The sequence below is a fragment of the Rossellomorea sp. GAMAL-10_SWC genome (genome assembly GCF_049568075.1).
Taxonomy (GTDB): Bacteria; Bacillota; Bacilli; order Bacillales; family Bacillaceae_G; genus Gottfriedia.
In genome coordinates, this window is record NZ_CP144911.1 from 3,286,298 (window position 1) to 3,401,640 (window position 115,343).

The 115,343-nt window shown below is 32.9% G+C and carries 113 protein-coding genes, 2 pseudogenes, 1 riboswitch and 5 other annotated features (2 of these 121 running past the window's edge); of the genes and pseudogenes, 30 read left to right on the forward strand and 85 right to left on the reverse strand.

Features of this window, described 5'->3' with window-relative positions; translation table 11 throughout:
* From ytxC to V5E38_RS16350, 14 genes are all read right to left on the reverse strand, one after another.
* Positions 1 to 21: the start of a sporulation protein YtxC gene (gene ytxC / locus V5E38_RS16285; protein WP_499210771.1), read on the reverse strand. It extends 813 nt beyond the left edge of the window; 21 of the gene's 834 nt are visible here — the first part of the coding sequence; it begins with the start codon at positions 19 to 21; the stop codon falls past the left edge of the window.
* A gap of 111 nt (positions 22 to 132) precedes the next feature.
* Positions 133 to 1,068 (reverse strand): primosomal protein DnaI, encoded by a 936-nt coding sequence (dnaI, locus tag V5E38_RS16290; protein ID WP_097979077.1) that lies wholly within the window; start codon positions 1,066 to 1,068, stop codon positions 133 to 135.
* A gap of 14 nt (positions 1,069 to 1,082) precedes the next feature.
* The gene (locus V5E38_RS16295; protein ID WP_499210772.1) at positions 1,083 to 2,513 is read right to left on the reverse strand and encodes a replication initiation and membrane attachment family protein; all 1,431 of its coding nucleotides are present in this window, start codon (positions 2,511 to 2,513) and stop codon (positions 1,083 to 1,085) included.
* A 36-nt stretch (positions 2,514 to 2,549) separates the two neighbouring features.
* Entirely contained in the window at positions 2,550 to 3,020 is a 471-nt protein-coding gene (gene nrdR, locus V5E38_RS16300) for a transcriptional regulator NrdR (protein ID WP_025568424.1), read from the reverse strand.
* Between the two features lie 326 nt (positions 3,021 to 3,346).
* The gene (gene speD / locus V5E38_RS16305; protein WP_088013420.1) at positions 3,347 to 3,733 is read right to left on the reverse strand and encodes an adenosylmethionine decarboxylase; all 387 of its coding nucleotides are present in this window, start codon (positions 3,731 to 3,733) and stop codon (positions 3,347 to 3,349) included.
* Positions 3,734 to 4,217: 484 nt separating this feature from the next.
* Positions 4,218 to 5,237, reverse strand: a complete 1,020-nt coding sequence (locus V5E38_RS16310; RefSeq protein WP_029715263.1) for a glyceraldehyde-3-phosphate dehydrogenase — start codon at positions 5,235 to 5,237, stop codon at positions 4,218 to 4,220.
* Positions 5,238 to 5,329: 92 nt separating this feature from the next.
* The gene (gene coaE, locus V5E38_RS16315; RefSeq protein WP_499210773.1) at positions 5,330 to 5,926 is read right to left on the reverse strand and encodes a dephospho-CoA kinase; all 597 of its coding nucleotides are present in this window, start codon (positions 5,924 to 5,926) and stop codon (positions 5,330 to 5,332) included.
* Between the two features lie 76 nt (positions 5,927 to 6,002).
* On the reverse strand, positions 6,003 to 6,647 hold the full coding sequence (ytaF, locus tag V5E38_RS16320; RefSeq protein WP_097979080.1) for a sporulation membrane protein YtaF: 645 nt from the start codon (positions 6,645 to 6,647) through the stop codon (positions 6,003 to 6,005).
* A 58-nt stretch (positions 6,648 to 6,705) separates the two neighbouring features.
* Positions 6,706 to 7,539: an Fpg/Nei family DNA glycosylase gene (gene mutM / locus V5E38_RS16325; protein WP_499210774.1), complete on the reverse strand. Its 834-nt coding sequence runs from the start codon at positions 7,537 to 7,539 to the stop codon at positions 6,706 to 6,708.
* Positions 7,540 to 7,558: 19 nt separating this feature from the next.
* Positions 7,559 to 10,213: a DNA polymerase I gene (polA, locus tag V5E38_RS16330; RefSeq protein WP_499210775.1), complete on the reverse strand. Its 2,655-nt coding sequence runs from the start codon at positions 10,211 to 10,213 to the stop codon at positions 7,559 to 7,561.
* Between the two features lie 212 nt (positions 10,214 to 10,425).
* Positions 10,426 to 10,602 carry a DUF4177 domain-containing protein gene (locus tag V5E38_RS16335; protein ID WP_167555369.1) on the reverse strand — a complete coding sequence of 59 codons (177 nt, stop codon included), beginning with the start codon at positions 10,600 to 10,602 and terminating at the stop codon, positions 10,426 to 10,428.
* Between the two features lie 353 nt (positions 10,603 to 10,955).
* Positions 10,956 to 12,722 carry a two-component system histidine kinase PnpS gene (gene pnpS / locus V5E38_RS16340; RefSeq protein ID WP_499210776.1) on the reverse strand — a complete coding sequence of 589 codons (1,767 nt, stop codon included), beginning with the start codon at positions 12,720 to 12,722 and terminating at the stop codon, positions 10,956 to 10,958.
* Positions 12,715 to 13,431 (reverse strand): winged helix-turn-helix domain-containing protein, encoded by a 717-nt coding sequence (locus V5E38_RS16345; protein ID WP_499210777.1) that lies wholly within the window; start codon positions 13,429 to 13,431, stop codon positions 12,715 to 12,717. The genes pnpS and V5E38_RS16345 overlap by 8 nt, the downstream gene beginning before the upstream one ends.
* Positions 13,432 to 13,609: 178 nt before the next feature.
* Complete coding sequence (locus tag V5E38_RS16350; protein ID WP_499210778.1) at positions 13,610 to 14,080, reverse strand: hotdog family protein; 471 nt, start codon at positions 14,078 to 14,080, stop codon at positions 13,610 to 13,612.
* 336 nt (positions 14,081 to 14,416) lie between these two features.
* On the opposite strand from V5E38_RS16350, the gene V5E38_RS16355 reads away from it, so the two are divergent.
* Complete coding sequence (locus V5E38_RS16355; RefSeq protein ID WP_097979086.1) at positions 14,417 to 14,881, forward strand: DUF8821 family protein; 465 nt, start codon at positions 14,417 to 14,419, stop codon at positions 14,879 to 14,881.
* Between the two features lie 59 nt (positions 14,882 to 14,940).
* Here the strand turns inward: V5E38_RS16355 and mdh are convergent, their stop codons facing one another.
* From mdh to V5E38_RS16375, 4 genes are all read right to left on the reverse strand, one after another.
* Positions 14,941 to 15,879, reverse strand: a complete 939-nt coding sequence (gene mdh / locus V5E38_RS16360; RefSeq protein ID WP_499210779.1) for a malate dehydrogenase — start codon at positions 15,877 to 15,879, stop codon at positions 14,941 to 14,943.
* A gap of 36 nt (positions 15,880 to 15,915) precedes the next feature.
* Positions 15,916 to 17,196: an NADP-dependent isocitrate dehydrogenase gene (gene icd, locus V5E38_RS16365; protein WP_097979088.1), complete on the reverse strand. Its 1,281-nt coding sequence runs from the start codon at positions 17,194 to 17,196 to the stop codon at positions 15,916 to 15,918.
* Between the two features lie 134 nt (positions 17,197 to 17,330).
* Entirely contained in the window at positions 17,331 to 18,449 is a 1,119-nt protein-coding gene (gene citZ / locus V5E38_RS16370; RefSeq protein WP_499210780.1) for a citrate synthase, read from the reverse strand.
* A gap of 175 nt (positions 18,450 to 18,624) precedes the next feature.
* A complete protein-coding gene (locus V5E38_RS16375) occupies positions 18,625 to 19,083 on the reverse strand; it encodes a DUF441 domain-containing protein (RefSeq protein ID WP_069034597.1) in 459 nt (152 codons plus the stop codon).
* A gap of 122 nt (positions 19,084 to 19,205) precedes the next feature.
* On the opposite strand from V5E38_RS16375, the gene ytvI reads away from it, so the two are divergent.
* Positions 19,206 to 20,318 carry a sporulation integral membrane protein YtvI gene (gene ytvI, locus V5E38_RS16380; RefSeq protein WP_097979090.1) on the forward strand — a complete coding sequence of 371 codons (1,113 nt, stop codon included), beginning with the start codon at positions 19,206 to 19,208 and terminating at the stop codon, positions 20,316 to 20,318.
* A 289-nt stretch (positions 20,319 to 20,607) separates the two neighbouring features.
* Here the strand turns inward: ytvI and V5E38_RS16385 are convergent, their stop codons facing one another.
* The 7 genes from V5E38_RS16385 to dnaE form a co-directional block, all read right to left on the reverse strand.
* Positions 20,608 to 21,003, reverse strand: coding sequence for an FxsA family protein (locus V5E38_RS16385; protein ID WP_499210781.1), 396 nt, complete (start codon positions 21,001 to 21,003; stop codon positions 20,608 to 20,610).
* Between the two features lie 101 nt (positions 21,004 to 21,104).
* Positions 21,105 to 22,859 carry a pyruvate kinase gene (gene pyk, locus V5E38_RS16390; RefSeq protein ID WP_387329134.1) on the reverse strand — a complete coding sequence of 585 codons (1,755 nt, stop codon included), beginning with the start codon at positions 22,857 to 22,859 and terminating at the stop codon, positions 21,105 to 21,107.
* A 79-nt stretch (positions 22,860 to 22,938) separates the two neighbouring features.
* Positions 22,939 to 23,898 carry a 6-phosphofructokinase gene (gene pfkA, locus V5E38_RS16395; protein WP_098232213.1) on the reverse strand — a complete coding sequence of 320 codons (960 nt, stop codon included), beginning with the start codon at positions 23,896 to 23,898 and terminating at the stop codon, positions 22,939 to 22,941.
* A gap of 239 nt (positions 23,899 to 24,137) precedes the next feature.
* Positions 24,138 to 25,100, reverse strand: coding sequence for an acetyl-CoA carboxylase carboxyl transferase subunit alpha (accA, locus tag V5E38_RS16400; protein ID WP_499210782.1), 963 nt, complete (start codon positions 25,098 to 25,100; stop codon positions 24,138 to 24,140).
* Positions 25,100 to 25,900 (reverse strand): acetyl-CoA carboxylase, carboxyltransferase subunit beta, encoded by an 801-nt coding sequence (gene accD / locus V5E38_RS16405; RefSeq protein WP_097979232.1) that lies wholly within the window; start codon positions 25,898 to 25,900, stop codon positions 25,100 to 25,102. The genes accA and accD overlap by 1 nt, the downstream gene beginning before the upstream one ends.
* A 369-nt stretch (positions 25,901 to 26,269) precedes the next feature.
* Complete coding sequence (gene ystJ / locus V5E38_RS16410) at positions 26,270 to 27,502, reverse strand: NADP-dependent malic enzyme (RefSeq protein WP_097979095.1); 1,233 nt, start codon at positions 27,500 to 27,502, stop codon at positions 26,270 to 26,272.
* Positions 27,503 to 27,640: 138 nt separating this feature from the next.
* The gene (gene dnaE, locus V5E38_RS16415; RefSeq protein ID WP_499210783.1) at positions 27,641 to 30,982 is read right to left on the reverse strand and encodes a DNA polymerase III subunit alpha; all 3,342 of its coding nucleotides are present in this window, start codon (positions 30,980 to 30,982) and stop codon (positions 27,641 to 27,643) included.
* 172 nt (positions 30,983 to 31,154) lie between these two features.
* Between dnaE and ytrH the strand changes: the two genes are divergently transcribed.
* Positions 31,155 to 31,490 carry a sporulation membrane protein YtrH gene (gene ytrH, locus V5E38_RS16420; protein WP_056472224.1) on the forward strand — a complete coding sequence of 112 codons (336 nt, stop codon included), beginning with the start codon at positions 31,155 to 31,157 and terminating at the stop codon, positions 31,488 to 31,490.
* Complete coding sequence (ytrI, locus tag V5E38_RS16425; protein WP_097979097.1) at positions 31,490 to 31,993, forward strand: sporulation membrane protein YtrI; 504 nt, start codon at positions 31,490 to 31,492, stop codon at positions 31,991 to 31,993. Before ytrH ends, ytrI begins: the two co-directional genes overlap by 1 nt.
* A gap of 46 nt (positions 31,994 to 32,039) precedes the next feature.
* Here the strand turns inward: ytrI and V5E38_RS16430 are convergent, their stop codons facing one another.
* Complete coding sequence (locus tag V5E38_RS16430; protein ID WP_499213591.1) at positions 32,040 to 32,978, reverse strand: DHH family phosphoesterase; 939 nt, start codon at positions 32,976 to 32,978, stop codon at positions 32,040 to 32,042.
* Positions 32,979 to 33,071: 93 nt separating this feature from the next.
* On the opposite strand from V5E38_RS16430, the gene V5E38_RS16435 reads away from it, so the two are divergent.
* Together V5E38_RS16435 and V5E38_RS16440 are read left to right on the forward strand one after the other, a co-directional pair.
* Positions 33,072 to 33,362 carry a YtpI family protein gene (locus tag V5E38_RS16435; RefSeq protein WP_097979098.1) on the forward strand — a complete coding sequence of 97 codons (291 nt, stop codon included), beginning with the start codon at positions 33,072 to 33,074 and terminating at the stop codon, positions 33,360 to 33,362.
* Between the two features lie 33 nt (positions 33,363 to 33,395).
* Positions 33,396 to 34,409: a hypothetical protein gene (locus V5E38_RS16440; protein WP_499210784.1), complete on the forward strand. Its 1,014-nt coding sequence runs from the start codon at positions 33,396 to 33,398 to the stop codon at positions 34,407 to 34,409.
* A 162-nt stretch (positions 34,410 to 34,571) separates the two neighbouring features.
* Here V5E38_RS16440 and V5E38_RS16445 read toward each other — a convergent pair whose 3' ends face one another.
* On the reverse strand, positions 34,572 to 35,888 hold the full coding sequence (locus V5E38_RS16445) for a DRTGG domain-containing protein (protein WP_499210785.1): 1,317 nt from the start codon (positions 35,886 to 35,888) through the stop codon (positions 34,572 to 34,574).
* 130 nt (positions 35,889 to 36,018) lie between these two features.
* Positions 36,019 to 36,705 carry a metal-dependent hydrolase gene (locus V5E38_RS16450; protein WP_499210786.1) on the reverse strand — a complete coding sequence of 229 codons (687 nt, stop codon included), beginning with the start codon at positions 36,703 to 36,705 and terminating at the stop codon, positions 36,019 to 36,021.
* Positions 36,706 to 36,895: 190 nt separating this feature from the next.
* Between V5E38_RS16450 and V5E38_RS16455 the strand changes: the two genes are divergently transcribed.
* Complete coding sequence (locus V5E38_RS16455) at positions 36,896 to 37,990, forward strand: M24 family metallopeptidase (protein WP_335479622.1); 1,095 nt, start codon at positions 36,896 to 36,898, stop codon at positions 37,988 to 37,990.
* 1 nt (position 37,991) lies between these two features.
* Complete coding sequence (locus V5E38_RS16460; protein WP_499210787.1) at positions 37,992 to 38,525, forward strand: GNAT family N-acetyltransferase; 534 nt, start codon at positions 37,992 to 37,994, stop codon at positions 38,523 to 38,525.
* Positions 38,526 to 38,575: 50 nt separating this feature from the next.
* Here V5E38_RS16460 and V5E38_RS16465 read toward each other — a convergent pair whose 3' ends face one another.
* The 3 genes from V5E38_RS16465 to V5E38_RS16475 form a co-directional block, all read right to left on the reverse strand.
* Entirely contained in the window at positions 38,576 to 38,860 is a 285-nt protein-coding gene (locus tag V5E38_RS16465; RefSeq protein WP_499210788.1) for a hypothetical protein, read from the reverse strand.
* 131 nt (positions 38,861 to 38,991) lie between these two features.
* A complete protein-coding gene (gene ald / locus V5E38_RS16470) occupies positions 38,992 to 40,125 on the reverse strand; it encodes an alanine dehydrogenase (RefSeq protein WP_499210789.1) in 1,134 nt (377 codons plus the stop codon).
* Positions 40,126 to 40,320: 195 nt separating this feature from the next.
* Positions 40,321 to 41,094 (reverse strand): SDR family oxidoreductase, encoded by a 774-nt coding sequence (locus V5E38_RS16475; RefSeq protein WP_499210790.1) that lies wholly within the window; start codon positions 41,092 to 41,094, stop codon positions 40,321 to 40,323.
* A gap of 750 nt (positions 41,095 to 41,844) precedes the next feature.
* Here V5E38_RS16475 and V5E38_RS16480 point away from each other — a divergent pair.
* On the forward strand, positions 41,845 to 42,168 hold the full coding sequence (locus V5E38_RS16480) for a hypothetical protein (RefSeq protein WP_335479616.1): 324 nt from the start codon (positions 41,845 to 41,847) through the stop codon (positions 42,166 to 42,168).
* Positions 42,169 to 42,220: 52 nt separating this feature from the next.
* Here the strand turns inward: V5E38_RS16480 and V5E38_RS16485 are convergent, their stop codons facing one another.
* The 5 genes from V5E38_RS16485 to V5E38_RS16505 form a co-directional block, all read right to left on the reverse strand.
* Positions 42,221 to 42,409 (reverse strand): hypothetical protein, encoded by a 189-nt coding sequence (locus V5E38_RS16485; RefSeq protein ID WP_097979108.1) that lies wholly within the window; start codon positions 42,407 to 42,409, stop codon positions 42,221 to 42,223.
* 173 nt (positions 42,410 to 42,582) lie between these two features.
* Positions 42,583 to 43,434 (reverse strand): EcsC family protein, encoded by an 852-nt coding sequence (locus tag V5E38_RS16490; protein ID WP_499210791.1) that lies wholly within the window; start codon positions 43,432 to 43,434, stop codon positions 42,583 to 42,585.
* A gap of 105 nt (positions 43,435 to 43,539) precedes the next feature.
* Positions 43,540 to 44,730, reverse strand: a complete 1,191-nt coding sequence (locus V5E38_RS16495; RefSeq protein ID WP_499210792.1) for an acetate kinase — start codon at positions 44,728 to 44,730, stop codon at positions 43,540 to 43,542.
* A gap of 91 nt (positions 44,731 to 44,821) precedes the next feature.
* Entirely contained in the window at positions 44,822 to 45,814 is a 993-nt protein-coding gene (locus V5E38_RS16500) for a class I SAM-dependent methyltransferase (protein WP_499210793.1), read from the reverse strand.
* Positions 45,815 to 46,118: 304 nt separating this feature from the next.
* Positions 46,119 to 47,159, reverse strand: a complete 1,041-nt coding sequence (locus V5E38_RS16505) for a putative bifunctional lysylphosphatidylglycerol flippase/synthetase (protein WP_499210794.1) — start codon at positions 47,157 to 47,159, stop codon at positions 46,119 to 46,121.
* A gap of 166 nt (positions 47,160 to 47,325) precedes the next feature.
* On the opposite strand from V5E38_RS16505, the gene proC reads away from it, so the two are divergent.
* Positions 47,326 to 48,132 (forward strand): pyrroline-5-carboxylate reductase family protein, encoded by an 807-nt coding sequence (proC, locus tag V5E38_RS16510; protein WP_499210795.1) that lies wholly within the window; start codon positions 47,326 to 47,328, stop codon positions 48,130 to 48,132.
* 111 nt (positions 48,133 to 48,243) lie between these two features.
* Here proC and tpx read toward each other — a convergent pair whose 3' ends face one another.
* The 11 genes from tpx to refZ all read right to left on the reverse strand — a co-directional run bounded on the left by tpx (position 48,244) and on the right by refZ (position 59,936).
* The gene (gene tpx, locus V5E38_RS16515) at positions 48,244 to 48,744 is read right to left on the reverse strand and encodes a thiol peroxidase (protein WP_335479636.1); all 501 of its coding nucleotides are present in this window, start codon (positions 48,742 to 48,744) and stop codon (positions 48,244 to 48,246) included.
* Between the two features lie 91 nt (positions 48,745 to 48,835).
* Positions 48,836 to 49,279, reverse strand: a complete 444-nt coding sequence (ytfJ, locus tag V5E38_RS16520; protein WP_097979115.1) for a GerW family sporulation protein — start codon at positions 49,277 to 49,279, stop codon at positions 48,836 to 48,838.
* A 13-nt stretch (positions 49,280 to 49,292) separates the two neighbouring features.
* Positions 49,293 to 49,799, reverse strand: coding sequence for a DUF2953 domain-containing protein (locus V5E38_RS16525; RefSeq protein WP_499210796.1), 507 nt, complete (start codon positions 49,797 to 49,799; stop codon positions 49,293 to 49,295).
* Between the two features lie 299 nt (positions 49,800 to 50,098).
* The gene (locus V5E38_RS16530; protein WP_499210797.1) at positions 50,099 to 51,673 is read right to left on the reverse strand and encodes an amidohydrolase; all 1,575 of its coding nucleotides are present in this window, start codon (positions 51,671 to 51,673) and stop codon (positions 50,099 to 50,101) included.
* Between the two features lie 106 nt (positions 51,674 to 51,779).
* Complete coding sequence (mbcS, locus tag V5E38_RS16535) at positions 51,780 to 53,354, reverse strand: acyl--CoA ligase (RefSeq protein ID WP_499210798.1); 1,575 nt, start codon at positions 53,352 to 53,354, stop codon at positions 51,780 to 51,782.
* 215 nt (positions 53,355 to 53,569) lie between these two features.
* The gene (locus V5E38_RS16540; protein WP_499210799.1) at positions 53,570 to 54,442 is read right to left on the reverse strand and encodes an aldose 1-epimerase family protein; all 873 of its coding nucleotides are present in this window, start codon (positions 54,440 to 54,442) and stop codon (positions 53,570 to 53,572) included.
* Between the two features lie 125 nt (positions 54,443 to 54,567).
* A complete protein-coding gene (locus V5E38_RS16545; RefSeq protein ID WP_097979120.1) occupies positions 54,568 to 54,777 on the reverse strand; it encodes an alpha/beta-type small acid-soluble spore protein in 210 nt (69 codons plus the stop codon).
* 81 nt (positions 54,778 to 54,858) lie between these two features.
* A complete protein-coding gene (gene thiI / locus V5E38_RS16550; protein WP_499210800.1) occupies positions 54,859 to 56,088 on the reverse strand; it encodes a tRNA sulfurtransferase in 1,230 nt (409 codons plus the stop codon).
* A 4-nt stretch (positions 56,089 to 56,092) separates the two neighbouring features.
* Entirely contained in the window at positions 56,093 to 57,235 is a 1,143-nt protein-coding gene (locus V5E38_RS16555; protein ID WP_499210801.1) for a cysteine desulfurase family protein, read from the reverse strand.
* 77 nt (positions 57,236 to 57,312) lie between these two features.
* The gene (ezrA, locus tag V5E38_RS16560) at positions 57,313 to 59,031 is read right to left on the reverse strand and encodes a septation ring formation regulator EzrA (RefSeq protein WP_499210802.1); all 1,719 of its coding nucleotides are present in this window, start codon (positions 59,029 to 59,031) and stop codon (positions 57,313 to 57,315) included.
* 257 nt (positions 59,032 to 59,288) lie between these two features.
* Entirely contained in the window at positions 59,289 to 59,936 is a 648-nt protein-coding gene (gene refZ / locus V5E38_RS16565; protein ID WP_499210803.1) for a forespore capture DNA-binding protein RefZ, read from the reverse strand.
* Positions 59,937 to 60,082: 146 nt separating this feature from the next.
* Between refZ and V5E38_RS16570 the strand changes: the two genes are divergently transcribed.
* From V5E38_RS16570 to V5E38_RS16580, 3 genes are all read left to right on the forward strand, one after another.
* Entirely contained in the window at positions 60,083 to 60,571 is a 489-nt protein-coding gene (locus V5E38_RS16570; protein ID WP_499210804.1) for a GAF domain-containing protein, read from the forward strand.
* Positions 60,572 to 60,866: 295 nt separating this feature from the next.
* A complete protein-coding gene (gene rpsD / locus V5E38_RS16575; protein ID WP_097979126.1) occupies positions 60,867 to 61,469 on the forward strand; it encodes a 30S ribosomal protein S4 in 603 nt (200 codons plus the stop codon).
* A 754-nt stretch (positions 61,470 to 62,223) separates the two neighbouring features.
* A complete protein-coding gene (locus V5E38_RS16580) occupies positions 62,224 to 63,060 on the forward strand; it encodes a hypothetical protein (protein ID WP_499210805.1) in 837 nt (278 codons plus the stop codon).
* Positions 63,061 to 63,300: 240 nt separating this feature from the next.
* Here V5E38_RS16580 and V5E38_RS16585 read toward each other — a convergent pair whose 3' ends face one another.
* From V5E38_RS16585 to tyrS, 6 genes are all read right to left on the reverse strand, one after another.
* The gene (locus tag V5E38_RS16585) at positions 63,301 to 63,669 is read right to left on the reverse strand and encodes a hypothetical protein (protein ID WP_499210806.1); all 369 of its coding nucleotides are present in this window, start codon (positions 63,667 to 63,669) and stop codon (positions 63,301 to 63,303) included.
* Positions 63,670 to 63,803: 134 nt separating this feature from the next.
* Positions 63,804 to 64,385 (reverse strand): YdcF family protein, encoded by a 582-nt coding sequence (locus V5E38_RS16590; RefSeq protein ID WP_499210807.1) that lies wholly within the window; start codon positions 64,383 to 64,385, stop codon positions 63,804 to 63,806.
* A 190-nt stretch (positions 64,386 to 64,575) separates the two neighbouring features.
* Positions 64,576 to 64,710, reverse strand: coding sequence for a hypothetical protein (locus V5E38_RS16595; RefSeq protein WP_097979132.1), 135 nt, complete (start codon positions 64,708 to 64,710; stop codon positions 64,576 to 64,578).
* Between the two features lie 57 nt (positions 64,711 to 64,767).
* The gene (nhaC, locus tag V5E38_RS16600) at positions 64,768 to 66,147 is read right to left on the reverse strand and encodes a Na+/H+ antiporter NhaC (RefSeq protein ID WP_499210808.1); all 1,380 of its coding nucleotides are present in this window, start codon (positions 66,145 to 66,147) and stop codon (positions 64,768 to 64,770) included.
* A 19-nt stretch (positions 66,148 to 66,166) separates the two neighbouring features.
* Entirely contained in the window at positions 66,167 to 66,613 is a 447-nt protein-coding gene (locus V5E38_RS16605; protein ID WP_499210809.1) for a GNAT family N-acetyltransferase, read from the reverse strand.
* Between the two features lie 67 nt (positions 66,614 to 66,680).
* Positions 66,681 to 66,924 (reverse strand) — a binding site (T-box leader).
* 4 nt (positions 66,925 to 66,928) lie between these two features.
* Complete coding sequence (gene tyrS / locus V5E38_RS16610; protein ID WP_335447427.1) at positions 66,929 to 68,185, reverse strand: tyrosine--tRNA ligase; 1,257 nt, start codon at positions 68,183 to 68,185, stop codon at positions 66,929 to 66,931.
* Positions 68,186 to 68,251: 66 nt separating this feature from the next.
* Positions 68,252 to 68,483, reverse strand: a binding site (T-box leader).
* A 187-nt stretch (positions 68,484 to 68,670) separates the two neighbouring features.
* On the opposite strand from tyrS, the gene V5E38_RS16615 reads away from it, so the two are divergent.
* Positions 68,671 to 69,246, forward strand: coding sequence for a LemA family protein (locus tag V5E38_RS16615; protein ID WP_069034636.1), 576 nt, complete (start codon positions 68,671 to 68,673; stop codon positions 69,244 to 69,246).
* The gene (locus tag V5E38_RS16620) at positions 69,243 to 69,968 is read left to right on the forward strand and encodes a TPM domain-containing protein (protein ID WP_499210810.1); all 726 of its coding nucleotides are present in this window, start codon (positions 69,243 to 69,245) and stop codon (positions 69,966 to 69,968) included. Before V5E38_RS16615 ends, V5E38_RS16620 begins: the two co-directional genes overlap by 4 nt.
* 46 nt (positions 69,969 to 70,014) lie before the next feature.
* On the opposite strand, the gene acsA is transcribed toward V5E38_RS16620, so the two are convergent.
* A complete protein-coding gene (acsA, locus tag V5E38_RS16625; RefSeq protein ID WP_499210811.1) occupies positions 70,015 to 71,733 on the reverse strand; it encodes an acetate--CoA ligase in 1,719 nt (572 codons plus the stop codon).
* Between the two features lie 179 nt (positions 71,734 to 71,912).
* Here acsA and V5E38_RS16630 point away from each other — a divergent pair, with 179 nt between their 5' ends.
* The 3 genes from V5E38_RS16630 to V5E38_RS16640 are packed head-to-tail and all read left to right on the forward strand — an operon-like array spanning position 71,913 to position 74,394.
* Positions 71,913 to 72,545 (forward strand): GNAT family N-acetyltransferase, encoded by a 633-nt coding sequence (locus tag V5E38_RS16630; RefSeq protein ID WP_335447423.1) that lies wholly within the window; start codon positions 71,913 to 71,915, stop codon positions 72,543 to 72,545.
* A gap of 35 nt (positions 72,546 to 72,580) precedes the next feature.
* The gene (locus V5E38_RS16635; RefSeq protein WP_499210812.1) at positions 72,581 to 73,222 is read left to right on the forward strand and encodes an acetoin utilization AcuB family protein; all 642 of its coding nucleotides are present in this window, start codon (positions 72,581 to 72,583) and stop codon (positions 73,220 to 73,222) included.
* Positions 73,222 to 74,394, forward strand: coding sequence for an acetoin utilization protein AcuC (locus tag V5E38_RS16640; RefSeq protein ID WP_499213592.1), 1,173 nt, complete (start codon positions 73,222 to 73,224; stop codon positions 74,392 to 74,394). Before V5E38_RS16635 ends, V5E38_RS16640 begins: the two co-directional genes overlap by 1 nt.
* Before the next feature lie 474 nt (positions 74,395 to 74,868).
* On the opposite strand, the gene ccpA is transcribed toward V5E38_RS16640, so the two are convergent.
* The 4 genes from ccpA to V5E38_RS16660 all read right to left on the reverse strand — a co-directional run bounded on the left by ccpA (position 74,869) and on the right by V5E38_RS16660 (position 79,197).
* On the reverse strand, positions 74,869 to 75,867 hold the full coding sequence (ccpA, locus tag V5E38_RS16645; RefSeq protein WP_335447419.1) for a catabolite control protein A: 999 nt from the start codon (positions 75,865 to 75,867) through the stop codon (positions 74,869 to 74,871).
* A gap of 259 nt (positions 75,868 to 76,126) precedes the next feature.
* On the reverse strand, positions 76,127 to 77,197 hold the full coding sequence (locus V5E38_RS16650; protein ID WP_499210813.1) for a bifunctional 3-deoxy-7-phosphoheptulonate synthase/chorismate mutase: 1,071 nt from the start codon (positions 77,195 to 77,197) through the stop codon (positions 76,127 to 76,129).
* Between the two features lie 183 nt (positions 77,198 to 77,380).
* Positions 77,381 to 78,214, reverse strand: a complete 834-nt coding sequence (locus V5E38_RS16655) for an alpha/beta fold hydrolase (protein WP_499210814.1) — start codon at positions 78,212 to 78,214, stop codon at positions 77,381 to 77,383.
* Between the two features lie 32 nt (positions 78,215 to 78,246).
* Positions 78,247 to 79,197, reverse strand: coding sequence for an acetamidase/formamidase family protein (locus V5E38_RS16660; RefSeq protein WP_499210815.1), 951 nt, complete (start codon positions 79,195 to 79,197; stop codon positions 78,247 to 78,249).
* Positions 79,198 to 79,429: 232 nt separating this feature from the next.
* On the opposite strand from V5E38_RS16660, the gene V5E38_RS16665 reads away from it, so the two are divergent.
* Positions 79,430 to 79,819 (forward strand): rhodanese-like domain-containing protein, encoded by a 390-nt coding sequence (locus V5E38_RS16665; protein WP_025671366.1) that lies wholly within the window; start codon positions 79,430 to 79,432, stop codon positions 79,817 to 79,819.
* 210 nt (positions 79,820 to 80,029) lie between these two features.
* On the opposite strand, the gene ytxJ is transcribed toward V5E38_RS16665, so the two are convergent.
* Together ytxJ and V5E38_RS16675 are read right to left on the reverse strand one after the other, a co-directional pair.
* Positions 80,030 to 80,359, reverse strand: coding sequence for a thioredoxin family protein (gene ytxJ / locus V5E38_RS16670; protein ID WP_499210816.1), 330 nt, complete (start codon positions 80,357 to 80,359; stop codon positions 80,030 to 80,032).
* Entirely contained in the window at positions 80,325 to 80,822 is a 498-nt protein-coding gene (locus V5E38_RS16675; protein WP_387327966.1) for a DUF948 domain-containing protein, read from the reverse strand. The genes ytxJ and V5E38_RS16675 overlap by 35 nt, the downstream gene beginning before the upstream one ends.
* A gap of 199 nt (positions 80,823 to 81,021) precedes the next feature.
* On the opposite strand from V5E38_RS16675, the gene V5E38_RS16680 reads away from it, so the two are divergent.
* Positions 81,022 to 82,137: an aminopeptidase gene (locus V5E38_RS16680; RefSeq protein ID WP_499210817.1), complete on the forward strand. Its 1,116-nt coding sequence runs from the start codon at positions 81,022 to 81,024 to the stop codon at positions 82,135 to 82,137.
* Positions 82,138 to 82,183: 46 nt separating this feature from the next.
* Positions 82,184 to 82,300: pseudogene (locus tag V5E38_RS16685) on the forward strand (SDR family oxidoreductase); the annotation flags it as partial.
* A 62-nt stretch (positions 82,301 to 82,362) separates the two neighbouring features.
* Here the strand turns inward: V5E38_RS16685 and V5E38_RS16690 are convergent.
* Positions 82,363 to 83,571 (reverse strand): dicarboxylate/amino acid:cation symporter, encoded by a 1,209-nt coding sequence (locus V5E38_RS16690; RefSeq protein WP_499210818.1) that lies wholly within the window; start codon positions 83,569 to 83,571, stop codon positions 82,363 to 82,365.
* 215 nt (positions 83,572 to 83,786) lie between these two features.
* Positions 83,787 to 84,047: a DUF1292 domain-containing protein gene (locus tag V5E38_RS16695; RefSeq protein ID WP_049819710.1), complete on the reverse strand. Its 261-nt coding sequence runs from the start codon at positions 84,045 to 84,047 to the stop codon at positions 83,787 to 83,789.
* Between the two features lie 320 nt (positions 84,048 to 84,367).
* Between V5E38_RS16695 and V5E38_RS16700 the strand changes: the two genes are divergently transcribed.
* On the forward strand, positions 84,368 to 84,655 hold the full coding sequence (locus tag V5E38_RS16700) for a hypothetical protein (protein ID WP_499210819.1): 288 nt from the start codon (positions 84,368 to 84,370) through the stop codon (positions 84,653 to 84,655).
* Positions 84,656 to 84,715: 60 nt separating this feature from the next.
* Here the strand turns inward: V5E38_RS16700 and V5E38_RS16705 are convergent, their stop codons facing one another.
* The 4 genes from V5E38_RS16705 to V5E38_RS16720 all read right to left on the reverse strand — a co-directional run bounded on the left by V5E38_RS16705 (position 84,716) and on the right by V5E38_RS16720 (position 88,813).
* Positions 84,716 to 86,044, reverse strand: coding sequence for a Na+/H+ antiporter NhaC family protein (locus tag V5E38_RS16705; protein WP_499210820.1), 1,329 nt, complete (start codon positions 86,042 to 86,044; stop codon positions 84,716 to 84,718).
* Positions 86,045 to 86,197: 153 nt separating this feature from the next.
* Positions 86,198 to 86,872, reverse strand: coding sequence for a GNAT family N-acetyltransferase (locus V5E38_RS16710; RefSeq protein WP_499210821.1), 675 nt, complete (start codon positions 86,870 to 86,872; stop codon positions 86,198 to 86,200).
* A gap of 57 nt (positions 86,873 to 86,929) precedes the next feature.
* Positions 86,930 to 87,904, reverse strand: coding sequence for an HD domain-containing protein (locus tag V5E38_RS16715; RefSeq protein WP_499210822.1), 975 nt, complete (start codon positions 87,902 to 87,904; stop codon positions 86,930 to 86,932).
* A gap of 18 nt (positions 87,905 to 87,922) precedes the next feature.
* Entirely contained in the window at positions 87,923 to 88,813 is an 891-nt protein-coding gene (locus V5E38_RS16720; RefSeq protein WP_499210823.1) for a PhzF family phenazine biosynthesis protein, read from the reverse strand.
* A gap of 232 nt (positions 88,814 to 89,045) precedes the next feature.
* Between V5E38_RS16720 and V5E38_RS16725 the strand changes: the two genes are divergently transcribed.
* On the forward strand, positions 89,046 to 89,519 hold the full coding sequence (locus tag V5E38_RS16725) for a hypothetical protein (RefSeq protein ID WP_499210824.1): 474 nt from the start codon (positions 89,046 to 89,048) through the stop codon (positions 89,517 to 89,519).
* Between the two features lie 75 nt (positions 89,520 to 89,594).
* Here V5E38_RS16725 and metG read toward each other — a convergent pair whose 3' ends face one another.
* The gene (gene metG / locus V5E38_RS16730) at positions 89,595 to 91,232 is read right to left on the reverse strand and encodes a methionine--tRNA ligase (RefSeq protein ID WP_499210825.1); all 1,638 of its coding nucleotides are present in this window, start codon (positions 91,230 to 91,232) and stop codon (positions 89,595 to 89,597) included.
* A 52-nt stretch (positions 91,233 to 91,284) separates the two neighbouring features.
* Positions 91,285 to 91,558: a binding site (T-box leader), on the reverse strand.
* Positions 91,559 to 91,757: 199 nt separating this feature from the next.
* On the opposite strand from metG, the gene V5E38_RS16735 reads away from it, so the two are divergent.
* The gene (locus V5E38_RS16735; RefSeq protein WP_499210826.1) at positions 91,758 to 92,231 is read left to right on the forward strand and encodes a pentapeptide repeat-containing protein; all 474 of its coding nucleotides are present in this window, start codon (positions 91,758 to 91,760) and stop codon (positions 92,229 to 92,231) included.
* Positions 92,232 to 92,360: 129 nt separating this feature from the next.
* Here the strand turns inward: V5E38_RS16735 and V5E38_RS16740 are convergent, their stop codons facing one another.
* The 8 genes and pseudogenes from V5E38_RS16740 to V5E38_RS16775 form a co-directional block, all read right to left on the reverse strand.
* On the reverse strand, positions 92,361 to 93,179 hold the full coding sequence (locus V5E38_RS16740; RefSeq protein ID WP_499210827.1) for a DUF2935 domain-containing protein: 819 nt from the start codon (positions 93,177 to 93,179) through the stop codon (positions 92,361 to 92,363).
* A gap of 169 nt (positions 93,180 to 93,348) precedes the next feature.
* A pseudogene (locus V5E38_RS16745) lies at positions 93,349 to 93,746 on the reverse strand (FAD-dependent oxidoreductase).
* A gap of 97 nt (positions 93,747 to 93,843) precedes the next feature.
* Positions 93,844 to 94,218, reverse strand: coding sequence for a DoxX family protein (locus V5E38_RS16750; RefSeq protein WP_499210828.1), 375 nt, complete (start codon positions 94,216 to 94,218; stop codon positions 93,844 to 93,846).
* Between the two features lie 258 nt (positions 94,219 to 94,476).
* Positions 94,477 to 94,914 carry an RrF2 family transcriptional regulator gene (locus V5E38_RS16755; RefSeq protein ID WP_499210829.1) on the reverse strand — a complete coding sequence of 146 codons (438 nt, stop codon included), beginning with the start codon at positions 94,912 to 94,914 and terminating at the stop codon, positions 94,477 to 94,479.
* Positions 94,915 to 95,072: 158 nt separating this feature from the next.
* Positions 95,073 to 95,849, reverse strand: coding sequence for an arylamine N-acetyltransferase family protein (locus V5E38_RS16760; protein WP_499210830.1), 777 nt, complete (start codon positions 95,847 to 95,849; stop codon positions 95,073 to 95,075).
* A 114-nt stretch (positions 95,850 to 95,963) separates the two neighbouring features.
* Positions 95,964 to 96,380 carry a GNAT family N-acetyltransferase gene (locus V5E38_RS16765; RefSeq protein WP_499210831.1) on the reverse strand — a complete coding sequence of 139 codons (417 nt, stop codon included), beginning with the start codon at positions 96,378 to 96,380 and terminating at the stop codon, positions 95,964 to 95,966.
* Positions 96,381 to 96,783: 403 nt separating this feature from the next.
* Positions 96,784 to 97,656, reverse strand: a complete 873-nt coding sequence (locus tag V5E38_RS16770; RefSeq protein WP_499210832.1) for an AraC family transcriptional regulator — start codon at positions 97,654 to 97,656, stop codon at positions 96,784 to 96,786.
* Between the two features lie 128 nt (positions 97,657 to 97,784).
* Positions 97,785 to 98,996 (reverse strand): multidrug efflux MFS transporter, encoded by a 1,212-nt coding sequence (locus V5E38_RS16775; RefSeq protein WP_335447394.1) that lies wholly within the window; start codon positions 98,994 to 98,996, stop codon positions 97,785 to 97,787.
* 310 nt (positions 98,997 to 99,306) lie between these two features.
* Here V5E38_RS16775 and V5E38_RS16780 point away from each other — a divergent pair, with 310 nt between their 5' ends.
* Positions 99,307 to 99,876, forward strand: a complete 570-nt coding sequence (locus V5E38_RS16780; protein ID WP_097979166.1) for a TetR/AcrR family transcriptional regulator — start codon at positions 99,307 to 99,309, stop codon at positions 99,874 to 99,876.
* Positions 99,877 to 100,000: 124 nt separating this feature from the next.
* Positions 100,001 to 100,741 carry an MBL fold metallo-hydrolase gene (locus V5E38_RS16785; RefSeq protein WP_499210833.1) on the forward strand — a complete coding sequence of 247 codons (741 nt, stop codon included), beginning with the start codon at positions 100,001 to 100,003 and terminating at the stop codon, positions 100,739 to 100,741.
* A 75-nt stretch (positions 100,742 to 100,816) separates the two neighbouring features.
* Here V5E38_RS16785 and V5E38_RS16790 read toward each other — a convergent pair whose 3' ends face one another.
* The gene (locus V5E38_RS16790) at positions 100,817 to 102,148 is read right to left on the reverse strand and encodes an amino acid permease (RefSeq protein WP_499210834.1); all 1,332 of its coding nucleotides are present in this window, start codon (positions 102,146 to 102,148) and stop codon (positions 100,817 to 100,819) included.
* Positions 102,149 to 102,207: 59 nt separating this feature from the next.
* Positions 102,208 to 102,435 (reverse strand) — a binding site (T-box leader).
* 45 nt (positions 102,436 to 102,480) lie between these two features.
* Positions 102,481 to 102,712, reverse strand: a binding site (T-box leader).
* A gap of 189 nt (positions 102,713 to 102,901) precedes the next feature.
* Here V5E38_RS16790 and V5E38_RS16795 point away from each other — a divergent pair.
* On the forward strand, positions 102,902 to 103,387 hold the full coding sequence (locus tag V5E38_RS16795) for a GNAT family N-acetyltransferase (RefSeq protein WP_499210835.1): 486 nt from the start codon (positions 102,902 to 102,904) through the stop codon (positions 103,385 to 103,387).
* Between the two features lie 46 nt (positions 103,388 to 103,433).
* Here the strand turns inward: V5E38_RS16795 and V5E38_RS16800 are convergent, their stop codons facing one another.
* Positions 103,434 to 104,387, reverse strand: a complete 954-nt coding sequence (locus V5E38_RS16800) for a helix-turn-helix transcriptional regulator (protein ID WP_499210836.1) — start codon at positions 104,385 to 104,387, stop codon at positions 103,434 to 103,436.
* Between the two features lie 89 nt (positions 104,388 to 104,476).
* Here V5E38_RS16800 and V5E38_RS16805 point away from each other — a divergent pair, with 89 nt between their 5' ends.
* On the forward strand, positions 104,477 to 104,878 hold the full coding sequence (locus V5E38_RS16805; protein ID WP_499210837.1) for an ester cyclase: 402 nt from the start codon (positions 104,477 to 104,479) through the stop codon (positions 104,876 to 104,878).
* Between the two features lie 77 nt (positions 104,879 to 104,955).
* Here V5E38_RS16805 and V5E38_RS16810 read toward each other — a convergent pair whose 3' ends face one another.
* From V5E38_RS16810 to V5E38_RS16820, 3 genes are all read right to left on the reverse strand, one after another.
* Positions 104,956 to 105,477: a GNAT family N-acetyltransferase gene (locus V5E38_RS16810; RefSeq protein WP_499210838.1), complete on the reverse strand. Its 522-nt coding sequence runs from the start codon at positions 105,475 to 105,477 to the stop codon at positions 104,956 to 104,958.
* 246 nt (positions 105,478 to 105,723) lie between these two features.
* Positions 105,724 to 106,425, reverse strand: coding sequence for a hypothetical protein (locus tag V5E38_RS16815; RefSeq protein WP_499210839.1), 702 nt, complete (start codon positions 106,423 to 106,425; stop codon positions 105,724 to 105,726).
* A gap of 121 nt (positions 106,426 to 106,546) precedes the next feature.
* Positions 106,547 to 107,824 carry an MDR family MFS transporter gene (locus V5E38_RS16820; protein WP_499210840.1) on the reverse strand — a complete coding sequence of 426 codons (1,278 nt, stop codon included), beginning with the start codon at positions 107,822 to 107,824 and terminating at the stop codon, positions 106,547 to 106,549.
* 474 nt (positions 107,825 to 108,298) lie between these two features.
* On the opposite strand from V5E38_RS16820, the gene V5E38_RS16825 reads away from it, so the two are divergent.
* Positions 108,299 to 108,877 (forward strand): DUF2087 domain-containing protein, encoded by a 579-nt coding sequence (locus V5E38_RS16825; protein ID WP_098565911.1) that lies wholly within the window; start codon positions 108,299 to 108,301, stop codon positions 108,875 to 108,877.
* 107 nt (positions 108,878 to 108,984) lie between these two features.
* Here V5E38_RS16825 and V5E38_RS16830 read toward each other — a convergent pair whose 3' ends face one another.
* The 4 genes from V5E38_RS16830 to V5E38_RS16845 form a co-directional block, all read right to left on the reverse strand.
* Positions 108,985 to 109,872 carry a 5'-methylthioadenosine/S-adenosylhomocysteine nucleosidase gene (locus tag V5E38_RS16830; RefSeq protein ID WP_499213593.1) on the reverse strand — a complete coding sequence of 296 codons (888 nt, stop codon included), beginning with the start codon at positions 109,870 to 109,872 and terminating at the stop codon, positions 108,985 to 108,987.
* Positions 109,873 to 110,008: 136 nt separating this feature from the next.
* Positions 110,009 to 110,112: riboswitch (purine riboswitch) on the reverse strand.
* A gap of 166 nt (positions 110,113 to 110,278) precedes the next feature.
* The gene (locus V5E38_RS16835) at positions 110,279 to 111,241 is read right to left on the reverse strand and encodes an NAD(P)H-dependent glycerol-3-phosphate dehydrogenase (protein WP_499210841.1); all 963 of its coding nucleotides are present in this window, start codon (positions 111,239 to 111,241) and stop codon (positions 110,279 to 110,281) included.
* Positions 111,242 to 111,718: 477 nt separating this feature from the next.
* Complete coding sequence (locus V5E38_RS16840; RefSeq protein ID WP_499210842.1) at positions 111,719 to 112,702, reverse strand: ketoacyl-ACP synthase III; 984 nt, start codon at positions 112,700 to 112,702, stop codon at positions 111,719 to 111,721.
* A gap of 159 nt (positions 112,703 to 112,861) precedes the next feature.
* Positions 112,862 to 113,317, reverse strand: a complete 456-nt coding sequence (locus V5E38_RS16845; protein WP_499210843.1) for a GNAT family N-acetyltransferase — start codon at positions 113,315 to 113,317, stop codon at positions 112,862 to 112,864.
* A gap of 175 nt (positions 113,318 to 113,492) precedes the next feature.
* On the opposite strand from V5E38_RS16845, the gene V5E38_RS16850 reads away from it, so the two are divergent.
* Positions 113,493 to 114,614 (forward strand): GerAB/ArcD/ProY family transporter, encoded by a 1,122-nt coding sequence (locus tag V5E38_RS16850; RefSeq protein WP_499210844.1) that lies wholly within the window; start codon positions 113,493 to 113,495, stop codon positions 114,612 to 114,614.
* Positions 114,615 to 114,687: 73 nt separating this feature from the next.
* On the opposite strand, the gene V5E38_RS16855 is transcribed toward V5E38_RS16850, so the two are convergent.
* Positions 114,688 to 115,343, reverse strand: partial view of a S8/S53 family peptidase gene (locus V5E38_RS16855; RefSeq protein ID WP_499210845.1) — the 3' end only. Its footprint extends 2,893 nt past the window's final position; the window shows 656 of its 3,549 coding nt (coding positions 2,894-3,549); its start codon lies beyond the right edge, outside the window; its stop codon occupies positions 114,688 to 114,690.

The window sequence follows — 115,343 nt, forward strand, 5'->3', positions numbered from 1 at the left end:
ATTGAAAAAAATTTCAATCACCCTGTTCCCCCCTTTCTAGCACCACCTAGTCCTATATATATTAAAGAAATAATTAAAAAATGACGCAAAATCACTTAGTAATTTGTGATTTTACGCCATTTTTTGATTTTTTTATGAATGTCTTAAATTTGAACCAGAAATTTTAACTGGTTTGGCTAAAAACTTAACACGATCTACAATACGTGCTGCTTTAACCCTTTCTTCTTCTCCACGTTGAGAATATGTTAAGTGATGCTCTAATTGATTTAAATCAGCATTAGATGTAAAGAAGGTAGGCAATTTTTCTAGCATGCGGTATTGCAGAATTGTACCTAATATTTCATCTCTTGCCCAACTAGACATTTGCTCTGCGCCAATATCATCTAACATAAGAACTTCCACTTTTTTTACAGCTTCAATTTTTTCCTCTAATGTGCCATCACTAATAGAGCTTTTTAGTTCTCGTAAAAATTCAGGTAAATATACGAGCATTGAAGTTATTTCTTCCTCTGCTAGTTCATTTGCTATAGCACCAAGAATAAACGTTTTTCCAACCCCAAACGGACCATGTAAATATAAACCTTGAGCCATTTTTCCTTTTTCATAATTCATAATAAACTGTCTAGCAGCAGAAATTGCTTCAAAACGGCCAGGGTCTTCTAAAGACAAGTTTGACATAGAAGCTTGAAGAACATCCTTTGGTAAGTACATGCATTTTATCAATGACTCATGTTTTTTGCGTTTATCGTTTTTCACACCATTTGGACAACGATCATATTGAACATCAATTCGTTTTCCTTGAATAATCAAATGAGGATGATAACCATGCACCATATTTTTACACTCATTAAAAGATGGGCAATCTTCACAATTTACACTTTGTCCAATGTACTCATATAGCTTAACTAGGCTACTATCAATCATTTGATCTGTAATTTCATTTTTATGCTCAGCTAAAAATGAAATTATTTTTGGGTGACTACGGACTTCTTGTCGCATTTTTTGAAATGTGTCCTGGAATTGTTTATTTTTCATTAATGCACTAAATGCGTTTTGAATAGGTTCCATTAGCGTCCTCCCATTTAACGTTTCTTTTTATTTTTAAACATTTCTAGTTCTTTTTCTAATCGTTTTCGTTCTTCATCTATCGAAGAATCATTTTGGTTATTGATTGTTACCGGTGCAGTCTGTGAATCATTCGACTCACTCGATTGAAGCCAGTCAGGTACAATCTCAGTTCGAATTGATTTATTTCGTCTATTACTTGAGCGAGTTTTAGCAGCAGTTGCACTCTGTTTAGTTTCTTCAAACTCTTTACGGGCAAGATCCATAGCCTGTTTAACGGTTGTTACTCCTTTTCTCGCCCAATGACTTGCTATCTTAATTACGTAATTTCTAGAAAGCTTTTTATCTAAACGAATCATGACATAGTCAATTAACACATTTGCGACTCCAGGTAGAAGCTTTTGATCAATCATAATCTCTTCAATAATTTTCAAATCAGCTTCACTTGGTTCAGCTCCACCCGATATCTCCTTAAGATACCTGCGAGGAGAAATTGTTTCGAAGCAATGAATTAATTTTTCTTCTTGGGTTGATGGTTGCTCATTGCCCATTTGTCTATGCTGAATGGGTTGAACCTTTTCCACAATCGTAGGCAGAGCTTCATGATGTTGGAATTGATACCAGTCTCTTGCTTCAAGTCGAAGCGTCTCAATGTTGATTTTATTATCTTCATTTAATGAGCGCATAACAATCGTTTTCATTTGAATTGGATTTATTCCATATAAAAATGCAAGTTTTAAAATCGTTTCCTTTACTTCTGTAGTAAATGCTCTTTTTGGAACAAAGGAATCAGAAAGTCCATCCAAAAATAACGCATAGTCAAACTCTTCCATTTTGACAGATATTTTAATTGGCTGATTGTCTTGTAAAATTCTACGATCATTTGACGTAGAAAGATCATTACTTTGCTGAATTTCATTTAATTGCTCAACTGTTATTGCTTGGAATACCGAATCAAATGAACGTGAAATCTCACGAAACCCTTCTTTCGAAAATGCCTGTCTACTAAAAAAGGTTTTAGTTCGTTGATATTGTGTTTTTCCAATTGTTTTAAACAGAAAGATATTTAGGATAGGGTCTTCGAAAAAAGAATGAGGATCTAACGGAGATTGAAGCTCATATAGAAGCTTTTTTGTACTATTTTCAAATCCTTCATAAACTTTAAGTAAGCCGATTCCTTCAAGGATTAATCTTTGTTCATAAATTGATTTTAAATTACTTTTCATTCCAAGCATTAAAGAATGATGTGTTAACGTATTAGGATTAAGGTCCGTTTGTTCACATTCACTCCATAGCGTCATATATAAACTTAAAGCTTGACTACCAATTATTGGTTGATACAACATCGTCAATACTTGCCTATGAAAATTATGTAAATACCCAGCTGCCATTACAGTATAAGGATCCGCAGGTAGAACATCCATCCAGTGTTGCTTATCAATAGACATTCAAACATTCCTTTCTTGTATTAAAAGAGCGAAGTATTATTCGTCTTTACCTCGCTCTTTGTTAATTAAATCTTTTAATTCATCAATGAATACATTAATATCTTTAAATTGACGATAAACTGACGCAAATCGTACGTATGCAACTTCATCTACTTTAGATAAATGCTCCATGACCATTTCACCTAGAACTTCACTCGGAACTTCTGATGTGCCACTATTTTTCAGTTCTTTTTCAATGCTATGAATAATATCTTCTAGCTGAGATAAAGAGACAGGGCGTTTTTCACACGCTTTGATCAGTCCCCTTAACATCTTATCTTTACTAAATTCCTCACGAGCTCCCTCTTTTTTTACAACTAAAATAGGATTATCTTCAACTCGCTCAAAAGTTGTAAAACGATGCTGACATTCTTCACATTCACGTCTTCTTCTAATTGAACGACCTTCATCTACTGGTCTACTATCAAGTACTCTTGTCCCATTAAAGTTACACGTTGGACATCTCATCGTTATAGTTCAACTCCAAACACTTAATTGTTTAAACGTATTATTATAACTCTATACTATAACAAATTCAAAATAAACTAAAGTTTATTTCTTAAAAGCCACAAAGCCTATTTTTCATGATCAATGAAATTTCATTATTTTATGTTAATGGAAATATTTTTCACTATGTAAAGCTAGTTCATTCTCCAGAAGGCTATTAAAAGCTAGATTGTTTAGACAATATAATCTGCTAACCTTGAAGAAGCATTAAGTTAATCTATTTTTCGGGTATGGTAATTTAGCAAAAACAAAAAAGAGAGATGAAAAATCACCTCTCTCAATTCTTTTTAGTTACCATTTACAACTTTTACATTATCAACTTGAATGGGACCCATTCCTCTTGGTAACTCAACGTTTTCGCGAGTATCAGCTTCTAAAGCTTCAGCGATAAAGTTTGCAGCTACATTCGGATCAATTCTATCACCGCAAGTGTAAACATCGATACTTGCATAACCATGCTCAGGAAAACTGTGAATAGTTAAGTGTGATTCTGAAATGATTACGACACCACTAACGCCATGAGGAGCGAACTTGTGAAAAGCAACTTCACGAACTTCTGCACCAGAGCGTAACGCAGCATCAACAAAAGTTTCCTCAATAAATTTCATATCATTTAATTTTTCTGTATTACAACCCCATAATTCTGAAATGACGTGACGACCCATAGTATCCATATTCATTTCCCCCTTAAAATAATTTGTCATGACTTCTATTGCGAAAGTATGATCAACTACCACGGGGGAAAGTTAGTCCAAAGAGGTCCTAACCCTTTAAGTAATTAGTTATACTTTTAGAAGTTCACGAAAGTTAGTATACTTTTTTTAAATTTGAATTGCAAGATAAATTTTATTTTTTTGTTATTTACTGAATTAATTGTGAAGAAAATAAGTCTAAAAGTGCGATAAATACATGTATAGCAAGGAAACAGAGCGTACATGCTTTTTAGGGGATAGATCGCTATCTGGTATTGTATAGTGAGACTTTTGTAATGGAAATCAACGTTCTTCTTTATTAGATATTAAGTCGCGTATTACATCTCAGTATAGTCATAAATTCACATTTCTCATTAATGTGTTATACAACTTCAAAAAGACTAACCAGATAAACTAGTTAGCCTTTTGTATTCGTTTACAATTTTTTATAAGTACAATATTTTAATTAAACAGTTTCAAGCTTTTTTATTTTAGATGCAACGATTGACACTAAGTCAACTACACGTCTTGAGTAGCCCCACTCATTATCATACCAAGCTAATACTTTAACTTTTGTACCATCGATTACCATTGTAGAAAGAGAATCGATAATTGCAGAGTGTGTATTTGTATTAAAATCAATTGATACTAATGGTTCGTTACAATATTCGATAATTCCGTGCATTGAACCTTTCGAAGCCGTTTCAAATACTTCATTAATTTCTTCAACAGTTACTTCTCTCTTTAAGTCAACAACTAAGTCAACAAGTGATACGTTTGGAGTAGGAACACGTAAAGCCATACCATGTAACTTACCATTTAAATGTGGAAGTACTTTAGATAATGCTTTTGCTGCACCTGTAGTTGTTGGAATAATTGATTGACTGCAAGCACGTGCACGACGTAAATCTTTATGTGGATTATCAATATTTTTTTGATCATTTGTAAATGAGTGAACAGTTGTCATTAATCCATTAACAATTCCAAATTGCTCATCTAATACTTTTACAACTGGCGCTAAACAGTTAGTTGTACAAGATGCGTTTGAAATAATGTGATGATTTTCTAGGTCTAATTTATCATCATTTACGCCAATTACTACTGTGATATCTTCATTTTTACCAGGTGCTGTTAAAATTACTTTTTGAGCTCCAGCAGTAATGTGCATTTTTGCTTTTTCAGCATCATTAAATTTTCCTGTTGCTTCAATAACTATATCAACATTAAGCTCGTTCCATGGAAGTAACTCAGGATTTCTTTCACTAATTAATTCCACACGCTTACCATCAACGATTAAATGATCTGCATTTGCAATTACTTCACCATCAAACTTGCCATGAACTGTATCATATTTAATTAAGTGCGCTAAAGTTTCAGAAGGATAACTTGCATTAATTGCAACGATATTATAATCTCCATTTTTAATTGCTTGACGGAAAACCATGCGTCCAATTCGACCAAATCCATTTATTGCTACATTTACCATAAGTAAACCCCCAATTAAGTTATACTGTTTATTATATCCCTGCAATTAGTATAACACATAAGTTGGATTTTGGTTAAACTATTTACATTATTTTACGAAATAATTTTATTTAATAGGTCTTTAACCTGTCTTTTTGTATCCTCAAAGTCACCATTGTTATCTATTACATAGTCAGCTCGTGCTGCTTTTTCTTTAACTGGTAATTGAGACGCAATACGTAAAAGGGCATCCTCTTTCGATAAACCATTACGATTCATCAAACGCTTTAGTTGATTTTCTTCCGACACTGTCACTACAATTACTTTTTCCACTAATTCAATTGAGTTACCCTCATATAAAAGAGGGATATCTAAAATAACCAGTGGTTCACCTTCTTTTATGTATCGATCAGCTTGTTCTTTCATTTCACGTCTTACTTCTGGATGTACTATTTCATTAAGTTGTAAGCGCTTTTCTTTATTATTAAAAATAATACTTCCGAGAATTGGTCGATTAATTTCACCAGAATTTAAAAGAACCTCACTTCCGAAAGCCTCAACAATTTTTTTATATGCAGGTTGTCCAATTTCAACCACTTTTTTTGCAATTACGTCTGCATCAACAATTGGAACATTTAATTCCTTTAAGAAATTGGAAACCGTACTTTTTCCACTTGCAATGCTACCAGTTAGTCCAAAAATTTTACCCATCTTTTATTCTCCTTACACTAGATAAAGAGGACCAAATGGAATAAATCCATTCGGATACACTCTTTCATTATTTTTATTACATCTTCATTAATCCAATTAATATTAAAAAAACACCTGGTAAAAAGGTTAACTTTTGAAGCCACAATGTTTTCGATAACACATTTCCTAATTTCATACCAAATAATAAGAATAAAGCACTTGCAGTAGATGTTACGATTGCCGTCAATAGCGGAGAAAATCCAAGTAACGATGCACCTATACCAGCCCCAAAGGCATCAAGTGAAAGTGCAAACCCAAGTAACATCGCTTCCAATCCATTAATACTACCTGAACGATCTATGTCTGCAGTTGTAGGCTTCTTTAAAATTTTTACGACAACACCTAGAATTTCAAATTCCCAGTCAATCCCTTTATCTTCTATCTCATTCTTTTCTTCTATATTTGATCCTTTATTTGATCGGTAAAATTGAAAAAGTACCCATAATCCTATACATACAAGTACAAATCCTCCGATTCTTTTTGCTATTATCGGTGAAAAAAAGTCTGTAATTGCATGCCCAATCCCCATGGATGTCATTAATATGATCCCTGAACAAGCTGCAATTGTAATGATTGATTTTAAAGGAATTTTTACTTTTCGAAGTCCATAAGTAAACCCAACACTGCAACTATCTAAGCTTAGTGCGCATGCTAGTAGTATTAATGATAGCATATTTACCATAAAAATAGGCCCCTCTCATTCGTACTCTTGATATAGTATGAAAGAAAGGAACCTTATGTTAATTTTTTTTAGGCTGACAGACCGGGCAAAAAGAAGTACCTCTGCCGCCAACTTTTATTTTTTCTATTGGTTGGCCGCAATTATGACATTCTAAACCCTTTCTGCCATATACTTTAATAATATCTTGAAAAGTTCCTATTTGACCTTGTGAATTTACATAAGAACGAATTGTGCTTCCACCTAAATCCACAGCCTCTTGTAAAGTTGCTGTAATGGATTCGGCAAGTATTTTTATTTGTTTAGGCTTTAATGATGATGCAGGTGTTTCCGGATGAATCTTAGCCCTAAATAAAACCTCATCAACATAAATATTACCTAAACCGACTACTAATTCCTGATCTAATAAAACGACTTTAATTTTTCGGTTTGTATTTTCAAGCTTTTTTCTTAAATAATCAGCAGTAAATTCATCGGAAAATGGCTCTGGACCTAATTTAGCAAGTGGTGGTCCTTCATTCTCCTCACCTTTAATAAATAAATGCATTGTACCAAATTTACGAACATCTTGATACCTAAGTTCTGTTCCATCTTCGAATAGGAATCGAACATGAGTATGAGGTGCTACAGGTTCTTCTGCTGGGAACACGCGAAATTTCCCTTCCATTCTTAAATGTGAAACAAGTGTAAAATCACTTAATTGAAATAGTAGAAACTTACCTCGACGATTTATATTTTCTACTGTTTGACCTTTTAGTAAAATCTGAAACTCATCTACTTCATTCGGTTTCTTTATTATTTTTCCCCATGAAACGATTACTGTTGAGATTGTTTTCCCAACGATTAAATCAAGTAAAGTTCGTCTGACCGTTTCAACTTCTGGTAATTCAGGCATACAAAGTCATCCTATCTATTTATTTTGCTTCAAACCAAGAATCTCCAAAATTATAATCAACCTTTAATGGCACTACTAGCTCGACTGCATGTTCCATTACTTCTGGTACGATTTTTTCTAAAATTGCTAATTCTTCTTTTGGAGCTTCTAATATTAATTCATCATGTACTTGTAAAATTAATTTTGCCTGAAGTTTTTCTGCTTTAAGACGCTCATCTAATAAAATCATAGCCTTTTTAATAATATCTGCAGCACTACCTTGAATTGGGGTATTCATCGCTGTTCTTTCAGCAAATCCACGAACATTAAAGTTTGAGCTTGAAATTTCAGGAATATAACGACGTCTATTTAAGATTGTACTTACAAATCCATCTAGTTTAGCCCTTTGAACAATATCTGACATATAATCTTTTACTTTAGGAAAACTAGCAAAGTACTTTTCAATAAATATAGACGCTTCTTTTCTTGTAATACCTAACCCTTGTGATAATCCATAATCACTAATTCCGTATACGATCCCAAAGTTAACAGCTTTTGCTTGTCTTCTCATATTACTTGTTACCTCATTAGCACTAACATGGAAAACATCCATTGCAGTCTTTGTATGAACATCGAAGTCATTTTTAAATGCATCCATTAAATTATCGTCTTGTGCTATATGAGCTAATACCCTTAATTCAATTTGAGAATAATCGGCAGCAAAGATCAGCCAGTCTTTTTTAGATGCGACAAAAGCTTTTCTAATTTTTCTACCTTCTTCTAAACGAATAGGAATGTTTTGCAGGTTAGGATCAATTGAGCTTAAGCGACCAGTTTGTGCTAATACTTGATTAAATCGTGTATGAACCTTGGAATCTGATTCATTTATCACTTTTAACAAACCTTCTACATATGTAGAATTTAATTTCCCAACTTGACGATAATGAAGAATTAATCGAATGATTTCATGTTCGGCCTCTAATTTTTCAAGTACATCAGCAGAAGTCGAATAACCAGTTTTTGTTTTTTTACCAGATGGTAAATTTAACTTTTCAAATAATATAACACCTAATTGCTTTGGTGAATTAATATTGAATTTTTCTCCGGCTAACTCATAAATACCCTCTTCAAGCTCTTTTAACTTATTAGCTAGTTCTGAACCCATCGTACGAAGAGTCTCTTCTCTAACTGTTACTCCTTCAAATTCCATATCACCTAAAATAAAAGTTAGAGGTAATTCTAATTCTGTTAGTAGTTCAAATTGACTATTTTTTCGCAATGATTCTTCTAAAGTTTCTTTTAATTTGCTAATAGCAATTGTTTTACGAACAATATATTCAGATAAAACTTCATCTGATGGCTTAGATTGCTTTGCACCCTTACCATAAATCGTTTCTGCAGTTTGAATTGAAAAATCTATTTTACCATTTACTATATCAGCAAATTCTTTATTAGACTGGGCAGGGTCATATATATATGAAGCAAGTAACGGGTCGAAATTAACACCATTTAAATTAATTCCTCTCCACTTCAGTGCAACATAAGCGCCTTTTGTATCATATACATTCTTATTAACACGCTCATCCTCGAGCCATTTTTTAAATAAATCCGACTCTAAGCCAACAGCTGTCGGGATAAAGAAATGACCTTTTTCATTAGAAAGACCAAATCCTTGAATTATTTCTGTATGATAATTTTCTCCAATCATTTCAACGATTAAGCTTGAATGATTCGCTAGATGTTTCTCTTCTATTGAATCTAGTACTTCATAGTTAATCTCTTCAAGATCTTCAATCGATTCTTTGATGTCCAATTTAGCTAATAATGATGTAAATCCAAGAGATTTAAAAAATTCCGCAACTTTATTCGTATCAGCTTCTGGAAGCGTTGTGTCATTTACCGTTAATTCAATTGGTGAGTTTTTATTAATTGTCGCCAATTGTTTACTCATTAAGGCTTGATCTTTATTTTCACTTAAATTTTGAAGAAGCTTTGCTCCACTTACTTCCTCTATATTTTCATAAAGACCTTCTACAGTTTGAAACTGCTTTAAAAGTTTAATTGCAGTCTTTTCCCCAATACCTGGAACACCAGGAATATTATCAGATTTATCACCCATTAATCCTTTCATATCAATAATTTGATCAGGTGTAATCTCATACTTTTCATGAATTGCTTCAGGAGTAAATTCTTCAACTTCAGTAATACCCTTTTTAGTCATACTTACTGTAATTCGATCATCAACTAGCTGTAATAAATCTCGATCACCTGAGATGACCTTTACTTCATATTCATCTTTAGAAGCTTGACCTGCAAGTGTACCAATAATATCATCCGCTTCATAATTCTCTAATTCATAACGTGCAATTCCGTATGTATCTAATAGCTGGCGCACAAGTGGAAACTGTTCACTTAACTCTGGTGGAGTCTTTTGTCTTCCACCTTTATATTCTTTAAATGTACTATGTCTAAATGTTGTTTTGCCTGCATCAAATGCAACAAGCATATGAGTCGGTTTTTCATCTTCAAGAATTTTCATTAACATCATTGTAAATCCATAAATTGCATTCGTATGTACACCTTTATCATTACTCAAAAGAGGCAATGCAAAGAAAGCTCTATAGGCAATACTATTCCCATCAATTAAAACCAATTTCTTCTTCAAAATAGATCCCCTTCCTATTACAAATCTCATTATCTTTTTATGTATAATTTTTATTTCATACTTTATCATTTCAAGAAATTAATCGTTTCCTCATTTCCTTGCTCTTAACATTTTAACACGAACTATTCATAAAAGAAAAAGAGGTCGTCTTTGATTCAGGCATATTAAAAGTTTTTATTCACTTGAGATTAAAGTTGAATAATTATGACTTTTAAGAATGAATCGTAAGACTACCTCTGTAATTAATTTAAGTCGATTTCTCGTTCAAAAATTAGTTCAACACATGAACCTTCTATTGCTTGCTGATTGTTTACAACCTGATGAAGGCGCCAGCCACTTTTAGCATAGTTCCCAACTACATCATAATAATGACGATTTGATGATTTCGTGTTAACTTTTACAAATTCGTATTCGTACATCTGTATCCACCCTCCGATGTATGATTCAACACTCATAATTTCCCCAAAAATTATAAAAGTAATATGATCAAATAAAGAAAACTCGCCGACTGACAAGCCTTTTAGGTAGAGGCGAAGTAGCACTTATACTTTATTCCTATAATTGGTGATTACTACGATCTTAAAGTGCAATAAAAAGGTATCCACTAGTATGGACACCTTAAAGATAAATTAAAACATTTTTGAATATAAAAAATCCCGGAAGTATAACTACTCCCGGTTTAAAACAACTCCTTGGATGAAGGGGTTTTCATCATAACTATACCAATTATTTATTAACTATTAATAAATACAATGTAAAATCAATGTAAATGTCACATCGAAATATTTTTATTTAAGGTTACAATGAATGACGTCCCATGGCCTAGTTTACTTTCAACTTCGATTTTGCCTTTATGAGCTTCGACAAGATGCTTTACAATCGCTAGCCCTAGGCCTGTCCCTCCGGAATTCCTACTTCTTGCTTTATCTACTCTGTAAAAACGTTCGAAAATTCGAGATATATCTTCTTTTCCAATTCCAACTCCTGTGTCATTGACCCTTAAAACAATCTGATCATTTGTCTCGGAGGCAGTAATAAATACTTTACCACCAGCTGGAGTATAATGAATTGCGTTATCAACTAAATTAATAATTACTTGTTTTAATCTTAACGCATCCGCATATACAACTAATGGACTATTTAAGTATAATTTGAAGTCTATATTCTTTTCTTCTGCTTTTTGACTAAGCATTTGCTGTACATCTTCAATAACTTGTTTTGCGGATACTTCTGCAAGATCTAATTTAAAATTCTGTTGCTCAATTTTTGAAAGGTCTAATAAATCTTGAATAAGTGTCTGCATACGATCACTTTCCGTTAAAATAATCGATAAGAAGTTTTTACATAACTCATCATTTTCCATTGCTCCATCTAGTAGCGTTTCAGTAAAACCTTTAATAGATGTAATTGGCGTTTTAAGCTCGTGAGATACATTTGCAAAAAAATCTTTTCGAACTTGCTCTAATTTCTTTAATTCACTTATGTCATGGAAAACAAGTACAATTCCTTTCCACTCGTGATTTATCCCAATAATTGGTGCACCGTATATTTCAAAATGTTTTCTTTCAATTGATAACGGCAGAATGATTTGCTTTCTAACTTTTATTTCTTTTAGAAAAATTTCTTCCACGATTTCAATAACTTCTTTATGTTTAAATGCGTCATAATAAAGCTCACCCAGTATACTTCTCGAGTCAATTTTGAACGTTTCTCGATATGTTTTATTAATTAGGTTTACATGACCTCTACTATTAATTAAAACAACTCCGCTACCAATATTATGGATCAATGTGTTTAATCGATCTTGCTGCATTTCTTGTTGACTAGTCATTTCTTGCAGATTTTTTGCAAGTACATTCATTGCTTGACTTAACATTGTTGTCGATTCATTACTTTCGGCTAATGTTCTAGCTTTATAATTCCCTTTGGATAATTCAATTGCAACTTGTGTAATATCTTCAATTGGTTTTGAAAATTGATGCGAATACCGTATTAGTAAAATTATGATGGCAAATAAAACAAAACCTAATAATGAAAATAATAACATCGAAATACTTCGGTAAACTTCTTTGATTGACTTAGTTGAATAATCAACAATCAAAAATTGTTTATTACCATGTTTATCTGTTATTTTCTTGCCGTAATATTTAGCAGCAGAATCTTTTTCGATAAATTTAGCTGCAGAATTTACTTTATCAAGTCGTTCTAGATAAGCTTTTAAATTCTTTGATGATATATTCAATTCCACATTCTCATTACTAGATTTAGCAATTAGATTATAATGATCATCAAATAAAATTATATCGATATTTAAATCCTTAGATATCTTTTTTAACGTTTGATTAGATATATTCTTTGTTAATGGGGTATTCGACTCCATTATTGAAGCAATTAAGTTCGTCTCTTTCTCAATTCTTTGATCATAGTTTGTCAGATAAAAGGATTTAAATATTTGCCCTAGTACGATTCCTAATATAACAAGAATAACGATTATTATTGCAGAGAATCCATAGAGCAATTTTCGATTTAGATTACTCATTTAGTCTTGGTTCCTCTAATTTATATCCTAATCCACGAATTGTTTTTATATAAACTGGTTTTTTCGAATCTAGTTCAATTTTTTCTCTTAAATGGCTAATATGAACATCGACAATTCTAGTGTCTCCAGCAAAATCATAATTCCAAACGGCACTTAATAATTGATCTCGAGTTAATACTCTACCTTTATTTTTCGTTAAATATAATAATAACTCAAATTCCTTAGGTGTTAACTCCAGTTTATCACCTTGGAAATATGCTTCATAATACTCAGGTAGAATCTTTAAATCAGCAATTATTAAAGTATCAGCGTCGTCGTTTGTTTGTACTGGTGTCTCAGTAATTTTAGATCTTCTTAAAATCGCTTTAACTCTAGCTACGACTTCTCTTGGGCTAAATGGTTTTGTCATGTAATCATCGGCACCAAGTTCAAGTCCTAACACTTTATCAAATTCATCATCTTTTGCTGTAACCATTAAAATAGGCGTCGTGTTTCTTTGAAGTCTTAATTCTTTACATACTTCCATACCATCTTTTTTAGGTAGCATTAGATCTAGAACAATTAATTCTGGTTTTTCCTCTACAGCCTTTTGTAAACCTTCTTCCCCATCAGTAGCTGTAACAACTTGAAAGCCTGCCTGTTCTAGGTTAAATTTGATTAAAGTTAAGATATGCTCTTCATCATCAACTACAAGAATTTTATTGTTCATTTCATATTCCTCCAGGTCATTGTTAAACCCTCATCCATTTGTATCCTATTTTATTTATCTATATCTACTTTTTAATCATACTAAAAATTCGACCAGACGTAAAACGTAAAAAGCAGGGATCGAAAGTACATTCAAAGGTAAAACAACAAAAAAAGAATGTCTGTTGACATTCTTTAAGTTAAAAATTTTCATATAGTAGAGCATTCGATTGGTTTACTGTTGGTGGAATTACTGTTAGTTTCCCATTTGCAATTTCAGTTTGCGTTTTATTTAAAACGCTTACATTAATACATATTTCATTTAAACCTGAGTTAATTTCGACTACCTCAAAATGAATTGAAATTGTTTCATTATGATATATATGTTGATCGAATTGAAGTTCTTTTTTAATAATATGACTTCCTGGGCCAGGTAAATGTTTTGTAACTGCTGCAGAGACTAACCCGCTTATTATAAAACTTGGAACAATCGGTTTATTATATTTTGTTTGTGAAGCATAGTTGTATTGAGTATATAATGGGTTTGTATCGCCTGTTAGAGCCAGGTATAAGTAAATATGTTTTTCATCAATATGTTCTGTTACAATTAACTTTTCACCAATTGAAATGTCTTCAAGTTTTCGTCCGATTTTTGCTTTTTTAGTTAACATATTAAACCCCCTGTTTATCTTAATATTTAAAAAATTCGATAAACAACAGCAAATTCCCTTCTTAATCGGCAAAATTTTTATAAAAAACTTATAAAAAATTTTACTATTCGTCTATTCATATTTTCCCCCTAATAGAAGATAAAATTCTATCTTTCTCCTTAATAAGTAATTTAAATACTCCTATACGTACTCCCTTTAAAATCCGTATAAAAATCATGTGGTTTGTTGCATAAAAAACTTGTACATACTTATACCGAGAAACGTCATTTCGGTAACATAAGTTTTTGGTATAATTTAGTAGATAAGATGTTTAAATTAAGAAAAGGAGAAATGGACATGTCTTATATAGTTGATTTTAAAAATGTGTCTACGGTTGGTTTAGAGTCTTCCCCAGTAGTCGATGCACTTGCTGGTTTACGCGCTAATGAAGCTCGTTATTTTATGAACAAGTACAAACATGAGTTTACGGTCGTACCTGCTAGTGAAAGTCAGGAGACACTTGATTATGTTAACCGAATTTTGAAAGAAGAACGTGATATCGTATTCGCAGCTAAGCCTTTAGAAACTTCTCGTTTTCAAGTGGAAAATATTAAATTTACCTACGTCTTTTATGAGGATGGCCTTTCGGTCAACGTTATGTATACAGTTGATGATCCTAAAAAGCGTGCTGTTGGTTTTAAACTTTCTGACGGAATGGAAATTCCAGCAGAGTTAGTAGAGAAGTTTAAGTTTGCTAGGCAGAAATCGAAACTAGCTGGAACGATTCGTGGATCGTATTTTGTTATTAAAGGTGAATATTAAAGTAAGCTAAAAATCAAAGACCCACAAGATAATTAGAAATTACCTTGTGGGTCTTCTTTTTAAGCTAAAACGTTCATAACGTTTCTGACAGCTGCAACTGAACAATCTAACGCTGTTTTTTCTTCAGCGGTTAAATCTAATTCGATAATTTGTTCTATACCGTTTCCGCCAATAATTGTAGGAACTCCTAAGTAAATACCGCTGTACCCATATTCGCCTTCTAAATAAGCGATTGTAGGTAACACGCGACGTTGATCCTTAAGTATAGCTTCAACCATTTCTACTAAAGATGCAGCAGGTGCATAATAAGCACTTCCGTTACCTAGTAGATTAACGATTTCTCCGCCACCCTTACGAGTACGTTCAACAATAGCATCTAAACGATCTTTTGGAATTAATTTTTCTAATGGAATTCCACCAGCATATGAATAACGCACTAATGGTACCATATCGTCTCCGTGACCACCTAAAACAAATCCAGTAATATCTTTAACGGATAAATTTAATTCTTGAGCTACAAACGTTCTAAAACGAGCTGTGTCAAGAACTCCGGATTGTCCTATAACGCGGTGTTTAGGAAAACCAGCTTCTTTGTATACTGTATAAGTCATTGCATCAACCGGATTAGTTAAAACAACGATTGTACAGTTAGGAGAGTATTTTACGATTTCACGAGTAACTGCTTTCATGATGTTTGAGTTAGTTGATACTAAATCATCGCGGCTCATACCCGGTTTACGAGCGATGCCTGCTGTGATGACTACTACATCTGAATCTGCTGTGTCAGCATAATCACTAGTACCAATAATGTTAGCATCAAATCCTTGAACTGGACTTGCTTCAAGCATATCTAAGGCTTTGCCCTTAGTAGGGTTCTCTAGTTGTGGAATATCAACTATTACAACATCCCCTAATTCCTTTTGTGCAAGCAAGAAAGCTGTTGTAGCACCAGTAAACCCAGCACCTACCACGGAAATTTTACGTCTACGAATTGACATATAAATACCTCCCTTTTGTTTACAAACACAATTTAATTATACAAGAACTGATTCCATATTTGAAATTAATTCGTTTGCAAATTCAGAACATTTCACTTCAGTAGCTCCATCCATTAGACGAGCAAAGTCATAAGTAACAACTTTTGAAGCGATTGTTTTTTCCATTGACTTAAGAATCATAGAAGCTGCTTCATTCCAACCCATATGCTCAAGCATTAATACTCCAGAAAGAATAACAGAAGATGGGTTTACTTTATCTAGTCCAGCGTATTTAGGTGCTGTACCATGAGTAGCTTCAAAAATAGCATGTCCAGTTTCGTAGTTGATATTTGCTCCAGGAGCGATACCAATTCCACCAACTTGAGCAGCAAGTGCATCAGAAATATAGTCACCATTTAAGTTCATTGTAGCCACTACATCGAACTCACGTGGTCTTGTTAAAATTTGTTGTAAGAAGATATCAGCAATGCTGTCTTTTACTAGGATTTTACCAGCTTTTTCAGCTTCATCCATTGCTTTGTTAGCAGCATCTTTACCGCTTGTTTCTACAATGCGATCGTATTCTGCCCATGTAAATACTTTATCGCCGAATTCTTGCTCAGCAACTTCATAACCCCAGTTCTTAAATGCACCTTCAGTAAATTTCATGATATTACCTTTATGAACTAAAGTTAAAGATTTACGGTTTTCTTGAATTGCATAATTAATTGCTGCGCGTACAAGACGTTTTGTACCTTCTTCAGAAATTGGTTTAATACCAATACCAGATGTTTCTGGGAAACGGATTTTATTAACACCCATCTCTTTTTGTAAGAATTCAATAACTTTTTGAACTGCTTCAGAACCTTTTTCATATTCGATACCAGCATAGATATCTTCAGTGTTTTCACGGAAGATTACCATATCTGTATCTTCTGGACGTTTAACTGGTGAAGGTACACCTTCAAAGTAACGTACAGGACGTAAGCACACAAATAAATCTAATTCTTGACGTAAAGCAACGTTTAAAGAACGAATACCACCACCAACTGGAGTTGTTAAAGGTCCTTTAATTGCGATCATGTATTCTTCAATTAAATTTAAAGTTTCTTGAGGTAACCATTCACCAGTTACATTAAATGCTTTTTCACCAGCAAGAACTTCTTTCCATTCAATTTTACGATTGCCATTATATGCTTTTTCAACAGCTGCATCTAAAACACGTGAAGATGCTGCCCAAATGTCTGGGCCTGTACCGTCGCCTTCAATAAAAGGAATAATTGGATTGTTTGGCACGTTTAATTGGCCGTCTACTAATGTAATTTTTTCAGCTTGCATTACATGCTCCCCCTTGTATAAATAAATTAAATTCATTAAAATACATGCTTTTGAGAGGAAGATTCCTCTTCCTCTCTTTACTATACCACTATTATTCGAATATTAAATACTATTTTAAGTATTCAATTACTTCTTTATGCACGCTCTTCAATTGGAATGTAAGAGTTTTTCTCTGGTCCTGTATAATCTGCACGCGGACGAATAATACGATTATTTTCATATTGTTCTAAAATGTGTGCAGTCCAGCCAGACATACGGCTAATAGCAAAGATTGGAGTGAATAAATCATGTTCAATTCCTAAGCTGTGATAAACAGATGCAGAGTAGAAATCAACATTTGGTGGAATATTCTTTTGAGTTGTAACAAGTTCTTCAATTTTTTCAGACATTGTGTACCATTTTAACTCTCCAGTAATTGCACCTAATTGACGAGACATTTCTTTTAAATGTTTCGCACGTGGGTCCCCACCACGGTATACGCGATGTCCGAATCCCATAATTTTAGCTTTAGTATCCATTTTCTCTTGAATGTAAGACTCAACATTTTCAATCTCACCGATTTCTGCTAACATTTTCATAACGCTTTCATTTGCGCCGCCGTGTAATGGACCTTTTAAAGCTCCAATCGCAGCTGTAATTCCTGAATAAATATCAGATAATGTAGCTACGCAAACGCGTGCAGTAAATGTCGAAGCATTTAATTCATGGTCAGCATGTAGTACTAAAGCCTTATTAATTGCTTCTTCAGCAATTGCATTAGGTTTATCACCAGTTAGCATGTATAAGAAATTAGCCGAAAATGATAAATCTTTATTAGGAGCGACTGGTTCAAGCCCCTGACGAATTCGAGAAAACGCTGCCACAAATGTTGAAATTTTAGCTTGAAGTTGGATTGCTTTAAGATAATTTGAATCTGAGTCCATTGCTTCAGCATTTTTATCATACAATGCAAGCATTGAAATAACTGTACGTAGTACAGTCATAGGATGTACATTTTTTAAATTAGTTGATTTTAAGTAAGTAATAACTTCTTCTGGTAATTCAGCATTATCTGCTAATTGGGAAGCAAGTTCTTTAAGTTGATCCTTATTTGGTAATTTGCGATGCCATAATAGATATACTACTTCTTCAAAACTTGCATATTCTGCTAATTCATCAATACCGATACCTACATACGTTAATGTATCATCAATAATAGAACTTATAGAAGTCGTAGCTGCTACAACACCCTCTAAACCACTTTTAACTGTCATATTCCCCTCTCTCCTTTACACAAAAATTTCCCTAGTATTTAATACATACATATACTGGTATAACTCTTATAAATTACCGAGTATACATAGAAAGGAACCCTACTATCATTTATTATAAACAATAATCTGACTTTTGTGAATGAAAACAATTTACTAAAATATAATTATTATGCAATTACTTAATTAATTCTACAATCCAAATGAATAGATATGCGATTCCAGCTCCAATTAAAGGCCCTACTGCAACCCCTTTAAATACCGCGACAGACAGTACAGTACCTAGTACTAATGCTGCTGTTATTTGTGGACTAGTTGCTAATAATTGTACTCCACCTTTTGCCAAAAGAGCCACGGCGATACCAGAGAGTAGTGCGATCCAGGCAACAGGGGTTTTTAACGCATCAATCAAATTTTTAAAACCGATTTCACCGGTCGCGATTGGTACTAATACAGCAATCGTAATGATCGTTACGCCTAAATTAATACCTTTTGATTGCATATAAGGAAATACTCGAACTCCTAGGGGAGTATATTTTAATACTAACAATACTATAATTGAAATAATTAAAGAGTTATTTTTAGCAATAGCACCAATTAATAATAAAACCAAAAGAAAAATTGTCGATTCACTCATTTGTTAGTATCCCCTTAATGTATAATTTATTAATAAATACTATCAAACTTTACTATTATAAAAAAATAATTCTTGATAAAATAAGACAAGAGGACTCATTCACTTTGGAAGGAGGTAAAAGTTTGAATAGAACTTTAGTTTTTCAGATCACTCGGTTTTTATTTGTAATCGCATGTACTATTTTAGGTCTTTACGTGGCACTATTCATCTCAAAACTTACATACCCTTTCATCATTGCTTTAATCATTGCATACCTTTTAAATCCACTAGTAAATTTATTAAACGAAAAAGCCAGAATACCAAGAGGAATAGCAGCTTTTTTATCTATTATTTTACTTTTAGCTGTTCTAGCAGGATTATTTACATTACTAATTACGGAAATCATATCAGGTTCAACCTATTTAATTCAGGTAGTTCCAGAAAGCTTTGAACGATTAATTTATTTCGTTGAAAATATTGTTACTGATAAGGTGATTCCTGTATATGACTTAATTATGAGTAAGTATAGTCAACTCGGTGCTGGTCAACAACAAACGATTCGCACAAATATACAGTCGATTGGCGATTCTGCAATTAATCTAGGAAAAGAAGCATTAAACGGAATTATTGTAGGAATTAAATTAGTAATCGCTTTATTACCAAATACTGCTACCTTAATATTCGTTTCCTTATTAGCAACATTCTTTATTAGTAAAGATTGGTACAAAATAAAAAATTTATTCGCAAAATATACTCCAGATCGAATTCAACATTACAGCAAAACAATTTTTATTGATTTACGAAAAGCTTTATTTGGTTTTATTAAAGCACATATCACTCTTATTTCTATGACGACAGTGCTAGTCTTAATCGGATTATTAATATTAAGAATTCCTTTTGCTATCACTATAGCTATTCTAATCGGTTTCATCGACTTACTTCCTTACTTAGGAACTGGCTTAATTTTCGTACCATGGATCTTATATACGTTTTTGTCTAACGATTATAAATTAACGATTGGTCTCGCAATTTTATATGGTGTTGTAATTGTCCAACGTCAACTTGCAGAGCCAAAAGTTCTATCTTCAAATATTGGATTACAACCACTTCCTACTTTAATCTCGTTATTTGTTGGTTTTAAATTTTTTGGTTTACTAGGATTAATTGCCGGTCCAGTAACTTTAGTAATTTTATCAACCTTATATCGAGCAAGAGTCTTCCATGAACTTTGGTATTATATTAGAGGTTCGAATTAAACTCAAAATCAAATTTTTATTTCTTTGCAAAATAAAACGAGAAAGCTAACTGCTTTCTCGTTTCAGACTGTTGACAAACGCTCGCTTTCTTCGTTGCTTCGCCTGTCTGCGGTGCTCATTACCGTTTAGGGTAACTCAGCTCCTCACCAGGCTTCGCGCCTCGAAAGACAAGCGCTTGCAATCAGTCTGAAAATCAAGTTTTTTAGTACTTTGTCTACATACTAAAACGAGAAAGCTAACTGCTTTCTCGTTTTTTGTCTCTTATAAAAAATCTTGTGCACTTTTAATTTTATTTCTTTATAAATCCAGTCCAAACAACATTACCTTTTAGTCTTTTCATAACAAAATAAATAAGTTGTTGAACAAATTTGATTCTAATTGGTTTAATTAGCAACACGATTGCCAGTAAGTCGCTAATTGGTCCTGGAATAAAAAACAGGAGGCCAATTAGGAAAAATGATAATCCCTCTATCATGATTAAATCTGGCATTTTGCCTGCCCGAATCTGTTCTCCGGCTTGTTGTTTAACTGTAACCCAAACGGTTCTCATGATATATATACCGATCAAAAGCGTACCGATTAGCCAAAGGAATACTGATAAGGAACCAATTACTTTACCAAGTAATGTTAAACAGATTAAATCAATTAATGGGATTAACAATAGCCAACCAACAAGTTTTTTCATGATAGTTTCACCTCTTGCTTCGAATTAAATGTATCTCTTAATAATCTTATTCATGTCAATAAATAAAGAGAAGGAAACTTTGTCCTTCTCTTTATTATATCTTAAAATATGCTTTTATGTCCTGTACTAACTATTCCTCTTGAAGCATCTACTGTAACAGCTTGACCGTTTACTAAGATGTTTGTTGCATTTTCAACTCCAACAATTACTGGTATTCCTAAGCTAACACCTACTACTGCAGCATGGCTAGTTAATCCACCTTCTTCAGTAATAATAGCTGCTGCTCTTTCAATCGCTGGCATCATGTCTCTATCAGTACTATTTGTTACAAGAATACTTCCTGGTGTAACTTTCGAAACAGCTTCTTCACCTGTTTTTGCGATGACAACTTTTCCTGCAGCAGTTTTGCGACCAATACCTTGACCTTGAGCGATCACGTCACCTACTACATGGATTTTCATCATATTTGTCATACCTGTTTCGCCAATTGGTAATCCAGCAGTAATGATGACAGTATCACCATTTGACACAAATTTAGCGTCTTGAGCTGCTTCCATAGCATGTTGTAACATTTCATCAGTTGAGTTTGCTCTTTCTCTATATTCAGTTTGAACTCCCCAAACTAAAGTTAGGCGGCGACAAATACGAATATCAGATGTAATAGCTAAAATCGGAGCTTTTGGACGATATTTTGAAATCATTTTCGCAGTATGTCCACTCTCAGTAGGAGCAATAATTGCAGCTACTTTTAAGTTTAAAGCCGTTGCTGCAACCGATTGACCAATTGCATCTGTAATTGTACCTTTATTTTCTCTTTGACGCTTTTTAAATAATTCTTCGTATTGTAAGCTTTTTTCAATTCGTAAAGCAATTGAGTTCATCATTGAAACAGATTCGATTGGATATGACCCTGCAGCAGTTTCTCCTGATAACATAATTGCATCCGTTCCATCAAGAATCGCATTTGCAACGTCACTTGCCTCTGCTCGTGTAGGTCGAGGATTACGTTGCATAGAATCTAACATTTGAGTAGCAGTAATGACTGGCTTACCTAAGTTATTACATTTTTTAATTAATAGTTTTTGAACGATTGGTACCTCTTCAGGTGGAATTTCTACACCCATATCACCACGTGCAACCATTAAACCATCTGAAACCTCAAGAATTTCATCGATATTATCGATCCCTTCTTGGTTTTCTATTTTCGGTATAATTTGAATATACTCAGCGCCATGTTTACCTAAAAGCTCACGAATTTCTAATACATCAGAAGCTTTACGAACGAAAGATGCAGCAATAAAATCAACATTTTGTTCAATACCAAATTCGATATCGCTTATATCTTTTTCTGTAATACCAGGTAGATTTACGCGTACATTTGGTACGTTTACACCTTTTTTATTTTTAACTAAACCGCTGTTTAACACTTTAGTACGAATATCATTTCCTTCAATACCGATTACTTCTAATCCTATTAAACCATCGTCGATAAGAATTTTAGAACCAACATGTACATCGTCAATTAATCCTTCATAAGAAACTGCAAATTTTTCTGCTGTACCTACTACTGGTTCAGTAGTAATAATAACTTCATTTCCAGTTATTAATTCTGCTTGGCCACCTTCAAAATCTAAAGTACGAATTTCTGGACCTTTTGTATCTAAAAGAATTGCTACAGTTCTACCAGTTTTTTTTGAAGCCTCGCGGATACTTGTAATTCTTGCAGCATGCTCTTCATGAGAACCATGCGAGAAGTTTAAACGTGCTACGTTCATTCCTGCATTAATTAACTCTACTAATTTTTCTATCGATTCACTAGCAGGACCGATCGTACAAACTATTTTTGTTTTACGCATTTTTTACCCTCCAAATTTATATAAAACTCTATTCTATTACGAAATTTATGAAATCGATTGCTCAATTAAATCTATCTAATTAAATTGAAAGTTCTTGAGATAATTGATACATATCTTGATCAAGTTCATGCTTTTTAGATAGTGCTTCGATAATGTCATGGTCAACTAACTTATTATTTTGGATTCCAACACAACGTCCACCTTTGCCCTCCATAAGTAGTTCAACCGCTCTCGCTCCTAGACGACTTGCTAAAACTCGATCAGCCGCACTTGGTGAACCACCACGTTGAACATGTCCTAAAACTGTTACACGCGTGTCAAAGTGAGTTCGTTCTTGTATTACTTTACCAATCTCAATTGCACTTCCGACGCCTTCTGCAACTACAATGATACTATGTTTTTTACCACGCTCACTACCACGGTTTAATTTACTAATAATATCATCCATATCATAATCACATTCAGGTATTAATATCGTTTCTGCTCCATCAGCTAATCCTGCCCATAATGCAATGTCACCTGCATTACGACCCATAACTTCAATTACATATGTACGCTCATGTGATGTCGCTGTATCACGAATTTTATCAATCGCATCAATAACAGTATTTAATGCTGTATCGAATCCAATTGTAAAATCTGTACCTGGAATATCATTATCAATTGTACCTGGAACACCAACGCAAGGATAACCATGTTCAGTCAGCTTCTTTGCACCTTGATATGATCCATCTCCACCAATAACAACTAATCCTTCAATTCCAAACTTTTTAAGCTGTTCGATCCCTTTCATTTGTCCTTCTAATGTTTTAAATTCTGGACAACGTGCACTAAGTAGTTTTGTTCCACCACGATGAATAATATCACCAACAGAACCTAACTCTAGCTTCTCAATATTTCCATTAATAAGGCCAGAATAACCTTGGTATACACCATAAACTTCTAGACCGTGGAAAATCGCTTTCCTTACAACTGCACGTACAGCAGCATTCATTCCTGGAGAGTCTCCACCACTAGTTAATACGCCAATTCTTTTCATTATGTAGTCACCTCATTGATTTTACCTTATGCATTTATTCATTTAAATAAAGTACCATGTAATACATTTTTAAACAATAGAAATAATGTGAACTTTTTCATAAACTTTTTTTAATGAATGAAATACTTGTAAAAATTATGACGATAGTCTTTACGCATAATGTTATTTTTTACTAATTTCTAAAAAAAATACAAAAAAGAGCATGCTAACATATTGTTTCACACACTCTAGAAGTTAAACTAAATATTATTGGTAAAAGAAATTTTTCCTAATTTTGCGTGTTTTTCATATCGTTGTTGAACTAGCTCTTCTTTATCCATAGTTAACAGTGACTTTAATGTTTCGTATAAGTACTTATCGATATATTTAGCCTGTTGTTCAACATCATTTTGTGCTCCACCTTTTACTTCAGGAATAATTTGGTCAACTACACCTAATTCTAATAAGTCTGGAGCTGTAATTTTCATTGTTTCAGCTGCTCTACGTGCTTGTGAAGAATCTTTCCATAATAATGCTGCTGCACCTTCTGGTGAAATAACTGAGTAAGTTGAGTTTTCTAACATCAGTAACTTATTACCAATTCCTAATGCTAACGCTCCACCACTACCACCTTCGCCAATTACGATACAAATAGTAGGTACTTTTAAGCCTGCCATTTCAAAAATATTTCGGGCAATTGCTTCACTTTGTCCACGCTCTTCAGCTGCCTTACCAGGATATGCACCTTTTGTATCGATAAACGCGATAATTGGTCTGTTAAATTTCTCTGCTTGCTTCATTAAACGAAGTGCTTTTCGGTACCCTTCTGGATGTGGCATACCGAAATTACGTCTAATATTTTCTTTTGTATCTTTACCACGTTGATGTCCAACGATAGTAACAGGTAATCCACGGTAAGATGCGATACCTGAAACAATTGCAGCATCGTCTCCAAATAATCTATCACCATGACACTCAAAGAAATCTGTAAATAATCTATTAACATAATCTAAAGTAGTTGGTCGTTCTGGATGTCTAGCAACTTGTACACGATCCCAAACTCCCATGTTACCGTATATTTCATTTTCTAAGGTTTTTAAACGTTCTTCTAAACGTCTGATTTCTTCAGAAAAATCAACATCATGTTGACTTGTATAAACCTTAAGTTCGTCTATTTTCGTCTTTAGTTCATGAATCGGTTTTTCGAATTCTAACATAACCACTATTGCAAGACACCCCCTTGATGTAAGTTAAGGATTGTAAATAGTTTTGAACGTAATTCTAATCGTGAAATGACTGCATCAAGCTGACCATGATTCATTAAGAATTCAGCAGTTTGGAAGTCTTCAGGTAATTCTTCACGGATCGTTTGCTCAATAATACGTCTACCAGCAAAACCAATTAAAGCACCAGGCTCAGCAAAGTTAAAATCGCCTAAAGAAGCGAAACTAGCAGATACTCCACCTGTAGTTGGATTTGTCATAATAGAAATAGCTAAATAACCTAGCTCGCTATGCTTTTTAAGCGCAGCACTAGTTTTTGCCATTTGCATTAAACTTAAAATACCTTCCTGCATACGAGCCCCGCCAGATGCAGTAAAAATAATAAATGGTGAACCGTCAGATGAAGCTCGCTCAACTGCACGAGTTATTTTCTCTCCGACAACAGATCCCATGCTTCCCATTCGGAATCTAGCATCCATAACTGCAATTACAACAGGAATTCCGTCGATTTTTCCTTTTCCTGTAACAATCGCCTCGTTAAGCTCTGTTTTTTTACGGTCCCCTTCAAGCTTCTCTATGTAATCAGGGAAGTGTAAAGGATTTGCAGAAACCATATTTTGATCAAACTCTTCAAAAGTATCTTCATCAATTAAGCTTTCGATTCTTTCGAATGCTGTCATTTGATGGTGATATCCACAACTATTACAAACTTTTAGGTTTTTTATTAATTCTTTTGTAATACTAATTTTTTTACATTTAGGACATTTTGTCATAACACCGTCAGGTAAATCTTGTCTCATTACTTCTGAAGGTATAGATGCATATTTTTTCTTTTTGGAAAATAAGTCTTTGATTTGCAACCTAATTCCTCCTAACTTTTTTAGTACTAAATACTAATAGGATACTATAAATGTTATACACTTTTTGTTAACATTTGTCGATAAAATTCAGCTAAATTTCGTCATTTCAACTATTTAACCAACTTGAAATTTGTAGAAAATCTTAAAAACTAATTTATACATTTTTCATGAAATTCCTTTAATTTCCAACAATCCCTGCGCTTTTTTACCACATCTAAGTATTATATCAGATAAAAAAGGATAGTACTACATTACTTAATTTTAGTATTGTAATACTATCCCCATTAATATTGATATCTGGTAATAAAACTATTTAATTAAAGCTAGTTTTTTTGTTTTTTCTTCGATTTCTTTCGGATCAACATTCAGTCTCGCAACCCCTGTTTCCATTGCAGCTTTTGCCACACTAGCAGCTACTTTTGGAGCCACTCGAGGATCAAATGGTGCTGGAATAATAAAATCTGGAGATAGATCAGCTTCACTTACTAAACTTGCAATCGCATTTACTGCAGCAATTTTCATCTCTTCATTAATATGTGTAGCACGAACATCTAATGCTCCACGGAAAATTCCTGGGAATGCAAGAACGTTATTTACTTGGTTAGGATAATCACTTCGACCAGTACCAATTACTAAAGCCCCTGCTTCTTTTGCATCTTCAGGCATAATTTCTGGATCTGGATTAGCCATTGCAAAAATAATAGGATTTTCATTCATTGAACGGACCATTTCTTGAGTTACTGCTCCTTTTACAGAAACCCCAATAAATACATCTGCCCCTTCAAGTACTTCTTTAAGGCTACCTTGAATTTTATCTTTATTAGTGTATTTTGCAACTTCATTTTTAACGGTATTCATACCATTTGGACGCCCTTCATAAATCGCGCCTTTTGTATCACACATAATAATTTGGCGAACACCAAAACGATATAATAATTTTAAAATAGCAATACCTGCAGCTCCTGCACCATTTAGGACCACTTTAATATCAGCCATATTTTTATTCACTATTTTTAAAGCATTAACTAAACCTGCAAGTGTAACGATAGCCGTTCCATGTTGATCATCATGGAATATTGGAATATTTGTTTCACGCTTTAAGCGCTCTTCTATTATAAAGCAGTTTGGAGCTGCAATATCTTCTAAATTAATTCCACCAAATGTAGGTTCTAACAATTTTACTGTTTGAATGATTTGCTCTACATCTTGCGTATTTAAGCAGATTGGAAATGCATCAACACCAGCAAAGCTTTTAAATAACGCAGCTTTACCTTCCATTACAGGTAATGCAGCTTCTGGTCCAATATTACCTAGTCCAAGTACGGCAGATCCATCCGAAACTACACCAACCATATTACCTTTCATTGTGTATTCATATACTCTGCTTTTTTCTTCGTAAATTTCTTTACACGGCTCGGCAACACCTGGTGAGTACGCTAAACTTAGTTCTTTAGCATTTGTAACTGGCACCTTAGAAACTGTTTCTAATTTACCTTGATGTACTCTATGCATATGTAATGCTTCTTCACTTAATAATGACAAACTATTCACTCTCCCTAATGTTGACGAGTTGACTTTTCAACTGTATATTTCTTAGTGATTTTCTCTTTAAAAGGTAAAATTTTCTTTTTGTATGATATCACATGTATATTACATAATAAATAGTTTAGAGAAGAATGTCTATTTCTTTAATACAACATTTGCATCCCCGACAATATTTCTTAACATCGAAAGACAATTCACAGAAGGATTCACATAATATTGTTCAGATAATTGAACAGCTTTTTTATTTTCTTCATAGTAAAGCACAACTTTCGCATGCCCTTTAAACTTAGAAATCGTTTGCTGTATTGTGTAGGAAATATTTTTATTAGTATGTCCCGTTATTTTAATAAATAAAGTATACTTCTTTTGGTCGTTTATTTCTTCCATTTCTTCGATTGTAAGGACTTCATTTATTATTAATTGTTTTCTTTCATCCCGTTCATCAACTTTTGCTTTAACTACAACTACTTCTTTTTCTTTTAACTTATGACGGTATTTTTCAAATGTAGTTGGAAATACAACACCATCAATTGATGTACTTAAATCTTCAACTTGAATAAAAGCCATATGCTGTTGTTTTTTTGTTTTTGTAATCCTTAAATCCTTAATATAGACAAACAGTAGATGCTCAGTATCTTTCTTCATCATAATTGATGAAATAGTCCCGGCATCACTTTCATTAAGCAACTTCTCGTATTGACTAATCGGATGTCCTGATAAATAAGTACCTAAAGCCTGTTTTTCAAGTTCAAGCTTAATTGAAATTTTCATTGGCTCTACTTTCATAATTTCTGGTTTAGGCACAAAATCTTCATCAAGAAATAAATCAAATTGATCTTCATTTTCAGGTCTTACTATATCCACGTAATCAAAAATCATATCAATATTTGCTAAAAGTGTTGCACGGTCGAGCTCAAACTCATCAAAGCATCCCGAAAAAATTAAATTTTCTATACTTTTTCGGTTTAATGCTTTTGGTGAAATTTTAATGCACACTTCAAAAAAATCTTTATATGGTCGCTTTTGTAGAATTTCTCTTACAGTTGCCATTCCTATATTTTTAATAGCTAATAAACTATATCGAATACCATTTCCTTCAACTACAAATGCATATTGACTTTTATTGATTGAAGGTGGATAGATTGGGATCCCTTTCAATTTCGCTTCACCAATATAATTTGATACTTTCTCTTCACTTCCTATAAAACTCGATAAAAGCGCTGCATAAAATTCTAGAGGAAAATTCGCCTTTAAATAGGCTAGTTGATACGCAATCATACTATACGCAACAGCATGACTTCTATTAAATCCATAGTTAGCAAATTGAACAATTAAATCGTATACTTCATTTGCAACTTGTTCATCATAACCTTTAGCTATTGCACCTTCTACAAAATGAATTCTTTCTTTGTCTAAAACTTCCTTCTTCTTTTTACTTACAGCTCTTCGAAGTAAATCAGCTTCACTTAACGTAAATCCTGAGAGAGTTGAAGCAATTTGCATGATTTGCTCTTGATAGATGATTACGCCATATGTTGGTTTTAATATTTTTTCTAAAACTGGATGAGGATACGTAACCATCTCTAATCCATGTTTATATTGAATAAATCTAGGGATTTGCTCCATTGGACCCGGACGATATAACGCGTTTACAGCCACTATATCTTCAAACTGATTAGGCTGTAATTGCTGTAGTACTCTTCTCATCCCTGATGATTCTAGCTGAAATACACCTGAGGTATCTCCTTTACTAAGAATTTCAAATGTTTTTAGATCTTGTAACGGAATTTCTTCCAAATTAATTACTTCACCTTTTGCTTCATAAATTAATCGACAGACCTCTTCCAATAAACTTAAGTTACGTAGTCCAAGAAAGTCCATCTTTACTAATCCAAGCTCTTCAAGGATTTCAGCAGGATATTGTGTTAAAAACACTCCATGATTCCCCTCTTGTAATGGGACAACATTTGTTAACGGAAGTTCAGAAATAATAACACCTGCTGCATGGATGCTTGTATGACGAGGTAATCCTTCAACTTGGCAAGCTACCTCAAATATCCTTTTATGAATACCAGAATGTTCAACATGACTTTTAAATGCTTTTGATTGCTCATAGACATCTTTTAATCCTAGTGATGATGATGGTATTAACTTCGAATACCGATCTATTTCAGTTGGCGTAAGCCCCATTACCCTGGCAATATCTCGAATGGCCGCTTTTGCTCCTAATGTTCCAAATGAAATAATTTGTGCAACATGCACATCACCATATTTTGCAGCGACATAATCAATCATTTCATCTCGTCGATGATCTGGAAAGTCAATATCAATATCTGGCATTGTAATTCTTTCTTCATTTAAAAATCGTTCAAATAGTAAATTATAATGTATTGGGTCTACATTCGTAATTTTTAATACATAAGCCACTAAAGACCCCGCGGCGGAACCACGTCCTGGTCCAACAAATATCCCTTGTTCAAGTGCATATTTAATAAAGTCCCAAACAATGAGGAAGTAATCATTAAATCCCATCTTATTGATTGTATTTAACTCAAATTCTAATCTTTGTTTAAGTTCATCATTTATTTCCCCGTACCGCTCAATCATGCCATTTTCACAAACCATTTTTAAGTATTCCACTGTTGAATATTCATCAGGTACTGGATACTTAGGCAATAATGGCTGATGAAAAGGAATCGTTACATTACATAGATTTGAAATATGTATAGTGTTTTGAAATGCTTCTTCTTCATCAGAAAACAACTTCAATAATTCGGCTTTTGATTTATAATAATATTCGTTCGAATGTAATCTTGGTCTTGATTCGTCCGATAACTTAGTACCATTTTTAACTGAAAATAATGCATCTTGAATAAGTGCATCCTCTTTTTCAATATATCGAACATCATTTGTAACAACTAAACTGATGTTTGTTTCTTTTTGTACTTGTTTGATTAATGGATATAGCGAACGATTTTCAGGTAAACCGTGATCTTGAATACTGACAAAAAAGTGATCGAAAATTGATTGATACTCTTTTACATGAACAATAGCTCTTTCGATTTCTCCATTCAATAGTAAGTTTTCAATTTCTCCCTCGATTCCTGGTGTAATAGCAATCACGCCGTTACTATATGCCGATAACCACTTTTTAGGAATTCCTTCTGGTGATTTTGTCCCTATTATACTTGTAAGTTTTAAAAGGTTTTGATAGCCAATCAAATCTTTCGCAAGTAATATCAACGGATAAGACTGATGTTCATCCATTAAAATTGAGATTTTCAGCCCAATAATTGGCTTAATCCCTGCTTTTTTACACGCATGATAAAAAGGAATTACCCCGTACATGACATTTTCATCTGCAATAGCAAGCGCAGGATGTCCTTCTCTAACAGCAGCATTAATTAATTCATCTATTTTACATACGCTTTGCAATAAACTATAAGAACTTTGAACTTGCAAATGAACAAAACTCATCTACATTCCTCCTTACCATCTTTCAATATAGTCTATTCTATCACAAAACACGAACTTACATTCTATTTTTGTTCGTGAAAATCAAAACAAATCATTTATTTTAAACTTACTTTAATACTCATCATACACATAACACTTTGTCCATATATATGAATTGAGGGAGTGAGGACAATTGGAGCTTAAGTTGCCATTTATACCAGCATTAATTTCAATGTATTTTATTTCACTAGGAATCATAATAGGTGGATCGATCATTGGCTCAATCGGTTACTACGTCATTGGACAGCCACCACTTAGCAGCATGTATGATTTATCAATGAAGTTACGAATTTGGGCAATTGTTGGGGCGATTGGCGGAACATTTGATACATTCTATAGTTTTGAAAAAGGATTGTTTGAAGGAGAAACAATCGAATTCATTAAGCAAATTTTCATGATTATAGCCGCCATGGGAGGAACTCATACAGGTACAATCATTATCCAATGGTTTACAGGAGAACATGTTTAATGAAAGCTCCTCCAGAACAACTCTCCCACGCTTGGGCTAAATTTTTTGTAGGCATTTTTTTCGGGTTTATCATTAGTTGGCTTGTCTTTATTTATTTTTATGGTGTGACAGAAGAAGAACAAGTAAAACAAATATCTGAATTGAAAATGCTCAATAAACAATATTTAAGAGATAAAAATATATTTATTGAAAATATGGAGCGTATGAACAAGGAGAAGAAACGAAATTTAACAGTGCAAGATATCAAAGTGACAATTTTAAATTACAAACAATACAATTTAAATGCCTTTACTAATAATCAACTAATTACTGATGTAAAGGATGACCTAAGTAATTTACTGACTCAAGATATAAAAAGTGTTTCCCAAAATCGGGAATTATTAAGACGTGCGATCGAAAACAAAGTTTATATTAAAGATGATCGACGATTTAAACTTGAAATAGATACAATCTACTTTGATACCGTATTAGAAATCACATTAAAAATAAAAAGCACAAAATAAATGAGAGGCTAGTATTCGATTAGCCTCTCATTTATATTTTTAAAACTTATTTTTCTTCCCTACAAACCTTTTTTAATTCTTCCACTACTTTTTCTGCTTCTTCCCATGAGAAGACTTTCGCTCCAGATGCAAGCGGATGTCCACCCCCGTTAAACATAGCAGCTACTCCATTTATAACTGGTCCTTTTGAACGTAGACGTACTCGAATTAAATCCTCTTCTTCTAAAAAGATAACCCAAGCTTTTACCCCTTTTATATGTCCAAGTGAACTTACTGCCAATGAAGCTTGTTCCGAGTTTACATTGTATTCATCCATTAGAGCCTTTGTCATGTTTATATGACCGACTCCCTCTTCTGTTAGTTTAAAATTTTGAAGAACATATCCATTTAAATGAGCCATCTCAATTGATGTTTCGTACATATTGTCATATATTTCATTAATAGAAAAATCCTTTTTTATCAAATTACTAGCTGCATGAAAAGTTCTTTCTGTTGTACTTGGAAATAAGAATCTTCCTGTATCTCCAATAATCCCCGCATAAATTAGTCTCGCAGCTTTGTCAGTTACGACTAATTGTTCATTACTACTCTCTGCCAGTTCAAAAATTAACTCACTTGTTGAACTTGCAGTAGTATCTACATGCATAATGTCACCATATGGATCTACATTCGGATGATGGTCAATTTTAATCAGTTTCTTTCCAGTTGAATATCTAGCATCATCTACACGTTCAGTATTTGCAGTGTCACAAACAATAACAAGTGCATCCTTATAGACTTCATCTGAAATTTCATCCATTTTATATAAATACTCTAGAGATTGTGGCAAATATCCTACTACATATACTTTTTTTGCAGGATAGCTTGCTTTAATCATCTCTGCTAAACCGCACTGTGAACCGATTGCATCTGGATCTGGGCGAACATGACGATGAATTATTATCGTATCAAACGAATGTATATCTTTTAAAATTTGTTCCTTCAACATTAAACTCTCCTTTATATGAAAACTTTTGAAATATAGTTTCTATGACTGTAAAATAGAATTATGTATTAGTCATTGAAAGGTGGAAGCTAAGTGAATAGCATTGCAACAATTGTAATTATATCTTTTCTATTCTTCTTATTTTACGTTACCAAATTTTTCTTTACAAGCGAACTGTTAACAAAAAAAATTGCAGGATCACGTGCAAGATTAACTTTTGGATTATTCTTATTGCTTTACGGTATAAACCAAATTGTAGCAAAGCTTGAATTAATAACAATTTGTGTCGGTATTGTGTTCATTCTATTTGGCGCGGCAAATCTATATCGTGGATACTTACAGAATAAGCATTATAAAGCAATTGAAAATAAACAAACTGTTTAATCTTATAGTAATCTAGAAAGTGAGAAAACTTACATGATGACTGAAGAACTATTTTCATCAAAATTTGATGAACTAGTAGAATTATCACATTCTAGTAATAAACTTCAAAAACTACTTACTTTTGCAGAAGAATTAGAGAATCAAGAGGAATGGGGATATCTATATTACGTTAATATGGAATTAGCAGAAACTGCTTTTTCTATTGGTGAAATAGACTTATTTATTGATACCTTTTTGTGGTGTGTAGATTTATATGACCAAAACGAAGAACTTATCGAGCAAGAGCAGATCCTATGGCTGTACAAGTGGTTGTTAGAAATAATACCTCAGTCTCTCAGATTCTCGTTAGAAGAAATTCATCATTATTTCGAGGATTTTAAGAATCGTTTAGTGATTGCTAACTATTCTTTAAGACCTTATTTTCAAGCTCTATTTATAATGAACTTATATTTAAATCAAATTGATTACGCAAAACAAAACTATCAACTATATAAAAAATCTCCAAGGGATCATTTAAGTAATTGTGAAAAATGTGAAATGTATGGTGAAATGATTTATTTACTAAAAACTGATCATCTTCAAGAAGCGTTAAATCTACAAAATAAAATAATGAATAGCTCAGTAGATTGTGACGAAGCTATACACAAATCCTATTCAAAATTACTGCTTCCTATATTAGTAGAAGGCAAAATAGATGAAGCATTAATTATTCAACAAAAAGCTTATTTTGTAACATACAATCGCACAAAATACATTCCTGAACTAAGTGAACAAATGATTTTTTTAACTTTTTGTGATCCTGACAGGGCAATTGAATTGTTCTATAAACATGTTGATTTATGTGATAATCTTTCGAATCTATCATATAAATTCGAGTTTTGGCTAGCAGCATTATTTATGGCGAAAAAATTAAAAATAAATGAAGATGAATTTATTTATGACTTAAAGAAATTAGAGAAAATTGTATTTGACCTAGCAAAAGATTTTGATACTAGAAACGAAAATAATGAATTTGTTAATCGAGTTAATAAACTACTTTCGAATTAAAAATAAGGGATGATTTTTTCATAAACTTCAAAGGCGGGAATCGTTTCCTGCTTTTTTTTACGTAATTAAAAAATAATGGAAGCCCTAATAGAGCTTCCATTATTTTTAGAACTAAAAAATACATTCTCAGACTGATTGCAAGCGCTTGTCAACAGTCTGAGGTCATCGATCTAATAACTGCATCATCATCAATGCTTTACCTACTAATATTCCTTGCTGAAATACTTCAACATCAACTTTTCCAAATTTACGACCTAATTCTAAAACTTTTGGCTTAATTTCGATTACATCATCAATTTGAACTGGCTGTACGAAGTAAATTGTAATATTTTCTACGATTAAGTCCCCTTTTTTCATGTCACGAACTGCTCGTTTACCTGCCTCGGTTACAATCGTCGTAAATACGCCATGTGAAAGAGTACCAATTACATTCGTCATTTGAGGAGTTACATTACATCTAATCGTGAAGTCATCATTTTTTTGATCTTTATTATTATGAAATTGACTAGTAACTATATCATCAATTGTTTCTCCCACTTGAGGTTGGCGTTGCAATTGTTGTAAGGCTTCAAGTACATCTTGACGACTTATAATACCGATTAAATTATTCGATGTATTTACAACTGGTAGCAACTCTATGCCTTCCCAAACCATCATTCTAGCAGCTGCTGCAACCGACATCTTTTCATTTACACTTATTGGTTGTCTAGTCATGACTTTATCAATTCTTTGAGTACGTTGTTCATGTATAATATCCTTTGAAGTTACAATTCCTATTAACTTACCTCGATCATCAATTACAGGATATCTTCCATGACCTGTATCTCTGTTATATTCATACCACTTTTCTACTTCATCAAATGGAGATAGTCTAGCTGTTTTTTCAGTTGGAATGAGTATATCCTCAACTAGTACTATATCTTTCTTAATTAACTGATCATAAATTGCTCTATTAATTAACGTCGCGACAGTAAACGTATCATAACTAGAAGAAATAATCGGCATTTTCATTTCATCCGCAAGACGTTTTACACTTTCATCTGTATCAAATCCACCTGTTACTAAAACCGCTGAACCTTCTTTTAATGCTAATTCATGTGCTTTCACTCGGTTTCCGACGATTAATAAATTATTTGCACTAATATATCTCATCATCGCATCAAGCTGCATTGCACCGATAACAAACTTATTAAGTGTTTTATGTAATCCTTCTTTACCACCTAAAACTTGTCCATCAACAATATTAACAACTTCGGCAAAAGTTAATTTTTCAATATTTTCTTTTCTTTTCGTTTCAATACGAATCGTACCTACACGTTCAATAGTACTAACAAATCCTTTGTTTTCCGCATCTTTAATTGCTCTATATGCAGTACCTTCACTTACACTTAAATCTTTTGCAATTTGTCTTACTGATATTTTATGACCGACCGGTAGTTGTTCAATATGTTCTAGTATTTGATCGTGCTTTGTAGTCAATTACCTCACCAAGCTTTCAATGGTTGTATTAATATTTTTATTAACTATTATATAACAATTCATACCATGAAAAAAAGCACGTTTCAACGCGCTTCTAATACTGTACTAATATTTTCTTCGATGATCAATACTACAATAATGAAATTGTTGTATTTGGCTCATGAATGAAACCATTATTCTTTGATAATTTTGCAATGAACTCATTTGGGTCTACTTGGATTGGTGGAAATGTATTATAATGCATCGGAATTACTTTCTGTGCATTAATCCATTCAGAAGCAATTACTGCATCGTCGATTCCCATTGTAAAATGATTACCAATTGGTAAATAAGCTAGATCGATATTTTCATACTCACCTAATGTTTTCATACCTCTGTATAATGCAGTATCACCAGCATGATAAATTGTTTTATCAGCTATTTTTAATAAAACGCCTGATGGTGGTCCTACATTAATAATTTGTTTATTTTCTTCATCAACAATACTTGAACCATGGATTGCTTCTACTAATTTTAATTTACCAAATGAAAACTCTTTTTCTCCCCCGATATGCATAGGGACAACTTTGACACCTTGCCACGAGATCCAAGTTGCTAATTCCACAGGAGCAATAACAGTTGCATCATTTCGTTTGGCTAGTTCAACTGTGTCACCTAAATGATCGCCATGCCCATGTGTTACATAAATATAATTCACTTTAATATTTTCTACCTTCACATTAGTATGTGAATTACCGTTAATAAACGGGTCAATAATAATTGAATCTTGACCTTGTTCTACTAAAATAACACTGTGCCCAAAATATGTAATTTTCAATTGAAGTCGCTCCTTTGTTATAAAATTAGTCTCTACCACATTTTAACAGATTATTTTCTATTACAAAAATAAGAAATAAGTTAACTATTTTACGTAATTCGATAAAAAATGATAAAATAAGAGTGTTGTAAACTGTAAAGACTTTTTTTGTTTATTGCAGTAATTTGTTTTTTAAGAAAGGATGTTACAAATGGAACACCGTATACAAAATCTATCAACTTGGTTAAAAGAGCAAGATATTCAACTAGGATTTATTACATCTACTGAGAACGTATTTTACTTAACTAATTTCCATTGTAATCCACATGAACGTCTTTTAGCTTGTCTTGTATTTCCAAATGATGAGCCAATTCTTGTATGTCCACAAATGGAAGTTGGACATGTACAAAACGCAGGCTGGAAATATGACGTAATTGGCTTTAATGATAGTCAAGATCCTTGGGCAATGATACAAGAATCATTAGCAAAACGTAATATTACAGTAAATCGTATGGCGATCGAAAAAGAACATCTTCTTGTTGGCCGCTATGAAAGATTAGTACAACTTTTCCCTGGCGTACAATTCCTTGCAGCTGAGGAAAAATTACATGACTTACGTTTAATTAAAGATAGCGAAGAAATTCGTCGTATGCAGGTTGCTGCTGAAGCTGCTGATATGGCTTGCCAAATTATTGTTGATCGTATTGCTGAAGGCAAAACAGAAATGGATTTAATTGCTGAAATGGAATACGAAATGAAGAAAAAAGGTATTTCTAAAACTTCATTTAGCACTTTAATTTTAACTGGTGCAAACTCAGCGTTACCACATGGAAATCCTGGTACAAATCCAATTAAAAAAGGTGATTTCGTACTTATGGACTTAGGATTTATCGTTGATGGATATTGCTCAGATATTACTCGTACAGTAATGTTTGGTCAACCAAATGAGCAACAACGAGAAATTTATGAAACCGTTTTAAAAGGTCAACTTGCTGCAATCGAAGTAAGTAAACCAGGCGAGGTATTAGGAAATGTTGACCGCGCTGCTCGTCAAATCATCACAGATGCTGGATATGGCGAATACTTCGTTCACCGTATTGGTCACGGTTTAGGTATTGGTATCCACGATTACCCATCAGTAAATGATTCAAATACTGATATTATTAAAACTGGTATGTCATATACAATTGAACCAGGAATCTATGTACCAAATGTTGGTGGAGTTCGTATTGAAGATGATATCGTTATTACAGAAACAGGTGCAATGACATTAACGAAGTTCCCTAAAGAATTAATCATCCTATAATATGAATCAAGACGGATTAATAAATATTCGACAAGTACTTCCCTCAGACATCCCTATTATGCATAAATGGGAATGTGATGATGAGATTGGTAAACTTGTAGGAATAGAAAAACCACGTTCTCTAGATGCAATGGTACAAGGCTATGAAAAATATTTTGACGGACTTAAACCTAATCTCCACTTGTTCACAATCGAATACAATGGTATTTGTGTAGGAAGAATTGAATTAGGAAATCTTGATCAAGAGAATAATCATGCCGCTTTTGGAATCGTAATTGGAGATCAATCAATGCAAAATAAAGGAATTGGTTCATTTGCATTAAACTATCTACTAAATTATGCTTTTAATGAATTAAAACTTTTAAAAATATATGGTGAAGTATACGAATATAATATCGCTTCACAAAAATTCCTTACAAAATTAGGCTTTCATTTAGATGGTATATTGCGCAAGCATGAGTTTTTCAAAGGCGCTCATCGTGATATGTATCAATATAGCATGTTGAAAGAAGAATTTAATTCGAGTAAGGTTTAAATACCAAATAAAGACCCCTTTCTCCGTAAGATGGAGAAGGGGGTTTTTATTTATATCTTTTGAAGGATCGTATGTTGTAATGGAACACCACCCATTGATACATTTCGTTCAATTAGATGATATTGTTTACCATTTATGATAAAAAGTCTATTTCCTCTGTATTCAACTGTTTTACCTTGGCTTTCTAATTCAGCCTTCACAGCCTTCGCATAATCATTTAGATTTAAATAACGCTCATCTAAATCTAATGTAATATTTTGATTACGATAACCCATTAGCCAGTTAAACCCGAAAATACCTGCAATCAGAAAAATAAGGATTAAAATAAATTCCAATACTCTCACTCCTTTTTACATAAAATGGAAATTACAATATAATTTTACTATAAAAATAAAGTGAATGTTATTAGAATTGAGTATAAAATAAAATCCCTTTACCGATTTCGATAAAGGGATTTTACTTTTTATTAGTTTGTAGAAACAGATGTACCTTGTAATAAAGTAGTTGCTTCTTTGTATTCTAAGCCGTGAGCTTCCGCTACTGCTTCGTAAGTTACATATCCATCAAGTGTATTAATACCTTTGAATAATGCAGAGTTATCTAAGCAAGCTTTTTGATAACCTTTGTTAGCAATTTGAACTGCATAAGGTACTGTAACATTTGTTAATGCCATTGTAGAAGTACGAGGTACTGCACCAGGCATGTTTGCTACAGCGTAGTGTACTACTCCATGCTTCTCATATGTTGGGAAATCATGTGTCGTAATACGATCTGTTGTTTCGAAAATACCACCTTGGTCAATTGCAATATCAACTACAACTGAACCTGCTTCCATTGATTCGATCATTTCTTTTGTTACAAGTTTTGGCGCTTTTGCACCTGGAATTAATACTGCACCGATTACAAGATCAGATTCTTTAACCGCTTCAGCAATATTGTAAGGGTTTGACATTAAAGTCGTAATTTGATGACCAAAAATATCATCTAATTGACGTAAACGATCTGGATTTAAGTCAATCATCGTTACATGAGCACCAAGACCAACAGCTACTTTAGCAGCATTTGTTCCTGCTACACCTCCACCAATGATTGTAACATTTCCACGACGTACTCCTGGTACTCCACCTAATAAAATACCTTTTCCGCCTTTATTTTTCTCAAGGAATTGAGCACCGATTTGAGCTGACATACGTCCTGCTACTTCACTCATAGGAGTTAATAACGGTAATGTATTACCAACTTGTACAGTTTCGTAAGCAATTCCTACTACTTTATTATCAATTAAAGCCTTAGTTAATTCAGGCTCTGGAGCTAAATGTAAGTATGTGAATAAAATTAATCCTTCACGGAAGTATCCATATTCGCTTGGAATTGGTTCTTTAACTTTCATAACCATTTCATTATTCCAAGCCTCTTCAGCTGTTTCAACAATTGTTGCGCCAGCATTTACGTATTCTTCATTAGTAAATCCTGAACCAATTCCAGCATTTGTTTCAATGTAAACTGAATGACCATGTCCAACTAAGTTCATTACTCCAGCTGGTGTCATTGCTACACGATTTTCGTTGTTTTTTATTTCTTTTGGTACCCCAATACGCATGTTATTTCCCCCTGAAATATATTTAACTCGTGCCTCTTAGGATGAGCTCTATTTATTAAAAAATAATACATTTTTATATTAACACAAAACATATAGTGCAGAAAATGAAAACGCTTAATTTCGTTTAATAAATATTAATTCAGAATCTTTTTTACTATAAATTATGCTTTAAAAATGGAATTGTCCCACGAATTCTCATGATAATGGAATATGTCTGTATTTATTAATGACATCCAAGCCACCTGTGACCTCAAAAATATCACCTGTTATAAAGTCAGACTCTTCCTTACACAAAAATTGCACCATTCTTGCTATATCTTCTCCAGTACCAGATCTTCCAACTGGTGCAAGACCTTTTCCATTCTTACTTGCTTCAGTTTGATTTGCTTCTTTCATATCACCAAAAATATCTCCAGGACAAATCATATTAGATGTTATACCATTCTCTGCTTCCTCATAGGCTATTGTTTTAGTCAATGAAACTAGACCTACTTTAGCTGCGCTGAATGCAGAACGATAAATCCATCCAGAAGCTGAATTGGCACCTTGAAATCCATAATTTATGATACGGCCATATTTTTGCTTTCTCATAATTGGAATGATTTGCTTTAAAAGAAAAAACACGCTATGCAAATTTCCATACATCAAGTATTCCCACTCTTCATCCGTGTAGTCAGCCAGTTTTTTACGGTTAAATAAATACGGGCCAGCATTATTGATAAGACAATCAACCCTACCGAATTTCTCCATCGTTTTTGAGACAATCTCATTAATAAATTGTTTATCGCATATATCACCTTTTACAAAAAGAACCCGGTCCAAATAATCCTTCCATTCTTCTTTTCGCTCTTTGATAGCTTGTTCATCAGAAAAGTACGTAACAGTTACTGAATAACCATCCTTCAAAAATGCTTCAGTGACTTTCTTCCCTAACCCCTTTGATCCTGCCGTAATGACAGCATGCCTCATAAAACTCTTCCTTTCGAGTCTAAATAATTTTATATATTTGTGAAAATCATCTAGATAAATCAATCAATTGTATGTATTTGTAAAATCTATTCTCATTAACCTTTTTAATTTTAAGCATAAAGCTAATTCTTTAAAAATTATGTCATTATCGTTATACCTATATCTTTAATTTAGTAAGATTATTTTATTAAAAGATAACTATGTTTTCTATTATTATGAATTATTTTCCTTTTATTTTAATAATTTTTATTTTTAGATATTAAGCTTTACACATTCAATAAGCGAGCCTTGTTTATAAAAAATATTAGAACAAATTTGTTCAACTTATTTCCAATGTGTCAAAGGTAAATAGCAGTTAAATAAATTTTTAAAATCGTGTAAAAACTACTGGATTTTTATAACAAAAGGAAGTAATATATATTAATTCCTTTTTACGATACGACAATTCATGATATAATTATCACATCTACTGTGAATCTAGGCTGTTGCGAAAGTGACTTCGGCATTGGGTAAGAACCATGATAGTGAGTATACTTACTATTGGACGAAAACCAAGTCAATCAATAAAAAGTTGAGAATAATCACGTAAACGATAACTCAACTATGTAGGATTCGTTGTATCCGAATTTACGCCCTCGGAGTGTTAGAACCAAACGAGAGTAGTTTCGGCAAAATCGAACACGTAGAACAGGGAAGCAAACATCAATTTATTGATATTTATGAATTAATGGCAACGGGGGAGTAAATAAAATGTTACAAGATTATTTTTCATACGATGAACGATTAGGTATTTTACTACCAAGCCTAAAATTAGATTGGGAAGATTACTCCCACGATCAACAATTAATGATTCTTACTGAATGGGAATATATCCGTGGTGGAATACCTGATCAAATTAAGCGTTTAGAGTTTTCGATTAATCATAAACAAGAACAATTAAATCATGAATCTGATTTTGTTTTGAGCTGTAAATTAAATTCTGAAATTGCAGAATTAGCATCAATTATTAACGATCTTTGGATTTGGTTTAGAAGTAACCAACAAATGTCCAATGATACAAAAATACATGGTTAAAAAGCTAACATATAAATTTGTTAGCTTTTTTCTATACCTCTATTATTTAGGTTTATTCGTTTTCGCGCTTTTGAATTTGTAAAAGCGTGTCTCCGATTGTTTTTAGTTCCTCTTTAAGTCGGATGGTTTCATTCGCAACTTTATCGGAAGATGCTTCTTTGATTTGCTTGTTTAGTTGGTCAATCACTTTTCGTAACCTTCCGACGGATTGTTCTAGTTGAAAACTTGATGTAGGCTTCATAATTGTCTCCTTGAATGGTTTTCCTTTAGCATACCACATACTTGTTTACAACCAAACGGGTATTCATTTAGTTAAGAGTATATTGTCTAATTTAGGTTCAAGTATTTAGGTTTCCATTCATTCTACACTCTAAAAAAGCTAACAGATAATTTGTTAGCTTCAAAAATTTTTATTTAATCTGTTGGCTCCTGGTTTACCCGTTCCGATAATATACGATATTGATAAAATTTCTTTGTATATTCTAATACGTTTTTTGTAAAAGATTCATTCCACTTTGCCCCAACAGTAACTCCTAATAAAGGAATACCACTTAAAACCTTATTCCGTAATGAGTGGATTGTTAATAACTTGCACATTTGTAATATAACTGTGTAATAGACCCCTTCTCCATTAAATTCATTTTCCCAATTTGCAAATACGTCCGAATCCTCATGCTTTAAAATATCGTTCATTAAATTACTCCAAACAACGTATTTTTCGGTTGATGGGAGGATTGCACCTTGTAATACTTTTAAGCTGCATTCCATCTCTTTTGGAATACTTACATCATAACCATAACAAAGTGCTATTTCTTGTACCGTTTTAAGATTAATAAATAATAAAGCAGGCAAATCACCAAATAAAGCAAGCTTTGTACTAGTTCCACTTATTCCACCTTGAACACTTGAAACTATTAATGCTTTCGATATTTCTTGCTCAGCTAAGAAATTCAATTGTCTTAATGGTAACTTTCTTAAATCGCTTATTGTCTTAATATCACTTCTTAAAATTTGTGCTCGATTAAGTATATCTAATTTCTTTTCTTGAAACTGTTTTGTTGTTTGTATTAAAGATTGAGTGTGGAAAAAAGCAGTTGAAAAAAATTCATTAAAAGTATTCGAATAGCTCTGAGGTATTTTTTGGAGGAGAAAATTAGAAGCATTCTGATACATAAGTTCTAATTTATTTAAATTTTGCTGTTGTTGTTTCTTTTCAATCAATTCGTTAAGTTCAAGCCATAAATTATACTCTTTCATCTGATCCATACTATCACCTCGAATATAAAAAAACGTAGAGCCAAAAAGTGAACTCAATTTAAGAATATGAGGTCATCTATTTTTGTATGCTCTACGTTTATGCTTACTTTTTGATTATTTCATTCCAACTCGTACTACATCTCTTGCGATTACAACTTCTTCATTAGTAGGAATTACGATAACTTTAACTGGAGAGTGATCAAAGCTAATGAATGCTTCTTTTCCTCTAAAGTTATTTTTACTTGGGTCAAAATAAACACCCATAAATTCAAGACCTTCTAATACGGCTTGACGAATTTCTGGACCATTTTCACCAATACCAGCAGTGAAGATAATCGCATCTACACCTTTCATGCGTGCAGCATACGATCCTAGATATTTGTGAATACGTTCAATGAATACACTTTGAGCGATTTTAGCTCGTTTATTACCTTCTTCAGCTGCAGTCTCAATATCACGTAAGTCACTTGAGAATCCAGAGATCCCAAGCATACCACTTTGTTTATTTAATACATCAAGTACTTCCTCAGCTGTTTTACCTGTTTTTTCCATAATAAATGGGATTAAAGCTGGGTCTAAGTTACCTGAACGAGTTCCCATTGTTACACCAGCAAGTGGAGTGAATCCCATTGAAGTATCAATTGATTTTCCACCTTCAACTGCAGCAATACTTGCACCATTTCCTAAGTGACATGAAATAAGTCTTAGCTCTTCAATTGGTTTACCAATTAATTCAGCAGCTCTTTCTGTTACATACTTATGTGATGTACCGTGGAATCCATATTTACGAATACCAAATTGCTTATAGTACTCATAAGGTAAGCTATATAAGTAAGACTCTTCTGGCATTGTTTGATGGAACGCAGTATCAAATACAGCAACTGCAGGAACATTTGGTAATAATTCTTTAAATGCACGAATACCAACTAGGTTAGCTGGGTTATGAAGTGGTGCTAAATCAGAAAGTTGATCAATTTGTTGTTCAACTTCTTCAGTAATTACAGCAGAATCTGTAAATAGTTCTCCACCGTGAACTACACGATGTCCAACTCCATGAATTTCATCGAATGAAGAAATAATTCCTAAACCTGTTAGCTTTTCAAGAAGCATTTTTACTGCAACAGAGTGATCAGCAATATCAGTTACTTCTTTAATTTTTTCGCCGTTTACTGAAATTACAAAAACACTATCCTTTATACCAATACGTTCTACTAAACCAATTGTAAGTACTTTTTCGCTAGGCATTTCAATTAATTGAAATTTTAATGACGATGAACCTGCATTAATAGCAAGAATATTTGCCATGTTTTTTACCTCTCCTTTAAACATGAAACTGTTATATTTTTTTAGCTGAAATTATTATAACACAAATTAGTTTACGTGTTTAAAAGTTCAATTATTGTAAATTTTCTTTAAACCATTCATTCATTTGAAGCATAATATCTTCAACTGCTTTCATATTCGATAACTTAGGGAAATCAACTAATAAAGCCTGCTTTGGCTTCTTCATATTTTCTGCATTTTTGCGGATTATTAATATACTTTTTTGATGTTTTTCATCCTTAAAGGCAGATACTGGCAACTGTATCAATCCTTGAATAACACCTGTTTCATTAATATAGCTTTGTAATTGTGCAGATTGCTCTGAAGTAAATAGGTGATTTGGAACTAGCGAGATGAAAAATCCTCCAGATTTTAAGTAGTTCATACTTTGCTCAATAAACAAATGATGAGCATAAGACAGGCCTTCTTTTGCTTTTAAAGTATATTCGTTTGCACGTTCAGCATTTGGATAAAAACCAATTGGTAGATCACAAACAACAAGGTCAACCGGATCTACAAATAAAGGTGCTAAACTATCTTGATTAAATAGTTCTATTTCATGTCCTAGTAAGTTGCCAATAACAAATGCGATTCTAACAAGAACATCATCTACATCTATTCCAACAGATTCAGTAAATTTATCCTTTGAAGAATTTAAAATTGTTAATAGAAGATTTCCAGTACCGATTGCCGGATCTAAAATAGTTAAATTTTGTTTCCCCTCAGTAAGCTTTCCAACTAAATAAGTAATAATAAAAGCAATACCATCTGGAGTCATTTCATGATTTGTTTGTACCCCTTGCTTCATACCTTTTAATATCGCTAATTGAAATGCTCTACGAATACTCTCATTATCTTTTGATGCCGATGTAAATTGATGAATTGTATTCATAAGCTTGTCTTTTTGTGAACCATTAATTTCTTCTTGCAAAACTTCCCCTTCAAAGAAATTTTCACCTGTTTCAATTAATGCCTCTAAATAAGAAATTTCTAAATTATCTTTTAAACATTCTGTCGATTCATCTATGTAATTAAATAAAAATTCTACTGAATTCTCTCTTACCATTTTTCATTCCTCACTTTCATAATAGAACAGTCATTGTGTTTCATTATACGTATGGCTTTTAAACGTGTCCACTTTAATAATTTCTTCTATTAGAAAGTATTTGGTTTTTTTAATCAATTTTAATCCAGTACTGTTAATTTAATTTTAATTGATGAATGTTTACTTTTATTTAATACATTTTGAACTTTTTATGTAGTTTTATTATTTTGGTATTGAACTGAATTAATGTCATTATGATGAACAGTATCTTTTTCATGGAGCAATAATGAAAACATAAAAAAGACCTCTTATACTGAGGCCCTCGTTAACTAATTTTCACTTTCTTTTCCAAAGGTTTCATAAATCGGGTTATATAGTTCAAAGATTTTGTTCCATGAACTAGGCGATATAAGCTTGTGATAACCGAAAGTAATGTATATGGTTTGTATGCTAAGTATTTTGATTCCCATTTATTCGCAAATTTGCTTTTAAAAGTTAATAATCCTTTGAAGTTATAAATTGAGTTACCATATTTAAAGATTATTTTTGCGGATTTTTCGATGATTGATGATTTTGAATCTTGGCCAACATTTGCTAATGGTGCCATTCCAAGGCTGCAGCTTTTAAATCCATTTTCTTTTGCCCAAAACATAATTGAAACAAACAGCATATCCATCGTTCCATATGGTAATTCCTTTAAATATCTCATTAAATCGATTGTTATATTTTCGGCTTGAATCGGTAATGTCGCAAAAGCAATTACTTGACCATTTTTATCCCTTAAAATTCCGATCGGAAAATTTGAAACATAATCAAAATGAAATGAACCTACTGAAAAGGATAGCTCTTCTCTTCCGTTTAACCATACATCAGAGACCCCTTTTAGCTCTTGAAGTAGACCTATAGAATGTCCAGGCATAGACACTTCAAATTGATATCCTTGTCGAATGAATTTATTCCTTTTTGTTCTTAGTTTTGCTCCTTTTTTACCTGCAATTTCGAAATTCTCTAATTCAACTATTGCTTCTTCACCTAATTTTAACAATCGATAGCCAGCTTTTTCATACAACATTTTTGAGTTTTCGTCTATTTGATAAAAGCACGGAATACATTTTATACTCCTTGAATAATGTTCAAACTCCTTTATTTTTTCAAAAGAAATCTCACCAATTGGATCACATAGAACAACTAATTTATTACCTTTTTCACGGTAAACAAATGCAGATTTTTGATCTTCTGAAAGAAATACTTTTTTATCTCCAAGTAATCCTAAATGTGTTAATGAAGTTCCACCATATGATTGAATAAGTTGTTGAATAATCTCAATTGTAGTTTTTTGATTTGATTCTTTTAAAATTTGTTTCATAATACCCCCAATATAAAGAGTCAATTTTCTTTACAATTTCTATTTTACAAAAAATAATTCCTTGTGGATATCCATACATTATTTTTTTTTATTAATGTATTATTTGGTAATATCTAACCCCTCCTGTATAATTCAATTTATTAAATATAAATGGATGTGAGAACAAATGAATAAGAAGATTGGTTTTATTGGTTGCGGTAAAATGGCCCAAGCTATGATTGGTGGGTTAATTGATTCGAATGTAATTGAAAAGCATCAAATTTATGTAAGTGCAAGATCTAATGAAACACTTGTAAAAGTGAAAGATTTATATAATGTTCACACATTAAATAGTAATATCGATTTAGCAATGCAGGTTGATTATTTGTTTTTAGCAGTTAAACCTGATTTATATCCAACTATTATTGAGGAAATTAAAGAAGTTGTTTCAAGTAATACTGTAATCATTACAATTGCCGCTGGAATTACTTTAGAAGGTGTTGAGAAATCATTCGGTAAAGAGGTTAAAATCGTTCGAACGATGCCAAATACTCCTTCGTTAGTTAGGGAAGGCATGAGTGCACTGTGTCATAATCAAGTAGTGTCCAATGAAGAGTTAAGTGAAGTAATGGAAATTTTCAATAGCTTCGGAAAATGCGAATTAGTAAATGAAAAATTAATGGATGCGATTCCTGCTGTTAGTGGTTCTTCTCCAGCTTATGTTTACTTAATGATTGAAGCTTTAGCAGATGGAGCTGTATTACAAGGTATCAAACGCGACCAAGCATATAAGTTAGCTGCACAAGCAGTTTTAGGTGCAGCAAAAATGGTACTTGAAACTGAACTACATCCTGGAGAATTAAAAGACCAAGTTTGTACACCAGGTGGTGCAACAATAGAAGCAATTGCCGAATTAGAAAAACAAGGCTTCCGCTCATCTATTATTTCGGCCATGGAACGTTGTACTGAGAAATCAGTGTCTTTAGGTAAATGATATTGGAACCATATACACACTGAGGCATTCATATTTGTGAATGCCTTTTTAATGCAAAAAAACTGTCGAGATTTACTCGACAGCCTTTTACCTCTTAAAGGGTATTTGTTATTATTTTGCAGCTTTTACAGCTTCGATTGCTGCTTCATAGTTTGGATGAGTTGTACCTTCAGCTACGTACTCAACGTAAGTAACAACATCATTTGAATCTACTACGAATACTGCACGAGCTAATAAACGTAATTCTTGCATTAAGACACCAAATGCTTCACCAAAAGATGCATCACGGTGATCAGAATAAGTATGTACATTTTCTAAACCACTTGCAGCACACCATCTTTTTTGTGCGAATGGTAAGTCCATTGAAATTGTTAAAACTTCAACGTTTTCTACGTTTGATAATTCTTCGTTAAAACGACGAGTTTGAGCATCACAAATTCCAGTATCTACAGAAGGTACTGCGCTAATTAAGCGTACTTTACCAGCTGAAGCCTCTAAAGTTACAGGGCTTAAATCATTTGCTAATACAGTAAAGCTTGGAGCTTTTTCTCCTACTTTTACTTCTTGTCCAATAAGAGTTACTGGATTGTTTTTAAATGTTACAGTTGCCATGATATTTCCTCCCAAAATTACAAAATGTTCACAACATTTATCTTACTGGAAGGAAACCTTGAATGCAATTAACTTTACTTAAATTTTATATTTAATCTAAATCTGAATCAAAATCATCCACATGTTTATCTGAATCATCTTTTTTCTTCATATATTTTTTTACTTTTTCTAATGCTTGTGGAGTTAAATCCATTAGCTTTTCAATTAAATGTGTATTTTGGTCTAAGTGAAGTAGTTTAACACCATCTTTACCTACAATTAAAAATGCAATCGGAGTGATTGAAGCACCTCCGCCTGTACCTCCTCCAAATGGATGTGGACTTCTTACTTCAGCTTCTTTAACACCATCTACTAAATGGTAATTTCGAAATTCACTTCCACCAGCTGCAAAGCCAACCCCTACTTTTGATACGGTTAAAATTAAACTTCCATCTGGTGTTGAAATTGGATCACCAATAATTGTATTTACATTAATCATTGCTGATAAATTTTCCATTGCCGCGTGCATTAAGTCTCCAATAGGATGTTGACTCATTTGTTAATCACCTCTAATTAGTTTCGATTGGATGTGTTGCTTTAAAGTCTTTTCTAGTTTTTAAATATGCTTTAAGTAATAATAATCCCGCAAAGACTGCCTTTCGTACCGAAAATGAAAACCTTATCTTTCCTTTAGTTTCCATTACGGACGTATAATAATTGGGCGTGATATCGATCGTTGGCGGATGATGTAATATTGTAAATTTCTTTAATAAATTTTCAAAAATTCCGATCGCACTATAAGCTGTTCCAATTGATATCCCTGTTAAAGCAGAATTTCCGACACCGAAATGAATATGATAAGTTAAATTGTAAATTTGTACAGTGTTTAAAAATTTTGTAATGATAGTATGTCCGTTGGAGTATAAATTTATGAAAAAATCAATTTGTTGAAAGACAGACAAATCCCTTTTTTTCTCTAAATCTGATACGTCCTCCTTTACCTCTTTTGGTCTCTTTAAAGGAATCGTAAAGGTGAAATACAAAAGGTTGTTCAGGATAGACAGTTTAATATTCATAAATCGTTCTTCATTTGTATAAACGGATAAAATATTGACTTTCATATTTATAAAAAGGACGAAAATGATTAACAGTAAAACAACGATTGCAATAAAAATTAGAATTGAGTATAGGTAAAGCAAAAAATCACCCTTTTTTGTATCAGTATGGGCAAACCAACTTCTGGATAAACAAAAAGAATGGTAAAATTACATACCATTCTTTTTGAGTAGTAAAATATTAGGTTTTTAATGTAAATTCTAGTTGTTTGTTGGTAACAAACAACTTCTAGGACACTCTCGCTTGACCTTCCCTTAACTTACTCATGTCTTTTATAGACAATATAACCACGGCAAATAGTTTCACTGCATTTAACAGACAGTAGATCATCTTTTTCTAACTCAAATGGATTTTCATCAAATAAAATAATGTCAGCAGAATATCCTTCTTTTATGAGACCTCTTTTATCTTCTTGACGAAACGAAGCCGCACTATCAATTGTATATAGTTTTATTGCCTCATATAGGCTAATTGCTTCATCGATATTATATGCTATCTGGTCCTTTGCTTTTCGGGTAACCGCTGTATATATACCTTGCCACGGATTAATTGTATCAATCGGTGTATCTGAACCATTTGCTATAGCGATTGATTCATTTAATAGTGTTTTAATTAAATATGCATATTCATTTCGGCTATGACCAATACGTTCTACTAGCCATGGATAATCGGCATATATAAATGAGGTTTGTACATCTACAACGATGTTTAATTCTTTCATTTCCTCAATTAATTTTGGAGATAAAATTGCACAATGTATAAAACGATCAGGTAGCTGAGTTTGATTAGGATATTTTTTAACAACATCAATAGCTTGCTTAACGGCTAAATCTCCAATCATATGAAATGCTATTGGCAATCTATTTTCACGCGCTTTTTTTGTAATTATTTCTAATTTTTCTAAAGAAGTCACTTGTAATCCTGTTATGCTTTGATCGTCGTCATAAGGTTTTTGTAACAGTGCAGTGCGACCACCAAATGAACCATCAATAAATGCTTTTACGCCTCCAAATGATACATTTTTATTGCCATTATGTAATCTTCCTTTGACTTCATCCAAAGTCGTATGATGAATTAAAACATGAGTATGAAATGGAACTTCATTTAACAATCGCTCATATAAATCTATCACTAAATTTGCGTTTCCATAATAGGATAAATCCTCTGTAACCGCTCCAACAATACCGTATTGATAACAATCTTTAATAGCGGAAATGATTGCTTTTGACAAATACTGATCGTCAGGTGCCGGCATCGCTTTTATGATTAAATTGACAGCTTCATCATACAATAATCCGTTTAAACGACCATCCTCAAAGCAGCCAATTTGTCCTCCTTCGATTTGCATTTGTTCATTTATTGATGCATGGTCAAGTGCAAGAGAATTTACAAAGTAGACATGTCTACAAGTTCTTTTTAACACAAGTGGATTTGTGCTTGATAAACTATTTAAGTCGTCAATGCAAAATACAGCTTTTGAGTCCCATTCGTTTTCATTCCATCCTTCCCCAACAATCCACTCATTTGGGTGCGCGTCATTTACAACTTTTTTCATTCGATCAAGCATCTCGTCATATGATTGACACTTTGACAAATCTACACGATTCATCGCTTCTCCATGACCAATTAAATGCAAATGACTATCAATGAAACCTGGAAAACCGATTTTTCCGTTACAATTGATTTTCTCAAATTGTTCACCCTCTAAAGTAGAAAGTAAATCTTCATATGTTCCTGTTTTTAAAATTTGTTCACCTTCAGTAATGATTGAGTCTACAGTTTCCCCTTCATTTTCCATCGTATAGAATAAACCATTATGCCAAAGCTTCTTCATTTCATTCCACCAACCGTTCTTAAAATAGTTTCGTTTTTTATTTTGAAAGATAAATTGTCCCAAAATCAAAAAAAGAGGGAATTTTCCCTCATTTTAACATAAGTATTTAATTGGATTCACGTAATTGTTCCATCGTACGTAATTCTACTCGGCGAATTTTACCAGAAGTTGTTTTTGGTAGCTCTTGGACAAATTCAATTTTACGTGGATATTTATAAGGAGCAGTAATTTTTTTCACGTGTTCTTGTAGTTCAGATACTAAGTCATCTTGATTTGTAGTATTTTCAGTCAAAACAACAAATGCTTTAACAACATTTCCACGTAATGGATCTGGACTAGCAACAACCGCACATTCTTTTACAAGCTTATGTTGTACTAACGCATCTTCTATTTCAAAAGGACCAATTGTATAACCAGAACTAATAATGATGTCGTCACTTCGCCCATCAAACCAATAGTAGCCATCTTCATCTTTCTTAGCTCGGTCACCGGTTAAATAATACTCGCCTTTTCTTTGTGCTTTTGTACGTTCCATATCATTATAATAATGTTTAAATAATGCTGGTGAGCTTAAATGTACTGCGATATGTCCCACTTCGTTAACCCCAATTGGATTTCCTTCATCATCAACGATTTCAACTAAGTTTCCTGGCGTTGGAATACCCATTGAACCTACTTTTGCTTTAATATCCTTCATCGTCCCGATTAATAAAGTATTTTCAGTTTGTCCATAACCATCTCTTACATCAACATTGAAATGCTTTTTGAACGTACGGATTACTTCTTGATTTAAAGGCTCTCCTGCTGATACAGCACTTCTTAATGTAGGTAATTGATATTGATCTAGATTTTCAACCTTTGCCATAAAACGGTATTCGGTTGGCGTACTACAAAATACTGTTATATTTTGCTCCTTTAGTAATGTTAGGAAAGTATCTGAATCAAATTTCCCTTCATAAAAGAAACCCGTTGCCCCACTGCCTAATGTCGCTAGAAATGGACTCCAAATCCACTTTTGCCACCCTGGACCTGCAGTTGCCCATACAGTATCATCTTCAGTCACATCTAGCCAATTCGAAGCAACTGTACGAATATGTGCAAACCCCCAACTATGAGTGTGTACAACCCCTTTAGGATTGCCAGTCGTTCCTGACGTATATGAAATAAACGCTAAGTCATCACTTTTTGTTTCCACAGTTAATACATGTGCTCCACTAATTGCTTGGTCATTCAATGAAGTCCACACTGTTTGTTGATTATGAATCGTAAATAATTTATATTTTCCAGTTTTAGCAATATCGCTAAAAGTACCTATATATTCATCATGCGAAACAATCGCTTTTACTTCACTATGTTCAAGACGGTACTGAATATCCTTAACCGTTAACATTTCAGATCCTGGGATTACAACACATCCAATTTTTAAAATAGCTAAATAAACTACATAAGTCTCAATACATCTTGGCATCATTACAAAAAGTTTGTCCCCTTTTTCGATGCCACTATTTTTAAATGTAAAAGCATATTGGTGAACTTTATTATATAGTTCCTTATATGTTAATTGGTGGGATTCTCCATTTATGTCAACCCACTTTAACGCCACTTTATCAGTTGAAGCAAATTTTTCAATTTCCCAAACGAGATTATATACTTTTGGAGCGATTAGACTTGTACTGTTCATCTTAGTTAGTCCCCCTTTTGATCATTACTAAAATTATATTTTGAATTTTGCAAAATAGAATAATAATGGTTTCGTTAATTGTATAGTCAATTCCTGCTATTTTTCGACTGTTTTTCAGAAAATTTAAACAAAAACTCACAAAAAAAATAAACTACCTAAAAAAGATAGTTTAATTCATCAAAATAACGAGCTATACTCCTCGCCTTTCCTGTAAATCAATCGCTTTCAACTGTAATACTGTATGTACAAGTAAATGTTTCATTAGGTTTTAGCATTTGAATACCAAGTCTATCTTTCATTTCTTTTACTTGGCCGATTTCATCTGCAATTCCATACCACGGTTCAATACATAGAAACGGTGCTGTTTGTGTAGTCCATATTCCAACGTATGGAAACCCCTCAAAATGAACTTTAATTGTATTACTATTATTTTTCGAACGAATTGTCAGCACGTTTTTATTAAGTTTTTCAAAAATTAATGCATCATCCTTAAAAAGTTCTCGAGTTAATGGTAAGTTTTTAATATTTTGACCGATTAGTTCTCTTTTACCACTTCGATATGGTCCTTCTAATTTAATTGTTTCTAATCTTTCTTCCTCTTCAAACTGTAAGTAATAATCCTCAAAACTTTCATCTTCCTTCAGTGGTATGTTAAACGCCGGATGAGCACCTATTGAAAATGGCATTGATTTCTGATCATTATTCGTTACAACATAATTAATAAAAACTGTATTGTTCTTAATCTTATAATTAATATTTAATGAAAATTGAAATGGATATTTTAAAAGCGTGTGTTCACTACTGATTAACTCATAGTTAATATAGTCTTCTTTCATTTCAGTTAATTGAAAATCCATATCTCTTGCAAAACCATGTTGAGAAAGCTCATAAACTTTATTATCCACTTTATATTGATTATCAATTAATTTACCAACATTCGGAAATAAAACAGGTGCATGTCTCCCCCAATAAGCAGGATCAGCATTCCATAAATAATTTAAATTATCTTTTTTTGTAAAGATACCCGTCAACTCTGCTCCCTGTGATTTAGTTGTAATTTTAATAAATTCATTTTCGATATTTGACATGAACAGGTCTCTCCTTTAATTTATTCCCTCAATTATAGCAAAGTTAATCTTAAATATTAAATCAAGCGAAATAGAAAAGAGGTAGGTTTTACCCTACCCCTTAATCCATAATTATTTAAATTTTATTATCGAGAAAATCCACCAAGGCTTTGTTCAGCCATTTGTACTAAACGCTTTGTGATTTCACCACCAACAGAACCATTAGCACGTGAAGTTGAATCTGGACCAAGGTTTACACCAAATTCTGTAGCGATTTCATACTTCATTTGGTTTAAAGCATTCTCAGCACCATCAACTAATAATTGATTGCTACCTGAATTATTTCTATTTGACATGTGTTGTCACCTCCTTGTGAGTATAGAGTGTGATAAAACACAAATCTTCATTCATATTTCTACTGGTAATTTTTAGTAATTTTATAAAAGTGCGTCGATATCGATTTCTTCTTCTTTTGTTGACGTTTGATTTCGAATCATTTCGTTCTCAAAAATGATTGATTCTCTATTAACTACAGCTTCATTTATTAGTTCAGTAAAGTCAAAACGACTCTCGTAACGAGCCACTTTATCACGTTTTGGTTTTGTAGTTGGATTAGCTGGAGTAAAAATTGTACAGCAATCCTCATAAGGTCTAATACTGATATCATACGTATCAATTTTTTTAGCAATATCCATAATCTCTAATTTATCCATAGCTAATAGTGGTCTTAAAACTGGATAATTAGTTACTTCATTGATTGTATGCATACTTTCCAATGTTTGGCTTGCCACTTGACCTAAACTTTCACCAGTTGCTAAAGCAAGTGCTTTTCGATCAACAGAAACTTGCTCTGCAATTTTAAGCATAACACGTCTCATGATTGTCATTGTGTAGCTTGCAGGCATTTCTTTATGAATTGCTTTTTGAATTTCAGTAAATGGTATAACATGTAAAGTCACTCGTCTACAATATCTAGTTAATTTACTTGCTAAATCAAATACTTTTTGTTTTGCACGATCACTCGTAAAAGGAGGACTTTCAAAATGAATCGCCTCTATTGACACACCTCGTTTTAATAACATGTACGCTGCTACTGGGCTATCGATTCCACCAGAAAGTAATAACATAACTTTTCCACCAACTCCAACTGGATAGCCACCTGCACCATATTCTTCTCCACAAGTAATATATGTAGCATCATCACGCACTTCTACTCGAACAGCTACATCTGGCTGATGAACATCTACAGATAAGTGTTCAGTATTTTGAAGAATATACCCACCTAGCTCGCGATTTAACTGTGGCGTATTTAATGGGAATTGTTTATAACTACGTTGTACGTTAACTTTAAACGTTTTAACACTATCACCAAGCTCGTTAATAGCTTCAAGAGCACCTTTTTTAATTGCATCTAATTCAGTATCAACTTTTCTAGCATAACTAAACGTATGAATTCCGAAAACTTCCTTTAGGTTGGCAGCAACCTTCTCATGGTCTTCACCATTTAATTTTATATACATACGATCACGCGTTGCAGTGATTTTAATTTTTTCATAAGCTTTTAATCGATTTCGAACATTTTCTCTTAATATACTTGTAAATCGACCTCGATTTTTTCCTTTTGTAGTCATTTCTCCATAGCGAATTAAAATATATTCTACATTCATGCTGTTACCCCATTATTTTATATAAATTTTTAATTACTTCTTTAATTATTTTGTTAAACTGCTCTACTTCAATCATTGTATTTTCATAAGAAAGACTTATTCTGACAGCACTACTTGCTACTTTTTCGTTCTTACCCATACTTTGTAGTACTCGGCTTATCTCAAAAGTTTTAGAAGAACATGCTGATTTTGTAGAAATAAAAACATTTTCTTCAGATAGAGCATGGACAATTACTTCAGGCTTTAATCCTACAAATGAAATATTTATTATATGTGGAGCAAAATCTGATTGTGGTGAGTTCAATACAGTATAGTCAATCATCTCTAAATTTTGAATGAGCGCGTTTCTCATGTTATATAGGTGATCATTCATTGTTTTTTGTTTTTCTAGCGTGATTCTTAACGCTTTTGCCATCGCAACAATTCCTGCTAGATTTTCCGTTCCTGAACGAATCTCTCTTTCCTGTGAACCACCTGTCATTAAAGATGATAATGTTACACCTTCTCTAATATATAAAATTCCAGTTCCTTTTACACTATGAAATTTATGACCAGAAATAGATAATAAATCGATCGCAGCTTGTTTAATATTTAATGGTACTTTCCCTACCCCTTGAACCGCGTCAACATGGAAAAATACTTTAGGATAATCCGTTAATAATCGCCCAATTTCGGCTATCGGTTGAATTGCTCCTGTTTCATTATTTACATGAATGACAGAAACTAATATCGTATCATCTCTTAACGCATTTTTTAATTGGTCAACAGAAATAAACCCATCTTCGTTTGGGGATAAGTAGGTTACTTCAAATCCTAGATCCTCTAATTGTTTGTACGCTTCATAAATTGACGGATGTTCAATTTCAGTCGTAATTAAATGCTTCCCCCTTGAACGATGCATCATGGCAGTTCCTTTTATTGCTAAATTATTACCCTCTGTTCCACCTGATGTAAAGATGATCTCTGATGGTTGAACTGATAAAAGCTCTGCAATTTGGTTTCTAGCTTTTGAGAGTAATTGCTCTGAGCGTCCACCTAGCTTATGAATCGAAGAGGGATTTCCAAAAAATTGGTCCGAAACAGTCATATATGTGTCTAATACCTCTTTATAAGGCTTAGTAGTCGCGCTATTATCAAAATAAATCATATTTTTTTGTACCTCCATATTGCTTGAGTCCATTTTTCATTATATCTGAAAACAGACGAAACCCCTAAGATTTACATCTATAGGGGTAGTGTGTACTTTTGTTCACTTAGTATTTCTTGTAATTTATCGATTGCACCAGGTTCAATTTTTTCAATTGAAACGGCAGCTTCTTCTAGAGCTTCGTTATATTGAAATTCTCTAAATAATTGCTCTGCCTTGTCCATTGACGTTGCCATTTGTTCATTTTTACTTCTATAGCGATTTCCATATTGTATCACTTTTTCTACGAAATACCCTTGTTCAATCATATATTTCGTATCATTATAGCAAACATGTACAGCTGTTGCTGCTTTTTCTAGTAAAAATGAAACATGCGTCATTTTTAATGGCTTTTTCTCTAATTCCAAATAAACAATTTGCATACTTTCTTGAGCATCTTGTATTTGTTTCATAGAAGAAACTGGCATACCAGGTAAATTAGAAATTTGAACAAGACGTTTGACCTCTAACATTAATCGTTTCATTTCAATTAATTGATCACGAGCTTGTAATTCATCTTTTCGAAGTGCTTTTAGCATTTCAACATACATCAAATGAGATTCTTTAACATCTTCCATTTGCTTTTTTAATAAATCTAATTCTTCTCTTATTACAGAAAATGCAAGATCTTGTTCTGCTACACGGATCTGCAATAATTCAAAGCGTTTTGTAATGATGCTTACTTGCTTTTCAACCATTTTTTGTGCTTGAGTATCTTCATCACTTAATTCATAAATTTGCTGAACTAATTGAGTCTCTTCTTTTGTTTTCAAATTATCTTCTCGAATACTTTGAATTTCTTCCTGAGAAGTCCATATTTCTTTTTCTACTACAAATTTACTCTCTACTTCTTTTTCTAATAAATCATAGATTGAATCGACTTTTGCTTTCACAAATTCAAGCTTATCATTCGCTTCTGTGATTTCTAGTTTTTTAATTAATTCGACACAGTCGATACATATTTTAGAACAATCAATTGTTTCATTTTCTAATGCTTCAAAATCAAGCACATATCCATCTGCTTTCATTTGCTTTAAACCATCAGTTAAATTATGTATTTGAGAGGGCATTGTAGTAGAAGATTCAATATATAAATCCGGTATGATTTGCATATTTGTTTTTAGTATATGTACTTGATCAGCAATTTCTTTCACTAAGCCTCTTGCTTCTAAATAGTTTCCTTTTTCAGTTGTGTCATTAAATAATTGAATTTGTTGTTTGATATCATCCATTTTTTGTTCCAACTGAGTTTCAGAAATTGAATATAAATGACGATGAGTTAATAAAAGCTTTCTTTGCTCAAGATACTCTTGGTTTAACATTTCAATATCCGAATTATTTTGTTCTTCGCTACCTACTAGGTCACTTACCTCATTTAGAATTTTATCGATGCTTGATTCAGCTTCAGTTAGGCTTCCCTCAATTTCACTAATCCCTGCTTTAGCTTTCATGAAATGATATTTATTAATTGCCTCATCTATTTCTGAGATGGAATCAGTTACTTTTGGTAAAAAAGTTGTAACTAGTTCATCCCAATCGGTTCTCCATTTATCAAAAAGCTCTTCCGTTTGGCCGGTCATATTTAAGGCCTTTAGCTTTGAAAGTTCATCCGTAACTGGCTTACTCATTAACTGCATTCTCCACGATTCAAGTTCATCGAGTTTTTTGAATAAACGTTGTCGAATTGTTAAGGCTACAATCATTAATGCGATAACAATAGCTATTACGACTAAAATTACATAGAATGTCATTGTCATTTTCCCTGATGTACCTCCTTTTACTGCCATCTGAATCTATTTATTTGAACGTTATTTTTTGAGTTAATAAATCGCTATTTATTTAGGTCATAGTTAATAATAACATGATAAAGTTGATTTTTGGCTTAATTTTTTCAATTTTTTCATATTTTTATCAAACTATAATAAATACTGTAAAAGCTTGTAGAAATTTCAGATTTTCAAACAACGAAAAACGCCTTTTCATTGTGATTTTTCACAATGAAAAAGGCGAACTTTTAGGATGACAGTTCTACTCGACTAACTAGTCTCTCATCCATATCGAATAGTGATTCGATCCACTTCTCAACATACTCTTTATATCTTTCAAAAAAATACATATCATTTTGTTTTATATACAATACTTCATTTAAATAGCTTGGAAATAAGTACGGTGTTGAAAGGAAGGATTTTAATTGGACGAAAAAGACTGAAAATGGCATTGTTAGTTTCACATTAGACATACGAATAGCATCATAAATTTGAGTAAATGTATAACGCTCTCTTGCTAAATAAGTCATCATAATTTCACGAATGAAGACCGAGTCGATTGTCAGCTCTCTGTAAAAAATCGAAGCATATTCCTTTTTTAAAAAGTAATAATTAAGTACTTCACCAACAAGGTTCATTAAAATTACATTTGCGTTTTTATCATACAATGACAAACTATGTTTATCTAAAATTTCAACGTATCCTTCTAAAAAATCTACTATGATATGTTCAAGTAAACCTTGTTTACCTTTAAAATAATATGAAATCGTCGCAATATTTACATTTGCTTTTTTAGAAATGTCCCTTACTGAAGTACCATGGTATCCATTAATTTTAAATAACGTAAGCGCTGTCTCGATGACTTTCTTCTTTGTTGCAAGTTTATCTTGCTCCATACTCGTCACCCTCTTTTACAACATCAATTCCTTTATTAATTAGCGAAATACTGATAAAATCCTCTACAAATCGGTCGACAAAATCACCAGTATTCTTTCGAAATATGCTATGATATTTCACATGAAATAGGGAAAGGGGTCTACAAATGTTTCAAAAAGTCGAATATTCAGGTACAAAAGAACAACAATATAATACTCTAACAGCTCAAGTTAAAGCTTTAATAGATGGTGAACATAACCTAATTGCTAATTTAGCAAATACATCTGCCTTATTAAATCAGTTTTTACACCAAATAAATTGGGTAGGATTTTATTTAAAAGATGGCGATCGCAATGAATTAGTATTAGGCCCATTTGTAGGTCTTCCTGCTTGTGTACGTATACCATACGGCAAGGGAGTTTGCGGTACATCTGCTCAAACAAAAACAGTTCAAAGAATCGATAATGTTCACGATTTCCCTGGCCACATCGCTTGTGACGCTGCATCAAATTCAGAGATCGTTATTCCTTTAATTCATAATGGTGAAGTAATTGGTGTATTAGATATCGATAGTCCGGAATTCAATCGTTTTGATGAAACGGATCAAAAATATCTTCAAGCAATCGTAAATTTAATTGAAGAAACAATTAAATAAGAAAATTAATTTCTAAAGGAATCCTTTATTGGATTTCTTTTTTCTTTTTATAAAAAGCTAAAAACAAAACTGCCCTTGACTATTTTATACTATCTGGTTATAATATTTTTTGTGTAAAATAACGCAGCGTTGTAAGCACAGGCTTGATATTTATTTTGTTCCTCTACTGTTAAGAGGTGTCATCGCGTAACTCTGGCTGCTGGAGCGAGGATACATGAAAGCAAAATAAACAAACTGGGGCTACACGAACGTTTTTATTTTACTCCAAAATAAAAACTAAAGGAGGAGACAATCAATGTCTCGTTATACAGGATCTACTTGGAAATTATCTCGCCGTTTAGGCATTTCATTAAGCGGAACAGGTAAAGAATTAGAAAAACGCCCTTACGCACCAGGTCAACACGGACCTAACCAACGTAAAAAATTATCAGAATACGGTTTACAATTACAAGAGAAGCAAAAGCTTCGTCACATGTTTGGTGTTAATGAGCGCCAATTCCGTCGCACTTTTGATATCGCTGGTAAATTAGCTGGTAAACACGGTGAAAACTTCATGATCTTATTAGAAACTCGTTTAGACAACGTAGTTTACCGTATGGGTCTTGCTCGTACTCGTCGTGCTGCTCGTCAATTAGTTAACCACGGTCACATCTTAGTTGATGGCAAACGTGTAGACATCCCTTCTTTCCGCGTGAAAATTGGCCAAACTATCAGCTTACGTGAAAAATCACAAAACTTAGCTGTAGTTAAAGAAGCTGTTGAAGTTAACAACTTTGTACCTGAGTACATCACTTTCAACGCTGACAAATTAGAAGGTACTTTCAACCGCTTACCAGAGCGTTCTGAATTACCAGCTGAAATCAACGAAGCTCTTATCGTTGAATTCTACAACCGTTAATTAAAATGCTATGTAAATAGCATTTATAAAAACCCTAGAAACGTTGCTATATCAACACTTCTAGGGTTTTTTTATATTTAAATTCTGACAACAAAAGCCAACTAACCACCACAAATTAGGCGGATTTTTTTGGGGGATATTTTATTGTATATTATAGTGGACAGACACTTTTAAAACTATATAATCCGATTCTATTCAAATGAAAAAAGGACCCTTCCAGCACTCACTATTACTGGAAGGGTTCTTTTTACTTGGAGTTTTAATGAATCATATTCAAAAAGTACTGGGCAACATTTGAATAATAAACAAAATAGACTGTCCTTATTTGACCCCCGCAGGCTTGCCGAGAAGGCCCAGGTCTCGCCCCATGGAAAGCGAGCATCCTGTAGTGGAAATCAACATCACTCTACTCCTTTTACGAAAATTTGGTAATTTAATTAACATGGTTGTTTTTCAACAACGTGAAAACCCCCTATTATATTAATATGGGATTTTATTTATTTCAAGTTTGTACTAGTACTCACTAAACCATTAGAAACATCGGCTAAATTGTTTTTAATGTAGTTTTATTAATTCAATTTTTATTTTAGTATAATAGCCTTTTGTCTTTACAAAGCGTCGAAGAAAATTTATCTATTTCGAAATGTTCCATTTTTAAAACAAAAAGACTTTTTTTAGATACATTCAAATCCCAATATTTATTATACACTTACATTGTGAATATATTTACATACTATAAATTCGGAGGATTGATATGAAGAAAGCTTTTGTCCTTATTCTTTCTCTAGTATTAGCTTTTACATTTACCTATCCATTTTTATCCAAAGAGACCGAGAATGTTGTAGCTGAAGAAATTAAAAATTTTACAGTAGAGGAACAAGTATCGAATTCTCCTACTACTGAACTTTTGACAGATATAGATTCTCTAAAAGAAGTTAATGAGGAATTAGCAAAGAAAAATACTTTTGAAATAGGTCAGGATGTTGTAGTTTCAAAAGATGAACCTGGAGTTGAAATAGCGGTTAATGAAGTTGGGGACTTACAAATAGATGTGTCAAACGAAGATGTTTTAAACGACCTAAAGAAGTCAGGTGTCATTTATCCATTAGAAGATGAAAATATTCTTGGATACACTGTAGTTATTAAAGAGGACCAAATTGACAGTTATCTCAACAAGGAAGTTGCAACTCCAATTAAAGCTAGATGGGGTAACGGGTTATATGTGAAAAAAGGAAATACTACTTATGGGAATGGTGAAGTTATTCGTATGAGTTCTTATAAAGGTAAATGTACCGCAACACTGTCTATAACTGAGTCAAGACAGATAGAAGTTTCTGGTACAGCAGGTTTACCTATTAAAGCCATAGCTGGGGAATTAGGAATTACTTATAAAAGCAGCTATACTATTTCTGACACCTACGAAGTAAGTGTCCCAGCCGGTAAAACTTATCGTATCACTGCAAAAGATTACTTAAAGATATATAATTTTGAAGTATGGAATGATTCGTGGATTGGCACTGACAAAAAAGAATCCTCCGGTAAAGATAAAAGACCTGTTGGAATTGCTTTTACATACTCAGTGATTAAATAGTTCAAACATACTTAACTTTCTTGTTTAGGTGAAAACTTACAACCAAAAAAGGAATCATAAATATTATATGATTCATAGATTAACTTAAAATGCATACCCCATAAACTCCCTACCAGAATTGATAGAGAGTTTTTTATTCCTCTTCATTTTTAACTATAAGCTTAAATAAAAAAAGCCCCCGACTTTACTCGAAGGGCTACTTAGGCGGAAATGAGAGGTGTATTAAAATAACCTTTTATATTATTTTAATTTCACTACCGCTAAGTCATGTTGCATTGCATTATTACCATTTTGAGGATCAAATGCAATGTCACTAAGTCCAAATACACTTACTACAACATCACGATCTTTCGGATGAAGAATTCTTACCTCATAAGCATATAAAGTTGGTGGAAGTTGGAAAGATCTAAATGTTCTATATTGATTAGATGGAATTGTTACTGTAGATGGGTCAACCATAGGAAGAATCACTGGTAAACCACTTGACCAGTCAAACATTAAAACACTCACAGAACGAGCATCATCCGGGTCAACATTAACTGCTTCAACTGTTAAAAACTGAGTACTAGAATGTCTTCTTAATACGCCAGTTGATAAAAATTTTGCCATCAACGTCACTCCTTTCATATTATTTGGACAAGCAAATCCATATAATATAAAATGTTTCAATCAGTAGAAATGAAACGGACATTGGTACAAATTAAATAATAGTTTTTATAAAAATGATAGATTGCCTAAAATGATTAAATTTGTTTATAGTAAATAGCTTTTAAAATAGATAAACATTCTCTTAAATATGCTGTTGGTATGATTACTTTTGGTGTTTTTGCAGGAAGACCGACTACATTTAACCCTTGTTTTTTAGCCAATTTTAAAGATCTAAATAAATGATAATCATTTGAAACAACGACTCCTTGAGCTTGATCATTGTGAATGAGTTTTTTTGAGAATTTCATATTCTCGTATGTATTAGTTGATAAATCTTCTTTAATGATTCGATCTTCTGCAATTCCTAATTTGATTAATTCAACCCTCATACATTCAGCTTCTGATATCAATTCATCATGACCTTTTCCACCTGAAACAATAATTTTTGCACTTTTATTTTCCTTAGCATATTTTGCTGCTGTTTCAATTCGATAACGTAAAGCTCTAGTAGGCTTATCTTTTTTCAAACCAGCACCTAAAACAATAACATAATCGGCGTTTTTAGGTACTTTATGCTGATATTGCAAAAAGCTATTTACACCGATAAAAACGATACAGAATACATAGCTTAGTATCCCAATAATTATTATATATGTAATTATTTTAAAAACGCTCATTAGCTTTATCCCCTTAAATAAAATTACTTTAACTTTTATTTTATCTAATAATTAAGTGGATTTCACTAAAATTTGGAATATTCCACAATTCTTTAACATTATTTCAGACCGTAAATAAAAAATCCCCTATACGAAAAGAAATGCTTGTCCTTTCTTTCGTATAAGGGATTGTTTCAAATTATTTATTCAATTATCTAGGATACTTATCGCCCATAGGATTATGTTGATCCTTCGAAAGTCTCTTTTGATGTGCTTTCGTTTTCGCATCTACATGATTTGCATCACTAGGACGATTTTTCTTTGAACCACCTGCTGCATGACTCATTTTTTTCCCTCCATTAACCAGTTCGTACAAAAACTAGTTTACGTAGAAATAATTTGTTTATGCTACTTTTCTTGAACTTTCACCTTTATTTTCAACTTCTAATCCTTTACCCAATAAAGCAGCTAACATACTGAATAGTGGTGTAATAAATAGGACGAACGAAAACGGTAAGTAATCAATAACCGGTACTCCTAATGTTGAAGCAAAAAACGCTCCACTTACACTCCAAGGAACGATTGGATTAAAAAGAGTTCCTCCATCTTCTAATGCACGTGATAAGTTTTTAAGTGGAATATTTTTTTTGATAAATACATCCTTTAATAATTGCCCAGGAAGTAGAATTGATAAGTATTGTTCACCTGTTAAAAGATTTACACTCATTGCAGATAATGTACTTGCAATAACAATATTCCCTTTACGTTTCAAATTAGATAATGATTTTATTAATGTCTCGAATACACGTAGCTCTTGTAATAATCCGCCTAAAGCAAGTGCAATAAAAATTAATGACACGGACCACATCATCGATTGTAATCCTCCACGGTTAACAATCGAATTAAGCATTTCATTTCCTGTATCCGTTTGGAATCCATTTTGTAATGTTGTAAACACTTTTGCAAGTGTAATATCCTTTTGAATGAAAAATGCTAAAACTAATGAACTAACAATACCCGCCGACATTGTTGGTAAAGTTGAAAAACCTCTAAATGCCATAATAAATACAATTAAACATGGGATTAATAATAACGGATTCACTTCAAAGCTAGATGAAATTGCTTTTTTCATTTCTGTAACCTGCGCCATATCTGTATTTCCATGACCCATACCGATGATTAAAAATAAAATAACTGTAACAATTAATGCTGGAATTGTTGTATATGCCATATGTCGAATATGTTCATTAACCTTTATTCCTAAAATGCTTGGAACAAAATTCGTTGTATCTGAGATTGGTGACATTTTATCACCAAAGCACGCTCCACTAATAATTGCACCTGCTGCAATTGCTGGTGGAATCCCCATAATATGAGCGATTCCCATTAACGCTACACCGACTGTAGCAATAGTAGTAAATGTACTACCTGTAAAACTAGCAACAATGATTGTAATAAAAATTGCACTGATCGCAAACCATTTAGCTGAAAGAACAGAAATTCCGTAAAATAATAAAGTTGGTACCGTACCACTTAGCATCCAAGAACCGATTAATAGACCGATCATCATTAAGATTAATGTAGGAGACAACCCATTTTGAATACCCTTTTTCATCCCATTTTCAATCTGTTCCCATTTAAATCCTTTAAATAATCCAAATACAGCTAAACAAACCACACATAAAAGAAGCGGAATTTGTGGATCTGATTTTAATATAACTAGACAACTAGACATAATAACTGCAAACAGTACGATTAACGCACCTAATTCAATATTTTTCATTTTATATACTCTCCCTTATTTATACATCCATATATACGTGTTCACGAAACTTTACGAACCCAAGTTTCTCATAAAAGCTTCTTGCATTTTTATTGTCGATCCAGTAATCTAGCTCAATTCTTGAAAGATTATTCTCACGAGCAAAAGAAGCAATTTTATGGATTAAGAATGAACCGTATCCCTTATTTCTTTTTTCTTCATTAATACTTATCTGATGAACATACCCTAATCGAAAAGCCTTTTTTATCGGTCCTTCAGGTATATTTTTTATTTCAATCCAAGCATAACCGACTAATTCTTCGACATCTTTAACGACGAAAAAATGATGCTTTGGTTTATCAACTACACTCTTGAAAAACTCAGTTATTTCAGCCGAATTATGAACTTTAAAAAACTCTGGAAATAAATCAGCATGTAGGTTTTGAACACCTTCGTTAAGTTTTGCCAATATTCGGTAATCTCTCATTGCAACTATCTCCATAATTTTCACCCTTTCAAAAAAAGCCAATAAAAAATCGAGGCCCCCTATTAAAAATAGGGACGACCTCGATCGCGTTACCACCCTAGTTATAAGAAATCAATACTTATAAAAGAAAAATTCCTTATCACTCGAATCTGTAACGTAGATTTACGTTCTTCCCTTCATTAGATCTACTAACTACGAAAAGAAAACTCCCGAAATGTAATTCATTTGATTGTGTAGACGAGTTTTCACCAACCACTCGCTCTCTGAACTACTACCAATCAAACTACTGCTTTTTCGTTCACTGTTTGTTCAAAATTATAATGTAACCAAGTGGTATTTCTTCTTACCACGACGGATAATAATAAATTGCTCTTCAATTGCATCTTGTTTAGTTAAGACAGTTGCAACGTCCTGTATACGATCTCCATTTACATAAACCGCACCGTTTTGTACATCTTCACGTGCTTGACGTTTTGATGGAGAAATTTTTGCTTCAACTAGTAAGTCTACTAATCCTTTTTCTGCTTCACTTAAATTAAATGAAGGTACGTCTTTAAAACCTTGTTTGATTTCAGCAGCAGTTAATTCTTTTACAGATCCACTAAATAATGCTTCTGTAATTTTAATCGCTTGATCAAGAGCTGCTTCACCATGAACTAGTTTTGTTACTTCAGCAGCTAATGCTTTTTGAGCAACACGTTGTTCAGGTGCTTCATTAAATTGTTTCTCAAGCTCTAAAATTTCTTCTTTCGTTAAGAAAGTAAAGTATTTCAAGTATTTAACTACATCACGGTCATCTGTATTAATCCAGAATTGGTAGAATTCGTATGGAGTTGTTTTTTCAGGGTCTAACCAAACTGCTCCGCCTTCTGTTTTACCAAATTTAGAACCATCAGCTTTTGTTACTAAAGGTACTGTAAGACCAAAAGCTTTTGAATCTTCTTCTGTCTTACGTATTAATTCCATACCCGCTGTAATATTACCCCATTGGTCACTACCACCAATTTGTAATTTACAGTTATGGTCTTGGTATAATTTTAAGAAATCATATGATTGTAAAATCATGTAACTAAATTCAGTAAATGAAATACCTGCTTCTAATCGAGATGCAACTGAATCTTTAGCTAGCATGTAGTTTAATCCGAAGTTTTTACCGATGTCACGTAAGAATGTAATAACATCTAATTCACCTGTCCAATCAAAGTTATTAACTACTTTAGCAGCATTTTCACCTTCGAAGTTTAAAAATGGGAGTAATTGTGTACGAATTCGTTCACTGAACATTTTTACTGTTTCAGTAGTATTTAGCGTACGTTCTGCCTTCTTACCACTTGGATCACCGATCATTCCAGTTGCTCCACCTACTAAACCAATCGGTTTATGACCTGCAACTTGAAATCTCTTTAACATTAACACTGGTAATAAGTGACCAATGTGTAAGCTATCACCAGTTGGGTCAAAACCACAATATAATGAAACAGATTCTTCGCTTAATAATTTTTGTAAACCTTCTTCATCTGTCATTTGATTAATTAATCCACGAAATTCTAAATCTTGTAAGATATTTTCCATTTTTAGCCCACCCCTTCTATGCTCTATACGTCGTTTAAACAAAACAAAAAGTCCCTACTGATAAACAGTAGGGACGAATAATTATAATCGCGGTACCACCCTAGTTGTAGCTAATAAAACTAGCTACCTCTCATACAATTAACGGCTGTTAACCGTTCTAATCCTAATTTGCTTTAAACAAATTTCGAAAAAGAATGCTCCAGGGTGTAATTCATGTCAATGTCTGTGCTAATTCTCACCAACCATTAGCTCTCTGATCCAATACCATTCACACTACTAAGCCTTTCAACGCTCACTATTAAAATGTTATGAAACATTTATATCACAAATAAATCGTTTAAGTCAAATAGATAATTAAATTTTTATTAATTTTATTTAAATTGTCATTCAATATTTGAATAAAAATGCTTTATATCAAATAATATGGTTAAATATTAATACTAACATCTTTAAAAATACATATTTTGGAAATGGAGTGTTTTTTCTTGAAGAATAAAGGAATATGGATTGCTTTAATTATTGTAGTCGTTCTAATCTTTATGGGTGTAGGAAGCTATAATAGCTTTGTGACTCAGGAAGAAAATGTAACAAATAAAATGTCGCAAGTTGATAACCAACTAAAACGTCGTTCAGATTTAATACCAAACTTAGTAAATACAGTAAAAGGATATGCTACACAAGAGAAAGATGTGATTGCTTCAGTAACAGATGCACGCGCAAAATTAGCTGGTGCTCAAACAACTGCTGATAAAAGTAAAGCTGATGCAGAATTGTCTGGAGCGCTAAGCCGTCTATTAGTAGTGGTTGAAAACTATCCAGATTTAAAATCAAATCAAAACTTCCAAGCATTAATGGATAGCCTTGAAGGAACTGAAAATCGACTAGCCATTGCTCGTAAAGATTATAATGATGCAGTAACGGTTTACAACCAAAAAATCAAAAAATTCCCGGGTGTACTAGTAGCTGGACCTTTTGGATTCGAGAAAAAGGATTACTTTGAAGTATCTGAAAAAGATAAAGCTACACCTGAGGTTGACTTTAGTGGCGATGGTAATAAATGAGAAAATTTCTCTCATCAATTTTCCTAATAGGATTTCTTTTTTCATTTGCTACAGGAGCAAATGCTGAAATTAAAGTCCCTTCTCAAGTAGGAGACATTTATGTACAAGATTATGCAAATGTTCTTAACAGAGAAGATACACAAACTCTAATTCAATTAGGGAAAAAATTAGAAGACACTACCTCCGCTCAACTTGCGGTATTAACAATTCCAAGTCTGGAAGGAAACGATATTAAAGAATATGCTAATACAGCATTTCGTAAATATGGTTTAGGTAATAAAGAGAAAAATAATGGTGTTCTTTTGTTATATGCTAAAAAAGACAGACAAATAAGGATCGAAGTTGGATATGGTTTAGAAGGAGTTGTAACAGATATTAGATCTGGTAACATTTTGGACCAGAACGCTATTCCATATTTGAAAAAAGGTGAAGAATCCCTTGCATTAACAAACACATATAAATCTCTATATAATGTTATTTTAAATGGCTCTGAACAAACTGGTCATTCTAAAACAAGTAATTTATGGGCCACTTTAAAAGTATTCATCATCATTGCGATTGTAATCGCGGTCATCATCATTGATATGATTTTCTTTAATGGTGTACTTACTTATTTCATTTTAAATTTATTACCTGCACTATTAAACTCATCAGGTGGCGGTGGTCCAAGAGGCGGTGGCGGAGGAAGCTCTGGCGGTGGTGGCTCCGATCGAAAATTTTAGAACAACAAAAAAACCATTGGATTTTTTCCCAATGGTTTTTTTGTTATTAATCTTCCATCGTTGATAAATCACCAGTTGGAAGGTCTAACTCCCATGCTTTTAATACTCTTCGCATAATTTTTCCGCTTCGAGTTTTTGGTAATTTATCACGGAATTCAATTTGTCTAGGTGCTGCATGAGCTGCTAGTCCTAGTTTTACAAAGTTACGGATTTCTTCTTTCAATTCATCTGAAGCAACATAACCATCTCTTAACGCAACAAATGCTTTAATAATCTCACCTCTTACAGGATCTGGTATACCAATTACACCAGCTTCTGCAATCGCAGGATGCTCGACAAGCTTACTTTCTACTTCAAATGGACCTACTCTCTCACCAGAAGTCATAATTACATCGTCTACTCGACCTTGGAACCAGAAATATCCATCCTCATCCATATAAGCTGAATCACCTGAAACATACCACTCATCATTTAAGAAATATGATTGAAATTTTGGTTCATTATTCCAAATTGTGTTCATCATCGATGGCCAACCCTTTTTAATTGCTAGATTTCCCATCGTATATGGAGCAACTTCATTACCGTTATTATCAACAATTGCTGCCTCGATTCCAGGGAATGGTTTACCCATTGAACCTGGGCGAATTGGCATACATGGATAGTTACAAATTAATGAAGCTCCAGTTTCCGTCATCCACCAATTATCATGGATTCGTAAATTAAATACTTTTGCTCCCCAACGGACTACCTCTGGATTTAAAGGCTCACCAACACTTAAAATATGTCGAAGTGAACTTAAATCATACTTCTTAATAATGTCTTCCCCTGAACCCATAAGCATACGGAACGCTGTCGGAGCACTATACCAAACCGTTACGCCGAATTCTTGAATTGTTTCATACCAAGCATCTGGACTGAAACGCCCTCCTAATATCACGTTAGAAGCACCATTTAACCAAGGTCCAAAAATACCGTATGAAGTTCCAGTTACCCAACCTGGATCTGCTGTACACCAATATACATCATCGTTTTGAAGATCCGTCACCCATTTACCAGTTTGATAGTGTTGAATCATCGCTTGTTGAACGTGAAGTACACCTTTTGGTTTTCCAGTTGACCCTGAAGTATAATGTAAAATTAAACCATCATGACGATTTAACCATGTAAGCTCAAAATCTGATTTCGCTTCTTTAAAACGAGCTTTAAAATCTACAAATTTACCGCCTTCCTCAACGTCATCACCGATAAGGAAGATTGTTTTTAACGCAGGTAGATCATTAACTGGAACACGTGATAATAATTCTGGTGTTGTGACTAACACCTTTGCCTCACTATCCTCTAAACGATCCTTAACAGCGCCTTCCATAAATGCCTCGAATAAAGGTCCAACAATAGCACCTAATTTTAAAGCCCCTAAAAGTGCAAAATACAATTCTGGTTGACGAGGCATGAAAATAAATACTCGATCACCTTTTTCAACGTCACCGAATTGTTTTAAAACATTTGAAGCCTTATTTGAATTATTTTTCATTTCTTCAAACGTATATTTTTCATTTCGCTTATCATCTTTGTAATACAAAGCAATTTTATCTTTTCGATCAGAATTTGCATGACGATCGATCGCTTCAAAAGCCATATTATACTTTTGTGTTGTATACCAAGAAAACTCTTTTTCTACATCTTCCCACTTAAAATTTTTATAAGTTTCATCATAGTTTTTTAAATTAAATTGTCCGTTTTTTACAGGAAGCGCTTCCACCTTCATATAAATCCCTCCTTGATATTCTCTACTATCATTATACAATGATAAGATTTAATTTTCAGTATTTTTAATAAATTACCCATTTATATGTATTAGACACATACTGTTTTTTTTCCTGTATGTCTTTCCTGCATTTTTTAGTATGATTATTAAAAGGTGTTTTCTAAAGGGAGTGAGAAATATTGGATCACCCAAAAAAATATTTTTCAAAAACAATCCAAACTGTGCATGGTGAATTAATTATAGAGGGACCGGTCGAATCTGCCTTACTTGAAACATATCATTTTCATGAAAATTTAACATCTTTTAGACAACCAGCACAGCAACATAAAGCAATTGTTGAAATCGCTAGTTTACCTGAAGCTAGAATTATTATTGCTAGACTTAATCAAACAATAGTAGGTTACGTAACTTATTTATATCCAGACCCACTTGAGAGATGGTCAAAAACAACTCTAGAAAATTTAATCGAGCTTGGAGCAATTGAGGTAATACCTGAATTCCGCGGTTTTTCAGTTGCTAAAAATATGTTAATTCTCTCAATGCTAGATGATGCAATGGAAGACTATATCATCATCACAACAGAGTATTATTGGCATTGGGATTTAAAAGGTACTGGTTTAAATGTATGGGAATATCGAAAAATGATGGAAAAAATGATGAATGCCGGTGGACTCATTCAATTTGCAACTGATGATCCTGAAATCTGTTCCCATCCAGCAAACTGTTTAATGGTAAGAATGGGAAAACGAGTAACAACTGAAGAAATTCAAGCATTTGACGCACTACGCTTTTTACAAAGATATATGTACTAATTGAACTTTAATCTCGAAAGGTAGGATTCAAAATAATGCTTATTCAAGATATTATGCGCAGTTCAAACATTACTTTAAAAAAAGAAAATACAATCGGTGATGCAGTAACCATTTTTCGAACAGGTGATGTACGTCATATTCCAATCGTTAATGAAGATAATCAAGTTGTTGGAATCATTTCTGATCGAGATGTACGCGATGCTTTACCTTCAACACTTTTTCCACAAGCATTTTCATCTGTACTTGAGGTTCCTGTTGAAAAAATTATGACGACTAATGTCATTACTTGCAGTCCAATTGACTTTGTTGAAGAAGTAGCAACTTATTTCTATCAATATAAAATAGGCTGTTTACCTGTCGTATCTAGCGGAAAGTTAATAGGAATTGTGACCGAAATTGATGTATTACACACTCTAGTAACGTTAACAGGTGCATATCAACCTAGCTCTCAAATAGAAATATTAGTCCATGATCATCCAGGCATTTTAAGTGACGTTGTTAACGTATTTTCAAAAGAAAACATTAATATTGTAAGTGTCCTTGTTTACCCTGCAAAAGAAGTGGATCATAAGGTTCTTGTATTTAGAATTCAAACGATGAATCCACTTTCGATTATTCAAACTTTAAAAACTGAAGGATATAAAATTCTTTGGCCAAATGAAGCGAGTGAATCATGATGAAAAAGGATGCATACTTAGTATATAGCGAAAAATACCATGCCTATCAATTCAACGAAAAACATCCATTTAATCCGATTCGCTCTCAATTGGTTTATGATCTATTAACATCTAGTAATCTATTAAATGATGCTGATATTATTCCACCAAGATTAGCAACTGATGACGAACTGCTCCTTTTTCATGATTTACAATTTATCGAACAAGTTAAAAAAGCAAGCCGAGAACCAGTTAGTGCAAATATCGCTGAACAATTTGGACTTGGAACTGAAGATACACCCATTTTTAAAAATATGCACGAGGCCAGTTCTTTAATTGTTGGCGGCACTTTAACAGCAGTAGATGCCGTTCTAGAAGGAAAATCCAATCATGCTTTTAATTTAGGTGGTGGACTACATCACGGTTTTAAACGAAAAGCGTCTGGTTTTTGTGTTTATAATGACTGCGCAATCGCCATAAAATATATTCAACAAAAATACGGTATAAAGGTGTTATATGTAGATACGGATGCACACCATGGAGACGGAGTTCAGTGGGCATTTTATGATGACCCGACTGTTTGCACACTCTCAATCCATGAAACTGGTAGATATCTATTTCCAGGTACAGGTGCGGTAACCGAAAGAGGGCAAGGCAAAGGCTTCGGATACTCATTTAACATTCCAATTGATGCATTCACCGAGGACGAATCATTTCTATTAAGCTATAAAAAAGCAATAAACGATATAGCTCAATACTTCAAACCAGATGTAATCCTTACCCAAAATGGCTCTGATTCGCATTGTTACGATCCATTAACTCATCTTTGTACGACAATGAAAACATTCGAGGAAATCCCAAAAATTGCACACGAAATCGCTCACAAATATTGCGATGGCAAATGGATTGCTGTTGCCGGAGGAGGATACGATTACTGGAGAGTTGTACCAAGAGCTTGGTCACAAGTATGGCTAGCTATGACAAATCAACAACCAACTTCAAACCTAATACCGGATAGCTGGTTAGAAAAATGGCAGAAAATTGCTAATGTTAAGTTACCTGAAACTTGGACAGACAATCCATCAATCGTAAAGCCTATTCCAAGGAAAAGGGAAATAGAGGAATACAACGAACAAGTCTTATACCGTGCACTTGAGCCATTGCACATTCAACAAAAGAAACCTTTTATTTAAATACTACGCGCCGCCTGAGAGAGTATCTCGACGGCGTTTTTTAATTTTGGTAGTTTTTTGGTTATGAATTAGTAGACTGTGATTTATTTACGGCTCGATTTTAAGTAGATTCAGCGCAGCTTTGCTAGTTTAATTCTAAAAACTATCTATTAACTTGTTAATAGAGATGTGAAATACGATTACGGGTATATGTATTCTTTTGATTTTTTTGCAGTTTACAAAGTTTAATTTGCTGTTTTACTATTTTTATTTGCGGTTCTTGGTTTTTAATTGCCGTTTTGCTATTTTTAATTGCGATTCTCGGATTTTATTTGCAGTTCTACTTTTATATGCACTTATTTAAACATTATTTGCAGCCTTATTTCATATTCACTTTCATTTTAATTTCAACATTCTACTTATTGTGGACTCCATTTACTCCGCATAAAAACAAAAAAGCCTAGAATCACTAAAATTCTAAGCTACTTTCATTATTTACTTTGTTGATTGTCTAATTTGAAGATGATGCGGAAGAATGACTGTATGATCTTCCACTGTCTCTTTATTCATATACTTCGTTAATAATCTCATTGCAACTGCACCAATATCATACATCGGTTGAGCAACAGATGATAATTTTGGACGCACCATTAATGCCAACCTTGTATTATCAAATCCAAAAACTTCAAGGTTATTCGGCACTAATATTCCGTGGTCTTGGGCACTGTGTATTACACCAATTGCCATTTCATCAGATGCTACGAAAATCGCGCTCGGAATAATATTACGCTCATGGAAAGCTTCAAAAGCTTCACTGCCTGATTCATACGTATTATCACCATAAGTTACTAACTCTTCATCGAATTCGATTCCATTTTCTTGTAAAGCACGTTTATATCCTTCTAACTTACTTAATCCGATAATATTCGTTTCAGTAGGTCCGTTTACGAATGCTACCTTTTGGTGACCTTTTTTAATTAAATAATCTACTGCATCAAATGCCGCCTGAGCATAGTCGATATTTACTGAAGGGATTTTATTAGCTTCATCATATGTAGTCGCTAATACGATTGGAACGCCAGCCTTTTCGTACTCTTCTTGATGAATATCCGTAATTGTTCCACCAATAAATAAAATTCCATCAACTTGCTTTGCTAACATATTATTTATTAATGTAATTTCTTTCTCAACATTCTCATCTGAGTTACTTAAGATAATATTGTATTTATACATTGTTGCAATATCTTCAATACCACGTGCTAGTTCTGCATAAAAAGTATTTGATATGTCTGGAATAATTACACCAACTGTAGTTGTTTTTTTACTTGCTAGTCCTCTTGCTACTGCATTAGGTCTATATCCTAAACGGCTGATCGCTTCGTTTACTTTTTTTCGTGTAGTAGGTTTAACATTTGGATTACCATTAACTACTCGTGAAACTGTAGCCATGGAAACGTTTGCCTCACGTGCTACATCATAAATCGTAACCGTCATATTCATCACTCCTCTATTTTATTCTATCTATTATGTAGTTTGTTTTTTATTTAGGTAAAATAGTCATAAAACGTAATATTCCACAAAAATAGTGCTTCATTCTATCTTATAGTGAAACGAATATTCGTTCAATACACCTATTAGAAAAAAATGTAAATTATTCGTAGTTTATCACTATATATTGCTAATTTAAAACAAACGTTCACAAATTATTCAAAAAGCGCCGACTGATTTTGTTCAGCCAGCGCTTTTATGTTGATTATCGATTTATGAAAGAATTAACTTCAGACATAAATTGGTCAAATTGATCAAAATTCATTTGCTGAGATGAGTCACTTAAAGCAGTAGCAGGATCTGGATGAACCTCTGCCATAATACCATCAGCTCCAATTGCTAGTCCCGCTTTTGCTGCAGGTATTAGTAAGTCTCTTCTACCTGTCGAATGAGTAACATCTACTAAAACTGGTAAATGTGTTTCTTGTTTTAAAATTGGAACAGCTGTTATATCTAATGTATTTCTCGTAGCTTTTTCATAAGTTCTTATGCCACGTTCACATAAAATAATTTCTTGATTGCCTTCTGACATGATGTATTCAGCTGCATAAATGAATTCTTCGATTGTCGCTGATAAACCTCTTTTTAATAAAATTGGTTTATTTACAGAACCTACTGCTTTTAGTAATTCAAAGTTCTGCATATTTCTTGCGCCGATTTGAATGATATCAACATAATCTAATGCCATTTCAATATGTTCTGGGCTTACTATTTCACTAATAATTGCCAACCCATGGTTTTGGCCAACTTCTTTTAAAATCTTTAAACCCTCTTCACCTAGACCTTGGAAGTCATAAGGCGAAGTACGTGGTTTAAATGCACCGCCACGCATAATTTTTATTCCTTGTTCCTTTAAAACTTTCGCTACAGAATCAACTTGTTCATAGCTCTCAACAGCACATGGGCCTGCGATAATAATTGGGCTTCCATCACCAATATTAACACCATTTACATTTACGATTGTATTTTCTGATTTTCTTTTTCTTGAAACTAGAAGAACTTTTTTATCGTCTTCTTCTTGAAGCTCTAAGCTACTTTTAAAAATTTCTTTAAAAATATGTTGGAGGGTAGCCGTACTAAAAGGACCTTCATTGATTTCGGCAATATGATCTAGCATCTTACGTTCCCTAACTGGATCATAACGTTTAACGCCTTGATCAATTTTTGCTATACCAATTTTCTTTGCGATTTCGCCTCTTTTATTTAATAACTCAAATATTTGATGATTAATCTCGTCTATTTCAATTCTAAGTTGTTCTAAATCATTTTTAGTCAAATTAAATCCTCCTTGCAAATACCAATATCTCATTTGTTATTATGACACTTAATTGAAAGCTAATCAAAACATGAGCATTATTTTAAAAAAATGTTTTTTTAGTGAATATTTTGTATTCTCGTTGGGAATTGTTGCGAGATTAAATAAAAAGAAGAGTTATCAAAGTAACTCTTCTTTTTAATCTTAAGTAATACTGCGTCCTTCTTCTACTTCTATTACTCTGTCTAACCATTCATTGATCAGTGAGTTGAATAGTTTCTCTTGTTCGATTTGAAGATTATGGCCAGCTTTATCTAAAATTGCAAATGATGCTCTTGGATAATTTTCAAGAATAGTAAATGCGTCTTTATATCCAACGACCGAGTCTTGTAATCCCAATAAAAATACACTAGGTTCATTGAATTTAATTTTATCTATTTCAAAAGAAAATCCGTAGTTATTCCTTATTTTAGATAAAAATTCCTGATCAGCGATTGAACATCCGCTAACAATTTCATTTTTATAGCGAACCCAAGTTTTCTCATCTAAAATTACATTATTTGAACGAAAATCAGTTTCTTCAAGTTCATTTAATTGATTTAAAAAAGTTTTATCTTCAACTATTATGGTATGGCTTGGTAACGATCTTTTCTCAAATTGTGGAATAATCATTGGACAAATAAATGCAGCACCTTTGACTTTTTCAGGTCTATTAGCAATTATTCCTCTTGCTAAATATCCCCCGTAAGATTCTCCGGCTAATAAAAATGATTGACCCGGTATGATTGTATCAATAAATTTTAAGACGATGTTCAGCATATCATCTGTCGTATTAATGTTTGTTCCACCCTTTGTTTTCCCCATACCTGGAAGGTCAAAGTAAATCCTTTTATAACCGCTTTTCTCTGTAAAAATCGGTTCCATGCAACCTTGCATTAACCTAGAGTCTGGAGTAAACCCATGTATCATAACGATTGGTTTTCCTTCTCCCATTATTTCATAGTTTATGTCAATATTATTTAAAGTACAAAAAGGCATTTTATTAACCTCCAATTTTCAAATCTATCATTTTAATAAATTGAAGTGATATTAATATTATGAGGTAAAACAGCATGGACACCCTTAACATGGTTAACAATTTGAGTTATTCTCAAATCAACACAAACACTAGCTAAAGCAACCGCTTCTGTTTTTTCAATAGCATATAGCTCTTGAATTAACTCGACCATGCCATTTAATGCAGTTTTAGTTGCTATATTTAAGTCTTCATCAAAGCCAAAAGTAAGCCACCCTGCTGGTGTGTTAGCTCGTGGCATTTTAATCTGCATGTCCTCTTTTACTGTAAGAGTTAGATTCACTTTATCAAATGGAGATTCGATCGCTTGACCAGATACTTCCCCATCTCCTTGTGCAGCGTGTCCATCACCTGCAGAAAAAAGCGCTCCTTCTACGGCTATAGGTAAATACAATGTACTACCTTCAACCAACTCTTTACAGTCGATATTTCCACCACAATATCTCGGTGGTATAGTCGAATGTACACCTGATTCAGAAGGCGCTGTACCTAGGACTCCTAAAAATGGTACTAATGGTACCGAAACTTCCTTATTTCTGAATTTAGTCATTGCTGTATTGTTTTCTTCATTGATTAGCCAATTTAAAGTTACTTCTAATTCTTCAGAAATACCTAATGCGTTATTTTGCCAATTCTTTTTACCACCCGCACAATTCCAGCCGTACCAGCCAGCTTTTAATTCGTTTATTTTAATTTCAAGTGTCATCCCCGGTTTAGCACCTTCTACAAAAATTGGACCAATCATAGGATGTCCCCATTCTTCCTCATTCTCCTTTGACTCGAATCTTACTCTTTCTCCATTTTTACTCGAATAACCCCACCCAATATCAATCGTATCAAATTCAATCGAATCACCAGAACGAATGATTTGAATTGGTTCATATTCATTATTAAAAGATGCGTGCAAATGCTGATCTGTAGTTTTAAATTTATATGTTTCTGGCATATTTACTCCTTCTTTCAACGCTCGATTTTAGTATGTAAAAATAATTTAACTATAAATAATTTCTGCACGTAACTTCATTTCCCTTGTTTTATTTTCAAATTTTTATTACTTTTTTCCTATAAATCCTAGGATTTCCTCCATCAATTTGAATTGGATAAGACTTTCGGTGTATTGTATAGATGAGATTTCCAAATTTAGGGATTTCTAAATTCATTATACTGGAGGAGTAATAATGGCAATTACTTTTAAACAAATGGTTGCAGAGGCACGTGACAATGTACAAGGAATCAGTTCAGCAGATGCTCGTGAAAAAATTAATGCTAATCCTGAAACATTAGTAATTGATGTTCAAGACGCAGCCGATGCAGGTGCATGCGGATTAATACCAAGCAGTTTGAATATCTCACTTGGAATGCTACCAATCCGTGCTGATTTAGAGTTACCAGAACATTTACGTGAGCCGAAATTAGCAGATCGAAATCGCCCTGTTCTTGTTACATGTGGTGCAGGTGGCCAAGCATCTTTAGGAGCATATTTACTTAAAAAAATGGGATTCACTGATGTTGCATATATCGATGGTGGTACTGCTGCGTGGAAAGCTGCTGGCTTTGACGTAGAATAAAACTCAGACTGCCCACCAAACGCTCGCATTCTTCGTTGCTTCACCTGCTAAAGCGATGCTCATTACTGACAAAAGTAACTCCGCTCCTCACCAGGCTTCGCGCCTCGAAAGGCAAACGGTTTCAATTAGTCTGAGTATCAAATTTTTTGTGTATTTTTCAAACAACATAAAAAAACTGCACCTTAAGTTACGATTTAAGGTGCAGTTTTTTTATTTTTTTAGTAAAGCATTTTCAATTTCATCTTTCTTAATTGAAAAATGAGAAGTATTATAAACTGCTTCTCCATTTTCAAAAATAAATAATTGAGGAGATTCATGTTTGATTGCTGTTTTCTCAGCAATATAGTTAGACAATTCTCTGTCATCTTGAACTTGTAAAAAATACAGTGGGACATTCTCATATGAAGATGCAAATGCTAAAAATTCAGTATAAGCTGCATGACTAATTGGGCATGTTGTACTATGCTTTAAAAACACAAATTTCTCATCGTTGTTAATTAGTTCATCAAACTGTTGAATCGTTGATATTCGATTTACCATTTTTCTTTTTTCCCTCACGCTTCGTTTTGTACTTTTCCCATAAATCCATTGCTGTATTTCCCCAATTTACTACTTGGGACATTTTCTCAGTACTAACTTTTACAGTATTCGATACATTATTAGCAGTATCTCGTACTTTTTCATTCATTTCTGAGATTGTAACTCCGACTTCTTCGACTGATTTAGCTAATACATCAAGGGATTTTGCTCGTTCACGCATATCTTTCGTAAGTTCATTCGAATTATTCACAAAAATTTTAGCCTCATTTGCTAAATGATTCGAAGTATGTACTAATTGAACGGCTTCAACACAAACATTATGTAAATCTTTTTGTGTTTCAGCAATAGTAGACTCTACACCTCTAAATACCCTTTCTAGTCGGAATAAAGTACGACTAATAAATACAACTAAGATCACAAATGCAACTGCTGCGATTAATGCACTAATAGAAATTAAATCCATTCGAAAAAACCCCTTTCCTTCATAGCCTTCCACAAATTTAATCACTTATTTCGTATTATACTACAAATTTTACCAAACACTAAACTAGTCGTAAAACAAGTTATCAAATTCTTTAGTAAAAAAAGAATACTTTAGTAAACAAAACTGACTAAATAGTTTACAATAGGTATATAGTTATAATTATTGGAGGGAATTTTCAATGAAAGATCCACGTATTTCAAAATTAGCTAAAAACTTAATCAATTACTCAGTAAAATTACAACCAGGAGAAAAAATCTTAATTGAAAACTTTAAGCTAGAAACTGAATTAGTTACAGCTTTAGTTAAAGAAGCATATGCTGCTGGTGGTTTTCCTTTCGTATCAATCAAAGATCATAAAGTAGATCGCGCATTATTAATGGGTGCTACTGAAGAACACTTTAATAAAGTAGCAGAATACGAAGCAAATGTAATGAAAGATATGGATGCTTATATCGGTTTACGTTCAGGTGTTAATATTAATGAACTTTCTGATGTACCAGACGAAAAAACTAAAATCCATGGTAAAACTGTTGGCCAAAAAGTACATAGAGCAATTCGTGTTCCAAAAACTAAATGGGTTGTACTACGTTACCCAACTGATTCAATGGCTCAATCAGCAAAAATGAGCACTGAAGCATTTGAAGATTTCTATTTTAATGTATGCAACTTAGATTACGGTAAAATGGACAAAGCAATGGATGCTCTTGTTGAATTAATGAACCGTACAGATAAAGTTCAAATTAAAAGTCCTGGAACTGATCTAACATTCTCAATTAAAGATATCCCAGCTATTAAATGTGCTGGTGAAATGAATATTCCTGATGGTGAAGTATTTACAGCACCAGTTCGTGATTCAGTAAATGGTACACTTTCATATAACACACCATCTCCTAACAATGGTTTTACATTTGAAAATGTTCAACTTAAATTCAAAGATGGTAAAATTGTTGAAGCAACTGCTAACGACACTGAGCGTATCAACAAAATCTTTGATACAGATGAAGGTGCACGTTTTATCGGTGAATTCGCAATTGGTGTAAATCCATACATCTTACATCCAATGGGAGACATCTTATTCGATGAAAAAATCGATGGAAGCTTCCACTTTACACCAGGTCAAGCTTATGACGAAGCTTACAACGGTAACAACTCAAATATCCACTGGGATATGGTTTGTATCCAACGCCCTGAATACGGTGGAGGAGAAATCTATTTCGATGACGTTTTAATCCGTAAAGATGGTCTTTTCGTAATCGAAGAATTAAAAGGATTAAACCCTGAAAACTTAAAATAATTTTTAGTATAAAGAACACATACTTGGCTATGTGTTCTTTTTTCTACGTCCCGGTCAACCATTCGAACTTGCCTCAACCTATATATATCTTGCTTCTGACGATTCCTCTTTTGTAACAAGCCAAGTACTTCATGTAAATGGAGGTATAATGACTGAAACTTAAAAATTAAGAGACAACAATTCTAATACAAAAATAAAAGACTGGGAGATTCCCAGTCTTCGTTTTTATGCAGCCTTTTTCCCGTTAGTCAACCTCTCAACTAACATACTTACAGATAAATCACCTGTTGCATTTAACATTGTTGCAGGCGGATCAATTAACGTACTAATTGCTGCAAGAATTGGTAAAGATTCTACTGGTAACCCAAACAGAGAAAGAATTAACATTTCCCCAATCATTCCACCATTTGGAATTGCTCCCATTACCATACCAACTAGTAATGCAATACCGATTGTTACAAGATAAATATTCAAACCAGAGAAATTCATTCCAAATACACCAAATGCAAAAGCAATTTTTACGACTCCACCCATAACAGATCCATCTTTATGTAATGCACTAGCTAAAGGAATAACAGTCTCTCTAATATTTTTAGATACGCCCATTTTTTCAGCTGATTCAAAATTTGTTGGAATCGTTGCTGCACTACTACAAGTTCCTAGAGATGTTAACGTTGAAGGTAATACATTTTTCCAATAAATTCTAAATCCGTAACTACCACCAGCCATATAAGCAATAATACTATAAACGATAAAATAAAATAGAATAGCAGTTACATAATATAAAACAAAAACTCGCTCATATGAACCTATTAATTCTTTACCATATGTCGGAACAAGATAAGCAAAATAAGCTCCAAGTCCAACAGGTGCAAGATACATAATATAGTTAACCATATTCATGATCACTACATTACCACTTGATAATAATTTTTTAACAATGTCTGCTTTATCGCCAGCTTTATTCGTTGCTAAACCAACTAGTACAGCAAAAACGATAATTGCTAACATATTGCTTCTAGTAAACAAACCTGAGAAATCATTCACCGTAAATGTATTTACAATTTGCTCCGCTACTGATACTTTATCAGTTGCATCTGGCTTAACAATTGGGATATGAACCCCATGTGCAGGTGGGTAAACTTTCATAACAACAAGCATTATGATCGCTGCAATAATACCTGTAAATAAAAATACCCCTGACATATTTCGCATAATCTTACCGAATTTTTCTCCTCCGCCATTTGCAAAACTTGAAGCTACAGAGAAAAATACAAGTGGTACAACTACTACGAATAATAAATTTAAAAATAAATCCCCTATTGGCTTAAGGGCAACTCCTACGCTTTCATGAGTATAACCGATGACTGAACCTATGATGATACAACCAAGTAAAATCAAAGGGAAAGCGTAATTTCTAAATGAAAATTGCATAAGCTTCCTCCTAATATAATTGCTATTTGTAGTATACCGAAAATTTAATAGTTTGTACTCCAATTTTTCAATTAAACCTACATATTTCTACATAAACATACAAAAAAGAACACTTTGTATGATCTACAAGTGTTCTACCTTTATTGAAATTACGAAATACTACCTATACTTTTGCCCGTATTCCAATGCTTTAATCCTACTTTTTTTTAATCTTATTATCTTAAGACTTCATCAAAAGCAGCTGAAACTTTTTCAAACTCTTCTTCTGTTTCAATATCATAAAACTCGCCATCTTCTTCGACTCTTAAGAAGAAAACGTCAATATCCTCTTCACTTTCTTTTTCTACTTCTTCTAGTAAACCTACTGCTATGTATTCATGACCTTCAATTGTAATTGAGCCTAGTACTTCGTAATCTTGCTCGTCTCCTTCATCATAGCTAAGTGTAAGAATTTCGCCTACTTCAATCTTTTCCATAAATCTTAACCTCACTTATTTCAAATTAATTTTGCATAAAGAAAAACCTTTATGTTCCTTTAGTGTAACAGAATGATGCAAAACGTTAAATTGTAAATACACTTAAAGCTTTTCTAAATCGTTCTATTTTTAAACCATCTTTTTTGTGAGAATCAATTTTAGTAAAAAATTTATTTTTTTAAAATTTACATGAATATTTTTACCAACGCTGTAATAAGATTTAGAACAACCAATTCTTAAGTTTCTTTCAAGTTTATTAAGTTGGACAAGCCTATGTCTTCAAATAGTAGATATTTTCTATATTTAGGGAGGATTACTGTATGTCAAAATTAATAATGGGTCAAGAACAATCTAGAAGAAAAACTGTCAATTTTAAATCATTCTTTCAACGTTTTACTAAAAACCAAATAATTGATGAAACGCCATCACAACTTTTACATAATGAGTTAAGAAGCTTACAAAAACTTTTAGAGCTAAAAGAAATTAATTTTATTTATGCCGATCCCGAATACATTGATGTTGCTATTATGGAATTAGAAGCTATACGAACAAAATACAGTATAACTGTTAGACAATTAAAGGAAATACAGTCTGCTAGTGCTGTATGAAAAAAATAGATAAATAGCATATTAGCTATTTATCTATTTTTCTATGTTTTTACCCTTGCATTAAGAACTGACCTCATACTTCGTTTCGTAAGTCTTAACTTTTTTAAATACATTGATGAAAATCGTTATGCACGGAAGAAGCCATAAGAATATTGCATAAGGTAAATACTCATGTAACTTCATATTAATGACTGTACTACTCATGATTGCAAGAACATTCCAAGGGATCATTGCTGGAAATAATAAAGTTGTATCCGCCATTAACCGAGCCAATTCTTCTTTGTTATATTTATTTGACCAATGCGCTAAAAAAGATCGCCCTGTTAAAATAATAGGCATCGTTTGGTTACCGGCTATTACGCATATAACTGCTGTTGCACCAATTGTTTTCAAAGAATCGGATAGCATTGAAGTTGAAGTTTGAAGCCATTTATCTAACATCGGCTGAATGATATTAAGCTCCTCCAATAACGCATTATAAATTCCTGCTACAGCAATAAACAATAACAAGCTATACATATGACTTAGCCCTCCGCCAAGTCCATTAATTCCATGCCAAAAAGAATTCACAATTTTACTAAAAGAAATTCCATTAAACAAAGCTATTAAACTTCCAGATAAAATACTAATGACATACGAGTAAATAATATTGATTCGAAATAAAACAAGTACAACTAATAAAATCGGTGGAATAAATTGAATGAATGAAAAATCCTTATTGCTCACGATTTCATGTTGTGTCTGGGTAATTCCTTGCGCAAACTGTAAATCCATTACGCTAAAAAATATGATTGTTACGATTACAGCAGTAATGGATGTAAAAAGCATCGCTTTACCTTGTTTTTTGACAGTTGTTTCAAGAATATTAGCTAAAAGTTGATGTGCGCTTGAAAAAGGTGACGTTCGATCACCAACAAATGCACCCGAAATAACCGCTCCAGCCGATATTTCCACAGGTATATGTAGTAATATGGCACTACTAATAAGAGGAACTCCTAAGGCACTTAATGTTCCAATCGACGAACCCAAAATCATTGAAAAAATCATCGTCGTTAGAAAACAAAACACAAAAAAATGATGTGGATTTATTGCCTGCAAAGTAATCGAAACCATCGATGTTATCGTTCCTGATAAATACCAAGATGGAAGTAAAAAGCTAATTAAAAATAAGATAAAGAGAACAATTTTAACTTTTCCCATCCCTTGATAGCTTAACTTCATAATATTTCTAACTTCATATCCTCTTTTTAAACTTAATACGATTAAAAAAATTAATCCTGGTAAAATTCCAAATACGAGAGAGATATGTAATATGACGGAACTAATAATTCCAGTCAAAGTTACTAATATTAGGAAACTTGCCTGTTTAACTGAAAATTGGTTCTCCAACACTTCTTCCCCTTCTTTCAAACAGTTTTATTACATTAAATTGATTAAATATCATTCATAATTATATTAGCTTTCAATTAATAATACACTTATATTTCAATTAAAAAGCACTACTTCAAGAAGTAATGCTTTTGCACTAAAATACTAATGCTTTTAACTAAAATGTAAATCCGTTCCATATTGAACTAATTTTAATTTTCGTGCGATTGCCTGCGATGCATAATTATCCCAAGATGTACTGTAAAAAGCAGTTCGTCCTTGGTGTTGGATGTCCGCAGCCCAAGCATTTGAAACAATTAATCCATACTCTTTTCCACGAAAATCCTCGAGCGTATATACGCTTGCTTCAGCAGCTTCAGCTGATTGTCTGGCACTACAGCAAATCGACACAGCTATGTCATTTTCAATAATTGCATAACATGGTTCTTTAAATTCTAGCTCCTCATATGTATAAGGAAAGTTTGGTAATAAAAATTGTTTATTTGCCTGGGTAATTTTTATTGCTTTCGATGATGCTTTACCAACTGTTTGAAATACATATGCCGGCCCCATCCATAAACTGTCTATCTGATGAGTTTTACTTAAAATCTGCATGATATTTACTATAGGTATACTATAGTTCGTGTCTAAGGCCTTCTCTAATTCAATTAGTTCTTCATTTTTAAGACTATCTAAAAACCTTTTCACATTCCCCATTTTGGTGCTTCCAATATAGAACCGTGGTGCTTTTGTATATGGTTGTTCATTTATTTGTGTTATTTTTCCAACTTCATCGTATTTAAATAATACGTTAATATGCATTTCCATAAGTTCTAGCTCTGATTTCAAAAAGACTCCCCCTGGCTTCAAACTAGTTAATTTACATACTTCAAATTTCTTTTTACTCTATCTTTTAATTTTTACAAATGTTCCTTTTTCAGACTTTTCTATTGCGATCTTATTTATTTTAGCTATATTGTCTGATAAAAGAGATGATTGTTGGACAGTTTTTCCGTCTAATGATACAGGCACATCGATAATCCTTCTTTTAGCTTTTCGATGAATATCATAATCTTGATCATTTTCTTCGAGCACAACTTTTGCATATAAACTGTTTACTAACTCTTGTATTTCTTGATCATTGCTTTCTTGAATTAATGTCATTAACTGCATATCGTCCAATAATAAATCGTTTAACTTAATAATATCTTTTTGTAATGCCAGTTTAATAATCTTTGCAAGTGAATCATATGAATAAATGCCGATCGGACCTAAAAAATAATCAATAGTAAGTTTATAATAAATCACTGTAAACCACTCCGCTATTTCTATAGAGTTAACACAGATTTCTCCATTTACAATAACTAATGAATTTAAAAATGCTTCAATTTCTTTTTTAGGTGTTCCAAAATATGTATGCATATCTCTTAATGTATAATCTATTCGATCTGCACATAGCTTCGGAAGCTCTTTTTCAAGTATTTCCCACTTATCTATATCAAAGATTTCTTTCATATCGATATGATATTTTTCAAGTATAGAAGGGATCTCTGAATCTAAAATTACTTTTTCAAAGATTGTTTCATGGTAATTTTCTTCCCTATTATCAAAAACAAAATCAATAACATGAGAAAATGCCGTGTGGGAAACATCATGTAATAAACCAGCTATTTGTTCCTTGACCGAACCCCCTAACCTTTTTATTAACAACATAACGCCAATAGAATGGTCATATCGGGTACCATTAAAATGCTGATCCACTAAAAAGGTAGCACCAGTCTGATGAATTCTTTTTAACCGTTGAATTGGTTTTGTTTCGATTAATTCAACAAGAACTTGATCAATATTGTATTGTCCATACAGCTTATCGCTCAAAAACATACTGTACTCCTTTTCATTTTATATTTGAAATTCCATCTCCTTAACATATACAGCATTTCCAGTAATTTCTATGTCAAATGACGAATTTACTCTTTTTACATTTACTCTTACACGCCCGTCTTTTTGAATTTCAGTTCCTTGCTCAACAACTAATTCAATTGCATCATTAACATCATTATTAATATACTTAGCATAATAAGCTCCTAAAATCCCAGAGGCAGTACCTGTAACCGGATCTTCAATCGTTCCAGAAAATGCAGAGGAAAAATGGCGCGCATGAAAATCTGCATTTGAATCGTATGTTTCTAAGCAAAATGGATGAACGGACGCTTTTGGAATTTCCTTCAAAATACTAGGAAAAAGTAGATTATTAGGTTTCATCTTCTCAAATGAAGATATTTTTTTTATCGGTAAAAGTAAATTCCAGGCACCTGTACTTCCATAAAGAGTTGGTAGACTTTTATCGATTTCTTCTACACTAAGACCAATTGCGGACGCTACATCATCAATCGAGCCTTTAAACCCTACAAATTCTGGTGTTTTTTGTTTCATCGTTATGTAGATCTCATTATTTGAATTATGAATTTTGATTGGTAAAATCCCAGCCTTTGTTTCAATTGTTAACTCATTTTTAAACTCAATTCCCCCTCTAGTTACCAAAGCATATATTACTGCCATTGTCCCGTGACCACATAAATCCATTTCATGTCCTGGTGTAAAATAACGAATTTTATGATCAGCAACCTTCGAATTTAATAGAAATGAAGTTTCATTAAATCCCACTTGTTTCGCAATATCCTGCATTTCATAATCAGTCAAAGAATCGCAATCTAAAACGACTCCAGCTGGATTTCCTTTATTGGGTTCTTTACTAAAAGCATCGTAATGGTAAACAGTAATATTTTTCATTTTCTCACCTCATTTTGTTTTTAGGTAAATCTATTCTCTAATATAAATTAAAATTAATAACAATGTTATGAGATTGCTAGAATAGTGCTTATATTCAATCATTTTACAATATACATTATTAAACAGGTTAAATAAAACGATTACATTTTCTATATGATTTTACATTTTTCCAATATTTTTAATTTGAAAGTTTGATAAAATAATAATTATCATTAAAATTTTGGAGGAAAATATGTCATTATTCATAACAGCTTTCGGAGGAAAACTTTTACTATGCTTGGCCTTTACCTTAATCTGCTTCTTAATTGCATGGCCAGTCGGATTATATTTCCGATACAAGGATGCACAGAAAATGAAAGAAGTATTACGCGACCAACCAATCAATCGACGCAATTACTGGCTTAAACAATTCTTAAAATTAAGTATATCAATAATAGTTTTATATTTTATATCATTTTTAATTGCACTTTATTTTAATATGCCATTTTCATCTACTGCACCGTTTGTCGGTCTATTCGCTCTATTACTCATGCTTTATATTAAATTTGCCCCACGTACAACTGGTGAAGCAACACCTGATATTGATGGATGGCATACAACATCTGTAATTATCGATCCTGATGAATATTTCACTTCAACAGGAGCAACCATTATTTTTGGATCTTTTATCTTTACAACCTTTGAATTTATAAGCGTTCTATATTAAAATCTTTAGCAATTATTTTATGTTTTTCAAAAAAAAAGCATTAATGATCACACTGATTATTAATGCTTTCTTTTATTAAATTTTCGATTGGTTAGTTAACTGTTCTAATTCTTCCTCTATTCTACCTACATCAATTCTTTCAAAAAGAGGATTTACTTCGTTAATTTTTACTAAAAACGGAGAAATTTCCTTCCATTCAAAGTTTGGTAAATTTAGCATTTCTTTTATTTCATTACTCGAAAAAGGTAGGATTGGATGTAAGATTTGCGCCAGGTTGGCAATAGCATAGACACAACTCACCATCGTGTTATGACATTCGCTCAAATTCTCCTTAACTTGTTTCCAAGGCGCTGCTTCATCAAAATATTTATTTGCAGATCGGATAAATTCAAATACTTCCTCCACGGCCTTTTTGAAATTAGCCGATTCAAACTGTGAACCAACAGACTTATAAAGCCCTTTAATATCAAATCTAATTGATTGTTCAATTTCCCCTTCTGGGACTTCACCATTATAGTACTTTTCAAGAAACTTTAATGTGCGGTTTACAAAATTCCCATATGCGCCTAATAGCTCACTATTATGACTATAAATAAATTCCCTCCAAGAAAAATCAGTATCCCTATTTTCTGGAGCATTTATTGTTAAAAAATATCGGATTGAATCTGGATGATATTTTTCGATTAAATATGGTACCCATACAGCCCAGTTTTTACTAGTGGACAGTTTTTTCTTCTCAAGCGTCAAATACTCATTTGAAACAATATGAGTTGGAAGAGCCTCTTTTTTTAAACCAATTAAAATAGATGGCCAAATAATTGAATGAAACGGTATATTGTCTTTACCATGAATATAATATGAAATTGTTTCTTTTTTCCAAAAGCTGGTGTCATCTTGATTCATGCTAAGTGCCCATTGTTTACTTGCCGAATAATAACCAGACACTGCTTCGATCCACACATATATTTTCTTCTTTTCATACCCTTTTACTGGTACACTTACTCCATTTGGCAAATCCCTTGTTACTGCTCTGTCATGAAGCCCTTCATTTAAATATCGTTCTGTTAATTGGATCGCATTCGAACGCCAGCATCCACTCATTTTAGCAAAATCAACATATTCCTTTAGCTCATCTTGTAACTTGCTTAATGAAAAATAAAAGTGCTCTGTGTTTTTTACGGATGGAGGATTTCCACATAACTTACATGTTTTATTTAATAAATCTAAAGGATCTAAAATAGCAGAGCAATAATCACACTGATCTCCACGCGCATGTTGACCACAATTTGGACAATTTCCTTCTACATAACGATCTGGTAAAAATTGTTCAAATTCTTCACAATAACATTGTTCAATTTCTTTTTTATAAATTAACCCATTTTGTAATAAAGTTAAGAAAATTTCTTGTACAGTATGATGATGATGCTGTGCGTCTGTCCTTGTATAAAAATCATAGGTAAATCCTAATTTCTTAAAGTTATCCTCGAATTCAAGGTGGTAACGATCTGCAATTTCTTTATAAGTTACATTTTCTTGTTTTGCTTTAATAGCAATAGGTGTCCCATTACAGTCACTTCCTGAAACGTATAATACATTCGCTTTTTTCAAACGAAAATATCGAGCTAGAATATCACCTGGCAGTAAAGCTGCAATATGCCCCAAATGTAATGAACCATTTGCATAAGGCCAAGCTCCTCCAATAAAAATATCCATTCCAATTCCTCCTAATTTATAAATGCAAAAAACCTCGCCCCTATCTATAAAAGATAAGGACGAGGTTTAATATCCACGTGGTACCACCTTAGTTCACAAAGTATTTGCATACATTTGTCTTTGCAAGTACTAAAAGCATAAAAATGCTTATATACTGTGACTTTGGTAACAAGTGCCAACTCTTGTCGTAGCCTACTAATATGAAATATACGTTCAGTACGAAGCTCCGAGGCCATTGTTCAAATAAGTATTCATGCTTCTTTTCAGCTACCGAAGCTCTCTGTAAAAAATAACATTATTCTACTTTTCCTCTTCATTGCTTTTATTCAAATGTTAAAAAGATTTTATAAAAAAGATATTGAAAAGTCAAACTATTTAAAAACGATTATAGATTTTTATATAGTATGAATTACAAAATAAAAGTTGATTCAACTATTTGTCGAAATTAAAAATGAATAAGAGTGAAGGGATTCTCCGGAACTAAGTTAAATATATTCAATTATCAAAGCTTTAGGAGGAGATGTAATGTCAAATTGGAAGACTGCATTATTTGAGTTACAAAAAACAGATATGTCTTTTTCAACTTTTAATGAAGTAAGAGCTGATAATTTAGACTTTAATAATGTAAGCTTGGCAAATTCGAAATTTACAAATGCAAACATGAGAAATCTGGAATTAAATGACGTAAATTTATTCGGAACTCGAATTTCAGATGTTAATTTGTCTAATACAAAAATAACAAATGGTAATTTAAGAGACTTAATAATTGATCATGTTCATTTAGCTGGAACAAGCTTCCGCAATATTGTCATTCCGGATGATCTAAATCTTGACGATCACGCTAATTCTATTAAATTTGAGAATTGCAATTTAACAAATAGTCAGTTCACGGACTGTGATTTAAGCCATGTCGAAATTAATAATTGTAATTTATCAGGATTGAAAATTAATGGCATTTTAGTTGAAGATTTGTTAAAGAGTTATAGTGAGAGGAAATAATTTCTACATAAAAAGTATGTTATCAATTATTTAAACCCTTTTCTACTTATGCTACCCATTTCAACGCGCAATAAAAAAAGAATCTATAATCAGATTCTTTTTTCGTGTCTATGGTAACTTGCGTTGTTCTTAATGGTCGTCCAGTACAATATTTCTGTTTCCATTCCCTGTTAACTGTGCTTCGAAGGCGTCAATTATATGCAAAAATCGATCTGCTTCTCTAAATACATGATCTGCAAGCAGTGGGTGAATGATACTTTTAATTCTACAAGCTTCTATTAGGTCGCGAGCTGTTTTCTTAAAATCTCTAAGTGATTTTACCGATACACGGTTTTCATCAAGGAATTGGTCAAGAATCGGAACTGTTTCCGATTGTGGCCTCATTGATTCTAAATCTACGGCTTGGTATAGAAGTTGATCAAAATCATGGCTAAATTCCCTCGCTTGATCTACTAGTTTTCTTTCTGATGGATCTAATAAATGTCCGATAAATTTTGCATGGTCTGCCATAATTCTTAAAAAGAAAACATTTTCCTGGATAATTGCAGCGGGTAGTGGTTGGAGTTGACCATTATTTAATTCAGTCAAGCGATTTGCAAAATAGGCTGCTTCTCTACTTGTATGGTCAACTAATAATGGAAAGTTATTGCCCGTTATTTTACAAGTAAGGAGTAAGTTAAGGATTTTCCGCTTATAGGCCCAAATCATGGAAGCTGCTTGATGAACCTCATTATTAAACTGTTTAATTTGCTGAGGATCCGTTTGAAGCGAAAATGATTGGGCTTTATTTCCTATTGCTTCAAAAACTTGATAAAATTGATCTGCTTCTTGAATTAACTCAGTATCATCACAATTAAAGCCTAATTTAAGAAAGAGTGAATGCTCCTTCATGATCCTTGACCAAAACTGAATCTCATCTAAAGAACGTGCTATAAATACATCCGACAATCGGACCCCTCCTAACATAATTCATTTCACTTTCTAATATATTGATGAAAATATGAATTATTACAGATACATCTTTATTAAGTAGATTAGCTATTCGTCTACTAAAATTTAATATTAGTTTATAAAAAAAGCATTACTTCAATTGAAGTAATGCTAACTTATTTATAGATTATGATTTCAAAACATCGTGATCAACATATCGTTTCCCATCTAATTGACTAATAACATTAATCGAAACTTTTGCTCCATCACCTGCTGTAATAATCGTATGAACACTTGTTCCTGCAACAGTTCCCGCTGCCCATACTCCTTCTATATTTGTTTTACCAGTCGAATCTACATCAAGTACGGTCTTTATGCGAGGTTCTGTTCCAGCTTTTGTTTTTAGTCCCACATTTTCAGCTAAATCCACACTTAAGCCTGTAGCTAAAATCACTTGATTAGCTTCATAAGTTGCTGTTTCGGCTTGTAGTTGTCTAAAACTAGAGTTTTTTTACCAGCTTTTGCTGCAAATAAAGCAGCACTTGCTCCCGCCGGTCCGGCGCCGATAATTACGATATCATACATTATTAAAATCGCTCCTTTTTACATATAAGATTGATTTAAGTACTGTCATTATTATTCTGTCGTCGCCTTATTAATCCCTGAATATATTGATTGCAAATTAATTAAATCCCGGGAAACTTGAGAGATTGGAATAATTAATCCATAAAAGTACAAACGCAATAATACCTAATAATAATATTGTAAAAGTTTGTTTAAACGAATCCTTAACACGGATATGTGATATTATTCCACCGATTGCCACAACTCCTAATAATAAACCACCCGCTGGAACCCAACTTTCTTCCCAAAATCCAATAATGAGTGAAACAGCACCAACCAATTCTACTAATCCAGTAATTACTCTGAACCATTGTGCTAATTTCAAGTGATTAAAACTTTCAACACTCGTTTTTGAACCAAAAACTTTACCTAAACCAGCAATTAAAAACATAAGAGCTAATAAAATTTGCAAGATAATTGATAAAATATCCATTTTTTTATCACCCCTTTACTAATATATATGCAATTGAAAAAAGCACATATTACTACAAAAGTAACTATTCAATCTAAAATTTTGATTAGAATGTTTTATTAAATAAGTCATGTCTTGTTGATTTCAACTAAGGATGCTCGCTATAGCATGAGCTAGGCCTCCACGTTTCTGCTGGGTCTTTAGTCTACCCAAAATAAAAAAGCAGTGTTACCTGCTTATTTAGGACTGTTAATTCCTTATTAAGTTAGTAAATCATATTTAATCCTTAAAAAAATCAATTCGATTCATAACATCTTCAATTGTAAATTGCTTTAAATAATCTAAAGCCTGGCGTTCCGCTTCAAATAGTATTCTTTCTATTTCTAAATCTAGCTGTTCTGCAGCTTCACCACAGTCAACTGACATTTCTTGTTCTATGGGACCCCTATTAACAGCAGTATAGATTTCACCTAAGGTAATTGAATCAATCGCCTTTTTTAAAATATAACCACCTTCACGGCCACCTTTGGATTCTACAATACCTGCTGAGGATAAAGATTGCATTACTCTTCGCATGAAGGTCGCATGAGAATCCACTTGCTCTGCAATCATTGCGCTAGATAACATTCCACCACTATTTGCCAACCAAACTATTGCATGAACTGCTATTTTAAAACGAGGTGGACCAATATTGACACCTCTGTTTACACTACTCATTGCTTTTCACTCCTAAAATTACTTGGTTGATTACTTATTAAGCAAATGATAAAACATTAAATTTTCATAGGCAATAGAATAGTTAGAAGAAAGTTATTAACAATTTTAACCAATAATTATTTAGATGTTTACTAATAGATCGTAAATCTATTTTTTTATTAGAGACCAAAATGTTGCTTAGCTAATTCCTTATATCTCATTTCATCAATATCCTCTTTCGTAACTACACCGTTAATCCATTGTGTAAAAGAAGTATTCGTTAAAGTTTTATTCCCCTCATTTGTCAGTTGAGTCATTAAAGGGTTTTTATTAAATGGAGACTCCTTGTGCTCAGCAATAATTGTTTGAATCTCATTAAATTCGGACACATCTGAAATGATATCTCGTGAATCAAATGCATAACCAATTCTCCAATCGGGATCTTTATGTTTTAGTTTTAACATCAATACATAATCCCCGAATTCTGTGTCTTCTTTTTTAATTCGAAACTCACCATTACTAGAAGTAATTATCTCACCGGATAAGGGAACTGCTTTTAAAGGAAGATTCGCCCCAAATCCTGTATCAATTAAGTATGTTTCTTCATTTTGTGTTAATAGGATTGTGACATGTGTTCTTCCAAAAGAAGGATATTTTTGAGCTATATTGTCATAAACAACCCCTCTTACTAACCTCACGTTAAACCCGTTTTCAAGAAGAAATAAATAAAGTAATGAATTCAATTCATAACAGAGACCACCTTCATTTTTTACTAATAATTTACTAATTAAATTTTCTCGGTTGATCTCATTCGTTTTATTTCCTATAATACAAAGATTTTCAAAAGGGATATTTTTAGCAGTTTTTTCAAGAACGTCATTTACATTATTAAAGTTAATCACTTCATTATCACGTAATCCGATTCTTTTTCGAAAAAATAAATTAAGCTCGCTCATTAATGATTCCTCCAGTCACATCAAACTTTTAATTAATCATACCATTTAAGTTTATTAGCTAAAAAAAATAAGCTGCAAAAGCAACTTCATGTTGTTAAAAGTTTAGAGTGTCTCTTATAATCTTTTTTCAAAATAATATTGATTATACCCTTTTGGATGATTCTCAATTAATCCAAATACTTTAAAACCATGTTTCTTATAAAATTTTGGAGCTTGAAAACTAAAACTATCTACTTTAATAAGGCGACATCCATTTTCGATTGCAAATTCTTCCATTTGATTGATTAGCTGACTACCAAAACCTGCATGTCTATATTCCTCTGACACCCATAAGAAGTCTATCGATAAATGGTGCCAATACATCCTTCCAGTAATTCCACCTACTATTTCCTCTTTTTCATTTCTAACGACAAAGCTTATATTTTCCGACGGTGCTTTCCTCTCATCAGGAAGGTTTTTAGCATTAAATTCAATTACTTTTTTTCTAATAAAATCACTATCCTCTTGTACCCATTGTTTTACTATTTTCATTTTTAATTCTCCTACTTTAGTATTCGACTTATAGCATCTCTTAATTAATAGTACATTCTCTAAATAACGCTATTTTCCTTTTAAAATCATTCTTAACCAAGGATCTAACTGAATAAGTTATAAACAAAAAAACCTTCAATAATAAGAAGGTTTTAATCTAAATCTTATGGTATAATCTTCCAAAAGGAGTGAAATTAATATGCATAACATGCTTTTTCCTCTATTTTCAATCATACCGATTTTATTTTACATTGCACCATTTGTTTTTATGATTTGGTTTCTTTTAAAATTCCTAAAAATTCAACAAGAGAAGAATCAAATTCTTAAAAGTATTTCAGATAAACTAGATCACTTTAATAACAATCATTCAGAAACCTGAAAGAGCATATGTCTCTTTCTTTTTTTATTTTTTAGAGACTGGAATCCATATTTCGCTCTTAAAAGTTGGTGATGTGATGTCTTTCTGTTCATTCCACAATATTTCAGGACCTTCTACTTGATGGTAATTAGAAGATGGAAACCATTCCGAATAAATTCGTCCCCAGACTTCTTGCAATGCATCTGGAAATTTTCCAATTGCTTCGAATACTGCCCATGTAAATGCAGGAACTTCAAGTTGAATGAACTCATTTGGACAGTCATTTGTAGTGGCAACACCAATATAATGATCAAGCTCTCCTTTTTCTTCCATTCTACCTTCAGAAAAATTTGTTGATGCACTAATTATGCCATTCGGTTCAACATTGGAGAGTTCTTTTAGTTTCGTTATCTTTTCCATCGTTAAAGTTTTCCACATGGATGCAATTTCCGGATTAACTCCATTAAAAATAATCGGAACTCTCTTTTTTATCCCTACGATTCGAAATGCCTCTTTTTCTTCAATACGATAGTTCATTTCATTTCCCCCTTTAATTGATAATTGGAAGGTCATTCGTGGAAATGCTTTGAGCGAATTGCCGTTATTTCTAGCTTCTGACGGCGTAATTCCATGCAAGTTTTGAAAGGCTCTCGTAAAGGAATCCGGAGAATTGTATCCGTATTTTAAAGCAATATCAATTATTTTCTTGTTATGATCTTTAAGTTCAAATGCAGAGGCGGTAAGACGGCGGCGACGTATATATTCTGAAAGGGAAATTCCAGCAAGAAACGAAAACATTCTTTTAAAGTGATACTCAGAACAAAAAGCCCGTCTAGAAAGCTCTTTATAGTCGATCTCACTTGTCAGATTTTCTTCAATATATACTAGAGCATCATTTATATTCTTTAACAAATCCATTTTATAACCTCCTTCATCAATAGAATAACAGGAACAAAATTAACCAATCCGACATTTCTTGCTAAGTTATGTAGGGTACTATTATTAAAGGGAGCAACATTAAGTAGCTCCCCCAAAATTATAACTTTTTAGATCGATAATTTAAAATCTTCTTTTACATTCAATTTCTTATTAACCTTAACATAAACCAAAATTGCATTAAGTAGCAATAATGCACTTGTAACAAAAAATACGTATTTTACACCTAAATATGCTCCAATTTGCCCACCTAAAATGGAACCGACAAATACACCTAAATATCCTGCTGACATATTAAATCCAAATACTCGGCCGGTAATGGCATCTGGTGTTATTCGTTTAACTAATGTATTAACAGCCGGAGTTAAGCCCGCCGTTGCCAAACCTAAAATAAATCGTAGTCCCATCAATTCCCAAGCGTTTTTTACAAATGCTTGGGGAATAACCATTAGACCTGAAACAATTAGTGCAACGAATATAACTTTATGTGGACCAATTCGATCTGAAATCTTACCTAATCTCGGAGCGGCAATAATGCTTGCCAAGCCTGATGCTGAAAATGCCATACCCGCTAACAATGCAACATGTGTAGAATGAGCAGATAGCTGAGAAATATAGACCGTAATTACCGGTTCAATCGAATAAAGCGCTATTGTTAAAACAAAAAAAGTAATGAACATAGTAATCATTAAGCTTTTATCTGGAATAATACTCCATATTTCCTTAAACTTAAGCACTTTTTTATCTTGGCGAGTAAATGATTCTTTTACAAATAATGCTGTTGTAACAAACGCAACCATCATGAGTCCACCAGTTACAAAAAACACATTTTGTAAGCCTACAGTCTCTCCAATATAACCTCCAATCATCGGACCAAGTAATGAACCTGCTATACTTGCAGTTGAAAGTGTACCTAATGCCGATCCCGCATGCTCTTTATCTGTTTGCGTTGCGATTAAAGTTGTACAAGCTGTACCGTAACCAGTAATGACACCTTGTAAAAGTCTTAAACCAATTAAAACATAGACATTATGTGCAAAACCCATACAAAAAATGATTATTGACATACCAAGACTTGCTCTTAGCAGCATTGGTTTTCGTCCAAACTTATCGGCTGCCAAACCCCAAATAGGAGAAAAAATGGCTGAAATAATAAAAGTTACCCCAAAAGCAATACCTGAAAATTGACTAATTAATGCAGAATTATGAACACCAAGTTTATCAATATATAGGGGTAATACCGGACCAAGTTGGCTCATTCCAATACTTGTTACAAACATTCCGAACCAGCAAACAATCAAATTTCTTTTCCACAATAACATCACTTCCCCCTCCTTTTTGATAAAAATAAAATCACTATAAAAATCTCGAGAATGAGACAAATAAAAAATAACAATAAGTTTCTAGTATACATATAACACTAAACTATATTTTATAGTTTGTAAATTATATTATATAGTTTACTAATTATTATTAGAAGTGTTAAACTATTTTTAGTAATATAGTCTCTCTTTAAAAATACTTTGTATTTAGGTATTGTATCTTTAAGGACATTAGTTGATTGGCAGTAGAAATCAGCCTATATTTTCTTAAAAAAAACAATTTACCTAAACATGAGACGGGAGCAAAAAAATGGTTCAAAAAAGAAATTTAACAAAAGAAAAAATTATTGAAGTAGCTTTTTCATTGGCTAATGAAATCGGACTTAATCAAGTTACTTTTCCAAAAATTGCAGAGAAGCTAGATATTAAATATCCATCTTTATATAACCATTTTGCGAATATGGACGATTTAAAATTGAAAATGACGATTTCACTTTTAAATAAATTAAATTCGACTTTAATGCAGCGATTAGTCGGCAAAAGTGGTGAACAAGCGATTAGAGAAATTGCTTATGTATACCGTGATTTTGCATTTGATAATAGAACTGGTTATGGACTTTTTATGAATATCCCGAGTACAGAAAATGATGATGTTAAACGACTTGCTAGGGAAACAACTGGAATTATTCATCAAATTCTAAAATTTTATATTACGGACCCTACTTTATTAATACATCAAGGCCGAGCATTAAGAAGCATTTTACACGGATTTGTCTCGATGAATTTCCTTGGATATTTCCAACATCCAGTAAATGTAGATGACAGCTTTGACGTTATGATTGATGACTTTATTTCTTCTGTTTCAAAAACGCAAAAGTAGAAAAAGTTTTTAGCAATAAAAAATGTGAACACTAAACTAGGCAACTTTCCTTAGATGTCTAGTTTAGTGCTCACATATAACAAAGGGAGGTGTGGTAAAGGCAATAAATGCTTTTACCATTTAAATGAAAATAGCTAAAGGTATTGAAACAATTGAATTAGAAATGAACTTTACAGGACAGGTAAATATTATTCACCCAACATTACTTTGGGATGAACAAGAAGTGATCTTAGTAGATACAGGAATGCCAGGGCAAACTGGAGAAATTCGTGAAGCGATTGAAAAAGCGGGATTGGAATTTAACAAGCTGTCTAAAATCATTCTTACACATCAAGATATTGATCATATCGGGAGCCTTGCTGAGCTTTTAAAAACTGCTGATCAAGAAATTGAAGTACTAGCACATAAAGAAGACAAGCCATATATTGAAGGCGATAAAGCTTTAATGAAAGTAAATCCAGAGCGAATCGCAAAAATGATTGAATCTGTTCCTGAAGAAATAGGAAAAAAAATAAAAGCAATCTATAATACACCACTAAATGCTAAAGTTAATACAACTTTATCTGACGAAGAAGTTTTACCATATGCTGGTGGAATCACTGTGATTTTTACACCTGGACATACTCCTGGTCACATTTGTTTATATCATCAACAAAGCAAAACTTTAATCGCAGGTGATGCTGTTGTCGCGGCTGATGGCGTAATTATGAGGCCAAACCCAAATGCCACACCTGATATGGAAACAGCTCTTTTATCCATTAAACAATTAACAAAATATGATATTGAAACAATCATTTGTTACCATGGCGGAGTTGTAAATGAAAATGTAAATGAACAGCTTTTAGCATTGGCTAACAATCAATAATTTAATGTAGTAAATTTGGGCACCAAATAAGGTGCCCTTTAGTGTATGTGTAACAAAGTACAAAAAACTTGAGTTTCAGACTGATTCTGGTTTTTTTCTATTAATAAATGAACATAAAATTAATACAACTAACATCCCTAAACATACAAAAATACTTAACCTGTTTTGTTCACTGAATGCAAAAGCTATACAGCTCACACCTAATGCAATTACTGTAAATGATGTTACGTACGGAAATCCCCATACTTTATAGTTTGGCAGCTTAGTATAAGTTTTACGGAGCTTTAATTGTGCTAAACAAATGCTGATCCATACTAATGATACTGTAAATCCAGGTATTGCCATTAAATAACCGAATACACGATCTGGAGAAAAATAAGCTACAAAAGTGCCCCCAATTAAAATAATTGCACTTACAATAACCGTATAAACAGGTACACCATTTTTAGAAATTTTTGCAAAAACCTTTGGCGCCTCTCCCTCAGTTGCTAACGAATACATCATACGAGTACAGCCGTAAATACCTGAATTTGCAGCAGATAATACCGCCGTAATTAATACAAAGTTCATAATATGAGCTGAACCTTGAAAACCTACTGTTGATAAAACTTGAACAAATGGACTTTCTTGATTACCAATTTCATTCCATGGAATTAATCCACAAATAATCAGAATTGGAAGCGTGTAGAATAAAACAATTCTCCAAATAACCCCTTTTATAACTTTTGGTATTACTTTTTCAGCATCCTTTGTTTCTGTTAAAGTTAATCCAATTAGTTCTGAACCACCGTAAGAAAAAATGACTATTAATAAAGCAGAAAATACTCCTGACCAGCCATGTGGGAAAAATCCTTTATGCTGAACATAATTTTGTACATAACCACTATGATCACTTGGAATAATTCCAAATAAAATTCCAGCGCCTAACGCAATAAATAAAACAATCATTGTAATTTTAATCCCTGCAAACCAGAATTCTATTTCACCATATCGTTTCACATTCATAAAATTAACAGCCACAATAAAAATTGCACTAATAAAACTTAAAGACCATAACGACATTGAAGGAAACCAATATTGTAGAAAGCTACCGGCTGCGATTACTTCAATAACACAAACAACTAACCACATAAAACAGTACAACCAACCAATTACGAAAGACACTCTTGTACCAAACGCTTTACGAATAAATCCTTTCATATTCAAACCTGGAAACGCAATAGCCATTTCCGCAATCGCACTCATCACAACAAGAAGTAATAATCCAGCAAACAAATATGAAAAAATAACTGCAGGTCCTGCAATCGATACAGTTTCTGATGTTCCTTTAAAAATACCAGTGCCTATTGCACCACCAAGTGCCATGAAACGGATATGTCTTGGTAGTAAATTTTTTTGTAATTCCATTTTCTATCTCCTCTTTCTAGCTTGTAATTTTATAAAAAAAAATCGCCCCTGCCACTAACGACAGGGACGATTTTCACCGTGGTACCACCCTAATTGCAGAATTAAATCTGCCACTTGTTTTATTTAACGATCGATGACCGTCTTTTTCAAAGTAAATGTCGACCTTTACTTTTAAAAAAGATGCTCCAGGATTGTAATTCATGCTTGTTTATGTACTGATTCACACCATCCACCAGCTCTCTTAAACAGTGAAACAAACATTACTGTATTCCCTTCATTGCATTTTCTATATTCAGTTTTAAACTAATAAAAAAGTCCCTACTGATTGTATCAGTAGGGACGAATTATTCGCGGTACCACCCTAGTTGCAGAAATATTCTGCCTCTTAAGAATTTGATAACGATCAAATTTGACCGTTTTTCCCTCAGTAAAGATTAAACTTTACTTCGAAAAAAATAGCTCCAGGACCGAAATTCATCCTTATCTTTGTACTGATTTCCACCATCCATCAGCTCTCTATTACATTGAGATAAGTACTACTTAAATTCCCTTCATTGCTTAAAACTATATTAATCTATCATTAGTAGCTTGATTCTTTTTTTAATATGTTTTGTATTATAGGGGTTATTTCACAACTCTGTCAACATCTTTTTATTTCATTTTGTTCATCTACTATACAAAATGCTAGTTTAAATAGTTTGTATGCTGTGAAATTAATATAATATAATTAAGAAAAATGGAGGGAATCAAATCATGCTAAACATACGAAATGTAAAATTGGAAGATTTAACTGAACTGGTAGAAATTGAGCATCTTTGTTTTTCAAAAGAAGAGGCAGCAACAAAACAGGCATTCGAAAAACGCATTAAATTAATTCCCGATAGTTTTTTTGTAGCTGAGGAAAATGGTAAATTAGTTGGTTTAGTAAATGGTCCTGTTATAAATGAGACTTTCATTACAGATGATTTATTTAGCGAAATTAAAAAAAATCCATCTACTGGTGGACATCAAAGTATCTTAGGCATAGCAGTTGCTCCACAAAACCAAAATAAAGGGATCGCATCAAAATTGCTTTCTCATATCGAAAAAGTTTCAAAAGAAAATAAACGTGATTCAATTACTCTTACATGTAAAGAAAACTTAATTCATTTTTACGAAAACCATGGCTTCATCAATAACGGTATTTCTAGCTCAACACATGGTGGAGTAAAATGGTATAACATGATTAAAAAACTGTAATAAGGCGATAGCTTTATTACAGTTTTTTTGATATTTATATAAGACTTTATGATTCAATTTTATACCACTCCAAAACTTCAGAAAGCTTCTCCCTTATACTTTGGATTAGCTCGGTCGGTTCCTTCACAGACGCATCTTTTCCAATGGCAATGAATATTTGAGCTAAAAAAAGTATTTCATTTTGTGTAATCCAATCTTTAATCCACCCAGTTCCGTCCTCCCTGGTCTGTACCTTAAACCTCGGATCAATTATTGTTTCACTTCTTTGTACCCCTTCCCTACTAAGCTCCACGTAAAACATAATTAATTTTTCTTCTCTCATACTTTTCAATTTCTTTCCAAGTGGTATTTGCGGCAAATCAAGCGGCTCATTTTCCACTTCATGACTTATCGAAACAATTTTATCGCATCTAAATAATCGATAGTCATGACTAGTAAAACAATATGCAGGACAATACCATAAACCATTGCTCGCATAAATTCCAAGTGGCTGAATTTCTCTAATCGACTTTCCTTTATACGACTCGTATTCAATACTAAGTACATTTTGACGAATTGAGGTCTCCAATAGTATTGGCAGAAATGGGGATTTTGCTTGTTTTGTTGGTATGAAAAAATCGAACCGATTTTTCATTTCATCAATATGATCTTTAACGTCAGTAGGTAAGTAGGCATAAAATTTCTTCAAAGCGGATTTAGATTGCGCTTCAAAAGGAAGTGTGGAAAAGTGTCGTAATGCATGACTAGCAAAAAATATTGAAACTGCTTCTTCTTCTGTAAAGGTAATTGGAGGTAAAACTCTTTCGTTCAACACCTGATATCCACCGTGAGGACCAACCTCAGAATATAAAGGTACCCCTAATTCACTTAATTCCATTAAATCTCTTAAGATTGTTCTAGTAGAAACGTTAAATTCATAAGCTAATTCCTTAACTGTAAACTTACGCTTCCGATTGACGAGCATCAATAGTTCAATTAATCGTTTTGATTTCGCAGACATATTCTCACCTTATTTTATAACTATGACAGTTTTTGTCACTATTATAATTTATCATATGTGTTAAACCAAACAAAAAGGAGAATCATGCTATGCAATCAATCGAACAGAATAATAAAGAATTAGTAAAAGAGTTTATTGAGGTTTTCTGGAATCAGAACAAACTAGACAGCGCCACCAATTATTTATCACTCGATTACAAAGATTACTCTTACGGTTCAACAGAAGGATTGAAACAATTCGCTAACGTAATTTTCACAGGCTTCCCAGATAGCCATTACACGATTGAAGAAATTGTCTCCCAAGGAGAAACTGTTATCACAAGACTGGAATTCACAGGAACAAACTCTGGATTTTTTAGAGGAAATGCCCCAACCGGAAATTCGGTAAAAGTATCTTTATTTAGAGAATTCAAAGTAGAAAATGGTAAAATTTTATCTCATCGTGGATTATTTGATACACCAACTCTTATGAGTCAATTAGGGCCAAAATAACATAAAAACTACCAACTATTCTTATTGAATAGTTGGTAGTTTAATTGTGTTTTATTAAATAGTAAAATTCGAGTTTATTACAATTTAGCTAATACTTGATTTATATTTCTCCACTCATAAGTTAGTAATTTCAATTCAGTTCCAGAAAATGTAATCTTATCTGTTTTCAATAACTCAGCACCATAATATTCATAGAAAAAGCGCGTTTTATTGTCTTCTAAAACCTCTACGAATACCCGATTATAACCCCATTTTTGAAACTGAAGGAATAATTGTTTCATTAATTGCTTTCCTACTCCTTTACCTTGATATTCCTCAAGAAGATAAATAGATGTTAAGTCACCAGAGTGATCGACTTGATTCCTCTCTCTTTTTCCACAATCTGCAAAACCTATAATTTCCCCGCCATCATTTTCAGCAACAACTACATAATCCCCCTCTTTTGAAAGATTATGATTCCACAATTTTTCTCTTTGTTCATATGACAACTTCTCTAAAAACTCGTTAGGTATTATATTTCGATAAGTAGTTTTCCAACTATCAACATGAACTTTAGCAATGCCTTTCGCATCTGACATTGTAGCTTTCCTAATAATCAAATCTTCCACCTCGCACCACTCTTTTTAAAAATATATATACCTTCATAGTGATGAAAAGTCCTTCAATTTTTCTTGAGTTTTCCTTGTATTGACTTAAAAAGTAGTAATCTCTTAATTAAACTAGCTACTTATAAGAGCATTTCGGGGATTTAATTGTGGGGTTGCCATTTTTAATTGCGATTACTCTTTTTCATTTGCAATTCTCTATTTTTAACAAAAAAAAAGCACCTCAACAGATGCTCTTTACTACCTTTTCCGATTATACTTCTCAAAAGTAATCGTCTGAACCTCATATTTCTTTCCATTCCAATCATATAAAAGCTTCAAATTTCCAATTGCTCCTCCACCATCGGTTGAAATCATTACGACAGCATCGGCAACTAGTTTTTTCTTCTCCACCATATAGTCAACTGGTACGTGGGTATATACACTATCGTCAGAAGACGTATCTTTAAACCCTAACGATTTCAAATTAACTTTATAAGTTTTTTGTTTAGTTGTTATCGTTACAATATCCCCTTTTTTCTCCATTTCCACAAGACGTTTAACGGCTTCAGGCACCGATTCAATTGGAACTTCCTTATATTCTTCGCTTTGGTCATCGTTAGTACTAATTTGCAATAAATGAATCGGATCATTAAAATTATCCAATACGATCATAACTTCATTTTGTTTATCTTTATTTAAATCTTCACTAAACATTTTCGTACCATACTTCCCACTTTTCCATGTTGGGAAGTGATATAAAAAACCTTCATTTCCAATTTGAACATCAAAATTCCGGTATTCTTTCTGATCAATTCGGTCAGCGATTAAATAGATATTTTCCTGCCACACATCACTTGGAATCCCATTCATAACCACTCGTTCAGCTTGTCGTGCACTTACGGAAGAACAAGTAAAAAATGTAAAAGTACTGATTAAAACACCGATTAAACGTCGGTTCATAAAAACACCACCTTTACCATTAAGTTGTCCTAATATGGAAAATATAACCTCTAGCTAAAGGATTTGCCTATTCACCTTCTCCACAAAAAAAAGAGAGCTGCAAAAGGCAACTCCCTGTAACTTAAGAATTTATTCCAGCAGTCTGTCCCTGCTCCTGCACTATTTCTCCCTTCAATCTTCTTTCTAATGCAGGAGTAATTCGTACAAATATAAGAATACCAATTACACCTAAACTTGTTAAGAAGAAAGAGGTCGCGAAATTCGATAAGTATGCACTTAGAGAAACGGTTATCGAGCAGATAAACATCGCTAAATTAAATGTTAAACCTGCAACCGCCATATAGGAACTCCTTGTTTCGTCAGCTGGTAAGTTAGCCATATAGTTTTGTTGAACCGGTACTCTTAATACTTCCGCAACTGTTGCGATGAACATTGCTATAAATAATAGCCAAATAGAGTTACTATATGAAATCACTGCATATCCACCAACAAATGCAATACAACTCCATATTAACGTTTTTCGATCATCCAATTTCCCTACTATTTTAGAAGCGAAAAGTGCCATTACAACGACTAGTATCGTATTTTCTGTACGTAGGAAACCATTCATCTCGATTCCACCAAATGTCCAGTTCAATAAATGTTGTGTGTGGAAATCATTCGCTAATCGAATACTTATATAATTTGTTAATTGGAATTCCATTGAAAGTACTAGCAAACCTGCCAGTACATAAAGAATAAAGAGCTTATCTTGAAAAACGTCACGATAATTTGAAATCATTTTTTGAGCATGATGAGCAATCGTCTTTGTTTCCGTCTTTTCAGTAACTAAACTTTCTTCAACAAAGAACGTAATTAAGACCCAAGTAACAAGTGAAGCAACTGATAGTGCTAATAATAGTTCAAATAAATATGATTTAAATAAAAATCCTCCTAGCATGCCACCAATCGCAATTGATAAATTGTTCGACCAGTACATGATTGAGTACATAAGCTTTCGTTCCTCTGGCTTACTCACATCTATTAACATTGCCTGGTTAGCTGGCCCTGCTAGTCCCCAACAAATACTATTCAAAGTCATCATAAAGAATGTAATAAGAGGTGATGTAAACCAAGGTGAATTACAAAGCATCATCGTAATAAACGCAAGTAATCGAAGTGTTTCGGCAAATACAATCGCCTTTTTCCGACCAAACTGATCCGAAAAATATCCCCCAAAAAAGTTCATAATAATGCCTATAAATACATTTACAAGCAAAAGTAATCCTGCTTGTTTTATCCCAAAATGCTTAGATAAATAAATCGCCATAAATGGAAAAATCATACTTCCAATTGACGAACTCAAGAACGATTCAAGTAATCGAATTTTAATATTTTTGTGAAACTTTAGTATCCCCACGCTCTTTCTACCTCTCTTTATCTATTAAATCCCCTTCGTTTAAACTAGTGCCAAATAAATCCATTATTTGCATGAAAATTCCCCCTTTTTAAACTTTTCACTTAATTAGGATAGCAGTTATTTCCGTTTATGCCAATAAGCAAACCTAATACTTTTTCCCTATATAAATGAGAAAAATTGGAATACCTAAAGCAAACCCATTTGACTTGTTTTAAAAAATTGTTTGAGTATCATTTTGTAATGCCTCAGTTCAGGTATGATGGCAGCCTCACTATTTTCACTACATTTCTTTACTTTAGTGCCTTCGAAGTAAAATAGTAAGATTCCTGATCTTTCACATATAGTCCAACAAAATTTCGTATCTAATTTAGTAAAAAATAACTAAATTTACGTATTGTGAATACTACTTATTGAAAAGAAGTTGCAATTAGACTATCATCTAATTAGATAGGCATAAAAGTAGGTGTATATTAAGTGCAATTAAGTAAAATTGTAGATTTTCATAAAGCTTTAGGTGATCTTACTCGTGTACGCATTATTGCTTTACTTCAGCAAGGTCATTTAAGTGGACAAGAAATTGCCAGTAAATTAAGTCTTAAACCCCCAACAATTACCCATCATATGTCAAAGCTTAGAGAGGTTGGTCTGATTAAAGAGCGCCGAGATAAAAATACAATCTATTTCTCTCTAAATACAAAAATTTTAGAAATGAATGCAAAAGCAATTTTTACAGTGGGAACAGGAGGAGATTCCAATATGGAAATGTCAGTTACTGATAGTGAACGTTCAAGCATTATCAATAATTTCTTTACTAAGGAAGGCAAACTTAAAATTTATCCTGCTCAGCGAAAGAAAAAGCTTGTAGTTTTAGAGCATATGATTAAAGGCTTAGAATTTGGTAGAGTTTATCAAGAAAAAGAAATCAATGAATATTTGAAGGAATTTCATGAAGATTACGCTACTTTGAGACGAGAGCTCATTATGTGTCAATACATGTATCGCGAAAATAATCAGTATGAATTAAATCCAGTTGAATTATGGTGGTTAAAATAATTGGGTAAAAAAGAAGAGAAAAACTAGCATTTAAGTAAAATAAAATCTATTGACAGAATCTAAAAAAAGAAAAAGAGATACTTTAAAATATCTCTTTTTCTAACTAATTATTTACTTGGATTTGTAGAAATATATTTCTTAACTACTTCCATAACATACCCCTGACAAGCATCAGCTGTAGTTGGATCATATTTACCGCCATTTGTTTTATTGTTTGATAATACGCGAATTCCTAAGAAAGCTACATTATATGCTTGAGAGATTTGAGCTGCAGCTGCACCTTCCATTTCTTCTACTGAAGTTCCGTATTTAGTATGGAACCATTTAATGCGATCAACTTCATTGTTCCAAACGTCTGCAGATCCGATTGTACCTTCTACAACCTTACCTTTAGTGTATTTGTTTTTCACAGCATTTGCAGCTGCTAATAAATCTTTATTACCTTCGTAAAAACGTGGTTTTTCAGCATTTGGATCTTCACCTGCACTACCTTCTGAAGCCATTAAGTCCATTGGTTTCCATTGAGTTGCATCAATTCCTTGGTTTTCGTCCTTCGTTTCTGTTTTTAAAGAACCAATATTAGTTGTATTTTTACCTAATACGATATCAAAAACATTTAAATTTGGATCATGACCACCAGATGTCCCTTGGTTAATAATTGCGATCGGTTTATATTTTTCAATTGCAATCGCTGTAGCAGCAGCAGTGTTTTCCATACCTTTACCTGTTTTTGCTACAATAACTGGATAATTATCTAAAGTACCTTTGTAAAATACGAAACTACCTGATTTTTCAATTTTTACATTTTTTAGCTGACTTGCAAACTTTTCAGCCTCAATTGGCATTGGCCCCTCAATAATAATTGGTTTTAGATGTTTAGTTTTTGCTTCTGCAGTGTTCGATTTAAAGTTATAACCTACAGATATTGAGATTAATAATGCCGAAATGATACCTAATAAACCGTATTTTTTTAACAATGTCTTTTCCCCCTTGATGATGATCACACTCGATGTTTTAGTCAAAAAAAATGGTCTAGAAAAAGTAGAACAATCTCTACCTTCTAGACCTACGAAAGTTAAAGTATCGATCAGCAATAAATGCCAATCATCATTATTGGTTACAAAAAACGAAACCAAGTATACTTTAACCCGTAGTCTAGTTCTTTCATTGGGAACCAGGTAGAAACGCTCAGACCATATTACTGAGCATATACGAGTAATGTTTATGAATGATTACACTGCTAATATATCAAACTCGAAATATATTTTCAATACAAAACATGAACTTTTTTAAAGAAATGTATAATAATGTTCGTATTTTACAGAATATATTAGATTCAACTTGTGTAAAACAATGTTTTCGTTATCTTTTTCTAAAAAAACTGAAATAAAATTTCAATTTTTAGAATTCGAATTTTATTGGTCTTAAAAATAATTCCTCTAAAGTGTCTTTCGCATTTTTATGTTCATAAATAATTTCAAACAATGCGTTACAAATCGGTAGTTCAACATCATACTGATCAGAAAGTTCCTTTAAAGCCTTAATTGTAGAAACCCCTTCTGCTAATTTATCAAAAGGTTTTTCTTCAACAAATGCCTGTCCATACTTTCTATTATGACTATGCATTGAAAAGAGTGTTGCCTCGTAGTCTCCTAAATGACTTAAACCGTAAATTGTTAAATCATTTCCACCCATTGCTCTTATTAAACGAGAAATTTCTCTTGTGCCTCTGGCCATCAGTGAGCCTTTTAAACTACTATATTTCAATCCATCCAGCATTCCTGCAGCTATTCCCATGACATTTTTTGTTGCAGCTCCAATTTCATTACCAATTAAATCTTGTCCGTAATAAAGTCGTATTAACTCGCTGTTAAAGGCTTTAGCAATCTGCTTTGTTACTTCAATATTCTCCGAACCAATAACCATGCAATTTGGTATATTTCTTACAAAATCCTGTACATGGCCAGGTCCTACCCAAACCGCTACATTGCTATATTTCCCAACCTCTTCATAAAAGACTTGTGTAAGCCTTTTTCCAGTAGTAGATTCTATGCCCTTCATACAGAGGATAAAAGTTTTACCTTGTATTCCATTATATTGACTTAAGCGGTTTGCAAATGTTCTTAGCTCTTGGGCACTAATTGATATAATAATGACTTCTGCAAATGATAATGCACCTTCTAAAGAGCTCGTTAACTCAATTTCATCTGGTAGGCTTAAATAGTCATTTTTTCTTGTCTGATTTAAGCCTATGAAATTTCTTGAGCTTTCTCTTCCCCATAAAAATACATCGTGGCCAACTCGATTAGCGTACCAAGCTAAAAAAGTTCCCCATCTACCGCAGCCTAAAACAGATACATTCATACATTGCTCTTCCTTCCAAAATTTATTATCGAGTAACTGGACTAAACAAAAAAACAAACAAGAAGTCTAATTAGTTAACTATTAGACTTCTTCAGATTGTTGAAAAATTAGTTTGTCAATTGGTCTCTTAATAACTCGGTTGTTACTACAGCCTTTTATGAGGAACCTTTTCTCTTCTTTTTGCCTTTTTACTTCCTCATGAACCTCTCATGAGGAACTAACTTTCTTCATCTTGCTGTTTTACTTCCTCATGAACCCCTCATGAGGAACCTTATTTCTTCTTTTTGCTGTTTTACTTCCTCATGAACCTCTCATGAGGAACCTTTTTCTTCTTTTTGCCTTTTTACTTCCTCATGAACCTCTCATGAGGAACCTTTTTCTTCTTTATGAATTTTTACTTACTCATAACCCCCTCATGAGGAACCATTTTGCTTCTTTTTGCTGTTTTTACCCCCTCATGAGGAACCTATTGCTATTTTACAAAGTCCAATTAATTAGTAATCCTGCATGAGTTAATCCACCACCAAATCCATACAGTAAAACCTTGTCTCCATATTTAAGTTTTCCTTCTTTTACTCCCTTAACTAAAGATAATGGGATCGTGGCTGATGATGTATTTCCGCAATCTACTAGGCTATATAATGTTTTTTCGATTGGAAATTCGCTTCTTTCGCAGATTGATTCAATCATTCTTAAATTTGCACTATGTGGAACAAACCAATCGACTTCATTTAATAAAGTGGATCCATTGTTTAGTACAGCTTGCATTCCTTTTGGTACTGTGGTAACTGCCCATTTGTATACTTCGCGTCCATTTTGAATGATATTATTGTTATTTATTATTTCTTCACCGAACATTTGATTTGATAAATTTGAACAATATAAATGTTTCCCTTTTTCTCCTTCTGATCCAAGATAAGAGGAAATGAAGCTAGGGTGTTCTTCATCATACTCCACTAAAGCTGCACCAGCGCCATCACCAAATAAAATGCAAGTAGTGCGATCTTCATAATCGGTTATTTTAGATAAAGTTTCTGCCCCAACTACTAGAATTTTTCGATTTAATCCTGATGTAATTAATCCATTTGCCATATACAAACCGTAAGTAAAACCTGCGCAAGCAGTATTTAAATCAAATGCCCCAGCATTTTTTATGCCTAGCTTTGCTTGGATAATGGAAGCAACACTCGGCGTTTTGAAGTCTGGCGTTAACGTACAAACGATAATCATATCAACATCTTCAACAGACTTATTGTATTTTTCCATCAAGTCTTTTATTGCCTTAAAGCTTAAGTCGCTTGTATATTCATTTCCATTTGCAATTCTTCTCTCTTTTATACCTGTTCGCTTTACAATCCATTCGTCATTAGTTTCAACTATTTTTTCTAAATCCTTATTTGTTAATACTTTTTCTGGTACATATGAACCTATTGCAGTGATACGTGCTTTCGAATTTTGCATTATGGTCACCTCAGTCATATTTTTTAATATCTTTCCAATATTATATCACCAGATATTAATACTAGGTACTAATTTTATTTTAAAATTTTTTCATTCTTTTAATTTATGGGGGATTAAATTAAATAAAGTTGCTAAAACAGCAACTTTACTAAAAAAATATTACAATTCTAGTGTCATAAAAACACTATTAGGGTCATCTTTATAATCAGCAAAAGGCTTACAATACTTGAATCCAAAGCGTTCATATAGTTTTTTTGCTGGATCGAATGCTTCCATTGAACCTGTTTCCAAACTTATTCTCTTGTAGCCTCTATTTTTCGCCTCTTTGATGATGTGCTTTAGCATGCGCCTTGCTACACCTTTTCTTAAATGAGCTGAAGAAGTTCTCATTGATTTTACTTCCCCATGTAATGAGTCAAGTTCTTTTAGCGCTCCACATCCAACTAATACATTTTGTTCCCATATACTCCAAAACGTAATTTCCGGTTTCTTTAATCCTTCAAGGTTTAGAGCATGTATGCTTTCAATTGGAGAATGCTGTGTCATACCTTGTAAATGCTCACTAATTAGCTTAGCAACTTCAGTTCCAGTTAAATCATCAACCTTAATTTCCATGTAATGACCACCTCATTCCTCTTTTTATATTGCAATTATTATACTAAATTTTGACAAAATTCTAACTAGTTTTTAAGTCAAAATAAATTACTTGCTAGCTCTTAAATAAAATAGTATTTTATGGAAAAACTAATTATCTAGAAGAAAAATTTGAAGTAAAAAAGAAGGAATTCAAATGAATCGCAAATTAAATATAAGTGGTTTTCAATTCTTTTGTATATTTTTTATTAGTGGGGTCGGTGCTTCTCCGCCAGTCGAAATATTTGCTAGAGCTAAACAAGATGGATGGATTAGTTTATTAATCGGACTCATTTCAGCTTGTTTACTCTTTGCGGTGTATATTAAGTTATATTCATTATTTCCTGAACTTCCCTTAACAAAATATATTCAAATTATTTTAGGAAAATATGTAGGAAAAATCCTTGCATTAATCTATATCTTATATTTTCTTTATATTGCTGCACGTGCTTTACGTGATTTTGAGGATTTATTAACAATCACTCTTTATAATGCTTCTTCTCTAATTTCAATTGGGCTAATTATGATGTTATTAATTATGTATGCAATTTCTAAAGGACTAGAAACATTCGCTCGTTCATGTGAATTTATTTTTATCATGATAATGTTTCTTACTGTAATATTTATAGGATTTGAAATCATTTCAAAATTAATAAAAATGGATAATTTAAGACCCGTTTTAGAAAACGGATGGAAACCAGTATTCAAAGCAGCTTTCCCAATTTCTTTAACCATTCCTTTTGGCGAGATCATTACATGTACAATGATTATGCCACATTTAAAAAAACAAGATTTAGCAATAAAAGTAGGAATACCAGCCTTATTATTTTCGGGACTTATATTAACCTTATTTGCAGTTTTAAATACTGCCATATTAGGCCCTTCCGTTATTGAAAGAACAACATACCCACTTCTAACTTCAGTTAGTTATATTAATATTGCCGATTTCATCCAAAGATTGGATACTTTCATAGTTGTAATTTCAGTATGCAATGCTTTTGTAAAAATTACAATTTACTTTTATTGTGCGGTATCTGGGGCTGCAGATTTATTTAATGTAAAGAAAAGTGACCAACTAGTCTATCCTATTGGCATTATTACTGTTGTTACTTCCTTATGGGTGGCTTCTAGTTTTCTTGAGCATCATAGAGAGGGAATCGATTTAGTACCTTATTTGCTTCACATCCCACTTCAAATCATTATTCCGGTTAGTTTATTACTAGTTCTCCTAATCCAACGGAAACTAAAAAGTAATAAAGAAGACTTGAATTACAATTAATGAAAATTAAAAAGACAAAACAAAAGGCTTCAGTTTTCACTGAGCCTTTGTTTATTATTTTTGAAATTTAGTATTATTGAATAACCGTTATCGTTTTAGGTGTTGTTGTAACTTTAAAACCGTCTTTCGTAACAACATCTACTGTAACCGTATATGTGCCATTTGGAAGATCTTTTTCAGGTGCCCATTTTGTACTAAATTGAAACTCATTTTCGAATGTGGATGAATCAACAAGCTTTCCACTAGCATCTTTAATATTAATCGTCCAGTTTACTTTGTTATAACCATAAAGCGAAATTCTTGCAGGCTTAGATTCGTTTACACCAGTTGATGGAGTAATACCCCAAGTTACCATTGCCATACTTTGTTTATTATAACTTTGATCTCCCCATTTTGTCCAAGCCATATTCCCTGCATAATCACTAGATCTAAATACCATACCTTTTGGTTCAGTATTAACTGTTAGAGTTGTTACACCGGGGTTTAGTTGATAATATGTTCCATTTACATAAAGATCAGTAGCGTAAAAGTCAGTTGCATTATCTGTCGCATCAAATGTAATGACATATTTTCCGTCTTTTGGTGTTACCTTAATATTAGAAATCTTTGGTGCAACTGAATCCACGATCATTGGCAATTTAACTGTTTGTGGTCTAGCGTTTGGATATGCTAATGTTGTTTTAATGACATAATAGTAAGTACCATCTGGAACAAAATTTCCTGATACGT

Excerpts from the sequence above, each read along its gene's own strand:
- dnaI (WP_097979077.1), bottom strand. The coding sequence starts at position 1,068 with ATGGAACCTATTCAAAACGCATTTAGTGCATTAATGAAAAATAAACAA.
- V5E38_RS16295 (WP_499210772.1), bottom strand. The coding sequence starts at position 2,513 with ATGTCTATTGATAAGCAACACTGGATGGATGTTCTACCTGCGGATCCT.
- nrdR (WP_025568424.1), bottom strand. The coding sequence starts at position 3,020 with ATGAGATGTCCAACGTGTAACTTTAATGGGACAAGAGTACTTGATAGT.
- speD (WP_088013420.1), bottom strand. The coding sequence starts at position 3,733 with ATGGATACTATGGGTCGTCACGTCATTTCAGAATTATGGGGTTGTAAT.
- V5E38_RS16310 (WP_029715263.1), bottom strand. The coding sequence starts at position 5,237 with ATGGTAAATGTAGCAATAAATGGATTTGGTCGAATTGGACGCATGGTT.
- coaE (WP_499210773.1), bottom strand. The coding sequence starts at position 5,926 with ATGGGTAAAATTTTTGGACTAACTGGTAGCATTGCAAGTGGAAAAAGT.
- ytaF (WP_097979080.1), bottom strand. The coding sequence starts at position 6,647 with ATGGTAAATATGCTATCATTAATACTACTAGCATGCGCACTAAGCTTA.
- mutM (WP_499210774.1), bottom strand. The coding sequence starts at position 7,539 with ATGCCTGAATTACCAGAAGTTGAAACGGTCAGACGAACTTTACTTGAT.
- polA (WP_499210775.1), bottom strand. The coding sequence starts at position 10,213 with ATGAGATTTGTAATAGGAAGGGGATCTATTTTGAAGAAGAAATTGGTT.
- V5E38_RS16335 (WP_167555369.1), bottom strand. The coding sequence starts at position 10,602 with ATGTACGAATACGAATTTGTAAAAGTTAACACGAAATCATCAAATCGT.
- pnpS (WP_499210776.1), bottom strand. The coding sequence starts at position 12,722 with ATGAGTAATCTAAATCGAAAATTGCTCTATGGATTCTCTGCAATAATA.
- V5E38_RS16345 (WP_499210777.1), bottom strand. The coding sequence starts at position 13,431 with ATGAACAATAAAATTCTTGTAGTTGATGATGAAGAGCATATCTTAACT.
- V5E38_RS16350 (WP_499210778.1), bottom strand. The coding sequence starts at position 14,080 with ATGTTAACTAAAAAAGCAAAAATCGGACGAAAACTTGAAGACATTTCA.
- V5E38_RS16355 (WP_097979086.1), top strand. The coding sequence starts at position 14,417 with ATGTCTTATATAGTTGATTTTAAAAATGTGTCTACGGTTGGTTTAGAG.
- mdh (WP_499210779.1), bottom strand. The coding sequence starts at position 15,879 with ATGTCAATTCGTAGACGTAAAATTTCCGTGGTAGGTGCTGGGTTTACT.
- icd (WP_097979088.1), bottom strand. The coding sequence starts at position 17,196 with ATGCAAGCTGAAAAAATTACATTAGTAGACGGCCAATTAAACGTGCCA.
- citZ (WP_499210780.1), bottom strand. The coding sequence starts at position 18,449 with ATGACAGTTAAAAGTGGTTTAGAGGGTGTTGTAGCAGCTACGACTTCT.
- V5E38_RS16375 (WP_069034597.1), bottom strand. The coding sequence starts at position 19,083 with ATGAGTGAATCGACAATTTTTCTTTTGGTTTTATTATTAATTGGTGCT.
- V5E38_RS16385 (WP_499210781.1), bottom strand. The coding sequence starts at position 21,003 with ATGAAAAAACTTGTTGGTTGGCTATTGTTAATCCCATTAATTGATTTA.
- pyk (WP_387329134.1), bottom strand. The coding sequence starts at position 22,859 with ATGCGTAAAACAAAAATAGTTTGTACGATCGGTCCTGCTAGTGAATCG.
- pfkA (WP_098232213.1), bottom strand. The coding sequence starts at position 23,898 with ATGAAAAGAATTGGCGTATTAACTAGTGGTGGAGACTCTCCAGGAATG.
- accD (WP_097979232.1), bottom strand. The coding sequence starts at position 25,900 with ATGAGACAAGATTTACCTGACGGTGTTATGACAAAATGTCCTAAATGT.
- dnaE (WP_499210783.1), bottom strand. The coding sequence starts at position 30,982 with ATGAGTTTTGTTCATTTGCAAGTTCAAAGTTCTTATAGTTTATTGCAA.
- ytrI (WP_097979097.1), top strand. The coding sequence starts at position 31,490 with ATGAAAGCTCCTCCAGAACAACTCTCCCACGCTTGGGCTAAATTTTTT.
- V5E38_RS16440 (WP_499210784.1), top strand. The coding sequence starts at position 33,396 with ATGATGACTGAAGAACTATTTTCATCAAAATTTGATGAACTAGTAGAA.
- V5E38_RS16455 (WP_335479622.1), top strand. The coding sequence starts at position 36,896 with ATGGAACACCGTATACAAAATCTATCAACTTGGTTAAAAGAGCAAGAT.
- V5E38_RS16460 (WP_499210787.1), top strand. The coding sequence starts at position 37,992 with ATGAATCAAGACGGATTAATAAATATTCGACAAGTACTTCCCTCAGAC.
- ald (WP_499210789.1), bottom strand. The coding sequence starts at position 40,125 with ATGCGTATTGGGGTACCAAAAGAAATAAAAAACAACGAAAATCGTGTA.
- V5E38_RS16475 (WP_499210790.1), bottom strand. The coding sequence starts at position 41,094 with ATGAGGCATGCTGTCATTACGGCAGGATCAAAGGGGTTAGGGAAGAAA.
- V5E38_RS16480 (WP_335479616.1), top strand. The coding sequence starts at position 41,845 with ATGTTACAAGATTATTTTTCATACGATGAACGATTAGGTATTTTACTA.
- V5E38_RS16485 (WP_097979108.1), bottom strand. The coding sequence starts at position 42,409 with ATGAAGCCTACATCAAGTTTTCAACTAGAACAATCCGTCGGAAGGTTA.
- V5E38_RS16490 (WP_499210791.1), bottom strand. The coding sequence starts at position 43,434 with ATGGATCAGATGAAAGAGTATAATTTATGGCTTGAACTTAACGAATTG.
- V5E38_RS16495 (WP_499210792.1), bottom strand. The coding sequence starts at position 44,730 with ATGGCAAATATTCTTGCTATTAATGCAGGTTCATCGTCATTAAAATTT.
- V5E38_RS16500 (WP_499210793.1), bottom strand. The coding sequence starts at position 45,814 with ATGGTAAGAGAGAATTCAGTAGAATTTTTATTTAATTACATAGATGAA.
- V5E38_RS16505 (WP_499210794.1), bottom strand. The coding sequence starts at position 47,159 with ATGAAACAAATTTTAAAAGAATCAAATCAAAAAACTACAATTGAGATT.
- proC (WP_499210795.1), top strand. The coding sequence starts at position 47,326 with ATGAATAAGAAGATTGGTTTTATTGGTTGCGGTAAAATGGCCCAAGCT.
- tpx (WP_335479636.1), bottom strand. The coding sequence starts at position 48,744 with ATGGCAACTGTAACATTTAAAAACAATCCAGTAACTCTTATTGGACAA.
- ytfJ (WP_097979115.1), bottom strand. The coding sequence starts at position 49,279 with ATGAGTCAACATCCTATTGGAGACTTAATGCACGCGGCAATGGAAAAT.
- V5E38_RS16525 (WP_499210796.1), bottom strand. The coding sequence starts at position 49,799 with ATGAATATTAAACTGTCTATCCTGAACAACCTTTTGTATTTCACCTTT.
- V5E38_RS16530 (WP_499210797.1), bottom strand. The coding sequence starts at position 51,673 with ATGAAGAAGCTTTGGCATAATGGTTTATTCTATACGATGGAAAATGAA.
- mbcS (WP_499210798.1), bottom strand. The coding sequence starts at position 53,354 with ATGAACAGTACAAGTCTAATCGCTCCAAAAGTATATAATCTCGTTTGG.
- V5E38_RS16540 (WP_499210799.1), bottom strand. The coding sequence starts at position 54,442 with ATGTCAAATATCGAAAATGAATTTATTAAAATTACAACTAAATCACAG.
- V5E38_RS16545 (WP_097979120.1), bottom strand. The coding sequence starts at position 54,777 with ATGTCAAATAGAAATAATTCAGGTAGCAATCAATTATTAGTTGATGGT.
- thiI (WP_499210800.1), bottom strand. The coding sequence starts at position 56,088 with ATGAATGTAGAATATATTTTAATTCGCTATGGAGAAATGACTACAAAA.
- V5E38_RS16555 (WP_499210801.1), bottom strand. The coding sequence starts at position 57,235 with ATGATTTATTTTGATAATAGCGCGACTACTAAGCCTTATAAAGAGGTA.
- ezrA (WP_499210802.1), bottom strand. The coding sequence starts at position 59,031 with ATGACAATGACATTCTATGTAATTTTAGTCGTAATAGCTATTGTTATC.
- refZ (WP_499210803.1), bottom strand. The coding sequence starts at position 59,936 with ATGGAGCAAGATAAACTTGCAACAAAGAAGAAAGTCATCGAGACAGCG.
- V5E38_RS16570 (WP_499210804.1), top strand. The coding sequence starts at position 60,083 with ATGTTTCAAAAAGTCGAATATTCAGGTACAAAAGAACAACAATATAAT.
- rpsD (WP_097979126.1), top strand. The coding sequence starts at position 60,867 with ATGTCTCGTTATACAGGATCTACTTGGAAATTATCTCGCCGTTTAGGC.
- V5E38_RS16580 (WP_499210805.1), top strand. The coding sequence starts at position 62,224 with ATGAAGAAAGCTTTTGTCCTTATTCTTTCTCTAGTATTAGCTTTTACA.
- V5E38_RS16585 (WP_499210806.1), bottom strand. The coding sequence starts at position 63,669 with ATGGCAAAATTTTTATCAACTGGCGTATTAAGAAGACATTCTAGTACT.
- V5E38_RS16590 (WP_499210807.1), bottom strand. The coding sequence starts at position 64,385 with ATGAGCGTTTTTAAAATAATTACATATATAATAATTATTGGGATACTA.
- V5E38_RS16595 (WP_097979132.1), bottom strand. The coding sequence starts at position 64,710 with ATGAGTCATGCAGCAGGTGGTTCAAAGAAAAATCGTCCTAGTGATGCA.
- nhaC (WP_499210808.1), bottom strand. The coding sequence starts at position 66,147 with ATGAAAAATATTGAATTAGGTGCGTTAATCGTACTGTTTGCAGTTATT.
- V5E38_RS16605 (WP_499210809.1), bottom strand. The coding sequence starts at position 66,613 with ATGAGAGATTACCGAATATTGGCAAAACTTAACGAAGGTGTTCAAAAC.
- tyrS (WP_335447427.1), bottom strand. The coding sequence starts at position 68,185 with ATGGAAAATATCTTACAAGATTTAGAATTTCGTGGATTAATTAATCAA.
- V5E38_RS16620 (WP_499210810.1), top strand. The coding sequence starts at position 69,243 with ATGAGAAAATTTCTCTCATCAATTTTCCTAATAGGATTTCTTTTTTCA.
- acsA (WP_499210811.1), bottom strand. The coding sequence starts at position 71,733 with ATGAAGGTGGAAGCGCTTCCTGTAAAAAACGGACAATTTAATTTAAAA.
- V5E38_RS16635 (WP_499210812.1), top strand. The coding sequence starts at position 72,581 with ATGCTTATTCAAGATATTATGCGCAGTTCAAACATTACTTTAAAAAAA.
- V5E38_RS16640 (WP_499213592.1), top strand. The coding sequence starts at position 73,222 with ATGAAAAAGGATGCATACTTAGTATATAGCGAAAAATACCATGCCTAT.
- ccpA (WP_335447419.1), bottom strand. The coding sequence starts at position 75,867 with ATGACGGTTACGATTTATGATGTAGCACGTGAGGCAAACGTTTCCATG.
- V5E38_RS16655 (WP_499210814.1), bottom strand. The coding sequence starts at position 78,214 with ATGCCTTTTTGTACTTTAAATAATATTGACATAAACTATGAAATAATG.
- V5E38_RS16660 (WP_499210815.1), bottom strand. The coding sequence starts at position 79,197 with ATGCCAGAAACATATAAATTTAAAACTACAGATCAGCATTTGCACGCA.
- V5E38_RS16665 (WP_025671366.1), top strand. The coding sequence starts at position 79,430 with ATGGCAATTACTTTTAAACAAATGGTTGCAGAGGCACGTGACAATGTA.
- ytxJ (WP_499210816.1), bottom strand. The coding sequence starts at position 80,359 with ATGGTAAATCGAATATCAACGATTCAACAGTTTGATGAACTAATTAAC.
- V5E38_RS16675 (WP_387327966.1), bottom strand. The coding sequence starts at position 80,822 with ATGGATTTAATTTCTATTAGTGCATTAATCGCAGCAGTTGCATTTGTG.
- V5E38_RS16680 (WP_499210817.1), top strand. The coding sequence starts at position 81,022 with ATGAAAGATCCACGTATTTCAAAATTAGCTAAAAACTTAATCAATTAC.
- V5E38_RS16690 (WP_499210818.1), bottom strand. The coding sequence starts at position 83,571 with ATGCAATTTTCATTTAGAAATTACGCTTTCCCTTTGATTTTACTTGGT.
- V5E38_RS16695 (WP_049819710.1), bottom strand. The coding sequence starts at position 84,047 with ATGGAAAAGATTGAAGTAGGCGAAATTCTTACACTTAGCTATGATGAA.
- V5E38_RS16700 (WP_499210819.1), top strand. The coding sequence starts at position 84,368 with ATGTCAAAATTAATAATGGGTCAAGAACAATCTAGAAGAAAAACTGTC.
- V5E38_RS16715 (WP_499210822.1), bottom strand. The coding sequence starts at position 87,904 with ATGTTTTTGAGCGATAAGCTGTATGGACAATACAATATTGATCAAGTT.
- V5E38_RS16720 (WP_499210823.1), bottom strand. The coding sequence starts at position 88,813 with ATGAAAAATATTACTGTTTACCATTACGATGCTTTTAGTAAAGAACCC.
- V5E38_RS16725 (WP_499210824.1), top strand. The coding sequence starts at position 89,046 with ATGTCATTATTCATAACAGCTTTCGGAGGAAAACTTTTACTATGCTTG.
- metG (WP_499210825.1), bottom strand. The coding sequence starts at position 91,232 with ATGGATATTTTTATTGGAGGAGCTTGGCCTTATGCAAATGGTTCATTA.
- V5E38_RS16735 (WP_499210826.1), top strand. The coding sequence starts at position 91,758 with ATGTCAAATTGGAAGACTGCATTATTTGAGTTACAAAAAACAGATATG.
- V5E38_RS16750 (WP_499210828.1), bottom strand. The coding sequence starts at position 94,218 with ATGGATATTTTATCAATTATCTTGCAAATTTTATTAGCTCTTATGTTT.
- V5E38_RS16755 (WP_499210829.1), bottom strand. The coding sequence starts at position 94,914 with ATGAGTAGTGTAAACAGAGGTGTCAATATTGGTCCACCTCGTTTTAAA.
- V5E38_RS16760 (WP_499210830.1), bottom strand. The coding sequence starts at position 95,849 with ATGAGCGAGCTTAATTTATTTTTTCGAAAAAGAATCGGATTACGTGAT.
- V5E38_RS16765 (WP_499210831.1), bottom strand. The coding sequence starts at position 96,380 with ATGAAAATAGTAAAACAATGGGTACAAGAGGATAGTGATTTTATTAGA.
- V5E38_RS16770 (WP_499210832.1), bottom strand. The coding sequence starts at position 97,656 with ATGGATTTGTTAAAGAATATAAATGATGCTCTAGTATATATTGAAGAA.
- V5E38_RS16775 (WP_335447394.1), bottom strand. The coding sequence starts at position 98,996 with ATGTTATTGTGGAAAAGAAATTTGATTGTTTGCTGGTTCGGAATGTTT.
- V5E38_RS16780 (WP_097979166.1), top strand. The coding sequence starts at position 99,307 with ATGGTTCAAAAAAGAAATTTAACAAAAGAAAAAATTATTGAAGTAGCT.
- V5E38_RS16785 (WP_499210833.1), top strand. The coding sequence starts at position 100,001 with ATGAAAATAGCTAAAGGTATTGAAACAATTGAATTAGAAATGAACTTT.
- V5E38_RS16790 (WP_499210834.1), bottom strand. The coding sequence starts at position 102,148 with ATGGAATTACAAAAAAATTTACTACCAAGACATATCCGTTTCATGGCA.
- V5E38_RS16795 (WP_499210835.1), top strand. The coding sequence starts at position 102,902 with ATGCTAAACATACGAAATGTAAAATTGGAAGATTTAACTGAACTGGTA.
- V5E38_RS16800 (WP_499210836.1), bottom strand. The coding sequence starts at position 104,387 with ATGTCTGCGAAATCAAAACGATTAATTGAACTATTGATGCTCGTCAAT.
- V5E38_RS16805 (WP_499210837.1), top strand. The coding sequence starts at position 104,477 with ATGCAATCAATCGAACAGAATAATAAAGAATTAGTAAAAGAGTTTATT.
- V5E38_RS16815 (WP_499210839.1), bottom strand. The coding sequence starts at position 106,425 with ATGAACCGACGTTTAATCGGTGTTTTAATCAGTACTTTTACATTTTTT.
- V5E38_RS16835 (WP_499210841.1), bottom strand. The coding sequence starts at position 111,241 with ATGAATGTATCTGTTTTAGGCTGCGGTAGATGGGGAACTTTTTTAGCT.
- V5E38_RS16840 (WP_499210842.1), bottom strand. The coding sequence starts at position 112,702 with ATGCAAAATTCGAAAGCACGTATCACTGCAATAGGTTCATATGTACCA.
- V5E38_RS16845 (WP_499210843.1), bottom strand. The coding sequence starts at position 113,317 with ATGGAAATTAAGGTTGATGATTTAACTGGAACTGAAGTTGCTAAGCTA.
- V5E38_RS16850 (WP_499210844.1), top strand. The coding sequence starts at position 113,493 with ATGAATCGCAAATTAAATATAAGTGGTTTTCAATTCTTTTGTATATTT.